The 112,987-nt window shown below is 47.2% G+C and carries 136 protein-coding genes, 7 tRNA genes and 1 other RNA gene (1 of these 144 cut by a window edge); 43 read left to right on the top strand and 101 right to left on the bottom strand.

Annotated features, from left to right (window positions below):
- The 4 genes in view from OWQ48_06570 to OWQ48_06555 are tightly spaced (each overlapping or abutting the next) and all read left to right on the top strand, a layout consistent with a single transcriptional unit that may run on beyond the window.
- A protein-coding gene (locus OWQ48_06570; protein MCY0868868.1) for a 60S ribosomal export protein NMD3 crosses the window boundary here: on the top strand, positions 1-482 show its end. The gene continues 598 nt to the left of window position 1, outside the view; the window shows 482 of its 1,080 coding nt (coding positions 599-1,080); its start codon lies off the left edge, out of view; it ends in the stop codon at positions 480-482.
- Positions 466-813, top strand: coding sequence for a translation initiation factor aIF-1A (locus OWQ48_06565; GenBank protein ID MCY0868867.1), 348 nt, complete (start codon positions 466-468; stop codon positions 811-813). The genes OWQ48_06570 and OWQ48_06565 overlap by 17 nt, the downstream gene beginning before the upstream one ends.
- Complete coding sequence (locus tag OWQ48_06560; GenBank protein ID MCY0868866.1) at positions 810-1,628, top strand: serine protein kinase RIO; 819 nt, start codon at positions 810-812, stop codon at positions 1,626-1,628. Before OWQ48_06565 ends, OWQ48_06560 begins: the two co-directional genes overlap by 4 nt.
- Complete coding sequence (locus tag OWQ48_06555) at positions 1,589-2,227, top strand: KH domain-containing protein (GenBank protein ID MCY0868865.1); 639 nt, start codon at positions 1,589-1,591, stop codon at positions 2,225-2,227. Before OWQ48_06560 ends, OWQ48_06555 begins: the two co-directional genes overlap by 40 nt.
- A gap of 210 nt (positions 2,228-2,437) precedes the next feature.
- Here the strand turns inward: OWQ48_06555 and OWQ48_06550 are convergent, their stop codons facing one another.
- From OWQ48_06550 to OWQ48_06450, 21 genes are all read right to left on the bottom strand, one after another.
- Positions 2,438-3,892 (bottom strand): TrkH family potassium uptake protein, encoded by a 1,455-nt coding sequence (locus OWQ48_06550; GenBank protein ID MCY0868864.1) that lies wholly within the window; start codon positions 3,890-3,892, stop codon positions 2,438-2,440.
- A 236-nt stretch (positions 3,893-4,128) separates the two neighbouring features.
- Complete coding sequence (locus tag OWQ48_06545) at positions 4,129-4,629, bottom strand: DUF2148 domain-containing protein (protein MCY0868863.1); 501 nt, start codon at positions 4,627-4,629, stop codon at positions 4,129-4,131.
- 401 nt (positions 4,630-5,030) lie between these two features.
- Positions 5,031-5,849 carry a site-specific DNA-methyltransferase gene (locus OWQ48_06540; protein MCY0868862.1) on the bottom strand — a complete coding sequence of 273 codons (819 nt, stop codon included), beginning with the start codon at positions 5,847-5,849 and terminating at the stop codon, positions 5,031-5,033.
- A gap of 144 nt (positions 5,850-5,993) precedes the next feature.
- A tRNA-Arg gene (locus tag OWQ48_06535) sits at positions 5,994-6,068 on the bottom strand.
- A 168-nt stretch (positions 6,069-6,236) separates the two neighbouring features.
- Positions 6,237-8,957 carry an alanine--tRNA ligase gene (gene alaS, locus OWQ48_06530; protein MCY0868861.1) on the bottom strand — a complete coding sequence of 907 codons (2,721 nt, stop codon included), beginning with the start codon at positions 8,955-8,957 and terminating at the stop codon, positions 6,237-6,239.
- A gap of 100 nt (positions 8,958-9,057) precedes the next feature.
- Positions 9,058-9,378, bottom strand: a complete 321-nt coding sequence (rpl12p, locus tag OWQ48_06525) for a 50S ribosomal protein P1 (protein MCY0868860.1) — start codon at positions 9,376-9,378, stop codon at positions 9,058-9,060.
- Between the two features lie 108 nt (positions 9,379-9,486).
- The gene (locus OWQ48_06520) at positions 9,487-10,485 is read right to left on the bottom strand and encodes a 50S ribosomal protein L10 (GenBank protein MCY0868859.1); all 999 of its coding nucleotides are present in this window, start codon (positions 10,483-10,485) and stop codon (positions 9,487-9,489) included.
- Positions 10,486-10,489: 4 nt separating this feature from the next.
- Positions 10,490-11,131, bottom strand: coding sequence for a 50S ribosomal protein L1 (locus tag OWQ48_06515; protein MCY0868858.1), 642 nt, complete (start codon positions 11,129-11,131; stop codon positions 10,490-10,492).
- Complete coding sequence (locus OWQ48_06510) at positions 11,131-11,643, bottom strand: 50S ribosomal protein L11 (protein ID MCY0868857.1); 513 nt, start codon at positions 11,641-11,643, stop codon at positions 11,131-11,133. The genes OWQ48_06515 and OWQ48_06510 overlap by 1 nt, the downstream gene beginning before the upstream one ends.
- Positions 11,644-11,645: 2 nt before the next feature.
- A complete protein-coding gene (locus OWQ48_06505) occupies positions 11,646-12,137 on the bottom strand; it encodes a transcription elongation factor Spt5 (GenBank protein MCY0868856.1) in 492 nt (163 codons plus the stop codon).
- A gap of 5 nt (positions 12,138-12,142) precedes the next feature.
- Positions 12,143-12,322 carry a protein translocase SEC61 complex subunit gamma gene (locus tag OWQ48_06500; protein MCY0868855.1) on the bottom strand — a complete coding sequence of 60 codons (180 nt, stop codon included), beginning with the start codon at positions 12,320-12,322 and terminating at the stop codon, positions 12,143-12,145.
- 9 nt (positions 12,323-12,331) lie between these two features.
- Positions 12,332-13,225 carry a signal recognition particle-docking protein FtsY gene (gene ftsY / locus OWQ48_06495; GenBank protein MCY0868854.1) on the bottom strand — a complete coding sequence of 298 codons (894 nt, stop codon included), beginning with the start codon at positions 13,223-13,225 and terminating at the stop codon, positions 12,332-12,334.
- Between the two features lie 6 nt (positions 13,226-13,231).
- Complete coding sequence (locus tag OWQ48_06490) at positions 13,232-13,693, bottom strand: prefoldin domain-containing protein (GenBank protein ID MCY0868853.1); 462 nt, start codon at positions 13,691-13,693, stop codon at positions 13,232-13,234.
- Entirely contained in the window at positions 13,690-13,950 is a 261-nt protein-coding gene (gene rpl18a / locus OWQ48_06485; protein ID MCY0868852.1) for a 50S ribosomal protein L18Ae, read from the bottom strand. The genes OWQ48_06490 and rpl18a overlap by 4 nt, the downstream gene beginning before the upstream one ends.
- Complete coding sequence (locus OWQ48_06480; GenBank protein ID MCY0868851.1) at positions 13,950-14,639, bottom strand: translation initiation factor IF-6; 690 nt, start codon at positions 14,637-14,639, stop codon at positions 13,950-13,952. The genes rpl18a and OWQ48_06480 overlap by 1 nt, the downstream gene beginning before the upstream one ends.
- 64 nt (positions 14,640-14,703) lie before the next feature.
- Positions 14,704-14,985 (bottom strand): 50S ribosomal protein L31e, encoded by a 282-nt coding sequence (locus OWQ48_06475; GenBank protein MCY0868850.1) that lies wholly within the window; start codon positions 14,983-14,985, stop codon positions 14,704-14,706.
- Between the two features lie 13 nt (positions 14,986-14,998).
- A complete protein-coding gene (locus OWQ48_06470) occupies positions 14,999-15,157 on the bottom strand; it encodes a 50S ribosomal protein L39e (protein ID MCY0868849.1) in 159 nt (52 codons plus the stop codon).
- A gap of 11 nt (positions 15,158-15,168) precedes the next feature.
- Positions 15,169-15,513: a DNA-binding protein gene (locus OWQ48_06465; GenBank protein ID MCY0868848.1), complete on the bottom strand. Its 345-nt coding sequence runs from the start codon at positions 15,511-15,513 to the stop codon at positions 15,169-15,171.
- A 14-nt stretch (positions 15,514-15,527) separates the two neighbouring features.
- Positions 15,528-16,007: a 30S ribosomal protein S19e gene (locus OWQ48_06460; protein ID MCY0868847.1), complete on the bottom strand. Its 480-nt coding sequence runs from the start codon at positions 16,005-16,007 to the stop codon at positions 15,528-15,530.
- Between the two features lie 46 nt (positions 16,008-16,053).
- Complete coding sequence (locus OWQ48_06455) at positions 16,054-16,371, bottom strand: YhbY family RNA-binding protein (GenBank protein ID MCY0868846.1); 318 nt, start codon at positions 16,369-16,371, stop codon at positions 16,054-16,056.
- Positions 16,311-16,643 (bottom strand): ribonuclease P Rpr2/Rpp21/SNM1 subunit, encoded by a 333-nt coding sequence (locus OWQ48_06450; protein ID MCY0868845.1) that lies wholly within the window; start codon positions 16,641-16,643, stop codon positions 16,311-16,313. The genes OWQ48_06455 and OWQ48_06450 overlap by 61 nt, the downstream gene beginning before the upstream one ends.
- A gap of 81 nt (positions 16,644-16,724) precedes the next feature.
- On the opposite strand from OWQ48_06450, the gene OWQ48_06445 reads away from it, so the two are divergent.
- The 4 genes from OWQ48_06445 to thyX all read left to right on the top strand — a co-directional run bounded on the left by OWQ48_06445 (position 16,725) and on the right by thyX (position 21,270).
- Complete coding sequence (locus tag OWQ48_06445; GenBank protein MCY0868844.1) at positions 16,725-17,420, top strand: 16S rRNA methyltransferase; 696 nt, start codon at positions 16,725-16,727, stop codon at positions 17,418-17,420.
- Positions 17,421-17,650: 230 nt separating this feature from the next.
- Positions 17,651-19,567 carry an anaerobic ribonucleoside triphosphate reductase gene (locus OWQ48_06440; GenBank protein ID MCY0868843.1) on the top strand — a complete coding sequence of 639 codons (1,917 nt, stop codon included), beginning with the start codon at positions 17,651-17,653 and terminating at the stop codon, positions 19,565-19,567.
- A gap of 42 nt (positions 19,568-19,609) precedes the next feature.
- Entirely contained in the window at positions 19,610-20,365 is a 756-nt protein-coding gene (locus OWQ48_06435; GenBank protein MCY0868842.1) for an anaerobic ribonucleoside-triphosphate reductase activating protein, read from the top strand.
- Positions 20,362-21,270 carry an FAD-dependent thymidylate synthase gene (gene thyX / locus OWQ48_06430; GenBank protein MCY0868841.1) on the top strand — a complete coding sequence of 303 codons (909 nt, stop codon included), beginning with the start codon at positions 20,362-20,364 and terminating at the stop codon, positions 21,268-21,270. Before OWQ48_06435 ends, thyX begins: the two co-directional genes overlap by 4 nt.
- 15 nt (positions 21,271-21,285) lie before the next feature.
- Here the strand turns inward: thyX and OWQ48_06425 are convergent, their stop codons facing one another.
- The 3 genes from OWQ48_06425 to OWQ48_06415 form a co-directional block, all read right to left on the bottom strand.
- On the bottom strand, positions 21,286-22,530 hold the full coding sequence (locus tag OWQ48_06425) for an MFS transporter (protein ID MCY0868840.1): 1,245 nt from the start codon (positions 22,528-22,530) through the stop codon (positions 21,286-21,288).
- Positions 22,531-22,748: 218 nt separating this feature from the next.
- Positions 22,749-23,993, bottom strand: a complete 1,245-nt coding sequence (locus tag OWQ48_06420; protein ID MCY0868839.1) for a glycosyltransferase family 4 protein — start codon at positions 23,991-23,993, stop codon at positions 22,749-22,751.
- On the bottom strand, positions 23,990-24,613 hold the full coding sequence (locus tag OWQ48_06415) for a hypothetical protein (GenBank protein ID MCY0868838.1): 624 nt from the start codon (positions 24,611-24,613) through the stop codon (positions 23,990-23,992). Before OWQ48_06415 ends, OWQ48_06420 begins: the two co-directional genes overlap by 4 nt.
- A gap of 98 nt (positions 24,614-24,711) precedes the next feature.
- Between OWQ48_06415 and OWQ48_06410 the strand changes: the two genes are divergently transcribed.
- Positions 24,712-25,344, top strand: coding sequence for a haloacid dehalogenase-like hydrolase (locus OWQ48_06410; protein ID MCY0868837.1), 633 nt, complete (start codon positions 24,712-24,714; stop codon positions 25,342-25,344).
- 26 nt (positions 25,345-25,370) lie between these two features.
- Here the strand turns inward: OWQ48_06410 and OWQ48_06405 are convergent.
- A tRNA-Gly gene (locus OWQ48_06405) sits at positions 25,371-25,446 on the bottom strand.
- 267 nt (positions 25,447-25,713) lie between these two features.
- On the opposite strand from OWQ48_06405, the gene OWQ48_06400 reads away from it, so the two are divergent.
- Positions 25,714-26,121 (top strand): hypothetical protein, encoded by a 408-nt coding sequence (locus OWQ48_06400; protein ID MCY0868836.1) that lies wholly within the window; start codon positions 25,714-25,716, stop codon positions 26,119-26,121.
- 18 nt (positions 26,122-26,139) lie between these two features.
- Here OWQ48_06400 and OWQ48_06395 read toward each other — a convergent pair whose 3' ends face one another.
- The gene (locus tag OWQ48_06395; GenBank protein ID MCY0868835.1) at positions 26,140-27,132 is read right to left on the bottom strand and encodes a zinc-dependent alcohol dehydrogenase family protein; all 993 of its coding nucleotides are present in this window, start codon (positions 27,130-27,132) and stop codon (positions 26,140-26,142) included.
- Positions 27,133-27,247: 115 nt separating this feature from the next.
- Between OWQ48_06395 and OWQ48_06390 the strand changes: the two genes are divergently transcribed.
- Positions 27,248-27,355 (top strand) — tRNA-Glu (locus tag OWQ48_06390).
- Between the two features lie 33 nt (positions 27,356-27,388).
- Here OWQ48_06390 and dcd read toward each other — a convergent pair.
- Both dcd and OWQ48_06380 read right to left on the bottom strand, forming a co-directional pair.
- Complete coding sequence (gene dcd / locus OWQ48_06385) at positions 27,389-27,919, bottom strand: dCTP deaminase (GenBank protein ID MCY0868834.1); 531 nt, start codon at positions 27,917-27,919, stop codon at positions 27,389-27,391.
- A complete protein-coding gene (locus OWQ48_06380) occupies positions 27,916-28,626 on the bottom strand; it encodes a nucleotidyltransferase family protein (protein MCY0868833.1) in 711 nt (236 codons plus the stop codon). The genes dcd and OWQ48_06380 overlap by 4 nt, the downstream gene beginning before the upstream one ends.
- A 104-nt stretch (positions 28,627-28,730) precedes the next feature.
- Between OWQ48_06380 and OWQ48_06375 the strand changes: the two genes are divergently transcribed.
- Positions 28,731-28,803, top strand: a tRNA-Phe gene (locus OWQ48_06375).
- Between the two features lie 51 nt (positions 28,804-28,854).
- Positions 28,855-29,430, top strand: coding sequence for an archaemetzincin family Zn-dependent metalloprotease (locus OWQ48_06370; protein MCY0868832.1), 576 nt, complete (start codon positions 28,855-28,857; stop codon positions 29,428-29,430).
- Here the strand turns inward: OWQ48_06370 and OWQ48_06365 are convergent.
- Entirely contained in the window at positions 29,409-29,876 is a 468-nt protein-coding gene (locus OWQ48_06365; GenBank protein MCY0868831.1) for an archease, read from the bottom strand. The two genes, OWQ48_06370 and OWQ48_06365, sit on opposite strands and share 22 nt — an antisense overlap.
- A 69-nt stretch (positions 29,877-29,945) precedes the next feature.
- On the opposite strand from OWQ48_06365, the gene rbcL reads away from it, so the two are divergent.
- Positions 29,946-31,283, top strand: coding sequence for a type III ribulose-bisphosphate carboxylase (gene rbcL, locus OWQ48_06360; GenBank protein MCY0868830.1), 1,338 nt, complete (start codon positions 29,946-29,948; stop codon positions 31,281-31,283).
- An 84-nt stretch (positions 31,284-31,367) separates the two neighbouring features.
- Here rbcL and OWQ48_06355 read toward each other — a convergent pair whose 3' ends face one another.
- From OWQ48_06355 to OWQ48_06140, 44 genes are all read right to left on the bottom strand, one after another.
- Complete coding sequence (locus tag OWQ48_06355) at positions 31,368-32,381, bottom strand: S8 family peptidase (protein MCY0868829.1); 1,014 nt, start codon at positions 32,379-32,381, stop codon at positions 31,368-31,370.
- A gap of 350 nt (positions 32,382-32,731) precedes the next feature.
- Positions 32,732-32,815: transfer RNA gene (locus OWQ48_06350), tRNA-Ser, on the bottom strand.
- Between the two features lie 7 nt (positions 32,816-32,822).
- Positions 32,823-33,404, bottom strand: a complete 582-nt coding sequence (locus tag OWQ48_06345) for a methyltransferase (protein ID MCY0868828.1) — start codon at positions 33,402-33,404, stop codon at positions 32,823-32,825.
- A complete protein-coding gene (locus tag OWQ48_06340) occupies positions 33,401-34,171 on the bottom strand; it encodes an RNA-guided pseudouridylation complex pseudouridine synthase subunit Cbf5 (protein MCY0868827.1) in 771 nt (256 codons plus the stop codon). The genes OWQ48_06345 and OWQ48_06340 overlap by 4 nt, the downstream gene beginning before the upstream one ends.
- Positions 34,131-34,460 carry a tRNA pseudouridine synthase A gene (locus tag OWQ48_06335; protein ID MCY0868826.1) on the bottom strand — a complete coding sequence of 110 codons (330 nt, stop codon included), beginning with the start codon at positions 34,458-34,460 and terminating at the stop codon, positions 34,131-34,133. The genes OWQ48_06340 and OWQ48_06335 overlap by 41 nt, the downstream gene beginning before the upstream one ends.
- A gap of 78 nt (positions 34,461-34,538) precedes the next feature.
- Positions 34,539-34,829 (bottom strand): 50S ribosomal protein L14e, encoded by a 291-nt coding sequence (locus OWQ48_06330; protein MCY0868825.1) that lies wholly within the window; start codon positions 34,827-34,829, stop codon positions 34,539-34,541.
- Positions 34,830-34,867: 38 nt separating this feature from the next.
- The gene (locus OWQ48_06325; protein MCY0868824.1) at positions 34,868-35,413 is read right to left on the bottom strand and encodes an AAA family ATPase; all 546 of its coding nucleotides are present in this window, start codon (positions 35,411-35,413) and stop codon (positions 34,868-34,870) included.
- A gap of 15 nt (positions 35,414-35,428) precedes the next feature.
- Positions 35,429-35,707 carry a 50S ribosomal protein L34e gene (locus tag OWQ48_06320; protein MCY0868823.1) on the bottom strand — a complete coding sequence of 93 codons (279 nt, stop codon included), beginning with the start codon at positions 35,705-35,707 and terminating at the stop codon, positions 35,429-35,431.
- Between the two features lie 67 nt (positions 35,708-35,774).
- Entirely contained in the window at positions 35,775-36,206 is a 432-nt protein-coding gene (locus OWQ48_06315) for a 7tm Odorant receptor (protein ID MCY0868822.1), read from the bottom strand.
- Positions 36,206-37,630 carry a preprotein translocase subunit SecY gene (gene secY / locus OWQ48_06310; GenBank protein ID MCY0868821.1) on the bottom strand — a complete coding sequence of 475 codons (1,425 nt, stop codon included), beginning with the start codon at positions 37,628-37,630 and terminating at the stop codon, positions 36,206-36,208. Before secY ends, OWQ48_06315 begins: the two co-directional genes overlap by 1 nt.
- Positions 37,631-37,731: 101 nt before the next feature.
- A complete protein-coding gene (locus OWQ48_06305) occupies positions 37,732-38,181 on the bottom strand; it encodes an uL15 family ribosomal protein (GenBank protein MCY0868820.1) in 450 nt (149 codons plus the stop codon).
- 10 nt (positions 38,182-38,191) lie between these two features.
- Positions 38,192-38,680: a 50S ribosomal protein L30 gene (locus OWQ48_06300; GenBank protein MCY0868819.1), complete on the bottom strand. Its 489-nt coding sequence runs from the start codon at positions 38,678-38,680 to the stop codon at positions 38,192-38,194.
- Between the two features lie 11 nt (positions 38,681-38,691).
- Entirely contained in the window at positions 38,692-39,339 is a 648-nt protein-coding gene (locus OWQ48_06295) for a 30S ribosomal protein S5 (protein MCY0868818.1), read from the bottom strand.
- A 1-nt stretch (position 39,340) separates the two neighbouring features.
- Positions 39,341-39,940 (bottom strand): 50S ribosomal protein L18, encoded by a 600-nt coding sequence (locus OWQ48_06290; GenBank protein ID MCY0868817.1) that lies wholly within the window; start codon positions 39,938-39,940, stop codon positions 39,341-39,343.
- A gap of 9 nt (positions 39,941-39,949) precedes the next feature.
- A complete protein-coding gene (locus OWQ48_06285) occupies positions 39,950-40,408 on the bottom strand; it encodes a 50S ribosomal protein L19e (protein ID MCY0868816.1) in 459 nt (152 codons plus the stop codon).
- Positions 40,409-40,410: 2 nt separating this feature from the next.
- Positions 40,411-40,821, bottom strand: coding sequence for a 50S ribosomal protein L32e (locus OWQ48_06280; GenBank protein ID MCY0868815.1), 411 nt, complete (start codon positions 40,819-40,821; stop codon positions 40,411-40,413).
- Positions 40,818-41,372, bottom strand: a complete 555-nt coding sequence (locus OWQ48_06275) for a 50S ribosomal protein L6 (protein MCY0868814.1) — start codon at positions 41,370-41,372, stop codon at positions 40,818-40,820. Before OWQ48_06275 ends, OWQ48_06280 begins: the two co-directional genes overlap by 4 nt.
- A gap of 11 nt (positions 41,373-41,383) precedes the next feature.
- Entirely contained in the window at positions 41,384-41,785 is a 402-nt protein-coding gene (locus OWQ48_06270) for a 30S ribosomal protein S8 (GenBank protein MCY0868813.1), read from the bottom strand.
- Between the two features lie 10 nt (positions 41,786-41,795).
- Entirely contained in the window at positions 41,796-41,960 is a 165-nt protein-coding gene (locus OWQ48_06265) for a 30S ribosomal protein S14 (protein ID MCY0868812.1), read from the bottom strand.
- Between the two features lie 10 nt (positions 41,961-41,970).
- On the bottom strand, positions 41,971-42,534 hold the full coding sequence (locus OWQ48_06260; GenBank protein MCY0868811.1) for a 50S ribosomal protein L5: 564 nt from the start codon (positions 42,532-42,534) through the stop codon (positions 41,971-41,973).
- Positions 42,531-43,292 (bottom strand): 30S ribosomal protein S4e, encoded by a 762-nt coding sequence (locus OWQ48_06255; protein ID MCY0868810.1) that lies wholly within the window; start codon positions 43,290-43,292, stop codon positions 42,531-42,533. Before OWQ48_06255 ends, OWQ48_06260 begins: the two co-directional genes overlap by 4 nt.
- 1 nt (position 43,293) lies before the next feature.
- Positions 43,294-43,692: a 50S ribosomal protein L24 gene (gene rplX / locus OWQ48_06250; GenBank protein ID MCY0868809.1), complete on the bottom strand. Its 399-nt coding sequence runs from the start codon at positions 43,690-43,692 to the stop codon at positions 43,294-43,296.
- Between the two features lie 15 nt (positions 43,693-43,707).
- Positions 43,708-44,136: a 50S ribosomal protein L14 gene (locus tag OWQ48_06245; protein MCY0868808.1), complete on the bottom strand. Its 429-nt coding sequence runs from the start codon at positions 44,134-44,136 to the stop codon at positions 43,708-43,710.
- Positions 44,136-44,486, bottom strand: a complete 351-nt coding sequence (locus OWQ48_06240; GenBank protein ID MCY0868807.1) for a 30S ribosomal protein S17 — start codon at positions 44,484-44,486, stop codon at positions 44,136-44,138. Before OWQ48_06240 ends, OWQ48_06245 begins: the two co-directional genes overlap by 1 nt.
- Before the next feature lie 6 nt (positions 44,487-44,492).
- Entirely contained in the window at positions 44,493-44,765 is a 273-nt protein-coding gene (locus tag OWQ48_06235; GenBank protein MCY0868806.1) for a ribonuclease P protein subunit, read from the bottom strand.
- Entirely contained in the window at positions 44,762-44,968 is a 207-nt protein-coding gene (gene rpmC, locus OWQ48_06230; GenBank protein MCY0868805.1) for a 50S ribosomal protein L29, read from the bottom strand. Before rpmC ends, OWQ48_06235 begins: the two co-directional genes overlap by 4 nt.
- Positions 44,958-45,623: a 30S ribosomal protein S3 gene (locus OWQ48_06225; protein MCY0868804.1), complete on the bottom strand. Its 666-nt coding sequence runs from the start codon at positions 45,621-45,623 to the stop codon at positions 44,958-44,960. The genes rpmC and OWQ48_06225 overlap by 11 nt, the downstream gene beginning before the upstream one ends.
- Before the next feature lie 2 nt (positions 45,624-45,625).
- Positions 45,626-46,099, bottom strand: a complete 474-nt coding sequence (locus tag OWQ48_06220) for a 50S ribosomal protein L22 (GenBank protein ID MCY0868803.1) — start codon at positions 46,097-46,099, stop codon at positions 45,626-45,628.
- An 11-nt stretch (positions 46,100-46,110) separates the two neighbouring features.
- Positions 46,111-46,545, bottom strand: a complete 435-nt coding sequence (locus tag OWQ48_06215; GenBank protein MCY0868802.1) for a 30S ribosomal protein S19 — start codon at positions 46,543-46,545, stop codon at positions 46,111-46,113.
- A 64-nt stretch (positions 46,546-46,609) separates the two neighbouring features.
- Positions 46,610-48,526, bottom strand: a complete 1,917-nt coding sequence (locus OWQ48_06210) for a VWA domain-containing protein (GenBank protein ID MCY0868801.1) — start codon at positions 48,524-48,526, stop codon at positions 46,610-46,612.
- Positions 48,504-49,421 (bottom strand): MoxR family ATPase, encoded by a 918-nt coding sequence (locus OWQ48_06205; GenBank protein MCY0868800.1) that lies wholly within the window; start codon positions 49,419-49,421, stop codon positions 48,504-48,506. Before OWQ48_06205 ends, OWQ48_06210 begins: the two co-directional genes overlap by 23 nt.
- Positions 49,422-49,485: 64 nt before the next feature.
- A complete protein-coding gene (locus OWQ48_06200) occupies positions 49,486-50,202 on the bottom strand; it encodes a 50S ribosomal protein L2 (GenBank protein MCY0868799.1) in 717 nt (238 codons plus the stop codon).
- Between the two features lie 10 nt (positions 50,203-50,212).
- Positions 50,213-50,485 carry a 50S ribosomal protein L23 gene (locus tag OWQ48_06195; protein MCY0868798.1) on the bottom strand — a complete coding sequence of 91 codons (273 nt, stop codon included), beginning with the start codon at positions 50,483-50,485 and terminating at the stop codon, positions 50,213-50,215.
- Complete coding sequence (gene rpl4p, locus OWQ48_06190) at positions 50,482-51,300, bottom strand: 50S ribosomal protein L4 (protein ID MCY0868797.1); 819 nt, start codon at positions 51,298-51,300, stop codon at positions 50,482-50,484. The genes OWQ48_06195 and rpl4p overlap by 4 nt, the downstream gene beginning before the upstream one ends.
- Before the next feature lie 11 nt (positions 51,301-51,311).
- The gene (locus OWQ48_06185; protein ID MCY0868796.1) at positions 51,312-52,502 is read right to left on the bottom strand and encodes a 50S ribosomal protein L3; all 1,191 of its coding nucleotides are present in this window, start codon (positions 52,500-52,502) and stop codon (positions 51,312-51,314) included.
- A 361-nt stretch (positions 52,503-52,863) separates the two neighbouring features.
- The gene (locus tag OWQ48_06180; protein ID MCY0868795.1) at positions 52,864-54,093 is read right to left on the bottom strand and encodes a neutral/alkaline non-lysosomal ceramidase N-terminal domain-containing protein; all 1,230 of its coding nucleotides are present in this window, start codon (positions 54,091-54,093) and stop codon (positions 52,864-52,866) included.
- 97 nt (positions 54,094-54,190) lie between these two features.
- Complete coding sequence (locus OWQ48_06175) at positions 54,191-54,697, bottom strand: PTS sugar transporter subunit IIB (GenBank protein MCY0868794.1); 507 nt, start codon at positions 54,695-54,697, stop codon at positions 54,191-54,193.
- 145 nt (positions 54,698-54,842) lie between these two features.
- Positions 54,843-55,250: a hypothetical protein gene (locus OWQ48_06170; protein ID MCY0868793.1), complete on the bottom strand. Its 408-nt coding sequence runs from the start codon at positions 55,248-55,250 to the stop codon at positions 54,843-54,845.
- Between the two features lie 81 nt (positions 55,251-55,331).
- Entirely contained in the window at positions 55,332-57,065 is a 1,734-nt protein-coding gene (locus OWQ48_06165) for a PTS system mannose/fructose/sorbose family transporter subunit IID (GenBank protein ID MCY0868792.1), read from the bottom strand.
- A 154-nt stretch (positions 57,066-57,219) separates the two neighbouring features.
- Complete coding sequence (locus OWQ48_06160; protein MCY0868791.1) at positions 57,220-58,041, bottom strand: hypothetical protein; 822 nt, start codon at positions 58,039-58,041, stop codon at positions 57,220-57,222.
- Between the two features lie 194 nt (positions 58,042-58,235).
- Positions 58,236-58,697 carry a DUF488 family protein gene (locus OWQ48_06155; protein ID MCY0868790.1) on the bottom strand — a complete coding sequence of 154 codons (462 nt, stop codon included), beginning with the start codon at positions 58,695-58,697 and terminating at the stop codon, positions 58,236-58,238.
- 23 nt (positions 58,698-58,720) lie between these two features.
- Positions 58,721-59,539 carry an ABC transporter permease gene (locus OWQ48_06150; protein MCY0868789.1) on the bottom strand — a complete coding sequence of 273 codons (819 nt, stop codon included), beginning with the start codon at positions 59,537-59,539 and terminating at the stop codon, positions 58,721-58,723.
- 185 nt (positions 59,540-59,724) lie between these two features.
- Positions 59,725-60,543 (bottom strand): ABC transporter permease, encoded by an 819-nt coding sequence (locus tag OWQ48_06145; protein MCY0868788.1) that lies wholly within the window; start codon positions 60,541-60,543, stop codon positions 59,725-59,727.
- Positions 60,544-60,552: 9 nt separating this feature from the next.
- On the bottom strand, positions 60,553-61,548 hold the full coding sequence (locus tag OWQ48_06140) for an ABC transporter ATP-binding protein (GenBank protein ID MCY0868787.1): 996 nt from the start codon (positions 61,546-61,548) through the stop codon (positions 60,553-60,555).
- A gap of 262 nt (positions 61,549-61,810) precedes the next feature.
- Between OWQ48_06140 and OWQ48_06135 the strand changes: the two genes are divergently transcribed.
- From OWQ48_06135 to OWQ48_06105, 7 genes are all read left to right on the top strand, one after another.
- The gene (locus OWQ48_06135) at positions 61,811-62,461 is read left to right on the top strand and encodes a hypothetical protein (protein MCY0868786.1); all 651 of its coding nucleotides are present in this window, start codon (positions 61,811-61,813) and stop codon (positions 62,459-62,461) included.
- 21 nt (positions 62,462-62,482) lie between these two features.
- On the top strand, positions 62,483-63,946 hold the full coding sequence (locus OWQ48_06130; protein ID MCY0868785.1) for a hypothetical protein: 1,464 nt from the start codon (positions 62,483-62,485) through the stop codon (positions 63,944-63,946).
- A gap of 10 nt (positions 63,947-63,956) precedes the next feature.
- Entirely contained in the window at positions 63,957-64,991 is a 1,035-nt protein-coding gene (locus tag OWQ48_06125; GenBank protein MCY0868784.1) for a signal peptidase I, read from the top strand.
- Positions 64,969-65,580 carry a hypothetical protein gene (locus tag OWQ48_06120; protein MCY0868783.1) on the top strand — a complete coding sequence of 204 codons (612 nt, stop codon included), beginning with the start codon at positions 64,969-64,971 and terminating at the stop codon, positions 65,578-65,580. Before OWQ48_06125 ends, OWQ48_06120 begins: the two co-directional genes overlap by 23 nt.
- A 106-nt stretch (positions 65,581-65,686) precedes the next feature.
- Positions 65,687-67,102 (top strand): thermopsin family protease, encoded by a 1,416-nt coding sequence (locus OWQ48_06115; GenBank protein MCY0868782.1) that lies wholly within the window; start codon positions 65,687-65,689, stop codon positions 67,100-67,102.
- Positions 67,103-67,234: 132 nt separating this feature from the next.
- A complete protein-coding gene (locus OWQ48_06110) occupies positions 67,235-68,590 on the top strand; it encodes a phosphoadenosine phosphosulfate reductase family protein (protein ID MCY0868781.1) in 1,356 nt (451 codons plus the stop codon).
- 21 nt (positions 68,591-68,611) lie between these two features.
- Positions 68,612-69,181, top strand: a complete 570-nt coding sequence (locus OWQ48_06105; protein MCY0868780.1) for a hypothetical protein — start codon at positions 68,612-68,614, stop codon at positions 69,179-69,181.
- On the opposite strand, the gene OWQ48_06100 is transcribed toward OWQ48_06105, so the two are convergent.
- Positions 69,168-71,957, bottom strand: coding sequence for a DEAD/DEAH box helicase (locus tag OWQ48_06100; protein ID MCY0868779.1), 2,790 nt, complete (start codon positions 71,955-71,957; stop codon positions 69,168-69,170). The two genes, OWQ48_06105 and OWQ48_06100, sit on opposite strands and share 14 nt — an antisense overlap.
- A 416-nt stretch (positions 71,958-72,373) precedes the next feature.
- Here OWQ48_06100 and OWQ48_06095 point away from each other — a divergent pair, with 416 nt between their 5' ends.
- Positions 72,374-72,748, top strand: coding sequence for a hypothetical protein (locus tag OWQ48_06095; protein ID MCY0868778.1), 375 nt, complete (start codon positions 72,374-72,376; stop codon positions 72,746-72,748).
- An 82-nt stretch (positions 72,749-72,830) separates the two neighbouring features.
- Here OWQ48_06095 and OWQ48_06090 read toward each other — a convergent pair whose 3' ends face one another.
- Together OWQ48_06090 and OWQ48_06085 are read right to left on the bottom strand one after the other, a co-directional pair.
- Positions 72,831-73,658, bottom strand: coding sequence for a PIG-L family deacetylase (locus tag OWQ48_06090; protein MCY0868777.1), 828 nt, complete (start codon positions 73,656-73,658; stop codon positions 72,831-72,833).
- A gap of 81 nt (positions 73,659-73,739) precedes the next feature.
- Positions 73,740-74,114 carry a hypothetical protein gene (locus tag OWQ48_06085; GenBank protein ID MCY0868776.1) on the bottom strand — a complete coding sequence of 125 codons (375 nt, stop codon included), beginning with the start codon at positions 74,112-74,114 and terminating at the stop codon, positions 73,740-73,742.
- Between the two features lie 224 nt (positions 74,115-74,338).
- Between OWQ48_06085 and OWQ48_06080 the strand changes: the two genes are divergently transcribed.
- The 4 genes from OWQ48_06080 (at position 74,339) to OWQ48_06065 (ending at position 75,975) form a co-directional block, all read left to right on the top strand.
- Positions 74,339-74,441 (top strand) — tRNA-Pro (locus OWQ48_06080).
- Positions 74,442-74,466: 25 nt separating this feature from the next.
- The gene (locus OWQ48_06075; protein MCY0868775.1) at positions 74,467-74,844 is read left to right on the top strand and encodes an SWIM zinc finger family protein; all 378 of its coding nucleotides are present in this window, start codon (positions 74,467-74,469) and stop codon (positions 74,842-74,844) included.
- A 79-nt stretch (positions 74,845-74,923) separates the two neighbouring features.
- Positions 74,924-75,232 carry a hypothetical protein gene (locus tag OWQ48_06070; GenBank protein MCY0868774.1) on the top strand — a complete coding sequence of 103 codons (309 nt, stop codon included), beginning with the start codon at positions 74,924-74,926 and terminating at the stop codon, positions 75,230-75,232.
- Positions 75,229-75,975: a geranylgeranylglyceryl/heptaprenylglyceryl phosphate synthase gene (locus tag OWQ48_06065; protein ID MCY0868773.1), complete on the top strand. Its 747-nt coding sequence runs from the start codon at positions 75,229-75,231 to the stop codon at positions 75,973-75,975. Before OWQ48_06070 ends, OWQ48_06065 begins: the two co-directional genes overlap by 4 nt.
- Here OWQ48_06065 and OWQ48_06060 read toward each other — a convergent pair.
- Positions 75,956-76,213, bottom strand: a complete 258-nt coding sequence (locus OWQ48_06060) for a nucleotide pyrophosphohydrolase (GenBank protein MCY0868772.1) — start codon at positions 76,211-76,213, stop codon at positions 75,956-75,958. The genes OWQ48_06065 and OWQ48_06060 overlap by 20 nt on opposite strands.
- A gap of 119 nt (positions 76,214-76,332) precedes the next feature.
- Between OWQ48_06060 and OWQ48_06055 the strand changes: the two genes are divergently transcribed.
- Positions 76,333-77,130, top strand: coding sequence for a prepilin peptidase (locus tag OWQ48_06055; GenBank protein MCY0868771.1), 798 nt, complete (start codon positions 76,333-76,335; stop codon positions 77,128-77,130).
- Here the strand turns inward: OWQ48_06055 and radA are convergent.
- Complete coding sequence (gene radA / locus OWQ48_06050; GenBank protein ID MCY0868770.1) at positions 77,108-78,094, bottom strand: DNA repair and recombination protein RadA; 987 nt, start codon at positions 78,092-78,094, stop codon at positions 77,108-77,110. The genes OWQ48_06055 and radA overlap by 23 nt on opposite strands.
- Positions 78,095-78,256: 162 nt before the next feature.
- On the opposite strand from radA, the gene OWQ48_06045 reads away from it, so the two are divergent.
- The gene (locus tag OWQ48_06045) at positions 78,257-80,086 is read left to right on the top strand and encodes a threonine--tRNA ligase (GenBank protein MCY0868769.1); all 1,830 of its coding nucleotides are present in this window, start codon (positions 78,257-78,259) and stop codon (positions 80,084-80,086) included.
- Positions 80,087-80,124: 38 nt separating this feature from the next.
- On the opposite strand, the gene OWQ48_06040 is transcribed toward OWQ48_06045, so the two are convergent.
- The 7 genes from OWQ48_06040 to OWQ48_06010 form a co-directional block, all read right to left on the bottom strand.
- Positions 80,125-80,313 carry a hypothetical protein gene (locus tag OWQ48_06040; protein ID MCY0868768.1) on the bottom strand — a complete coding sequence of 63 codons (189 nt, stop codon included), beginning with the start codon at positions 80,311-80,313 and terminating at the stop codon, positions 80,125-80,127.
- Positions 80,314-80,433: 120 nt separating this feature from the next.
- A complete protein-coding gene (locus tag OWQ48_06035; GenBank protein MCY0868767.1) occupies positions 80,434-81,735 on the bottom strand; it encodes a DNA topoisomerase IV subunit A in 1,302 nt (433 codons plus the stop codon).
- A 9-nt stretch (positions 81,736-81,744) separates the two neighbouring features.
- Positions 81,745-83,340, bottom strand: coding sequence for a DNA topoisomerase VI subunit B (locus OWQ48_06030; GenBank protein MCY0868766.1), 1,596 nt, complete (start codon positions 83,338-83,340; stop codon positions 81,745-81,747).
- Positions 83,341-83,495: 155 nt separating this feature from the next.
- Positions 83,496-84,587: an SPASM domain-containing protein gene (locus OWQ48_06025; GenBank protein MCY0868765.1), complete on the bottom strand. Its 1,092-nt coding sequence runs from the start codon at positions 84,585-84,587 to the stop codon at positions 83,496-83,498.
- 109 nt (positions 84,588-84,696) lie between these two features.
- Positions 84,697-84,870: a hypothetical protein gene (locus OWQ48_06020; protein ID MCY0868764.1), complete on the bottom strand. Its 174-nt coding sequence runs from the start codon at positions 84,868-84,870 to the stop codon at positions 84,697-84,699.
- Positions 84,871-84,893: 23 nt separating this feature from the next.
- Complete coding sequence (locus OWQ48_06015) at positions 84,894-86,342, bottom strand: RtcB family protein (protein ID MCY0868763.1); 1,449 nt, start codon at positions 86,340-86,342, stop codon at positions 84,894-84,896.
- Positions 86,343-86,394: 52 nt separating this feature from the next.
- The gene (locus OWQ48_06010) at positions 86,395-86,595 is read right to left on the bottom strand and encodes a hypothetical protein (protein ID MCY0868762.1); all 201 of its coding nucleotides are present in this window, start codon (positions 86,593-86,595) and stop codon (positions 86,395-86,397) included.
- A gap of 498 nt (positions 86,596-87,093) precedes the next feature.
- On the opposite strand from OWQ48_06010, the gene albA reads away from it, so the two are divergent.
- Together albA and OWQ48_06000 are read left to right on the top strand one after the other, a co-directional pair.
- Positions 87,094-87,384, top strand: coding sequence for a DNA-binding protein Alba (gene albA, locus OWQ48_06005; protein ID MCY0868761.1), 291 nt, complete (start codon positions 87,094-87,096; stop codon positions 87,382-87,384).
- 96 nt (positions 87,385-87,480) lie between these two features.
- Positions 87,481-88,125, top strand: a complete 645-nt coding sequence (locus OWQ48_06000; protein ID MCY0868760.1) for a hypothetical protein — start codon at positions 87,481-87,483, stop codon at positions 88,123-88,125.
- On the opposite strand, the gene OWQ48_05995 is transcribed toward OWQ48_06000, so the two are convergent.
- Complete coding sequence (locus OWQ48_05995) at positions 88,122-89,771, bottom strand: DEAD/DEAH box helicase (GenBank protein ID MCY0868759.1); 1,650 nt, start codon at positions 89,769-89,771, stop codon at positions 88,122-88,124. The two genes, OWQ48_06000 and OWQ48_05995, sit on opposite strands and share 4 nt — an antisense overlap.
- A 1-nt stretch (position 89,772) precedes the next feature.
- Positions 89,773-90,174 carry a hypothetical protein gene (locus tag OWQ48_05990; protein MCY0868758.1) on the bottom strand — a complete coding sequence of 134 codons (402 nt, stop codon included), beginning with the start codon at positions 90,172-90,174 and terminating at the stop codon, positions 89,773-89,775.
- A gap of 141 nt (positions 90,175-90,315) precedes the next feature.
- Between OWQ48_05990 and OWQ48_05985 the strand changes: the two genes are divergently transcribed.
- The 3 genes from OWQ48_05985 to OWQ48_05975 all read left to right on the top strand — a co-directional run bounded on the left by OWQ48_05985 (position 90,316) and on the right by OWQ48_05975 (position 92,417).
- On the top strand, positions 90,316-91,134 hold the full coding sequence (locus OWQ48_05985; GenBank protein ID MCY0868757.1) for a phosphoribosyltransferase family protein: 819 nt from the start codon (positions 90,316-90,318) through the stop codon (positions 91,132-91,134).
- Between the two features lie 93 nt (positions 91,135-91,227).
- Complete coding sequence (locus OWQ48_05980; GenBank protein MCY0868756.1) at positions 91,228-91,644, top strand: AbrB/MazE/SpoVT family DNA-binding domain-containing protein; 417 nt, start codon at positions 91,228-91,230, stop codon at positions 91,642-91,644.
- 14 nt (positions 91,645-91,658) lie between these two features.
- Positions 91,659-92,417, top strand: a complete 759-nt coding sequence (locus tag OWQ48_05975; GenBank protein ID MCY0868755.1) for a DUF72 domain-containing protein — start codon at positions 91,659-91,661, stop codon at positions 92,415-92,417.
- Between the two features lie 61 nt (positions 92,418-92,478).
- Here OWQ48_05975 and OWQ48_05970 read toward each other — a convergent pair whose 3' ends face one another.
- The gene (locus OWQ48_05970; protein ID MCY0868754.1) at positions 92,479-92,961 is read right to left on the bottom strand and encodes a hypothetical protein; all 483 of its coding nucleotides are present in this window, start codon (positions 92,959-92,961) and stop codon (positions 92,479-92,481) included.
- Between the two features lie 309 nt (positions 92,962-93,270).
- On the opposite strand from OWQ48_05970, the gene OWQ48_05965 reads away from it, so the two are divergent.
- Positions 93,271-93,996 carry a DUF2208 domain-containing protein gene (locus tag OWQ48_05965; GenBank protein MCY0868753.1) on the top strand — a complete coding sequence of 242 codons (726 nt, stop codon included), beginning with the start codon at positions 93,271-93,273 and terminating at the stop codon, positions 93,994-93,996.
- Positions 93,980-94,225, top strand: coding sequence for a hypothetical protein (locus OWQ48_05960; GenBank protein MCY0868752.1), 246 nt, complete (start codon positions 93,980-93,982; stop codon positions 94,223-94,225). Before OWQ48_05965 ends, OWQ48_05960 begins: the two co-directional genes overlap by 17 nt.
- A 239-nt stretch (positions 94,226-94,464) precedes the next feature.
- Here OWQ48_05960 and OWQ48_05955 read toward each other — a convergent pair whose 3' ends face one another.
- The gene (locus OWQ48_05955; GenBank protein ID MCY0868751.1) at positions 94,465-94,686 is read right to left on the bottom strand and encodes a hypothetical protein; all 222 of its coding nucleotides are present in this window, start codon (positions 94,684-94,686) and stop codon (positions 94,465-94,467) included.
- Complete coding sequence (locus OWQ48_05950; protein ID MCY0868750.1) at positions 94,655-95,200, bottom strand: HIT domain-containing protein; 546 nt, start codon at positions 95,198-95,200, stop codon at positions 94,655-94,657. The genes OWQ48_05955 and OWQ48_05950 overlap by 32 nt, the downstream gene beginning before the upstream one ends.
- 137 nt (positions 95,201-95,337) lie before the next feature.
- Here OWQ48_05950 and OWQ48_05945 point away from each other — a divergent pair, with 137 nt between their 5' ends.
- Positions 95,338-95,517 carry a preprotein translocase subunit Sec61beta gene (locus tag OWQ48_05945; GenBank protein MCY0868749.1) on the top strand — a complete coding sequence of 60 codons (180 nt, stop codon included), beginning with the start codon at positions 95,338-95,340 and terminating at the stop codon, positions 95,515-95,517.
- A 5-nt stretch (positions 95,518-95,522) separates the two neighbouring features.
- On the opposite strand, the gene OWQ48_05940 is transcribed toward OWQ48_05945, so the two are convergent.
- The 4 genes from OWQ48_05940 to OWQ48_05925 are packed head-to-tail and all read right to left on the bottom strand — an operon-like array spanning position 95,523 to position 98,479.
- The gene (locus OWQ48_05940; protein ID MCY0868748.1) at positions 95,523-96,389 is read right to left on the bottom strand and encodes a 3-methyl-2-oxobutanoate dehydrogenase subunit beta; all 867 of its coding nucleotides are present in this window, start codon (positions 96,387-96,389) and stop codon (positions 95,523-95,525) included.
- A gap of 41 nt (positions 96,390-96,430) precedes the next feature.
- On the bottom strand, positions 96,431-97,612 hold the full coding sequence (locus tag OWQ48_05935; GenBank protein MCY0868747.1) for a pyruvate ferredoxin oxidoreductase: 1,182 nt from the start codon (positions 97,610-97,612) through the stop codon (positions 96,431-96,433).
- Positions 97,613-97,894: a 4Fe-4S binding protein gene (locus tag OWQ48_05930; protein ID MCY0868746.1), complete on the bottom strand. Its 282-nt coding sequence runs from the start codon at positions 97,892-97,894 to the stop codon at positions 97,613-97,615.
- Between the two features lie 3 nt (positions 97,895-97,897).
- Complete coding sequence (locus OWQ48_05925; GenBank protein ID MCY0868745.1) at positions 97,898-98,479, bottom strand: 2-oxoacid:acceptor oxidoreductase family protein; 582 nt, start codon at positions 98,477-98,479, stop codon at positions 97,898-97,900.
- A gap of 184 nt (positions 98,480-98,663) precedes the next feature.
- Here OWQ48_05925 and OWQ48_05920 point away from each other — a divergent pair, with 184 nt between their 5' ends.
- Positions 98,664-99,419 (top strand): DNA polymerase sliding clamp, encoded by a 756-nt coding sequence (locus OWQ48_05920; protein ID MCY0868744.1) that lies wholly within the window; start codon positions 98,664-98,666, stop codon positions 99,417-99,419.
- Here OWQ48_05920 and OWQ48_05915 read toward each other — a convergent pair.
- Positions 99,416-99,679 (bottom strand): hypothetical protein, encoded by a 264-nt coding sequence (locus tag OWQ48_05915; GenBank protein MCY0868743.1) that lies wholly within the window; start codon positions 99,677-99,679, stop codon positions 99,416-99,418. The two genes, OWQ48_05920 and OWQ48_05915, sit on opposite strands and share 4 nt — an antisense overlap.
- A gap of 70 nt (positions 99,680-99,749) precedes the next feature.
- Entirely contained in the window at positions 99,750-100,820 is a 1,071-nt protein-coding gene (gene mtnA / locus OWQ48_05910; GenBank protein ID MCY0868742.1) for an S-methyl-5-thioribose-1-phosphate isomerase, read from the bottom strand.
- A 78-nt stretch (positions 100,821-100,898) separates the two neighbouring features.
- On the opposite strand from mtnA, the gene OWQ48_05905 reads away from it, so the two are divergent.
- The 3 genes from OWQ48_05905 to rgy all read left to right on the top strand — a co-directional run bounded on the left by OWQ48_05905 (position 100,899) and on the right by rgy (position 106,782).
- Positions 100,899-101,426: an endonuclease gene (locus tag OWQ48_05905; GenBank protein ID MCY0868741.1), complete on the top strand. Its 528-nt coding sequence runs from the start codon at positions 100,899-100,901 to the stop codon at positions 101,424-101,426.
- A 2-nt stretch (positions 101,427-101,428) separates the two neighbouring features.
- The gene (gene hisS / locus OWQ48_05900) at positions 101,429-102,745 is read left to right on the top strand and encodes a histidine--tRNA ligase (protein ID MCY0868740.1); all 1,317 of its coding nucleotides are present in this window, start codon (positions 101,429-101,431) and stop codon (positions 102,743-102,745) included.
- A gap of 410 nt (positions 102,746-103,155) precedes the next feature.
- The gene (gene rgy / locus OWQ48_05895) at positions 103,156-106,782 is read left to right on the top strand and encodes a reverse gyrase (protein ID MCY0868739.1); all 3,627 of its coding nucleotides are present in this window, start codon (positions 103,156-103,158) and stop codon (positions 106,780-106,782) included.
- Here the strand turns inward: rgy and OWQ48_05890 are convergent.
- Positions 106,766-107,029, bottom strand: a complete 264-nt coding sequence (locus OWQ48_05890) for a DNA-binding protein (GenBank protein MCY0868738.1) — start codon at positions 107,027-107,029, stop codon at positions 106,766-106,768. The two genes, rgy and OWQ48_05890, sit on opposite strands and share 17 nt — an antisense overlap.
- A 712-nt stretch (positions 107,030-107,741) precedes the next feature.
- On the opposite strand from OWQ48_05890, the gene rnpB reads away from it, so the two are divergent.
- Positions 107,742-108,051, top strand: an RNA gene (gene rnpB, locus OWQ48_05885) — RNase P RNA component.
- A 9-nt stretch (positions 108,052-108,060) separates the two neighbouring features.
- Here rnpB and OWQ48_05880 read toward each other — a convergent pair.
- Entirely contained in the window at positions 108,061-108,594 is a 534-nt protein-coding gene (locus OWQ48_05880; GenBank protein ID MCY0868737.1) for a DUF367 family protein, read from the bottom strand.
- A gap of 126 nt (positions 108,595-108,720) precedes the next feature.
- Between OWQ48_05880 and OWQ48_05875 the strand changes: the two genes are divergently transcribed.
- Positions 108,721-108,969 (top strand): Lrp/AsnC ligand binding domain-containing protein, encoded by a 249-nt coding sequence (locus OWQ48_05875; GenBank protein ID MCY0868736.1) that lies wholly within the window; start codon positions 108,721-108,723, stop codon positions 108,967-108,969.
- A gap of 99 nt (positions 108,970-109,068) precedes the next feature.
- On the opposite strand, the gene OWQ48_05870 is transcribed toward OWQ48_05875, so the two are convergent.
- From OWQ48_05870 to OWQ48_05860, 3 genes are all read right to left on the bottom strand, one after another.
- Positions 109,069-109,173 (bottom strand) — tRNA-Ala (locus tag OWQ48_05870).
- Between the two features lie 55 nt (positions 109,174-109,228).
- Complete coding sequence (locus OWQ48_05865; GenBank protein ID MCY0868735.1) at positions 109,229-110,311, bottom strand: tyrosine--tRNA ligase; 1,083 nt, start codon at positions 110,309-110,311, stop codon at positions 109,229-109,231.
- A gap of 235 nt (positions 110,312-110,546) precedes the next feature.
- Positions 110,547-111,233, bottom strand: coding sequence for a metal-dependent hydrolase (locus OWQ48_05860; GenBank protein MCY0868734.1), 687 nt, complete (start codon positions 111,231-111,233; stop codon positions 110,547-110,549).
- A 159-nt stretch (positions 111,234-111,392) separates the two neighbouring features.
- Here OWQ48_05860 and OWQ48_05855 point away from each other — a divergent pair.
- Positions 111,393-112,987 (top strand): hypothetical protein (locus OWQ48_05855; protein MCY0868733.1); only part of this gene is annotated, 1,595 nt, incomplete at its 3' end.

Below are 112,987 nucleotides of genomic sequence, written 5' to 3'. Positions count from 1 at the left end.
ACGCCGGTACTCTTGAAAGAAAGTTTGGAGCTAAGCTAACCGAGTCATTCAAGAGCGTGAGGTATGATTCAAGGAGAGGGAGGTGGAGTGGCGTGCTAACAATATCTGCTAGAATACCCGTCATAGAGGAAGGAGATATAATCGAGTATAACGGGAAGCTTGGGGTCGTCGAGCAGGTTGCAGACGGATACCTTAGAATACTTCTCCTGGAGTCAGGCGTAGAGGTTAAAGCCCCGCTATCAGGCTACTGGAGCAGCCTGATCAAAAAGCCCCGCGGAGTATCAGTTAGTAGAGAAGCCTACACTGTGACAGCTGTAGATAAGTCGACAGTATACCTGCTGAGCGAGGAGACCGGGGAGGTTAGAGAGCATCGTTTAGACCCTGGAAGCTATCTGTTAAAGCCCGGGGATAGAGTTATAATAGTTAGTAGTGGTGATAGAGAAGTATTGTTGAAGCTTAATAGAGGTGGGGAATCTGAGTAGTAAGCGTAATCAAAACGTAGAGAGACGCGAGGAGATACCTCTACCCAGCCCCGAGGAGGGAACAATGATATGCGGGGTTGTAAAGCAGCTTGGCGGAGGATACCTTCTAGTAAAATGCCTTGACGGCGCTGACAGGAAGGCGAGGATACCAGGCAAGATGAGGAGGAAGATCTGGATAACCGAAGGCGACATAGTACTAGTAGGCTTATGGGATCACACATCCGATAAAGCTGACGTCATCCACAGGTATGAGAGAAGCGAGATAGCCGAGCTCGTTGAGAAAGGCGTGGTCCCAAAAGAGTTCATTGATGCTATAAGTGAACTAATATGAGTAGAGATGACGTAGACAGGCTTCTAGGGAGGAGAGACGAGCCTTTAGAGAAGGATAGAGATCTCTTCGAGACTGTTGAAGAAGTATTCGACATGGCGACAGTAGCTAGTATCCTCGAGTTGATGAGAAAGAAGATTATTAGAAGAATAAGCGGGGTTATAAGTGCTGGAAAAGAAGCTAGAGTATACTTAGCTAGAGGATTCGGCGACGAGTACCTAGCCCTCAAGATATACTATACGAGTACAGCTGAATTCAAGAAAGGCATCTACAAGTATATTAGAGGAGACCCCCGCTTCACAGGCTTGAAGGCTAGGAGCACACGGGACCTGATCTACGCGTGGGCGAGAAAGGAGTACGGTAACCTGAAGAGAATGTGGGATGCTGGGGTTAGAGTACCTAGACCCATAGCCTTCAAGAATAATGTTGTTGTAATGGAGTTTATGGGTGTAGAAGGCGTCAGATACCCTCTACTCATAGAAGCCTACAGGGATCTCGAGGCAGCCGACCTTGAAAGTATCTACCATCAAGTGATCACTGAGCTCGTTAAAATATACTGTAAAGCAAGGCTGGTTCACGGGGACCTCTCAGAGTACAATATAATGGTGACACCCGACCTCAGGGTAGTAGTAATAGACGTTGGGCAGGCAGTAGACTTATCCCACCCGAACGCCGAGGACTTGCTGGCGAGAGATATAAGGAATATTAACAGGTTTTTCAGTAGTGAGGCTGGTCTGAAAACACTAAGCTTTGAGGAAACTCTAGGGGTCGTCAAGGAATGCAGAGGGATAGAGAAGGAAGATTTCTTCCAGGTGTAACCAGGCTCTACGAGAAGATCCCATTAGAGAGGATTGGGGTTTTACTAGGCTCTAACGGTAGAGTTAAAAGAGAGCTGGAGGAGCGTACGCGTACAGTTATAACTATAGACTCTGAGGGAGGCGGAGTTATAATAGAGCCAGCTCTCCCTGAGACAACAGTACTGGAGTTAATGAAGGCTAGAGACGTGGTAAGAGCCATTGCATATGGTTTCAGCCCTGAAAGAGCATTCCGGCTTCTAGAGGAGGATCAAGTCTTAGAGGTTGTGGATACCAGGCAGTATGTTGGCGATAAGCCAAACCACATTAAGAGGGTGCTTGGGAGAGTCATAGGAGAAGAAGGAAGAGCTCGCAGGGTTCTAGAAGAGGTCACAGGAACATACATCTCAGTTTACGAGCCGTATATCGCTATTATAGGAGACTACGAGTCTGCTGAAGTAGCCCGTACAGCAGTAGAAATGCTCATTAAAGGTAGAACCCACTCATCAGTATACAGATACGTTGAAAGAGAAATATATACTATTAAGAAGCGTAGAGCACGCGAGCTATGGATGAAGGAGTATAAGCCTGAGGAAACTTGGAGGCGTGGAGAGGAAGAGTAAATATACTCCACGTGAGAGCTGGTTCCCTCATAGCTAGCAGCCTACTCTAAGCCTGAGGCAACTACCCGCCTGAATCCCCATCAGTTTCTCTAATGGCAGCTCAATGGATTCTTTAAAATAGGTGTTCTAGGGTGTGTTTTACTAGTAGCCGATGAAGATGGAATCCGGGTATAAGCTTAAATTGATGCTGAGAGGTCCGCATAGCTGAGGTTAGCTCTTAAAGGCTCTATATATGCTTCTACCTGCAGTGTAGCCTACTAGAATGAGTATTGGGAGATGCTCGAGTCTCCCAATGTACATTCCAGCTATTAATGCTGCTTTAGCTGCTAGCGGCATTGAAGCTGATGTTAAGCCTGCTGAAAGCCCGACATCACTGGTGGCTGATGTAGCCTCGAATAAAGCGTCAAGGAAGTCTGCTTCAGGCATAGCTATCTTCACGATTGAAGCTGTTGCAACTACTACGGTTGCATGGAGGATCACTAGGAGGAGGGCGCTTGATACTTCTTCGTCATCAATAATCTTACCGTCTACTGTGACATGCGGGCTCACTCTCCCGTGTAGTAGCATTGAGATGCTATAGGCTTTCAGCTTCTTTAGTAGAATGACGAGCCGGTAGACTTTAATTCCTCCAGCTGTTGAGAAAGTCATTCCACCAATAAACATGGCTAGTATTAGCATCATCTTCACATCCGCTGGGAAGCCGCCTACATTACCTATATTGAACCCTGTGGTAGTCATTGCTGATACAGTATTGAATACGCCGAGCACGAGGGGTGTAGTATAGTGTACTCCATGGATAGCTAGGAGTAGGGTAGTAACAGCTGAGAGAGCAGCCATTACTATAGTATAGTATCTTAACTCCTCGCTTCTAGAAGCCTCCTTAAACTTGAAGTCCATTAGCTGGCTGAGCACGAGGAAGTTCGCGCCGCCTACAGCCATGACTAGTATTGCAGGGATAACACTGAGAGGAGCGTAGTCGTATACAGCCTCGTAGTTGAGGTTGTAGTTGCTCATGCCGCCTGTAGCTATCGCTGTCATAGTATGTATTACCGAGTCGTAGAGGTTGACACCAGAGTAGTAGAGGAGGACTACGCCGAGTAGAGTGAAGAACACGTAGATCCCTGCAATCCTCTTCGCTGTCTGCCTCAGCGAGTGCATTACTCTCACAGGTCTCTCAATACTGTAGAGTATGTAGCCGTACCTCCAGAAGAACGGTATTATAGTCATAGCGAACACTACGAAGCCTAACTCGCCGCTCCACTGCATGAGTGCCCTCCACCAGTTAATACTCTTCTTAAGGTGATCTAAGTCGCTGATAACAGTGAGACCGGTGCCCGTGAAGCCTGAAACACTCTCGAAGAATGCGTCAATTAACGGTATTCCTATCTCAAGGTGGAGCGGTATCGCTGCGAGAAACGGTATGAGAAGCCATGAGAGAGCAGAAGCTAAGTAGGCTTCCATAAAGCCTGTCTCCCCCACCCTCCCCACTCTCCTCAACAGTAGCACCGCGAGGAGACCGCTCGAAGTATACACCAGCGATGAATACACGAAGTACAAGGATATAGGTTCACTGAATATAAAGTCAACTAAAGGGACACTCAGCATCATTAAGCCGAGCACAACTATAAGGCTTGAAATATCAGCAAGCAGTACTAGTACTCTCATAGATTACCCCCTGAAGTAACATAAACCATTATTCCTAGAGGAAGGAAATAAAATAAAGCTAAGCTTCTCAGCGGTGAGATCAGATAGCAGTATTGTAGGATAGAATTCAACTTCTCGTTAAGTCTTCAGTAAACTTGTACCCTCGCATAGAGTACTGTTCGCGATTGAATAGTGGTTTAATATTCCTCGGCGTGGTGGAAGCTACTTAAGCCTACGTATAGCCTGCATCAAGTCATTTATACCGCTTTTCTATCAAAGTATATGTTCTTCCCGTGGATGCTTAACGGTATACCTATAACTATATCAGAGCTCATTAGTCCTAGGCTTCGTGCTGCAACTCCTATACTATACATTACCCTGTTATCAATGTTGAGGTTTGAAGCTGTTTTTACCGCGGAGCCTACAGCTATACCTAGGTTTAGCAGGCTGCATACAATGCTGGGGTCTAGTGGGTAGTCTTCTGGTTTTCGTAGATTGAAGTCAACTATCCTGCAGCCGATTAATAGTACTGCATGAGAGCTTCTAACGCTGCCTGCATCACGCTTAAAGAAGTCCCCGTATAGTGGTGCAAGCTCCTCCATCCTGCTGGCTAGTGCTTCTAGCTCTGCTCTCTCATCGAGTATCTTCACCTCGATGTTATCGACTCCTCTAGCTTTAGGTGCAGTTATAGCGGAGGCAGCCATGAGTTCAGCGGTAGGGCGGACTGCATTCCTTACAATCTCCTCCCTCTCTATCAATACCAACCACCAGTTACAGGAGTACACGTAGCAAGGATAATAATATTCCCAGCTAACTTATCCGCGGGGAGACAGGTTCTTAGAAGCTGATTAATCCTTCCACCTGCTTTACAACAGATATATTCAAGCTTTAGCCGCTACTAGTAGCTACTGCGCTTTTAGAAGACATGTAGCCGCCAGTTGTAAGCTTTCTAGGAGAGAGTCGAGAAGGCATGTATTTTTAATGATAACTCTAGAAGTACATGATAATTCTAGGGTTGATTCTGTCTACGCTTTGGTAGATTTTGGTTACGGTTGAAGCCGTATGCGATTTAGAAACTGGGTATCTACGCTTTAGATAAATGGATTGCAGTCTATAGCTGAATAGGTTAACTTTTTACAATTCGAAGCATCTCCATCTACTATACTAGCTTCTTCTGGTGGATTCTACCTTCCTCTATTAATCTCTTTTTCGCGAGCTCGCAGTATTCTCGGCTGATTTCTACTCCTATACCTCTCCGATTCAGTAGTGCTGCCGCGATAAGAGTAGTCCCGCTGCCGAGGAATGGATCTAGGATAAGGTCGTCTACGTAGCTGAAGAGCTTGATGCATCTCTTTGGGAGTTCCAGTGGGAATGGAGAGGGATGCCCTATTTTCTTCCGGTTTTCACCAGGGAATACCCATACCCCGTTAGTCCACTCTATGAACTCTTCTCTAGATATATCGGATTTACCAGTCTTCTGCTTTCTCCATGTCTCCTTATATAATACTACTATTACTTCAACCGGGGATATAACGTAGGGTGCTCTAGCGTTAAGCCAAGACCCCCATGCAGTCCTCTTTGAGATGTTGCCTTCATTCCATATGATCGTGCTAAAGTACTTCCAGCCGACCTTCTTAGCGATATACACGATGTCAGCGTAGACGCTGTGAAATCCCTCCTCCCTGCGCCCCTTGCTCTTATCAAGCGGTATGTTCAAGCACATTCTTCCATCGGGTTTCACAAGGCTGAGAGCTTTCCTCAACCACTTCTCAGTGAACTCAAGGTACTTCTCGTACGGTATATTGTCTCTAAAAGATTCATAGTGAATGTCAACATTGTATGGTGGAGATGTAACTATTAAGTCAACACTATTCGGCTGGATCAAGCTTGTTGATAGAAAGTCATCGTTCACTATTATTATTCGTCCATCACTAGACTTAAAGAATATCTTATCGCTTTCAGCTCCTACAGTAGTCATGCCCCCTTAACCCTAGCCTCTTATACATCTACGAGTACTTATCTATTAAGGCTTTAATTCTCTCTACAAGCTATGCTAGCTGTAGAAGAAGGCGTGTGGAAGCTCTAGCTAAGCGTTTATTCTACTAGAAGGGGGAGGGGGTAGCGGGCCCGCGGGGATTCGAACCCCGGGCCTCCGGCTTAGAAGGCCGGCGCCCTATCCTGGCTAGGCGACGGGCCCCTGGTAGGTATTGTAATTAATACGTGAGGGTATTATATTTTATTTTATTAGCGCTGGGGGAGTCGGGCTGGAGGATTAACTTGGGTCTTTCCACGACTTGACTTAGCTGGAGGTAGAGAAGAGGGTGGCTTCTAGTTGAGAAATAAGAGGTTATTCTAATGGGGTGGTTTACGTGGTGCACAGTGAGGCTTTCAGCTCGCTTAGAATCTCCTCCTCGCTGAGTTCACGTGTCTTCTTTAAGGCTACATGATCCTGCCTGCCTCCTCCTCTTAAACCCTTCTCTACTAGCTTCCTAGCAGTTCTTCTTAGATCCAGGTTTCTCTCTAATGCTTTCTCTGGTTTCACGGCTATCTCAATTAAATCCCCTGCTTCTATTACTGTGAGTAAGCCGTGCTTTAGTGAGAGGTCCTCGAGAAGCTTTCTCACAAGCTTCTCATCTACTAGTGGTAGCTTTAGATACACGGCTTCTAGACCGCATATCTCGGTTCTACTTGATAGAGCTTTAGAAGTGAGTATTCCAGCCAGTAGACTCCTATACTCGTCTAAGAGCCTCCTGGATTCAGCGTAATCCCTGGCTATCTTGCCTGCAGCTGAGACTAGATCACCTTGGCTGCTGCCTAGGATTGACAGTACTTTTCTTCTCTCCTCGGCTTGCAGCCGCATCTGCTCTACAAGCCTGGTTGAAGCCGTGAATTCTAGTCTTATAACACCATCCTGTATTCTCTCAGCGTTGATTATCTTGATTCCCCCGACCTCTGCTGTATTGTATACGTGAGTACCGAAGCACGCCTGTGCATCCCAGCCAGGTATCTCCACTATCCTGAGGATCGGGGTGTACGTGGCTCCACCCTGGTATATTCTAAGCCCGTATCTAGCTTCAGCTTCAAACCTATTCATCTCGTGGAAGACTAGGTTTACTCTATCCTCCACGATCCTGTTAGCTAAGTCCTCTATGCGTTCTACCTCCTCCTGTGTAAGAGACTTGTGGTGAGTGATATCTAGTCTAGCCTTCTCAACAGTCTTCTCAGCTCCAGCCTGCCATACATGGCTGCCTAGAACAGCACGGGCTGCTGCAAGCACTATGTGTGTTGCTGTGTGATGCTTCATCAACCTATACCTTCTATACCAGTCTACTAGGACTCTCACTACCTTGCCCTCCGTGATCTCAGGGGGCTCCTTTAATACATGCACTATTACATCGCCGACCTTACCGACGTACTCGACAGTATACCTTCTGCCATCCACCTCTATGAAGCCTGTATCATGGTCCTGCCCGCCAGCCCACGGGTACATTACGGTTCCATCCAGTACTATGTACCTCCCCATGACTCCTAGAACTCTAGCCTCACATGTGGTTTGATACGGGTTCTCATGGAAGATTCTACGTGTTGCAGGGAAACTTGAAGCCCATTTAACTACATCAGCTGGGAGCTCGTGCTCTTTTTCTTTTACAAGTGTTGAGGGTGAAGAGTGTCTTTGAGCTATCCTAGAGTAGAAGTCTCCGGGTACCTCTACTTTAATACCGTGTTCTCCAGCTTTCTCGGCTACAAGTTCAGGCGGGATACCGTAGGAATCGTAGATTGTTATCAAGTCGTCTGCTGAAAGCCCCTTCCCCTTCTTCAGAAGTCTCTCCACGACATCTATACCACGGCTTACTGCATCAATAAACTTGCCTGCTTCAACAGCTATTACATCAGTAATGTAGTCTCTATGCTTTTCAAGCTTACCGTAGATGTAGTCGCCCTTCCAGTACTTCACTTGCCTGTCAAGCAGCTCCTGGGCTACGTCTACGAGCCGGCTGGGCTCAACACCGAGCTTCACGAGGTTTCTAAGCATTCTTCTGATTACTAGTCTAGCGAGATACCCTTCCCCGGTGTTCGAGGGTACAATGCCATCAGAGAGCATTAAGCCTATTGTCCTCGCGTGATCCAGCGTGCTGTACAAGTATACTGTTTTAACGAATTCACCGACATTATCGGTGAAGCCGAGCTCCCGTATAAGCCTCTCGTACTCCTGAATGCTCTTCACTTCTCTATCGCTGAGCATGTAGACTGTCTTCTTCAGTAGATCGTAGTCTGGCTCCTCGACTCCAAGCACATTCTTGTACTCGTTGACTAACCTCCCGTACACAGCGTGGAAGCCTGTAGGAGTCCTCTGAGTAAACCAGGCTATTCTCTCAATACCGTAGCCGCAGTCGACTACCAGGACAGGGTTATCAATATACTTGCCGTCTACAACCTTGTACTTCATGTGTACTAGTGTAGCTAGCTCCATGCCATCTACTAGTACCTCGGGAGCTGGCCCGGCGTTGCCACCCCCCTCCCACCAGCCCTCCTTGAAGACCAGGTCGTCTAGGTCTATGCCTATCTCCTTTGTGAAGAAGTCTACTGTATTCTCGAGTATTCCCTCAGACCAGTAGACGAATTTACCCGGCTTGTTGAAAGCGTGCATACCCCCCATTTCAAAGCTTGTTAAATGTCTTCCGAAAGTCAACCCCACGTTATCTATATCGCTGAGCCTCACAGAAGGCTGGATTATGACGAGCGGATTGAACGGCGGGTCAACTATGCCGTCTGTGACCGCTGGCTGAAAGACTACTATTGAGGCTATAGTGAGGTATAAGTCGTTCCTCCACCTAGCTAGAACAGGGTAGGGGTCTACTACACCATGCCCTCTTGATTTAAGAAACCCTATGAATTTATCCCTAACCTCCTGGAGGCTTAAAGGCCTCACACGCTTGTAGTCCTTGTAGAGAAACTCGTATTTACTGCAGGGTATGTCAGGGCACGTCTCCCTCGGTACCCTGCTCCATATTACTCCCTCGCACTTCCTGCACTTATACCTCTCGAAGCCATATCTTCGTAGATACTCTAAGTTTGCATCACTCATGATCAAAAACCCTTAACCAATGGATTCCAGATTACACTGTGATTCAACGTAAGTAGCTATAAAAACATTAATAGCTAAACCAAGCTGGATTCCAAGTGGTTTAACCGAAGAGTGCTGAGAAGCCTTCTGAGAGTGCTTCCTCACTAAGCTCCTTAGACTCTTCTTTCTCCTCCTCTTTCTTCTCTCCGCCAGCAGGTGCTGCCGCCGCTGGTGCAGCTTGAACCGGGGCTGCTGCTACAGGTGCTATAGATGCCTGCTCTAGTACTTTAGCTATATCAATGTTCTTTATTGCTGCTACAAGAGATTTAACTCTTACTTCATCGACTTGAACTCCAGCTGCCTCGAGCACTTTCTTCACGTTCTCCTCGCTTATCTCTTTTCCAGCCTTGTACAGTAGTAGGGATGCATATATGTATTCTATACCTCACCACCTCCCCAACTAAAGCACTGGCGTATTATAAGCTTAAAAGGGACTTTTAAAGCTTCAATGAAGCGAGTAGTGGTGTTAAGGCGGAGGGCAGAGAGGCTTCTAACCGAAGAGTGCTGAGAAGCCTTCTGAGAGTGCTTCCTCACTAAGCTCCTTAGACTCTTCTTTCTCCTCCCCTTTCTTCTCGCTGCTGGTAGTTGAAGCAGCGGGTGTAGCTGGAGCCTGCTTCACCTCAATACCTAGCTCCGGGGAGAGCCTGGCTACCTCAGCAGCTAAAGCGTTTGCTTTCGCAATAGCTGCCAGCAGCACGGCTTCAATGGTCTCTGGTGTTGTAAAGCCTGCTTCCACAGCTAATGCTACTGCCTGCCTGTGAGCCCTGCTTATAGTTAACGGTAGGACCGCGGGGTCTGGGAGCGCTATTTCAACAGCTATCTTTAATGCATCGAGGTGGGCTGAGGCTACCTCGTCCTCGTACTCCTTTAGGTTTAATATCAGCTTATCGCCTGGTATCAGGATTCCATCATAAGCGAGCTTAGGTCTCAGCTTTATCTCCTTTAAAGCTAAGCCGAGCTTCTGGAGGAGGCTTGCCAGCTCACTAGAGACTACGTCGCCTGACTTAGCTACCGTAGTATCCTTTGCCACATAGATGACGTTGCCTTGAACCTTCGTCGGTATCTTCAGCTTCCCGAACACGCTTAGCATTGGGCCGGGCGGGATACCAGTATTACCTTCTGGTATAACGATATCTACGGGAGTCTTCTCCCCGGGCTTAAAGTAGGTTCTCGTCACAAGTTTATCCATCATTAGTGTCAGCTCGAATGGATTGAGATCTGTGAATATGGCTAGAAGCTGGCCTGTTAAGTGACCCTCGAATAAGCTCGAGTCTATTCCAGCTTTCCTTAAAGCTATTCCTAGCAGTTTAGGCTTAACGACTTTTAGAACAGCTTTCCCATGTAGCTTCTTCCTCAGCATTTGTATGTGGCTTGCCGGTATCCCTGTCACATCAGCTATTAGTATAGTCCTGTACCTCCTAGCCTGCTCTGCGAGCTCGTCTACAAGCTTGACTTTCCACTCAGGCAGCTCCCTTGTTAAAGCTTTCATGGAACTACACCTCCACCGGCATCCCCATTGTAGTCTTGAATACTACTTTACGAATATTAGCTACCCCTGAGGGTAGCTTTGACTCTAGAGTGGAGAGTACTGCTAGAGCGTTATCAGCTAGGTCGCTTGGACTCATATCTGCTGCACCGATTGAAGTCATTACTTGGGGTTGATCCTTGACTCTAACAACAACTGTATTAGCGTACCTCTTGATTAATCCAGCTATGTCAGCTGATGCTGGTAGAGGCACTGGTGCCTTCCCCCTTGGACCCATTGCTGGGCCTAGAGTGCGCCCCACCAGGGACATTAAGTCTGTTCTTACAAGTATCCAGTCGCATTGATCCACTATCTTCTTAGCCTGCTTCTTGGTTAAACCTTGTAGATCCTGGCTTGTCAGCACGATTCTCGCCCCGGCTTCACGGGCTTTCACAGCTATCTCGCCGTCTGCTACAACACAGATACTTCTCTCCTTCCCTCTACCCTTAGGTAGCACTACGTACTCCCTTATTCTCCCAGCCTGCCCTTTAACATCGATATCCTTAAGCACTACTACCATCTCCACGCTCTGCTTGAATCCCCGTTCTCCGCCTAGCTTTAAGGCTTTCTCTATAGCGTTCACTATGGTTTCACGCGTGTAGGCTGGCATCACCCACCACCTTTACTCCACTCCTCCTCGTACTTTGAGAGTATTTCATCGTATGCACCAGTATCAATCAGCTTCTGTATTTCTCTTGGATCCTTTCCGTCAACAGTTATCCCGATTGATCTAGCCGATCCTAGAATAGTTTTAACCGCCGCTTTAAGTGTCTTAGCTGTCAGTGAATCCTTCTTGAGTATAGCGATTTTCACCGCCTGCTCGAAGCTTATATTACCTATCTTCTGGTGGCCTGGATCCCCTGTAGGCTGCTTGACGCCAGCCTCCTTCATTAAGAGGGCTGTAGTTGTAGGTATCCCGACTCGCACCTGGAACTTCTTCGTCTCAGTATCGATTACTATCTCTACTGGGACTGTAAGCCCCTCGAAGTCTCTTGTAGCATCGTTGATTGCTTTAACAACTTCTTGAATATTCAGCTTGTATGGGGAGAGAGTAGGGCCTAGTGGAGGCCCTGGTGTCGCCCGCCCTCCTTCCACCATGACTCTTATAGTCTTCTCCACCATTTCTACGCACCCTTACTTGTCTTCCTCACGTAATCACCTGGAATAGTTATGGGTATTGTGAAAGCAGCCTCTAAAATGTTCACTGTGAGCATGTTTTTATTCTTATCTATACTAGATACTCTAGCATACATTCCTCTAAAGGGGCCTCTAGTTATCTCGACTACATCCCCGACGTTAAGTTCCTCGATGACGGGTTTAGGTTTAAGCATTCTCTCAAGCTCCTCGAAGGATACCTTCACCGGTCTCCCGCTTTTAACGTACTTTATGTCTGCTATTAGACTGTAGAGCTCGCTAAGTTTTTCCAGCTCTATAAACACGTAGCCTCTAACACCTGGAGGTATAATTATCCCTCGGACACTAGTCTCCTCGCCTCTTGAAAGCTTCTCTTCAACCCTAGTGCTCATGATTAAAGCTACATCGAGCTCTCTACCTAGAGTTGTCCTCACAGCGTACACCTTAACTTCTCTGGTATCCTGGCCCTCCTGCTCAGCCAAAAGCTTCACCCCGTGTAGGGATAGAGGAACGTGTAGAATATCATTCTTATAGCGAAAGCTATTCCTCCAACTAGAGCGAGGCCTAGAAGGCTAATCTTCAGTATAGTTAAGTACTCGTCTGGCTCAGGCTTCACAGCAATAGCTAAAATCTTCCTCCACGAGTCTACTAGCTCCCTAAGATTCAATTCAAACACCTACTCGCTGTAAGCAGAGATGATCCTGTCGACATACTCGGATGGATTAAAAGGCTTTAAATCCTTGTAGTCCTGGCCTACACCGATGAAGATTATGGGTTTTCTCAAGATGTAAGCTATGCTTAATGGAACCCCGCCCTCCTCGTAAGCGTCGACTTTCGCTACCACAACACCATCTACCCCGACGGCTTCATTGAAGAATCTAGCTTGCTCTAATGCATCATTACCTGTTAAAGCGTCTACAACCAGGATCTTCACGTCGGGCTTTACTACTCTCACAATCTTCTTCAACTCCCCGATTAAATCCACGTCTACGTGCATTCTACCAGCAGTATCCACGAGGAAGACGTTGAAGCCCCTGTTCAACCCGTATTTGATTGCATCGTATGCTAGTGCAGCTGGATCTGAGCCATACCTGCCTGTGAACACAGGTATCCCTGTTCTCTCAGAGTGTACTTTAAGCTGCTCCTGAGCCCCGGCTCTGAAAGTGTCAGCAGCAATCATTAAGGGTTTAAACCCGTTGTCACGCATGTAGACTGCTATCTTAGCGATCGTTGTGGTCTTGCCGACCCCGTTCACGCCGAGGAAGACTACTTTAAGTGGGGGTCTTGCTGCAGCCATGGATACCAGGTCCAGGTTGCCTAGCCCCTCAAAGTACCCTAGGAGTATGGTTTTCAATGCTTTCACGAGATCCTCTTTCCGCTTGATAGAGCCTTCTTCTATAAGCTTAGCTAGCTTTAACGCTATATCCTCAGCTGCCTCGTAGGCTACATCGTTTGCTAGAAGCTCTAGTTTTAACTCGTCTACAGCTTCTAGAAGCTTCTCCTTCGAGGATATGAAGCTTGATGCAGTCTCAATGAACCTGGAGAAAACAGCTTTAAGCTTCTTGAACAATTATCCTTATCCTCCACTAGTCTCCTCGAGCCTGCTCCCGCCAGCTGTAAGCTGGGTTAAAATGCTCTGCAGTTTTTCAAGCTCCTCTACGACTACCCTATATCTTCTCTGAAGCTCAGCTATAAGCTTCTCGAGGCTACTACTCTTCTTAGAGATTATTTCAGATGCACTCGTCTTATCTGTCTTCAAGTAGTACCCTAGCCCCAGGTGTACTAGGATGCTTTTACTCCAGCCCTCACTTATAGTAGCTGGTATCATAGCTGTTGACAGCCGATCTATAACCACGTAGCCCGATCCGCCTTCATCAGGCATGTTCTTTAGGGTTTCAAGTGCTAGCTGGAGCTCCCTCTGCTGGGAGACGTAGGTGTTAATAGTTGACGCCAGCATGTTAGCGTACTCCCTTAGCTCGTTGATTCTAGCAGCTATCTCCTCAAGTGAGATAGTCCCCTTGCTCCTATCCTCGCTCATGGCTTTACAATCCTCTCCAAGCTTAGTATATGCCTTATAGAATGGCTTCTCGCTTCACTCGGGTCAATCTCCTCTATTCTCTCAACTCTGATGTGATACCTCTTCAACTTGTGGTTGCTGCCTAGTATCGAGTAGAGCTTCTCGAGAACCTCCTTCTCGTTAATCCCCCTCAGCTCCTTCGTGAACTTCTGCCATGTAGGGTATTTATCATGGCTCACCAGCATGTAGCCTGTAACCCTGTAGGTTTTAACCTCCATTACTCTCCACCCCCGAAGCCTCTTCGCACTCTAAGTATCTCGGGTCCGGTTGTATTTCCTCCTACGACTACACCGTGATTATTAGCTAATAAACCACTCTTCACGAAGGGGATGCCGGCGTTAACTGTTGCGCGTTCAACTCTCACAGCGAGGATCTCTTGAATGGACTCTAAGCTCTGGTCGTCTACATCAGGGTGTACTACTCCACCTCTATCACTTACAACGAGTATGCTTCCAGGTATATCCATGTTCATTAAGCGGGCTTGAATAACCTCTACTCCAACTATACTGCGGATTTCCTCCAAGTCTTCTTTATCCATTAGAGGGCTGGCTATACAACCCTTGTTATTGCATGCGAGAAGATTTCCCAGCGCTGTGTAGCGTGAGCGGGATACGTGTACTGCTATGTCGACGCCTAGATCCTTCAGCTGGCTGCGCAGGTACTCTACTTCATCCTCGAACACGATTCTAGGTAGTATTATCGCGTTATCATTTCCAGCGATAAAAACTCCATTCAAAGGAGTTCCCGCAATCCTTGATTCAAGGGCTGCTTTAACGCCTAGAACGCTTACAAGCTCCTCTACGTCGCTTCTACCCACGCCTGGAGGTAGCAGTAGCACCTTATTATTAGTGTAAGCGTAGACACCTATATTAGAGTTGCCGTGGAAGCTCATCCTCACTATCTCCAATAAAACCACCCTCCAATCCATTATAAATGGTGTTTACATTGCATCTAAAATAACAAGTTTACTGCTAAGTCTTCACTCTCTTCAAGAGTACTCTAGCAGTCTTATTCTCCCTGTCGAATCTAATCTCAACAGGTACACGTCGCGGAGGCTTCTCACGGCTCCTCGACCAAACATATCTGTTAACGCTTGGATCTATTATTATTCTCTCAGCTTCCTTGAAGTGCCTGGCAACATACCTTCTTATCAATCTAATAGCTCTATCAGCCCTATTGGATCTCCGCCCGAAGAACACTCTCTTTAAGGGTATTACGTGTACTGTCTTCTCCACCTGCTTTGACTCACTCATAGCTCATATCCCCCTAAATGTTCTTAAGCTTACTCCTCCTCCAGTTTCTCAGCCTGAATCCTCTCCTAGCTCTTAAACGCGTTTTAATTGTAACCCATACGGGTATCGGGCTATTTGACTTGAAGGCTGCTGCAAGCCTGAGCTTTCTAGCTACATGCTTAAATCTAGCCATTTCTCTAACACCTATTTCCTCTTGAATTCTATCTTCGGCTCCCTGTAAGTCTGCTGGTATATTTCTGAGAGAAGCTTCTTTAAAAACTCATCTGTTATAGGTATTCTTACTCTACCGCTCTGCGCTAGATTTATCAGTTGCTCTTCAAGCAAGCTTGCAAGCTCTGGCTTCACGAGCCTCAAGTTGTTGAGTCTTTCTCTAGCCTCAGGTGTCAGTATTCTTCTTAGAGTTGCATCTATGATTGCACGCTTCTGCTTCTCTTCCTCCATGCGCCGCCGTAGCTCCTCGAGCTTCCTCCTCCTCAACTCCTCGAGTTCTGCATCATACTCGCTACCGTATTCATCTCCAGCTGGCACGGGGAGACCCCCAGCTACCTGCGTATTACCTGGGCGGGGAGGTACTTAGCGAGCTCCGGGTTCTCTCGGCTCTCCTCAACCATGATCTCGAATGCAAGCCTATCCATTAGGGATCTAGCCTGTGGTGTTAGAATCCTACCCTTCCTGGTCCGCCTGACAAGCTGTGCTCTCTCAAGCTGCTTTAATATCTCTCTTATCGCTTTACCCGATGCCTCTACTGACCTCTCTGGGCGTACCCCTCTGTTCTTCCTCCCCCCATACTCTCTTCTCAGCTTCGTGAGGCCTACAGGCTCGCCAGCCTTATAGAGTTTTCTGAGAATACTGGCTGCTCTATAATACCACCAGTCAGGGTTGCTTGGTGGCTTCTCCTTATGCGGGCCTGTCTTAGCGAAGATACTCCACTCGGGTGGCTTAACCTCTGGAACCTCCTTCTTCAAGTACTCAGCTAGCTTTTCAATCAGCTTGCTAGCTGGAGCCTCAAGCGCTGTAACCATGCTATCTCACCGTTAAACCTGGTTTGATACTTGAATACAGATTAGTTTAATCCTTTAAAATACCTCTTCTAGAAGACCCGGTTTTAACTAGGATTATCGTGAACCCTCTGGTCTCGTAGAATCTCCCGCCGGCTGCAGCAGCTATTCTCGCAGCCAGCTCCTCTACGCTCACCTCACGTCCACTTCTATACGACTTGAGGACTCTTATCTTAACTACGCCGTGTTTTTCAAGTCTCAGTTTAACCTCCTCGATGAAGCCTTCTGTAACCCCGTTTTTACCTAGCTGAACATCCACTTTACCGGCTACTCTCTCCTTAATCTTCTCTTTAAGGCTTTCACGGGATACCTTCTCACCCAACCGCATTCCAGACACCTGTAGACTACTCTAGAAGCCTTACCTCTACCTCTTACCCTGACACTTAGGGTTAAACCCGGTATTAACGGTATGTAGCACCTCCTACAATAACCCCTCCTAATATACCTAGGGGGTCTTACACCGGTTTTACCAGCGATTCTCAACATGACTTCAATATACCTTCTAGCTAGCTCGTAGTCCCCTCTTCTAGCTCTCTCAAGAGAGAGATTGTAGAGTAGTACTATTCTCTCCCTGGCAATCCTCCTCGCATCCCGCTTCATCTTCAAGCTACACCACGTTAACCTTACAGTCTCTAGAGAACTAGAGGCTTATATCCAGCCCACTCTTAGAGTGTTAAACGGGTGGGTGAACTGAAGAAGCTTAAGATTATACTGCTTGAGTCAGCGCTTGAAACTATTCCTCCAGCTATAGCATCGCATCCAGCTGTTCTCAAGACTGCTGGGAAGAGGGGTAAGAGCCCGTTGGATATGCTACTTGATGTAAGCCTCCACTACCATGCAATGAAAAAACTACCTTTAAAGCATAAGAGGGGGAGGCCTGACATTATTCATGTAAGCCTCTTAGAGGCACTTGAAAGCCCCCTTAACAAGGAGAAGAGTTTAGAAGTATATGTTCACACACTGCAGGGACACGTTATCTTCATAGACTCCTCTACTAGAATACCGAGAAACTACAACAGGTTTGTAGGGTTAATGGAGCAGTTATTCAAGGAGGGGCGGGTTCCACCAGGTTCACCCAGCCCCCTACTTTACATTAAAACCATGAGGCTCCCCGAGCTACTTGAAGACATTAACGTTAAAGGATTAATTGTGCTGAGAGAGGAATGCGAGCACGCCGGCATCAAGGAGATTGTAGGTGAAGCTCTAGACGGCAATCTAGCTGTAGGGGTCGGAGGGTTCCCCCACGGCGACTTTGAGGAGGAGACTCTAAAGTATTCTACTAAATGCTACTCCATATACGATGAGCCGCTTGCAACATGGATCGTAGTATCGAGGATCATAGCTGAAGCTGAGAGAAAACTTGGTATTCTCTCCTAGACTCTACTAGGGGGCACTATAATAGCTCACTCGAAGATACTACAGAGTGAAGCGTGCTAACACCTATTAGACCCTTGAGGCATTAGTAAAATACCGTGCCTGGAATGTACTACTTGATAAGTCTGTTATACTTGAGTGGGTTCCATCAATTATTAACACCCTGGGCTTTAAAGTCTACAGGTAAGTATATTACTACCACTGGCATATACTACCCATAGGGTTGAAACCTCATGACTATTTCGAAGATCCGTGAAGCTCCTGGTGGAGGCGGGACCGGTAAAAAAGACCCCTTTGAAGAGTACATTAAGTGGAGTAGCCTTGATGTAAACGAGAACGCGAACAAGTATATTGGGCCTGGCAGCTTCTTCAGCTACCTGCTCGAAGACTACATGAAGAAGGATCTCCTGGATCTCATCCCGAGCCACCTGCTCAGAGCTCACAGGGATGGATTAATATATATCCACAAGCTCCCCCACAGTATCTACATACCCTACTGTAGTGGGCATAGTATTGCAAGACTACTAGAGAAAGGCTTGAAGACCCCTACTGTTATATCCCGCCCGGCAAGACACTTCGATACATTCGTCGACCATGTAGCGAACTACCTGATAACACTTCAACACTACTTTACTGGGGCTCAAGCGTTCTCTAGTGTTGAGTGGTATGCTGGCCCCTTCATTAGAAACGATGGTCTTAGCTTCAAGGATGTAAAGCAGCAGATACAACGGCTTCTCTACAACTTGAACTATCCGACGAGAATAGGGCTTCAAACACCATTCACTAACTTCACTGTTATCATGGATGCAGCGAAGAAGGCTCTTGAAGGCGACTACGCTGTCTACGACGGCAGGAAGACTGCCCCGCTCGGTGAGTACGAGAAAGAGGCGAGGATCTTCCTGCTAGCTCTCTTCGAGAACTATATGCAGGGAGATAGTGTCGGCCAGCCGTTTACATTCCCTATCCCTACATTAATGACTACATCTAAAATGCTATGGGAGGATCCAGAGGTCTTTGAAGCAGTCTTCAAGACTGCTGCTAAACGTGGAAGCTTCTACTGGCTGAACACTAGGGTTGTAGACCCTGATGCAAGCTACGCGATGTGCTGCAGGTTAACTATTCAAATGGAGGAGTTAACCTACGCTTACAGGAACTCTAAGTTCTCGCTCTCGAGTCTAAAGAAGGATGTTGAATCCCTGAGAGAAGAGTACTGGAGTAAGATTGAGAGGCAGAGGTTCGGCGGGCTCTGGGCCATGCCTGACATAACGGGAAGTGTCAACGTAGCTGATGTCAACCTGCCGAGACTAGCATTGGAGGCAAGAGGTGATGAATCAAGATTCTGGGAGCTCTATGATGAAGCTCTAAGCCTAGTTAGAGAAGCCGTCGACTGGTTCAGGAACAGGTATGTTAGAATACTCAAAGAACACCCTAGCTTCTACTACATGATCACCGAGTATATGCCTGAATTCCCCAGCTCACACTTCAATACTATAGGGCTTATAGGGCTGCCTGAAGCAGCAGCAATACTCATGCAGGAACCTAAGTTATGGCTGGATGGTAATAGAGCAGACTGGTTGAGAGCTGCAGAAGTCATGAGGAAGATGGTCGCTCATGCAACTGAGACAGCGATAAAGTGGATGATGGAGTCTGGCGTCCCATGGAATGTCGAGGAGGTTCCAGCTGAGTCAGCATCACCTAGAATGGCTTCAATAGACTTGAAGAGGTATCCAGAGCTAGTAGAGTACCTGCCCGACCCCGATAACCCAGTCTACTCAACAAGTATTGCCCCATACTACGCGACTGAAATGGAGTTACCAGACAGGATTGAAGTAGAGGCGAGGGTTCAGAAGCACTTTACCGGTGGAGTTATGATGCACTTATTCCTCAACGAGGAGCCGGAGCCTGAGGCTCTAGCAAAGCTGGCAAAGAGGATCATGGAGACAGATGTAGTGTACTGGAGCTTCACGCCGGCGCTCACGTACTGCCCGCACTGCGGGAGAACGTTCACAGGACTCTACAAGTCGTGTCCTAAGTGTGGTAGCAGTGATGTCGAAGTCTGGAGCAGGATCATCGGTTACTACCGTCCGTTAAAGAACTGGAATCCCCAGAGGCGTAGGGAGTTCTGGACGAGACACCACTATAATTTATGATGCTTCCTGCTTAGATACCTTGTTTTTTCCTTGGTGGCGTCGATGAACATCCTGCTTATAGGTTCAGGCTGGAAGAGTATTAGCCTAGTTGACGTCTACGGCTCCGTGACATTTACTCTATGGCTGTGTGGATGTAATCTTAGATGCCCTTTCTGCCACAACTGGAGGCTTGCTGATAGAAGCAGAGAGGTGTGCGGGCCGCTAGATATAGGTAAGTTGATGGGGGAGCTAGAAGCTAGCAAGGGGTTCATAGATTACCTTCATGTCACAGGTGGTGAACCCCTAGTACAGTACAAGGGGTTAGTAGAGCTCTTCAAGACTGCTAAGAGTAAAGGTGTTCCTGTAAGCCTTAACTCTAATCTAACAATCTACAAGCCGCTTAAACTGCTTCTGGAAGACAGCTTAGTGGATCATGTAGCAACAGACCTTAAAGCCCCGTTCACAGAGCTAACAGGGGTTCCAGAAGGAAGTGCCAGCACACTATTCAGGCTCTACGAGTCATCCCTGAAGCTCATTGCAGAAAAGAATATAGCCTTAGAGTTAAGGGTGCCTGTTGCAAGAAAGCTGACGGTGGAAGTCATTAGGGATGTAGTGAAAGCGCTCCACGAGGTAATAGATAAGCTCACTGATAAAACAGTAGTTATAGTGAACCCGCTGCTTACAAAGCCTCTAGTAGACCCTCGAAACCCTGACTGGTGTTCAAGATTCTGTATGCCCGAGGAAGACGAGCTCAGAGAAATTGCAGAAGTCTTCAGGGAGCTAGGCTTTAAGACCGTGGTTAAAGAGGTGCCTCGTTGAAAGCCAAGTATCTCCCTGAGGCGAGGCTGATAGCTTATCTCAGCGGGTCTTCGAGGATAGTGGCTTCAGCATCCAAGCTTACACTCTCACCAAAAGATTTCATTGATATAAGCAGTGGGATGAGCGAGGAGAAAATTGAAGCGTGGATTAAGGAGCTTGTGAGACGCGGCCATGGCTCGCCACTCGAGCACTCTATATTTATTTTCGAGGTGGCTTGTAGCAGAGTGTGCAGCCACCAGCTGGTTAGGCATAGGCATGCATCGTTCTCACAGCTCTCGCAGAGGTATAGTGACAGATACTTAAGGAGCCTCGTCAGGAGAGCCTGCGAGCACCTAGGCCTCCAGTACCGAGAGGATTACAGCTACTACGTCACCCTACTAGAGAAGTTTCTAGAGTCAAGCCCAGACTACGAGGTTCTCCTCGATGTAGCAGGTGAGGCATTCATAGTTCCTCCGTCAGTCCTTAGAGGTAGGAATAAAATGTTCCTTGAATCACTGGTAGCTGGCGTCAAGCAGTTCTATGAGGTTGTCTCATCCGGTGTACCCTTCGAGGACGCTAGGTTCCTTCTACCACAGGCGGTTAAAACTAGACTCCTCGTCTCCATGAATGCTAGAGAACTGATAGAGGTATTCCTGCCTTTAAGAACCTGCAGAAGGGCTCAGTGGGAGATTAGAAGTATTGCCTGGCAGATTCTTGAGGAGCTTAACCGAGTCGAGCCAGCTCTATTCAAGTACTCGGGGCCAAGGTGCCTGCTACAGGATAACAGGGTTAGAGTAGAACCCTGTACTCTAAGCGACTATTTTAACGGTACATGCAAGCCGGTGATAGAGAGGTGCCCGGAGCTGGTTCCAAGAGATAAAATCGTGGAATGCGTGCGCGCTTCGATGAGCCTTGAAGTAGACTAGCCGATTGAATACTAGCTACTCGAGACGCCAGGCTTTCAGGTATACGATAAGGTAGACTACGTTCAAGACTCCTATCAACCCTGAGACCACGAAGGCTCCATTATAGTTTAGTGTAATGTAGAGTACTCCTGCAAGCGCTGATGCAGCTGAAGAGCTAAGGTTACCTATAATCCCCTGTATTCCGGTTGCCCTGCCCCGTATCTCTACTGGTAGTGTTCTAGTGAGGACTGCTGAAACAGCCGAGTTATAGATGTACTGTGCTATTGAGATAGCAATCATTACAAGGAAGAGGAGGATCAGGGAGTAAGAGCGCGCATAGTATAGTAACGCTATGATAAACTGTGATAAAGCTAGAGTAATCGACGAGTAGACTATGGTCTTCCCAATCCTCAATCTTGCATTCATGTATCCGAAGGATGCTATAAGCACCCCTATGGTTGAAGCCACGCTGATAAGACCCCACTGGGCTTTAGAGAAGCCGAGCACGTTTATCGCGTAGAGTATCCCGTAGGTGCCTAATACACCCATCGATAGAGATAGAAGCGTCTGGGAAACATATACTCCAATAGCCTTCGAAAGAACAGCTCTATACCCGGCTAGCTCGAAGATCAACTTGCTGAAATCCTTATTACTGGGTTTAAAGGTCTCCCTGAACATCTTAATACGTAGTAATAGTACTATGAGAGCTACAATCCCTTGGGCAATAAACCCTAATCTCATGCCTCTCACGCCGTAGACATCGTATAGTACTCCACCGAACACAGGAACCATGAGGCCGGGTATACTGCTGATGACATTCAGCACCAGGAACCCCTTGAACTCCATGCCAACTGGAAGAGAGTCCATTACTATTGAAGTAAGAGCCGGCTGGTAGAAGTGTGATACCATGTCGATAACGTAAACGGCTGTCAGTGTTCTCCAATCTGGTGCCAGGCCGTACAGGAATTGAACTACGGCTACAAGCCCAGTACCTACTATTATGGGTTTAACCCTCCCCATGTAGTCTGTAATTAATCCACCAGGTATAATTGAGAGTGCTAGAGCGATAGAGCCAATACTACGCATGAATGCTACATCGGTTTCACTAGCACCTAGATCCTCGGCATACTTAGCTAGGAACGGGTTCACCAGGTTACCAGTCAGCGAGAAGAGAAACCATGATAAAGCCATAACACCTACATTTCCTCTGAGTATACTCCTTAACTCTCTTACATAGGCTTTGAGAGCGCTGCGAGCTTTAGCTATCTCTCTTCCAAGCATAGTCAGTAGACCTCGTATTACTCAACCTCGGTAGTTATCTCAATAGGCTTACACGTTTATTTTAGTATCACAAACCCGCTATCCACGCCTCCATCATGTTGCTAAGGCTTCCAGGCTTTCCTTCAGCTACTATAGTTATCGTCGAGCACTGAGGAAGCCGCTACCTGCTTCAAGAGAACCTTGATCACCATGTATGTCAAGCTGAGCGTTCTAGAATGCTATGTTGAGAGGGATTTAGCTTTCTCGATTAGCTCCCGCACTAGTATTGATAGCTTGAAGGATTCAGCCCTGTTCTTCGCGTTCAAACTTAACTCCTCGTATTTTTCACTGTTCCTTGTTAGAGTTAAAATGGCTTTAGCAGCTCCTTCGATATCGTCAGGCCCGTTTACATGCAGGCCATCCATGTTGTTTCTTACAAGCCATTTCTGCCCGTACACCCCGCTGGTTACAACTGGTTTACCCGCGTACATGAATTCTAGCTGCGTGAGCCCGAAGGCCTCCATTCTCGAGAGTATTATGTTTAGGTGTGAAGCCTTTATTAGGGAGGCTTTTAACTCCTCGCTGAGTTCTCCTGTCACCACGACGTTGCTTAGCCCTCTCGCCTCTCTGATAACCTCCTCCCATTGATCTCCTGGTTTCCCAGCGATCACGAAGACTAAGTCTTTAACACCTTGTAGTCTTCTTGCTACCCTTACAACGTTGAGGGGGTTCTTTCGCTCCTCAATAGTGCCCACGTAGGCTACTATCAGTTTATCCTCACTGATCCCATACTTCTCTCTGAAGAGGTCTGGTTTAGCCTGGTCTATTAGTGCTGCAACATCATCATCTATGCCTCCAGGGAATAAGTGTATCTGCTCAGGTCTAGCACCCATGGCAATCATGTCTTCAGCTTCCACGCCTGTTAAACACAGCACTAGGTGTGCAGCTTTGAATATCGAGGGTAAAACAAGGGTATTCCAGGACATTCTATACGTTCTTTCAATGATCGAGTACCTCGTAGGGTCTGGGGGCTGATAGTGAGACATGTGAGCGTAGACTGTTACCCCTACATTCTCACCTAAGGTTTTCATGAGTCTCTTCCACATAATCCACTTTGAGGCTTCCTCGGGGCCGTTCCAGAGTGTTGAGTGTGTTACAATGAAGTCTACACCAAGCTCTCTATCAAGTGCTCTCAGTACTGGAATGAAGTCTCTGAATGCTATCCTGCGGGGCGGCCACATTACTCTAACACTGCTAACACGGATGACGGGTATACCAGTGTAAACATCCTTCTCGTATACGAGATATCCTTTCTCACTTCTCGACAACTCTATCTCTGATACAACAGGTGTTCCATCATGGTATATACTGGTGACAAGCCACGCCCTATACCCTAGTCTAGCAGCCCACTTAACCATGCCTTGAGCTACACGTTCCTGACCCTTAGAATTAGAGGTTTGATACATCACTGAGAAGAAGTTCATTGTGTTCTAACCCTTCTCACGGCTTCACTAGCCACTAGAACTACTACTATGATTGTAAGACCCCAGATCACTGGTGTGATAAGCCCCCATAGTATCTCAACTGGAAGGCCTCCCAGCTGGAGAGCGTACACCATTACCACGATGTAGAATATTATTCTCAGGTACTCGGCTGCTGGAACCAGGGATGCCAGCTGGCTCGTGCTCTCCGACTTGTAAATGTAGCCTATGAATGTGTCTACTAGTATATCGCCTATAATTATGATTATAAAGGCCTTTACAAAGCCGTATATAAAGCTTATTACGAGTGATATAGGCTCGCGGAGTGGCTGCAGCGACGGGTACTGCGTGAGGTATAGTATAGCATAGAGGAAGCCTAACAGGTATATGACCCATGAACCGATGAGCCCGAAGAGCTCGCTTGGCGCGTACCCGCTTCTCATGATAGCTCTTCCAATATTAAACCTCCTGAACCAGTCGTTGATTCCTATCTTCCCTAGGAGGTAGTTTATCAGCCACCTAGCGATCCAGCCGCCGTTAACTCCTACTACAGCTATTAGGACTGCTATAGCGATGTCTACGAGAATGCCCCACCAGTCAATACTCTGCAGGTTTAACATCATTAATGGTACACCAGTAAAATATATTTAACTCGAGGTATATAAATACGTAGATCAATTACTACGCGTAATAGCTACTCGGTAAGCCGGGTGTCCTCCAGGTGAAATCCCCTAGGAAACTACTAGTTGTAGTAGACTTCGATGGCACAATTATCGCTGAGAACTCGACTAGGGTTTTCGAGAAGTGCTTGGTGTCTAAGCTAGATAGTAGGCTCCTGAAACACCTGCTTCTAGCCTTATTGTTCACTAAGCTAGCAGCTTTAACAGATAGATTCTTCCGCATCCTGGATAAACTTCTCGATGTATCAGACTCCAGGCGCCTCCTAGTGATTCCAGTGACTGCAGGATTCCTGAATTCTAGGAGTATTGAGGAGTGTGTTAAGCAGGCGTCTCGAAGCCTTACCTTCAATAGTAATTTACTCAGAGTCCTTGAAGCATTAAAAGTTAATTTAAGCGATGTAGTAGTCCTCTCAAATGGATTCAAGCAGATTATAGAATCATTCGCTGAATACAGGGAGCTACACTTCAAAGCTATTATAGCATCTGAGCTTTCAAGTCAAGGCTACTATGTAGCCCGCGAGGTTAGAATACCAGTTAAAAAGATTGTACTAGAGAAGCTCTCCGAGAGAAATACTGTAGTATACGTCACTGATGCACTCGGCGAGTACCTAGAGTTCAAGAAGCTAGAGAAGTTGAAAGACATTAAAGTACTCCTGGTAGCAACTTCTCATTAAATTCAACTGGGGTTCAATGAGAAGAGTGCGGCGGCCGGGATTTGAACCCGGGATCTCCGGCTTGGAGGGCCGGCGTCCTAGTCCAGGCTAGACGACCGCCGCTCCACTACAACCTAAGTGTATAAAAGAGTAAGAGTAAAAAATATTTCAGGTGTATACCTGCTGCTAAGCGGATTGAGGTGGTCTGAGAAGACCGAAGAAGTGGATTTAAGTATCTTAGGAGATAGGTCTAAGTTTAGATGATGAAGAAGAGGGTCTATTGAGCGGTGAGATAAGCCGGAACATCTGATTATTACTGCAGGTAGAGATGTATCGGGAAGCGGGGAAGCCTTGTTGGTTCTTCACCAATATTTAAAACTGCATGTATAAATGGATTCGATGACTGTGGAGCAGGGGTTGAGGGAAACTATGTTAATGCTGGATCCTTCTGTCTACGCTCTCAGCTCCCTGGCTGGACTCCTCATAATACTCTTAATTATTTTAGCTTCTCTCTTCGAGCTGAAGGGAGCTGCGAGGATTATTGTAACAGCATTTTCCACTACCTTAATAGCTGTTCACTACTTTGTAATCTACGTAATGTCAAGGTATGAGGAGATCCTGATATACCCATTTATCCTACTGGAGATAAGTGGTAGAGGGGGAAGCATATCTGTAGACTTAGGACAAGTGCTACTACTCCTTCTTATTGTGCTCTGGAGGCGGGAATTGAAGGGTTTACTTAGATTCACCCAGTTTAAAGCTCGAGGTATACCATGCTCTAGTTCTAGCATAGAGTAAGGGGTTCCCTGCAGAGTCTCAAGTAGTATCGAGTACTATCTGGCCGAGATGCCCTTTCTTCAACTCTAAGAGTGCTTCGTTTGCTTCACTAAGACTATAGGTTTTCACCTCAGGTTTCACGCCGTATTTTACTGCTATCTCGAGGACTTCTCTTACATCTCTTCTCGTCACATTAGCTACACTCTTAACTTCTCTTTCATGCCAGAGGAGGCTGTATTCGAGTCTCTCAATAGGTGTCATGTATATTTCAGCTAGCACTACTCTTCCACCTCTATCCAGCTTCCTCAAGGCTTCCACGAAGACCTGGGAGGCTGGAGCATACACTATTGCAGCATCAAGTTTTCTCGGCGGTTCCTCGCTTGTAAGGCCAGCCCAGTCAGCACCATTCTCGAGAGCCTTCTCAATCTTCCACTTGCTCCCCGTGAAAACATACACGTTTAACCCTAGCTTCTTAGCTATCTGTAAGACTAGGTGGGCTGCTGACCCGTAGCCGAAGAGGCCTAGAGTAGCATTCTCCACGCCTAGGAGACCTGTTAGCTTAAGCGACCTGTAGCCTACTGCACCAGCACACATTAAAGGAGCTGCGTGAAGATCGTCTATACCGCTAGGTATTCTGTGAATGAAGTCGGCTTTTGCAAGCATGTATTCAGCGTAGCCTCCATCCACGCTGTATCCTGTGAATAATGCTTTCTCGCATAGGTTCTCTAAGCCTCTCCTACAGTACCTGCACTCCCCGCAAGCATAGTAGAGCCAGGGTACACCAATTCTCTCACCCCTGGAGACACCTGTTACACCTTCACCTACGTCCTCTACTACACCTATGACCTGGTGTCCAGGTATTAGTGGAAGCTTGACTGGTTTAAGCTCGCCTTCAACTATATGGAGGTCTGTCCTGCAGACACCGCATTTAAGCACTCTGATTAAGACCTCGTCTCTCCCCGGTTCCGGCTTATCTACATCCATGTATCTAAGAGGCTTTGTTTCAGCTGGTGCAGGCTTGTAGAGAACCATGGCTTTCAAGCCGTGTTCACCTAGAAGACTGGGGGGTTAACCATGTAGATATCAGTAGGGAACAAGGAGGGAGAAACTTTAAAAGCCTTCCATTGGAATCCTATTCACTAGTTAAGCCGCCGTAGTATAGCCCGGTCAAGTATGCGGGCCTCTCGAGCCCGTGACACCCTAGGCCTGCAGCTGGCGGGTGCGGGATACCCGGGTTCAAATCCCGGCGGCGGCACTACTTTAACAGGAAGACCAGTGTAGCTGGTAGCTACAGCTCATCTGGCTTCGGTGGTGTTACCCCCGTTTGCCCCTGATACTTACCTGAGTACGGCCTGTAGACTGGACTGCTTGTTCTAGCAAGGATTAAGTGGAGGAATCTCTGACCCGGGTAGACTTTTACAGGTATAGTGCTACCGACCAGCTCTATTGTTATATTACCTTTGAATCCTGCATCTATTACTGTGGGGGGTATGTAAAGCCCGTACCTAGCGAAAGTGCTCCTCAAGTTTACTAAGCCTACTAGATCGCTAGGGAATTCAACGTACTCTAGTGTTGTCGTGAGAACGTGTTCGAGAGGGTTTACTACGAAGCCTTCTCCCCCAACCTTAAAGCACTCTAAGACATCATCCACGCTGCTTCTCAATGTATCGACCACTGTATTCGTCTTCTTGAATCTGCAGAATTCGTTACCGAATCTCAAGTCTACACCATTCTCTCTAATCGTGTCTTCTAGTAGCGGGTTAATTACTAGTAGCTTTTTCTCAATGTATACTCTTATATCCCAGTCGCTGAGAATCAATGCTGCTCCACCCGCTTGAATATCTCGTTGACTGCTCTAGAAGCCTCCTCTAGCTCCTTGAATGTATCTATAGCCTTCCAGAAGACGCCTGTATACCTGTAAGCTCCTAGCACGCCATCCTTAGCCATAGCGGGGAAAGCTGTCTTCTCAAGATCCCCTTTCTCAGGGAAGTACTTGAGGGACTCTGATCTCAAAGCGTATACTCCAGCATTAATCCAGTAGTCGCTGAGCTGAGGCTTCTCAATGAATCCTCTAACCTTGTTCTCGCCTTCTATCTCCAAGACTCCGTAGGGGCTTGGTAGAGGTATTGAAGCTATTACACCCAGGTACTTATCTCTCTCAAGAGTCTCGAAGAGCTTTAACGGGTTTAAATTAGTTATTATATCGCCGTTGACTACTAGGAATGAATCCACCTTGGAGAGTATGTGCTCAGCGTTCTTTATTGCCCCGCCTGTACCTAGTGGTTCATCCTCGACTACGTAGGTGACTTTAACGCCGAGCTTGCATCCACTTCCAATGCTCTCTATGATCTTCTCCTTCCTGTACCCGACTAGCAGTACCACCTCCTTGAAGCCATGCATCTTCAACCATGTAATCTGCCACTCGAGGATTGGTTTCTCGCCAACAGGTACCAGGGGCTTCGGTAATTCATCAGTAAACGGCTTGAGCCTCTTACCATACCCGCCAGCAAGTATTACGGCTAGCAAGCATCCCACCTCGGATACTCTTACTCTCGAAGATGTATTATAACTTTTTAATAGCCTTGAGGAGAAAGCCTAATAAACCCTGAACTCTCATCATAACTCTAGAGGCCGCCGTAGCTCAGCTGGGAGAGCACCCGGCTGAAGACCGGGGGGTCCGGGGTTCGAGTCCCCGCGGCGGCATTGCTAACACTTATATTATACCGAGCTCTTTATTCCCCTCGGTGCTAGGTCTTGACTAGAATAATACTGGTTCCGTTAACAAGCTACGGTGTACTGGAATACCTGGATGCTCTCTCCGAGGCTATAAGAGAAGCTTTCGAGAAGAGTGGTGTGAGAGTAGAGTTAACCACGTGGAGTGAGGTTGTAAAACCCCCGATTAAATGCTTCAGCTGGGAGAGGAGGCAGTATCTAGCTAACTGTGTAGCTGACTACCTGCACTCTACTATCAGGCTGGCCGGTGTAGACGATGACACAGTGATCCTCGGGATCGGGTATCTCGACGGGTTTGAAGAAGACTTCAACTTTATTTTCGGCTTGGCTTTAAAGAATACTCGTACAGCAGTAGTCTTCACTAAGAGGCTTAAGCCTGAATTCTACGGTCAACCCCCCGACTTCAACCTGTATTTTGAGAGGCTTGTGAAGGAGTGCGTGCATGAACTCGGCCATCTAGCAGGACTAGACCACTGCATTACACCCGGCTGCGTCATGAACTACAGCAATGATATCCTGGGGGTTGACAGTAAATCCAGATTCTTCTGCGAGAAGTGCTCGCTGGCTATTAAACACTATATGTCTAGCACGAAGTAAGCTTCCCATCCATGTTCATGCTTTAGTATCCTCATTAAACTGTATGTTGGTGATTTAACTTCAACTCTAGCTTCATGTCTTGCCGGATTAAATGTCTCGCATTCAACCCTAGCCTTCAGCCTGTGGACTGCTTCCCCGCCACTCTCCTCTACTCTAAACTCCACGACATTGATGCTGCTACACATAAGTCTCTCTGTGTAGTAGAGGATTAGGAGCTCTTCAAGCCACTTGTAGAGGAGGCTTTCTAAGTCGAATCCCTCTACTTCTACATGCTTCACTACCTCTGGCTTTACATGGTCGATGTTAACCATGGAGTCGAAGAGTGCCAGCCCAGCATTCTCGTAGAGTTCTAGTATACTGCTACCATACGCTCTAACGTAGATATCACTCATGTGTTCTAGGAAGTCGAATCTACCACTCCTAGAGTACACCACCTTATTCTCCATGAAGACACCTAATGCCTAACTAAAGAAATATAAGGTTTCAATCATATTTATTCGCTCAAGGTGTTGTCTTTGAGCGGGAAAATGGAGTTCGAGGTATACCATGAGTACGTTGATAAAGGGTTCACCCCCGACCCTGAAAAGCATGTAATAGCAGTATATAGAGTTAAACCAGCTAAAGGCTTCACAATTGAGGATGCAGCTGGAGGAGTAGCAGCAGAGAGTAGCACTGGTACGTGGACAAGCCTCTACAACTGGTACGATGTAGAGAGAGTTAGAAGGCTGAACGGGAGGGCATACTACTTCAGGGATCTCGGCGACGGCTCCTGGCTTATCAGAATAGCATACCCAGTAGAGCTGTTCGAAGAAGGAAATATGCCTGGACTTCTCGCATCGCTGGCTGGAAATATATTCGGCATGAAGCGTGTTGAAGGATTGAGGCTAGAAGACTTATACCTCCCAAAGGAGTTTCTCAAGGGGTTCAAGGGTCCCAGCAAAGGTATCGAGGGTGTTAGAGAGATCTTTAGAGTTAAGGATAGACCGATAGTGGGGACTGTGCCGAAACCCAAGGAAGGGTACTCGCCAGAGGAGGTTGGAAAGCTAGCTTTAGAGCTACTAGGCGGTGGATTAGATTACATTAAAGACGATGAGAACCTGACTAGCCCCAGCTTCTGCAGGTTTGAAGCTAGAGCAAAGGAGATCATGAGGGTTATAGATAAGGTTGAAAAAGAGACAGGTGAGAGGAAGGCTTGGTTTGCTAACATTACATCCGATATACGCGAGATGGAGAGGAGGCTCAAGCTAGTTGCAGACTACGGTAACCCGTATGTAATGGTTGACGTTGTGATCACAGGGTGGAGCACTCTAACCTACATTAGGGATCTCGCCGAGGAGTACGGGCTAGCTATACATGCCCATAGAGCTATGCATGCAGCATTCACGAGGAATCCCTACCATGGTATCTCAATGTACGTGCTGGCAAAACTCTACAGGATCATAGGAGTAGACCAGCTACACGTGGGTACAGCTGGAGCAGGGAAGCTTGAGGGAGGAAAACAGGATGTAGTAGCATACGCCAGGATATTAAGAGACACCCACTTCAAGCCTGACTCAAACGATATATTCCACCTCGAGCAGCCAATGCACCACATTAAGCCGGCAATGCCTGTCTCATCGGGAGGACTACACCCAGGCAACCTCCCTGTAGTTATCGACGCTCTTGGGAGAGAACTAGTACTACAGATAGGAGGCGGTGTAGTCGGGCACCCCGACGGACCTAGAGCAGGTGCAGCTGCTGTCAGGCAAGCCCTTGACGCTATAGTAAAGGGGATACCGCTCGACGTATACGCTAAAGAGCACAGAGAGCTGGCGAGAGCACTAGAGAAGTGGGGTTTCACGACGCCAGTATAAGCTGAGTAGTTTAGAAGCCTAAATAGATTTCTAGAATTAGCTACATGACTTTTTCTCTATAAGGTAGAATAGATTGAGGGAAAACTAGGGTAGGCTTAAGGCATACCTCACTGCACTATATGCATCGATCAACCCGTATCCTGTGTAGACATCGAAGCCTGGTGGCCCCAGATCTATGGCTGTGGATGTAATAACATCGTAGATTGCGTCGAAGTCAAGCCAGCTCTTACCAGCTGCGTATCTTAACGCCTCTATTACAGCTACTACAGCTGATACATGGGGTGTAGCCATAGATGTACCGCTGAGATAAGCGTACCTCTTGTTCGGGTACGTGGAGTATATGTTGACACCCGGGGCTGCTACATCTACCTCCGAGCCGTCGCTACTCCACGTGGGAGTGTTACCGCTTGAATCCACTGCTGTTACAGCTATCACCCATGGATAGCGTGCTGGGTAGCCTACATTATTTGTTGAGGGGTTTCCATCACCACTGTTACCTGCTGCAACCACCTGTACAGCACCCTGCAGGTAGGCCCAGTAGGATGCATCTCTTAACACGCTGCTATCACTCGGGCCTCCAAGAGACATGCTTAGTATGTATGCTCCAGCCTTTACGGCTTCAACAATACCTTCAGTAATATCAGTGTATGTACCGCTACCTGAATCCGAGAGTACTTTAACAGCAACTAGGGTGACATTAGGGGCAGCTCCAGCACTACCAGCGTTGTTTACTGATGCAGCTATAATGCCAGCGACGTGTGTTCCATGCCCGTTTCTGTCAGCACAGTTCTTTAGGTTTGTACCTTTATATGTTTTAGTGCCCACAGTGTAAATACAGTAAGCGACCCTTCCGTAGAGGTCTGAATGAGTATAGTCTATGCCTGTATCTAGTACTGCTACGGCAACACCACGTCCGAAGACGTAGCTACCATAGTATCCGTAGTAGGATTCCCAGACATCAGTTATACCAATCATGTACATATTCCACTTTATATCGCTATAGTAGCTAGTCCACCCGAGTGCCCGGGCCTCGCCATCCCTCTCTACGTATCTAACTCCAGGTATATTCTTAATACGCTTGGCGAGCGCTTCAGGCACCTCTACTACGATGACTTTTATCTCCTTGATCTCCTTTAACGGGCTTACACCGAGAGCTTTAAAATACCTAGCTTGGATGATTCATCCTTATACCCTATGACTATTCGAACCTTACTGGTACCAGCTGTAACTGGTAGGGCTTCAGCCTCTATCATGAATACTAGTGGGATTACAAGTAATACTACTATTACTACTTCAGATATCAGTATATTTCAGATATCAGTATATTTCTCCTAGGCACCATGTTCCCACTAGCTAAATAGGGAAGCAAGTGGAGAGTTTATAAATCTTTAGTAGAGGTTGGAGGACTTCTGCGTCAATCACCAAGACCAGAGTATTCAAGATTAGAGCGCCGGGGGCGGGATTTGAACCCGCGCGGGCGTGAGCCCACTGGCTCTCCAGGCCAGCCCCTTAGGCCGCTCGGGCACCCCGGCTCTACTCTCATGGTTTAAGGTATAGGAGGATATAACCTTTTTTACTCTTAACTCTTACATCACTGTATACTCTTCTAGCTTTATTGGCTAGGCTATGACCGCCTCTCGCTAGCACGAATTGCGCGAAGCCGTCTTCAGTTAAGTGTTCTCTCGCCCCTAGAACTATTTCTTCTACTATATTCATGCCTGCTGAGATCGGGGGATTGGAGTATATTGCATTAAACTTCAAGCCTTCTACAGGCTTATACCTATCTCCCTCTAAGACAACCACGCGGTCTTCAACTCTATTCCTCCTAGCGTTTAAACGGGCTACCTTGACGGCTAAAGGGTTAATGTCTGTCATGTAGACTTTCAGTGAAGGATTGAGAGTAGCGATAACTATCCCTATAACCCCGTAGCCGCAGCCGATATCTAAGACTACTCCGCTCTCAGGCACCTCTATGTTCTCAAGAAGGAGCCTCGTCCCCTCGTCTATGGTTGAACCGGAGAATAAGCTTGTATAGGAGAGGAACTCGAATGAATACCCGTGGATCGCTAACGGTATAAGCCTTCTTTCACCCGGCTCCCCTGGCTTAAAGTAGTGGGTCACAGCTGGGATCCCTTCTTCCACGTTGAAGGGTATACTCCAGGCGGCATTAGAACCCTACGAGTTCTTGCAACTATACCCTTACTCATCCTGGCTATTTCACTAGCATCACGGAGGGCTTGCCCGAGGGCTACTAGCTCGCCTTTAAGTGTTAGAATAGCCACGGTTTTATTTCTTGCAACATTACTTGTCAGCCTCGCTACACCGGGTGCAGCTAGGCTTGCACCGTGAGCTATAGCGTCTACAGCTGTGTCAAGGATCATTATTTTCGGGAGGTGGACTATAGAGGCTTCGACAGGTAGAATAATACGTCTAAGGTATCTTTCATCTCCTCTCTCCCTCCATAAAGCTAGAGCTTCACTGACATCCTGGAGTCTTACCAGAGTCTCATCCTCTCTGAACGGCCCTGTACGAGTCCTCCGGAGCTCCCTCATATGGGCTCCAACACCTAGCATTAAACCCATGTCGTGGGCTAGCTTCCTCATGTAGGTACCTGGATCGCTTAGAACTCTGAGTAGAAGGAGCCTTTCTCTTACTTCGAGAACCTCTATCTCGTAGATTCTCCTAACTCTAAGAGCACGTTTAACACTAGATCTCACCGGAGGCCTCTGGTATATCTCCCCCCTGAAGTACCCGGCTACCCTTCTTACATCCTGCTCCGATGCATCTCCATGTAGCTGTACAACCATAACGTATTCCTTAATACTGTGCACCACGCTTCCAATGACCTTAGTACTGTTCTCTAAGCCAACTGGCAGGACACCGGTCACCTTGGGGTCTCCCCACCCCGAGGGAGGGTTCTAGGGTACCCCCGTGACCGGCTCTTCTCACAGAGAACATCCTCTTAACCCATGCAACGATTTCATGGCTGGTGGGCCCTGGCGGCTTATCAAGGTTTAAGACTCCATAGCTTATGTGATCCCTAATGCTTCTCTCGTAGGGTAGAACACCATAGTCGGAGGATGTATCAGCCTCTCTCACCACAATCCACTCATTCCTGTACCCAGCTCTTGCTGTCAGGTAGTCTATGAAGGATAATCCTTTCTCTGCTAACCCCATGATGAATACGCCTCTCTCCTATATGGAAAAGAAAATCTTCGGGGTTATAATGCCTTCTAGTCTTCCAGCTACAGCCTGCTATAGTGGTGTTAGCTTCGGCTTAACAACCTCCTTCATGTAGTCTACTAAGCCGCTTTCACCTATAGCCTTTAAGACTTCCTCGTCGCTTGCACCCCTAGGTATCCTAATAGATTTCTCCGTGGGTTCTATATGCTTTATGTTAACCTTCCTCCTCTTTACCCCAGTAAGGGTTCTAGGCCCTGTGATGAGAACAAAGTTCTCGTCTATTATATCGACTACGACACATTTTCTACCTGCTTCTCTACCTGCTACTTTAACACATATTCTTCCAATCTCTATGGCTGGCACTTTAACCACCCTTTAAGCCATCATGCTACGGATCCGTTTTAACTACTCCTCTCTTTTAAAATCTTGTCTACTGCTGTTCTTATAATGCTGAATGCTTCTTCTACACCAATGAGCTTTGTATTTATAACTATGTCGAAGAATGATGTGTCATCTACGTTGAACCCGTAGTACTCCATGAATCTCTTCTTCTGTGAGTACTCTCTTATAAGCGTCTCTGAGAGAGCTTTCCCTAGTGATTTATTGTCGCGTCCAGCTATTCTCAGGATTCTAAGAGTTAACGGAGCTGTCACATACACTTTTAGATCAGCGATATCGGAGACTATCCATGCTGCTAGATGCCCGTCTACAACTATGTTGTCGCTCGCCTTAACTGTTTCAAGTGTTAGCCTATCTACTTCCATATCTATTGATGGATCCTCCATGGCTAGCCTGCTAAGCTCCTCTAGTGTCAACCCCTTCATCCTAGCATACTCTCTGAACACTGAGCCAGCTGAATAGTACTTGAAGCCGTAGTATGAGGCTAGGCGTTTAGCCTGTGTTGTCTTACCACTCCCGGGCGGGCCGCTTAAAACTATTCTAACCAATTAGATCACGCTAGCCTACAAGCGTAGCTGGGCTCTAACAGCTTCTCTGAGCCCGCGTGCAAGACACTCGTGGCATATGTAGCCTCCGTAAGGTCTCTCCGGCCTTCTCTCTGTTTTAGCGAGCTTGCGGAGCTCGCTTGGCCTGAGAGCTGGAACCCCGTTTAAGGGCTTCCCGCATATAGCGCATTTAGCTGTGCTTGGAGGCTTCTTCTCGTAGTGTACCTTCACTTCTCCACCAGGTGTTCTAACAATAACTCTCCTCCAGCTTCTACTCCTATACATTGGTCTAGGCATACTACACTCACCCTAAGCAGGCACTGTTCTAGCTAAAATTAGTGCAGGGATTAAAAGAGCTTAAGTATTAGAGTCTAGCATTCTTCGAGATTAAGCGGAATGGTATTATGAAGCCAAGGAGTGCTACCACGTAGACATGTGTCATGTAGACTCCATTACTCGCATACGAGAGGAGGGGTATAGCTACTGGTATAGTAATCCACGCCTCCCCGCCGGATAACACTGTCACTAGGACTATCATTAGAACGTAGACTAGCGTGAATACAGTGAAATTTAACGCTAAGAGTAGAATAATTCTTTTCCTCACGGACTTATAGAGGGCTCTATACTTCCTCAGCCTTCTAATATCACCTTTACTTCTAGGCTTCTCAGGTACCTGAATGGAGGTGAAAGCCTTGACTGCTTCAGCAAAGTAGGGGTGGCTTCTAACAGCTTTCACGAGTAGTGATACTAGTATTGAGAGCATGGCTGATAGCACTATTATTAGTGTTAAAAACACTACTCTCCCACCAAGCGCTTCAGTAACGGGTATGCTTCAAGAGTCCTCTCGTACGCTATCATAGCGTAGTACTGGTAGAGAATACCTATAGCGAGCAGGATACCTATACCTGTACCATACGCTCCAAGAGTATCCGCTACAATTGAGATCCCTGCTACTATAAGGCTTGAGAGCACTGTCAGCGGGTATATGTACTTGGCTAGAATACGCTCGAGGATCTTCGGGTTGCTCCTTAACCCTGGCACCTCGAAGCCACTGCTAATCAACTGCTCTGCTTGCGCAGCCGGGTTTAACCCTGCTACTTCAACCCACATAACTCCGAAGAGCACTGCGAACACTAGTACTAGAAGACTGTATACTACTAGGTGCATGGGGTCGGCTAGAGCACTATACAAGCCGCTGGGAGATGAGAGGTAGTATGCAAGGCCTCCTATAAGCCGTCCAGTTTCATCATACTTTGCTAGAAGGTCAGCTATGCTTGCAGGTACTACTGTAGCAAGATAATTCCTCAGGATCATCGCGTAGATTAAAACATTCGAGTACAGTATGCCTATGAATAGAACCGGTATGTTAGTCACATAGAGGAACTGCAAGGGGATCTTCGTTTTAACACCATGGAGTCTCGGCGAGGTAACCGGGACTTCTATCTTCATGCTGTTAAGGTATACGAGTAGCAGGAGGATGACTATAGTTGCAATTAAGCCTACGAGATCCCTTCCCCTTGCTCTCACCAGCAGGTCGCTCCAGCTCCCTCCGCTCGATAAGTGCTGAATGAGGTAGGGAATGAAGCCTATGTACTCGCCTTGATAGGTTACAGTGCTGAATGTATTCCAGAATATTGTTGTCGCCACGCCTGCTAGGATGAACAGGGATACGCCTGAACCGATACCCCACCCCTTCTGTATCATCTCGTCGAGCGTGATAACCATGTAGGATGCTATGAAGAGTTGAAGCCCGACAATTAAGCGTGTACTCCACGTGGCGCTACAGCTTGTTATAGGGTTACCGAGTGGAGTCCAGTAGCGGCATGAGAGAACGTACATTGCTGACTCAAAGACTGCTAGTATTATGGCGAGAGTCTTCTGAGCCATAGTGAAGACTCGGCGGTTCTCGGGGTCTGTTAGATCCAGGTCCACGAGCTTTGCTCCCACGAGGATCTGCATTATTAAGCCTGCTGTGACTATAGGGCCTATGCCTAGCTCCATTAGAGTTCCTCTGCTCGACGCGAATATCACTTGTATTAGCATTATCTGCTGGGGGCCAGCGTAGGATATACCGTATAGAGGCGTGCTAGCCATGATCATGTAGACTACTAGGGCTACACCAGTCCAGAACAACCTCTCGTACATCGATGGCTTGGTCTTAGGCTTCGCTACTGTAGGTATGTAGTCGGCTACCCTAGCAAGCAGGTTAAGTAACCCCATCTCTAGATCCGCTCGTTAACTCTGTGTACTTGAAGCTAGATTTGTAGAGGGTGAAAGAGATTAAAATAATTAGTCTTAATAATCCTATCTTACAGCCTCTCCTAGCTGCTACCTGGGGTTACCACTATACCGCCCGCTTCCTCTATCTTTCTTCTGGCATCCTCGCTTACTTCCTTAGCGATAACTTTGAGCCTCCTGGTGACTCTACCTGATCCTAGTACTTTACTTATACCCATGCTCACGGTATCTAAGACTGTTAATCCATCCTCTACTACAGCTTTACCTGTGAGAGTCATCTTGTATGCTATCTCATCGAGCTCGCCTACATTAATCACTGCCTTCTCCTCGATTTTACTGCGGGGTAGGAAGCCGTGCTTACCATACCAGTTTGGAGCGTGCTTTAGAATCCACGTCCACTTATGCTTATGGAATCCCACTGCCCCGAAGCCTCCGCGGGACCCGCTCTTCCTGTGCTGGCCTACCCTCCCCCAGCCCATGGTTCTAGTTCTACCACGGAGCTTTCTGGATTTCTTCTTCTTTCTCACCGTCATAGTAAACCACCTACAGCATTCTCTCAATTAACTCGTTTATCTTCTCCCCGCTGTAACCCAGCCAGCCGCCTTGACCGGTGGGTTTCTTCACTGAGCCCTTTAATCCTTTTCTAGGGGGATGCATTCTGAAGACTGGTTTCACGATGTTATCTATCTTATGGAGTAATATTCTTCCCTCTAGTAGTGCGTCAGCTAGATCCTCCAGGCTTTTCACTCCCTGGGAGCCTAGATTACTGGCTATGTAGTCGTCTGTGAGTCTTCTACCTCCTGGCCCTCTCCCTCTAGCTTTAAGTAGTTTCACTAGGGTCTCCCTGCTAACCTCGCCCCATGCAGCCCAATCCTTGATCTTCTCGAGCATGCCCTGCAGTCCCGGTAGACTTGACGGGTATAGTGTTAGATGGTATCTTTTATGGAGTCTCAGAAGTTTCAGAGTGTACTCGACATCCGGGGGTGTGTCAGCCTGTCCCCTCAACCTTATAATAGCGTAGAGTTTGCTCATAGCCTGGTCACCTAGGCTTTAACCCAGTCTAGCGGGGTTGTGAACTTGTAGGTGTTGCTGAGCGCGTTTGCAACTGCTTTAGCAAAGTTTAGTGTGGTCCTAGTTTCCCCGAAGCTTTGAGTCCACACGTCTCTGATACCAGCTAGTCTTAATACTACTTTAGCTGCATCTCCTGCAACTAGTCCTGTCCCGCGTGGAGCAGGCTTTAACACTACTTCAACACTACCACTTTTACCGCGCGTTGTAAATGGGATGCTGTGGGGTTCACCGCACCTGCACTCCCAGCTACCGCATCCTCTTCTAACAGGCCTTATGTTCAGCTTAGCGTTTCTAAGTGCTTTCGCCAGTGCATCAGTGAACTGCTTGGCTTTACCTGTCCCTACACCGACGAAGCCGTTCCCGTTGCCTACGACGACTACTACTAGGAACTTTGTTCTCCTGCCTGCATCAGTCATCTTCTGGACTATCTTGGTATCTATTCTCTCGTAGACTAGGTCTGGTAGCAGGTAGTCTACGATCTCTGGTTCCAGTAAGGGTAGGTTCTTATCGAATATCTCTTTGAGGCTTGTTATCTTGCCTTCTAATACCATCTTGCCTACACGCGTCCTGGGAACCCACTTACTAAGGGCTTCCTTATCGACTGCGCTTGCCGACAACATATCACCCCTGCTTAAACCCGTAGTGCTTTAAAATACTGTTTTTAACCTCCTCGAAGTGGGCTGGGAGGTCTTCCGGCTGCAGGCCGCTTGCAAGATACCTGGAAAACCTCTTCTCGAGTAAACCCGCCTCCCTTAATACTTTAGCGTAGGATGCTATATGCTCGCCTCTAATTCTCTCCTCTGAAGGAAATACTTCACTGCTAGCAGGTACTTTAAGTCCTACTTCATTAGCAGCTTTTATAGCCGCGAATACAATGGAGCCCTTGGTTGGACGGTGCAACCCTATATCTGGCACAGCGTATTTAACACCTTTCTCAAGGGCTCTGAGAGCAGCAAGCAAGCCTGTCAGGTAGGCTGCAGGCGTGTTACTCGTGCCGGCTTTCCACCCAAACTTCTTTCTAAGCTCGCTGGAGTGAGCTGCTGCTATAACTACATCTCCCTGAGGCTTTGCCTCTACTACTTGAACCCAGATATAGTTCAATGTCTTCCTTACAACGAACCTAGGGTGCTTTGAGAGAATCATTATGTAGCGCTTACGGTAATTGGTCTTCCCTTCTCTCCTCCTCCTTCTTGGAACCTTGTAGCGGGGTCCTCTAGCCATTTAAACCACCTATCTAACCTCCCTTAGTATATTGTTTTCCTTGAGGTAGAGTTTCAGGGATGCAAGACTACTGAACTGGCCGCCTTTAGCGAGCATGTAAAGTCTTCTATAAGTCCTGCGGTCTATGAGCTTGCGGTCCCTCAGGCTTCTCAGGTATCTTCTAATCTTTCTAATCCTGTTCATCCACTCCTCTTTACTATTGCTCCTAGCGTTCTTACTCCCTTTTCTCTTACCGTGCCCTCTGCTCCTGCCTTTAACTCTCTGCTTCTGTCTCACTTTAGAGCTGTAGCCTGCGATCCCGTGTTCAGGTTTAACTCTTATTACTCCATCATTGATCAGCTTTTTCACATCCTTCCTGGTTATTGCAGCCTCTACATCTTCTACTCTAGAGGGGTCTATCCATATTCTTGAAACTCCTACCCCCAGTATCTCGGCTGCAAGCTTCTTCTGAAGTGATAGATCGCTCATCTCTAAGCACCCTGGGACTCTAGTATTCTAGGGGGATTAGCTACCTTTAAGCCTTTAGAGACAGCTGCCTTGTATATCTCTATAGCCTTCTTCAAGCCGACGCTTCCGCCAATGTACACTATGTGTCTGCTTGCATCAAGGCTCTCAAGGTCTCCGGGACTGTATACTACCACAGGCTCTAAGCCTGTAGGGTGAAGACCTCTTACAAGCCTGGGGCTCCTGTAGCCTACTTTAACTAGAGGCGGGTATCCTTTAAGCTGGAGTCTCATCTTGTTGTCTATACCCTTTGGCTTCCTCCAGGCAGGATTATTCTTAAACTTCGGCTTCTTCCACCACTCGTACCTGTAGAAGTCTGGCCTACTCCTCTTCATAATCTCTCTTAGTTTAAGGAGGCGTTCAATCTCAGGGTTCATGAGGCCTCACCCTTCTCGTAGATGTATATTCCATCCATGAAGATCCTTCTATCTCTATCTGTAACCTTAGTGGCTCTCTCAATAGATGCAGCTGTAAGCCCGACTTCCTCTATGTCTACTCCTTCAACTATTACTTCATCGCCTTTAACTGACACTTTAACGTTCCCGTATATTCTCGCAATTCTATCTGACCTTTCACCCATGAAGTTTTTTATCCTGACAACCCTGTTCTTCTCGTCTACTGTGACGCTCATAGGGAAGTGCGAGTATATGATTTTAAGCTTGTACCTGTAGCCTCTCATGACACCTGTAATCATGTTGCGTATGTGGGCTGCAATGGATCCTACGAGAGCTTTAAGCTTCCTGTCAGCTCTGTAGGCTTCAACTACTACTGAGTCGTCTTCAAGTCTCACGATGACGCCTCTAGCGTGGCTAAAGTCTCTGGTTATAAAGCCCTTCGGGCCTCTAACTGTAACCTTTAAGCCATCTACTTCGACTGCTATGCCCTCTGGTATCCTCACCTTCTCAGCCACATAGAGCATCTTGGCCAAGCTCTACCACCTCAGTAGCAGTATGCTAGGAGTACCCCGCCTGTATGCTTCTCTACAGCCTCCTTGTGGGATAACACGCCGTAGGGAGTCGAGACTATTACTACTCCTATATTGTATGCTGGGAGATACCGTTTAAGCCAGTCTGGGAACTCCTCGAGCTCCTTGTACTTGACTGGGTATCTAGGCTTAATGACGCCTATCTTATTGATTCTCCCCAGTAGCTGTATCTTTATCTTACCCCATCTCCCGTCATCAATGTACTCGAACTCCCCTATGTATCCCTCCCGTTGGAGGACTTTCAGCACGTTAAGAGTTAGCTTAGATGCCGGCCAGACTACAACCTCCTTCTTAGCTCTCATCTCAGCGTTGTATATCGCTGAGAGGGCGTTTGCGAGAGTATCCATGACCACCATTACTAACCACCTAATCGTACTTCTTGAAGCCTATGACTGTTGCAACCTCCCTAAAGCACTGCCTGCAGAGGTAAAGACCGTAAGCCTGTATAACTGCATCTCTCGACCCGCATCTAACACAGACCTGAGTGCCACGGCCATACTTATTCATTTTTGGAGGCTTGAATTTAGCCATAAGAAGTCACCTACCCTTCTACTATTTCAACACCAAACAACTGCTTTAATAGAACCATTGCTTCAAGCTTGCTTACCCTGTGCCTTCTAGGAATACTAGTTCTAGCACGCTTCCGCCTCATTACTCTGTACCCGGGTCTCTCAATGGTGACCGCTACATCCATGCCGAATATCCCTATCTCCGGGTCGTATCTGACTCCAGGCATGTGGATGTGCTCCTTGATGCCGATGCTGACATTTCCATGATCATCGAAGCTTGAAGCCTTCAGCCTGTAGCCTACAGTCTCGAAGACCTTCCTGAGGAATGCTAAAGCCTTCTCCCCCCTTAAGGTCACCTTGGCGGCAATATTCTCGCCCTTCCTGATCCCGAAGTCCTTGATTGTTCTCTTAGCCCTCCTGGGAACAGGCTTCTGCCCTGTTAGCTCCTCGAGGACTCGTATTGCTTTCGGGAGTCTTTCAGTCTCAGCTCCAACACTTATGTTAACGGTGACCTTAGCTATGAATGGTTTAAGCATTGGATTTCTACTCCACTTCTCAAGAATCTCTTTTTCAACCTCGCTTGTAAGAGCTATCACCGCCAGGCACCCTCTGGGAGCTTTATTAACGGCTTATCAATGCCTATTGGGAATGCATAGTCAAGGCTTGTCTGGAATCTACTACCATTCGCGTCTTCAAGGGTGACTATGCTTCTATACCTCCTCATACCTCTATGAATGGATACTATTCTACCTACCCTCCCAATGTTTCTACCACCGGAGATTATGGCTATCACGCCCTCCTTTAATGGGATGTAGTCTAGTAGCTGCTGGCCTGGAATAGATATCTTTACAGTGCCTAGTGTATCATAGATGTCTTCAACAGGGTTTCTTGGATCGTTGACTCTCACAAGGAGGTTTCGGCCATCGTGAAGGTTTAACTGTATGTGCCCTCCCTTCACAGTTGTCTTATCTTCAATCCTACACAGCTTGAATGAAGCCTCCTCCCTTGAGATCTCTATTAAATCTAAGACTTTTGTAGGCACAGGGATAACCCTGTAGAATACGCCTGTATCTACTACTTCAACTACATCCATTGCTCCAACCGGGAACTTGTAGTCTCTCCTAGTCTTCCCATCAATCTTGAAGTGTCCTTCAGCTATGAGCCTCCTAGCCTCCTTACCTGTCTTAGCGTACCCCAGGATATCTCTTACAAGTATAAGCAGCGGTATGGATCTCTCAATAGCGTGGGGTCCCGGGGAAGGCTTAACAGTCCACTTATACTCCTTTCTAAGTATAGGCCAGTATCTAGGCGCGCTAAGCGCTTTTAAATGCCTACTTCCACCCATGCTACCCATTTCAACCAGCCTCTCCAGCCTGCTCGACTATACTGGTCTTCCTGCGCTCTACTATGTTAAGCCTCCACTTGTCACTTAAATCAGCCTTTATAATCATGACTTTACTTGGATGTATCGGCACGTAGATAGGGGTTCCATCAGCCTTCTTCCTCTGAACTCCCTCTACGTGTATTCTAATACGCTTTAAATCTACTTCTACAACCTTACCTTCATGCCCCTTGAACTCGCCTCTCATAATCCTCACGGTATCCCCCTGCTTGACCGGCAGCCTTTTAACACCCAGTTTTTCTGCTAGCTCCTCGGATAGCTTAGCGTTGAAGAGCTTGTGCTTTAAGTGGAGTGGCATCTCTACAAGCTGCTTTCTCTGCTTGCTCGGCTTAGCTGAGCTTGTAAGCGGCATAGTCTACTCCACCTCTCAGACTATTATTGAGGCTAGATTCGCTATCTGAGGCCATCTCTCAGCAGCCTCTTTAGCTATAGGCCCACGTATCTCGGTACCTTTAGGTGTCCCCTCGGGTGTTAGAATGACGACTGCGTTATCCTCGAAGGCTACCCAGGTGCCGTCGGGCCTCTTGTAAGGCCTCTTCTGCCGTACTATTATCGCCTTAAAAATCTTCTTCCTCATCTCGGGTGTCCCCTTCTTCACGCTGACGACAACGAGGTCTCCTACACCAGCTGGTGGAACTCTTCTCAGTCTTCCATGGTACTCTGGGACACCTATAATTAAGACTTCCCTGGCACCACTATTATCAGCTACCTTAACCCTCGACATTACCTGGAGGCCTGTGTTAATCCTCCTCCTGGAGATAGCTGGCTTGCCTGCTACAGCTCTCTTCGCACCCATTACTCACCACCTCTTCTAGCCACACCTAAGACAACAAATGAAACCGTCTTTGCTAGAGGCCTTGTTTCACCTATAATGACTGTATCCCCTTCGCTGACATCTATGCATGGGGGTAGGTGAGCGTGAATATTCTTATGCCTCTTCTCGTACCTCATGTACTTTTTAACGTAGTGGAGGTACTCGTGTCTAACTACAACTGTCCTGTGCATTCTCTTCTTGACGACTACGCCTGTCAGAATAACTCCTCTAACCTTAAGGTTCCCATGCCACGGGCACTTAGGGTCACTACACGTTTTCTCAGGTGGCTGAACACCTGGTATCCCGATATTGTTTACTTTAACCTGACTCATAGTAATCTACCTCAAAGCACTCTTTAATCTCTCCCATGGTCTCCCAACAATCTTCCACCCTTTAATAACAATGGTCTCGCCGGAGGGCATGGTAAACTCGAATAAACCGTTAAACTTGAAGACTCTTACCCTCCTGCCGTCAGCTGTCTCAACTAGAATAGTCTTGAGGGTTTCATCGACAACTACGCCTTCAAGCCCTACGAGCTTACGATCCGGGTACTCGAGGACTCTAATTTTCAATCCAATTAAATCGTGTCTAATAGTACTAGCTCTCCTCACTCTCCTGCACCTCTAGCTCCACTAGTCTCCCGTATTACTGTTAGTATCCTAGCTATATCCCGCTTCACGTTTCTAATCCTAGCTGTATTAGTTAGAGTCCCCATTCTAGCTTGTAGTCTTAGCTTCACTAGCTCTAATCTCAGCTCGTTAAGCTTTCTCACTCTCTCCTCGGGGCTCATCTTTCTTATCTCACTAGCCTTCACTACTACCACCCTGCTGGACTTTAGGCTTGAGGTCCTCTAGCTCCTGGGGGCTAGGGGTTTTCAAGGTCACCTGGTCTGGTAGCCTTACGCCTGGTTTAACTATGACTACTTCAACACCGTATATTCCTGGTTTTAGGAGGGCTTTAGCTACTGCTCTATCAACAATGTATTCTACTGGCTCGCCGGTCTTGTAGACTCTCCCAGCCTTCAGCTTCTCGTATGTTGCTCTCTCACCTCTAAGCTTACCGCTTACAACTATTTCTGCGCCTACTGCTCCAGCCTCCATTATCCTTCTAAGCATGTACATCATTACGCGACGGTAGTGCATCCCTTTCTCTAGAGCTCTCACTATTCTGAAGGCTACAACCCTCGCGTTTAAGTCTGGGTCGACTACAGGTGATATTGTTATGCTGGTGTTTTCGAGTCCTAATCTATTCTCCATGATGGCTGTCAGCTTCTTTATTACGCTTCCACCTCTACCTATCAGCCTGCTCGGGTACTCTGCGTATATCACCACGCGGTGGCCTGTGGGAGTTCTATAGAGCTCTACGCCAGCGTACCCTGCATCCTTGAAGTAGCTGGCTAATACTTCATCCACCATTAGCTTCTTCAAACCGTAGCTTAGGAAGTATGATTTAACGCGTGGTCCAACCAAGCCTACTCCACCTCGCCTACAATGACTTCTAGATGACTCATCCTACGGTACTTGGGTGTTGCCCGGCCGAAGGCTCTAGGCATATACCTCTTCAGAGTTAAGCCTTTATGAGCTGCTATATGGATTATGACTAGCTTACTTTTATCCAGTCCTTTATTCTCAGCGTTAGCTTCAACATTCCTCAGTACTTCAAGAGCGTATTTAGCTCCCTTGACAGGGTATCTTCCAGAAGGCCACTTGAACCTGTCAGCTAGCCCCCTCTTATGGCTTAGCTTCCCGTGATACCTTCTAAACGGCACCGGCTGCTTCAGCTTGATGACTTCCTCGAGGAATCTTATAGCATCGCTGAGCTTCATTCCTTTAAGCGTATAGGCTATTTCACGCATGTACTTGATTGAAACAGGTATATCGTATCTAACTGCTTTAGCAATCTTTGACTCATCCTCGAATTTAACAGAGTAGTGCCATGTAGGCATTGCACACCCACCTACTTCACTGCTATGAATCGACTCGCCTTGGTAGCCTTCAACCCAGGCTCTCCATGTGTAACCTTCTTCGTGCTTGGACTGAACTCTCCCAGATAATGCCCTATCATTTCAGGGGTGATCTTAACAGGCACGAACTCCTTTCCATTGTAGACTGCTATAGTAAGCCCAACCATTTCTGGAAGCACAACCATGTCTCTCACATGAGTCTTTATGACAGCCTTCTTAGCTAGCTCGGGGTTCCTGAGGATCCTCCTGATCTTTGCTAGTAGTTTTATCTGGGCTCTAGTTAAACCTCTCTTAAGACTCCTCCTCTGTCTCGCTGGAAGAATGTTTACTAGCTCATCCATGGACATGCTTAAGAGCTCCTCTAGACTCCTGCCTCTATACTTAAACTTCCTCCATTCAACCGGTATCTCCTGCGGGCTTAGCGCCAAGCTACTCAACCCCTCCTAATTCACTTTAAACCTGTTAAGCACTCAGTATTACAGCATACTAGATTCATTTTTTAAGACTAATCTTCCTTTTTAAAATAATCGGTATGCTCTCGGGGTTCTCTACAGCTACAACATCGCATCCCGCACTCCTGTACTTCTCTGCTACTACATCGCTAGTAGTGTAGGGTGTCAACGCTACTATCCTTAACCCCTTACTAGTCAGGCTGCCTGCAACACTCCAGGGCTCCTCGCCGGGCACTGTCTGCTTGAGGTCGCTGAATAAGAGCAGGGTTTTCGAGCCTGTCTTCAATGCTAGCTCGCCGGCTACTCTAAGCGCTCTAGAGATATTCGTGTACCCCTTAAAGCCCTCAGTGTAAAGCTTCTCGAGGAATCCCGCGAGAACAGCCACAGTCTTCCTGGAGGGAAGCTTGTAGACCCGTGCCTCCTCGCTGAAGACTACTACATGCGATGTAGCAGGTAGAGTGAATGCAAGTGAGAGAATAGACCATAGTGAGAACCTAGCCATGCTACCGCTGACATCAACTACTCCTATAAGCCTCCTCCGCTTCACCCGCCCCTTGAAGACTGAATTGTAGTTGAATCTCACCCACTTATACATGGTTTCCCTGACCTCCAGCCTCCCCTTCACGCCTACAGCTTTACGCTTCTGCGGGAGGCCAGCTTTCTTCCTCATGTAGTTTAAGAGCCTTAGGCCTAGTACCACGGCCTTCTTGACTAGAACTGGATCCAGAATCCCTCTCCTCGAGTACTCATCGCCAAGCTTAATCGATATTAACTCGAGTGCATCAAGACTCATCTCCCTTCCAAGCAGGAAGAGAAGTCTTCCATCGTCACCGTTAATTATGCTTTCAAGGATCGGCTTGTACCTGGGGTCTAGTATTGAAGCATCTATTCTTTCAGCTACGTGTAGAGCGTAAGTCTTGTAGGATGCATCCCCGGTTAAAAGGTATTCGAGATAGCTTCCTATGGCCTCGCCGAGAGCCACCTTCCCTGCTAATGGTTCGCTTAAGCCTCCGAGACCCTTAAGATCCATTAGAGTGATAGGGTTTAAGCTCTCGTAGAAGCCGGGGTCTCTCACCTTCCTTCTCAGGCTTCTCAGAATACTCCACCTCTCCTTTAACGGCAGCCTCTCAATTTCTCTCGCTAGCCTCTCTCTTCTCGCAGCCACGTACTCTTCTACTGTGTCAATGTAGGGTAGTAGATGTAAGGGGACTTCCACGCCGGTTACTCCTTTAAGAGCATCTCTTAATGCGTCTTCAAGTCTTCTAGCGTCGCTTGGAGCCGGCTTCCACCCGTTTAGAATCCGTTTTCTTAACTCCTCTGTGATCCTTGCGTCAACACTAGCATTAAACCCGTAGTATTCTCCAGCTAGGGATACAAGCTCGCTTGTACTAGCATTCTCGAGGAGGCTTCTAGTTATCACTTTACTCCAGAGGCTACTGGAGACTTCTTTAAGGTAGCGGCTTATATCCTCTAAGGCTACCTCGCACCTCTCATTGCTTAAAGAGCGCTGCGCCTCTACTCTACTCGCTATCAGCGAGCCATCAGACCGCTTTTTAAGCACTCCGCTTCTTCTCAACCATATGTACGTGAGCACTTCATCCCTCGAAGAGGATTCACTAAGCAGCCTGCTGGCTGTTAAACGACGGCTTCTACCCAGCCTTCTCCAGAGGTTCTCTGCAGGCTGGAAGTACTCTACAAGACCCTCCCTGGAGCCCCCGGGATGCTTTAGCTTTAAGCCTAGTGACTCAGCTAGAGCCTCCTCTAGGCTAGCTAAGATGCCTTCATCTCTTGCTAGTGCTTTAAGTGCAAGCTTCATTTTAACGTAGAGTACAAGCTTGTCGACCGGGGTCTCTCTTAGCTCGCTCAACCTGGGTTTTAAAGCCTCTATCTCTCTTGAGATAGCCTCGTCAACTAGGCTTCTCGCATCCATACTGCTACTCGAGGAGTTCTTCGACAAGCTCTCTATCCTCCGGGTTCTTGTAGAGGACGGCTTTACCCGCCTCGCGCAGATCTTCCTCGCTTGCTTTCTCCCTACCCTTCATATCTGAGATTAAAGCTGTAAGAGTCAGCCATGTAACAGTCTCGGAGATACCTGGCTTGTAGACTGCTTTACTCCTCAGCTTATTGACTACCTCGAGCGCCTTGAAGACTATGTTGTCGTCAAGCCTCCTGCTTAAATCGCCTAGCTTAAGCTTGAGTATCTCGTACTCCTCCTGTATAGACGGGTAGTGGAATTCTACTCTTACAACTCTCCTGAGGAAGGCATCGCTCAACTCTCCTTGAGCTATATCGTAGGGGTTGCTGGTAAATACTACCTGGAATCCCATCCCGCTCTGATAGTATACCTTCTTGAGCTCCGGTATAATGATCCTCCTCTTATCTATTATATCCAGGAGGAGGTTCTGGAACTCCTCGCTACTCCTCCTGATCTCATCTATTAGGACGCCTGCCTCCATTATCAGCCCTGCTAGTAGAGGCCTAGGTATAAAGCTCTCCTCATTGAATCCCTTAGCCATAGCCATAGCTGGATGGAAGTCTCCTATAACCCTGTACTCATCGTAGTTCTCACTGCAGGGTAGTACAAAGGGCTTCTTACCGCTCCACAAGTATAGTATTGCCTCACCAATCTCAGTTTTACCGGTTCCCGGGGGGCCCTCGTAGAGGACAGGTCTATTATTTATGAACGCAGATAACGTTATGTAGACAACATAGGGTTTAACGATAAGCTTAAACTCTTCTCTTAGAACCCTGATCATCTCCTCAGGGTCTCTAACCGGCTGCCTAGTCTCGACAACAGGCCCATATATCTCGTATACCTTCCTCACGATCGGGTCAGTTGTATCCAGGTGCATTCATGTTAACCCATGAAACTAGTAGACCCCTGTAAAATAACAGCTGGAGGGCAAAGGGGTGAAGCTACCTCCCTCTGCCAGTCTTCCTGGCGGCTATATGACCCACTTTTCTTCCAGGCGGTGTATTCCTCGCGACTGTTGTAGGCCTGCCTACATGCTGGTGGCTGCCGCCTCCATGCGGGTGGTCAACTGGGTTCATTGCTACACCTCTCACCTTAGGCCATACACGGCTCTTAGCCTTCCACTTGTAGAATGCTGCGCCTGCTTTGAGTAGGGGTTTCTCGAGCCTGCCTCCACCGCTGACTACTCCTATGGTTGCTCTAGCATTGCTTGAAACTTCTACTATCTTACCGCTGGGTAGCTGTATCTGGGTTTTATCACCGCTTCTCCCGACTACTAGAGCGTACGTCCCGCTGGATCTAGCGTATCTCCCTCCATCGCCTGGATTCTTCTCTACATTGGCTACCTGCATTCCCTCAGGTATTAATCCAACTGGGAGGATGTTACCGTTTACTGGCTTGGCTTCAGGACCTATCTCTATCACCTGGCCTACATACATTCCTTCAACTGCTGGCATGTAGAATACCTGGCCTGTCTCAAGTTTCACCTCTGCTAGCGGCACCCATCTCCCAGGGTCGTGTACTAGGTTTTCTATAATACCCTTGTAGGTTCTACCCGGGTCTAGGGGAGGGTATCTAGCTGGAGCTATATGCAGGTGGTCTGGTGTCCTGTAGACTGGTGACCCCTTACCCCTCCTCTGAGGTATTATTCTCTTACCCATACTCAACCACCTAGATTAAGCCTAGCTGGGAGGCTATTTCACCCGCCTTATACTCTGCTGTAAGCTTAACGTAGGCTTTCTTCTCTCCTCTAGGTGTTATTAGAGTTCTAACTTCAGCTACTTTAACATTGAATAATTCTTCTACAGCCTTCTTTATCTCAGTCTTAGTAGCCTTCAAGTCTACTATGAATGTCAGCGTGTTCTCCTTATCTATTAGGACTAGGGCTTTCTCGCTTTGAACAGGTCTTACTATTACCTTGTAGAGTCTATCCATGCTGCTCATAGAAACACCACCTTGAATCTCGAGGCTACCTCGCTGAGAGCCCTTGTAGATATAACTGTAAGCCTCCCAGGCACGCCGCCCGGGGCTAGATGAATAATCCCTAGGTTTCCTGGGGTCGCCACGTCGACACCAGGCATGTTTCTAACAGCTCTAGCAAGCGGAGCATTGTAGCTTGAGAGTACGAAGAGAATGCTGCGTGGTTCCACGTACCGTCGACCCCTCATTTTCCCTCTACCTGCTCTAATACCTGTGCCGCTTGCAGCTCTCTCCACGTCACTCCACAAGCCGATTTTCGCGAGGTACTCTCTAGCCTGCGCTGCCCTGGATACTGCTGTCTCAACTTCATCGGAGACTACTACAGGTAGCTTCTCAACACTGAAGACATGTCCTCTCCCTCTTACCATTTCAACTCTTGATGTAGCTGCTAGAGCTGAAGCTATCGCGGCAGCCTTCTCCTTCTTATTGATCTCCTCGTGTATTCTTTCATCTGTTCTAGGAGGGAATGCTGCATGCCCTTTACGAGTGCTTACTACGAATCTAGCTGTACCGTTAGGTAGCCTAGGGACTCTTGCAAGCCCGTACCCTACACCCCAGTACTTTGCTGTTGTTCTCTTACCAGCCATCGGGTCTCTTCCTTTAGGCTGAAGCATTGCTGTGAAAGCTGAGTGAAATGCTCTTCTCACGAGATCCTTGCGTACAGGTATCTTGAATACTTCTGGCAGCTCTACCTCGCCTACCACGCTACCATCAGCATTGTAGACGGGTACCTTGAGGCTTCCCCCTATAGCTGGTACAACTACTATCTCGTAAACCATTATCTATTCACCTACACTCCCTGCTTGCTCTCAAGGCTTAAATAGACTATTCTAGGTGCTGAGAGAGGAAGCCACTTTAAATCTGGTCTTATAGGGTGGCGGAGCACGAGCATTCTCTTAGCTGGACCTATAACAGAGCCCTTTAAGAGCACGTAGGGCCCGTACACCAGCCCATAGTGGAGGAAGCCGCCTTTAACTGTCACCTCAAGCCCATTCAACCCTATCTTCAAGACTCTCTTATTGTACTCTGTTCTCCTATGGAATCCTGTCTGCCCGGCTTGAGGAGTCTCACTCATAGTACCGAAGCCAGGGCTCCTCGCACCAATCTTCCTACTACCCTTCCTATGCTTATGCCATCTAGGCAGCTCCTTTACTCCAAACCTCTTTATAACACCCTGGAACCCTTTACCCTTGGTGACCCCGATTACATCAAGTAGCTGTCCCTCCATGAAGACATCTGAGACTTTCACGTAGCCTCCTAGAATGGATTCAGCGTACTTGACTCTCTCGTCAATACTACCCCCGCCTACTCTCACTTCAACTATCTCAGGCTTCTTCTTACCTATCCCGGAGAGAACTGGTATAGTGGAGGCTATAACACTGACAGCTGCTATGTCACCGCTGAGAACTTCTTTAATCTCGCTCTCACTACTCTCAGCAGTAAACTTATACCCGTATCTACCGGAGGGATCCGGCTTAACAAGCCCGTGGTTGAGTCTCCCCAGCCCGTGCAGGTATTTTCTCGCAGCCTCCACAGCACTTAAACCTATAAGCGGGTTTCTAGAGTAGAGCTCCTCGTAGACTTTTACTACTGCGTCAACAGGATCCCTCCAGACCTCCCCCTTACTCTTCAAGTACCCCTGCTCGTCAACATAGTATGCTCTCACACCTAGAATTACAACTGGGGGTGCATCGAGAACTGTCACAGGTGTAAAAACCTCTTTACCAGTCAGCGGGGTGTTAGGTCTATCCTCAATGATCACTGCGTGAGTCATCCCAGCCTTATATACAGGGAACCCTAGGAGCACCGGTTTCACTGAAATCCCGCGTGAGGTAGCTTCACCACCAAGTTTCTCCACTAGTATCTCAAACCACGATTTACTCGGCCACCTCTTAACTCTCGGCGTCAGCTCTCTTGCTCTCTTTCTAGGCCTCACTCCAAGGCTACCGTGCCTAGGCGCGTGCAGCTTCCTATGACCCATGCTTAAGCACCTCACCGCTACTATACGTAAGCAGGTTTTAAAGCATATACAGGTTCTTAAACCCATAAATACTTTTAATGCCGTGAAACCCTGGAGCATCCTAGAATGATTAGATTGCCCCTAAATACTTCTGGCTTCTTATCTCCGGCCTGGAAGCATCGTGTTTCACTATATTTCAGTGATAATCGTGTGAAACATCCCCAAGTAGTTTACGTTGTATAGATTCGAGCCTGAACTGTAGTAAAATTAATGTAATTCTGACTGCTAGCCTAGGGTAGCTGTAGGCTTTTAGTTATACATGAGAGTGCGGAATACTGCTACATGTAGCAAAGTTCTCTTCGTAAATGCTGCTTGTAGTCTTCTATCGAGCTAGTAATTTGTTTATTGTTTCATGGATCCTAGTGTATTCAGATGGGTCGAGTAGTGATACTGTTGCTTCATAGACTTCCTCGCTTAAGGGTCTGAATGGTATGTACCCAACATATCCGTTTGCGTAGCCTACAAACATTGTGTACTTATATGGTGAGGCCTTCTTACTCTCGATCTGGTATTCAATAAACATTTCAGCTGGAGTGAATATTGCTGCGAACTCTTCTCCTATAGTTAACTTCGCTAGATGTAAAGTTATGCTCTCCCTTCGCTCAAGGTATCTCGATAAGCTTCTTAAGATCTTTATTCTCAAAAGGCTGTTCTCTATGCTCTTACTTTTCTCGGAGAGTGGGGATGATTTAAGTTCTGAAAGCAAGCGTTCTTCTAAAACGTCTAATTCGCTGATGCTCGGGATCCTCCTGGTTTTAACACTCATTTTCTCCCATTTTAATTCTACATCACCATCTATGGCTTCTACATTCCTTATACCTCTAGCAACCTGAGAATAGAATAACTCTGCTAATCTCGTTACTTCACTGTAATCCCGGGATCTCCTTGTAAACCTTGTGCTGATATTGCCTGCTGCCCCGTTAAGATAAATACTTACCCTGAATGTTTTCTCGAAAAGCCTCATTATAGCGCCTGCTAAATCTCCGGAAACCATGTTGTTTGATGGGGGGAGAACTGTAGGATGACATGCAAAATTTACAGCTATAAAGTTACTCTTCGAATCTAGTAGGAATACGGCTTCTCTATCTATAGGTCCGCTAGGATCCACTCTATTTGATGAAATGTCCTCCACGACAGCTCTACCAGCATGTAAGGTGGATTCGATGATGTCATGTTCCTTGGTAGCTTTCTTAATGGAGTCAACTATAAATTCTCTATATCTTTCAACCACTCCAGTGTACTCCTCGGCTCCCCATAAATCTAGCAATAGTTCTCTCGATGCAATAGGAGCAGAGTGTGTGTGAGTTGCTGTAACAATAACATCTCTTTCTGAGAGGCCTAGGTTCTCGCTGAGTATATCTGCTATTATCCTCCATAGTTCTTCATCCACGTTGAGTAATTCCAAGGATACTACAGCTACATGGTCTATAAGTAGAATTCTACTATAAATTCTATCATAGACTCCACTAGCACTTCCCTTTCTATAAGCATACCCTGCCAACGGGATGGCTTCACTAGGAGTTATATCAACTTTTAATACCCAGATCTTCACGGCTACTTTCCACCTAACATTAGAACATACTGGGCTCCTTATACACTTATACCTTATACTAAATGTCGTTCTTAACAAACAATTATAAATAACCAGGTTAACTCTTAATTAACCCTTTCTTCTTTAGAATACTGTAGAAGTCCTCTGGCTTATGATCGGGTAACATTTGATAGATAAGCTTATATCCCATACTAGCGAGCTTCACGAATTCCTCAACATCTTTCTCGTCAACTGCAAAATTCTTAGTTACGAGTGTTTTCCCCTTCTTCCAGCCAGACTGTCCTACATTTATCCAGTTAATATCTTCTATCGGGGCTTTCTCTAGTACCCTTCTACAAGCTTCTGGAGTCGCAAATATTATCATTATATTGCTGGATTTACTGTAATATTTATTCTTGAGCCTTTCAACTGCTTCATTAAGTGTAAGTACTTCAACCTTCTTGCCGGGTGGTGCCATTGCTACCTGGATTTTCTTCAAGAGCTCATTAGTGGCTAGTGCGTCGTCAACTACCCATATCTCACTTATGTTATATGCGTTTACCCAGCCAACTGTTACCTGCCCGTGAATATAGCGGTCATCTATTCTAATTAATTTCACGGGCATTTAGAGATCACCATAACATTTACTCTGAGATTTTAGTAGTATTACAGTAATAACAACAGTCATACAGTTAATTTAAGCCTTTTAGAGCACAGTTTCTACAGGAAGCAAGCTTACAGAACCACACTAAAACTAAAATAAAAATATTTCATGATTCTGATAGCTTCTCAGAAAGAGTAGTTATAGATTCTCTCCCTTGAACTATTATCTCCCCAGCAAGAGTTTTAACATCCTTCTCGTCAATTTCGAGAAGAGCTTGAAGTAGCATTGGGAGATTTACGCCGAAAACTGCTTCACTCTTATACGTTGACTTCAATAGTACTTCAGCAATTACTCTAGAAGGAGTACCACCGAAGATATCAGCGAATATCAGCGCTTCATCAACTGTATTTAGTGCTGAGTATAATTCATTTCTTATTTTCTCCGCAGTATCTTCTGGTTGTAGCTCTATTATGATAATCTTCTCGTCTACTGTTTCCCCGAGGAGTAGCTTAGCAGTATCTTTTAACGCTTTCGGAAAATTACCGTGCCCCATGATAATAATTTTTCTAGGCATGGATAACCGCCATACCCGTATACTTTATAACAGGAAGTAATAATGATTATTTAAAAAATCAATGGAAACTTTTATGCGCTTTTAGACTGCTAGAAGTCCTGCAAGGCCTAGTATGAATCCTGTAAGGAACACTATTATAAGGATTTTACCTGGGGTAAGACCCTTCATATACAACCAGTAAGTTCCTAGTAAGGTTAGAAGTGGAATAAGTCTTGGGAGAATTTTGTCGAGAGCATCCTGTAATACAAAGGCCTGTCCTCCTCCAACTGCTATTGTCACTGGCGTATGAATGTTAATATACATTACTCCGAGTGCTCCTATGATACCCATTGCTAGTATTGTTCCGAGTTCTCTTACAACTTCTAGCTGCCCACCTTGTATTAAGGAGATGGCTCTTTCACCATACCTATAACCGACTACCAGGAACCACCATGTTACCAGTATGATTGGCACAGCCCATAAAACTGTTGCAAGGAGTGGACCTAGTAAGCTTCCAGCTAAGGCTAGTGACGCACCCAAGCCGTAGACTATAGGCCTCCATGTGAACCAGAATAATCCATCACCTAACCCTGCAAGCGGGCCCATAAGCATTGTTTTAAGTGACCTAATAGTGTCTGCGTCAGCCCCTTCCTCTTCTAGAGAGACGTTAAGTCCCATGATGAATGGAATCATCGCTGGATTAGTATTGAAGAATTCGTTGTGCACTTTCATCCAGTTGATTAACTCCTCCTTTGATTTCCTCAGTTTCTTCTCAATGCTCTTGATGATGGCTGCATAGGCTTGCCCCTGCATACGTTCATAGTTCCATGCCCACTGGCTAGTAAATGCTATCTTAAGCCACAATGCTACTAAGTCTTTCCTTGAAAGCATTCTTTTCTTTACTGTCTCAGCTTCACCACCAGTAGCTGCTAGAGATTCCAGTAGTGATTTTACTTCATCAGCCTTAATAGCAAATAATAATGCTACAAGCATTAAAGCTATACCAAGAATAGGCATGTTAAAGTAGGCTGCTAGAATATAACCTAGAAGGAACCAGGGTATCATCATTTTATTAAACATGAGCTTCATCAGGTATGCTAGACCTACTGCAGGCATCATTGCTCCGGCAACGCCTAGCGCCCCCATGACTCTAGCAACATCTGGATTATTGACGAAAGCCCTGATCGCTTCTACAGCTGAAGGTGAAAGTCCAAGCGCTCCTACCACTAGGATCGGTATCGCCTTTGATATAGCCCACTGGAATGTACCAGCAGCTACTATGGGGTACAGTCTATCAACGTTACCTCGTTCTATTACGGCATCAGCCAAGTGAGCATATATTGTGCACCCAGCTCTAGCAAGAACCACCTCGACGTACATTGAAAGAATACCTATAGGTACTGCGAGAGCTACGAGCGAGGATAATTGCTCAGCCGCTATAGTTGTATACCCTAAGATCTTCGCAAAGAGTACCGCGATAACCGTAGCAACAAGAGCGTCTGGTGCAGCAGCACCACCTATCGGGTAAACCCCTAAATATACTAGTTCAAGTAGTGCTGACAACGCAAGGGCTGTAGGAAGGGGAAGTCCCACGATTATACCAGTTAGTGTTCCAATTGTAAGGGGCTCACCTATTCCTATAGGTCTATAACCCAGGAATTCGAAGACCGCTATTACCACGAGTACTACTATTGCGATTAATTGGCCCGGTGTTATAAGAGTTGCCTCACTTCCTGTAGTAGCAGCAGAGATAGGAGATAACGCTATTGCAACCAGAAGTGTGAGTACTATCAATAAAGGTTGCTGCCAGTACCCTTCTCTAAGGCTAGGATTCACTAGTACCACCCTAGTGTTCCTATATTAATTATAGAACTAGCTAATATATTTTATGTATAGGATTCCCTTAAAAACCGGTTGATTTTCATATTCGGTAGATAAAATATGAAGGTACAGCACTAAACGTTTTTCACTCCAGGAATATATTCTTTGCTTAACTAAGTGCTAGAAAATAGTTTAGTAGGCTTAGTGTCGCTGCAACTGCTTCTTCTGTTCTAACTGAGACTACATTCTGCCCTGGTATTGTATTCCAGACTGCGTCAGCGTAGTCTAGTATGCTGAAGCCTTCTCCCGCTGATATCTCGTAGAGGTCTCTCTTCGGGCTCCCGAATAAGACTAGGATTCTCCTCCCTCGCAGCTTTCTCAGCTCGCGGAGTGATGGTACAGCTCCCGTCTTATCTGTCGCCAGCTTGAACACACTGCTCTCTGCATCCTCGAGTATCCTCTTCAGGGAGTTACTAAAGAATAACTTAGGGCCCATGTAGTAGTCTCCGTTAATGCACTCAGCAATCCTCTCTACAGTGTCTACTACTCTCACCATCGTGATACCTGGACTGCACTCACCAGTAGCCTTATACTCCTCGGTGTTATCGAGTAGTGCTGTCACCCCGTCTTCTTTAAGTGTTATGTATGCTGCTCTAACCTCTCCACGCGTAGGCTTTCCTTTCACATCGAAAGCCTGGAGTCTTATAGGGGGTAGCGCGCCAACATAGCGTAGTAGCGGGTTTCGGGGTACAAGCCTCCTTCTAAGGTACGGCGGCGTGAAGAAGTACCTCCAGAGGGCTTCAATGAGCTCTCTATGCCTCCTGTACTCCTCTAGTGGAGTAGAGTACTCGCGGTAGAAGAATACTGATTCAACCCCGAATATAGAGGATACCCTGGCAACCTGGTGTACTCTGAGAGACTTCAAGAAGAGGGTTGACTCAACGCTGAGAATGCTTGTGGGTAAGGCTATGCCGACAGGTATCCCCGCCACAACCCTACCCTTTCTCCTGGCTACCCTGAGTCTTCTTCCTCTCCTTAACCATGAATATAGTTGTCTTCTGACGCCCGCCCATAGAGGCCACCCTTCCACCCTTCATTCAAAAGCAGGCTTTTATCTCTACTAATTAGAAACCTGGGTTTAATATAACTGGAGTAGAAGCCTGCCTGCTCTAACGTTAACCTTGCTCACCGTGTAGCTTTAAGCTTATGCTCCTGTACCCTGTCTTCGTCTATGATGTGTAGGACTTTGAAGCCCTCCTCTACAAGTGTATCCGCTATAAACCTCCTATGGCATTTAAACCATAGTTTCTCACTGCACATTACAGCTATGATTCTACCTGACCCTGCTACCTCTATGAGTCTCGTAATCCCTTCCCTGTAGCCTGCAGTCTTCACATAGCTCTCGTACCCGCCCTCCCTGTAGCCTCCGAGGAGGTCTCCTAGCCACATGTAATCTACGCCCAGCCTCCTCAGGGATTCCTCAAGGCTCTCACGGTTGAAGTAAGGGTACTTCTTAGACTTAGGGAACCGTCGCACATCAACTACCACCTCCACTCTGTACTTTGATAGCAGTCTATGGAACTCCTCGAGGCTTCTATTACTATGGCCTATCGTGTAGACTACGCGTCCACCTCTAGGCTCGCTCACCGTTAACCCCCTTTACTGCACGGCTAGTACATTCCAATGGTTTTAACGCCTTCTCTAAGTATCCTCCTGTACTCTCTCATGAAGAACCAGTAGGCTGCAGCTAAGTATAGGAGGCTGTATACTGTTCCATACATGAGTGTCTCGTTTAACGGCAGCTTGAGCGGGGCATTTAATAAGCTCCTCCTAACAAGCTCGGCTGGATAGGCGTAGGGTGTTAGCAAGGCTACTACTGCAACCTGCTCGGGGAGGTTTGAGAGTGGTGTTAAACCACCTGTAGCTATCGGGAGTATCCAGCTTATAAGCTCCATTACAGGCCCGCTTGTCCCAGTGCTCAGCGTGGAGCCGGCGAGAACTAGTGTGTGGGCTAGCAGTACTACGCCTAGCAGAATAAAGCTGTATAATAATAGCAGCGGGTTCTCCACTATAAATGCTGGAGGCGCTAGTAGCAGCGTGAATACACTGTATACTAGTGTAAGGCTTGCTGCAAGCCATATCAAGCTCACCGGGGCGACACCAGCAATCAGGATTAACGGGCTCCGCCCGCTGACAATGTAGTATTCGAGTACACCACTCCTCATAGACCACCTTATCTCCCAGGCTAGATCCCATGTAGCCGTGCTATACGATGAGAAGACAAGGACAGCTGTAAACATGTAGCCTGCAATAACGCTTCTATCAACACCCGGCGAAGCGAAGAGCTCTATAGGCGCAACAAACAGGACGATCCACAGGGACATAGAGAGCATTCCATAGATGAAGCCACTGGACCTCACAAGCTCAGATGTAAAGTAGGCTTTAAGCACTGCTCTAATAGAGTCCATCAATCCAGTTTCACCGTTCAACCCTGTACTCTCATTTCAATTATTCGAATATTTTATTTTATGTTTGAGTGCAGGGTCTTAGCCCTCATCCACCTACTTATCTCTAGGGTGGGTCATGGGTCTCCTTCAAGCCCAACGGCACGGGGCTTACATCTCCTGCTTTCTTCTTCAAGGGTGAACATGGATTAGTATAAAAGATCTCCAAATCATGAAAGAGAAACTCCTTCTCTAAGCTTAGATTTCTCCCAGAGACTGATGGAGTGCACGCCTATAGGCGTGTAAATGAAGAATAATGCTGTCGCGGCAGCTAGAAGAATAAAAGAGTAGTAGAGCTCAGCCTCCCCGAGCAGTATCCTCTGTATCACCTCGACTACATGGCTTGACGGTATTAGAGCTGACGCTACATAGCCTCCGAGAGGCATCATGAAGCGCGGGTAGTAGACTCCGAGGAGTATGAAGAGGAGGGGTCTAAGTATATTGATAAACCTCCACTGATCCCTCCCATGGCTGTACAGTAAGCCCATTAAAACCATTATTAATGGGGTGAGAGTGACAGCTGCCACTATGCCGAGTAGTATTACTGAGGCAGCCTCCAGCAGCCCGCTAACACCGTAGAAGTAGAGCATTACAGGTGCAACTGTCGCTGCACCCGAGGCTACGCCGGCGAGTAGCCTGGGGAGAGGTATTGCGAGAAACCTGTAGAGTCTTGGCATAGGGGATGCAATAATGTAGGGGAGTGTCCCCATCCACTCATCGAATAAAGGCCTCCAGAGTAAATCATCGTTCACGCTCATAACTGCGATTAAAAGATAACCTGAGACAGTGAAGAATACCTCCGGCGGGATACCAAACCTCTCAGTGAAAACCCGGCTACCCCCGAACCCGTAGCCTAGTAGCAGGATGAAGACAAGGAGCATGTAGGGGTACCCGATAATCATGACTAGCGTTATCTTCCTCCTCGAGAGCTCTGAGAAAACCATCTTGAATTCAGCGTAAACTGCATTCAAGAACAAGCTGGATGCCATTTAAAGCACCTACCCAGCGTTCTCCGCGAAGTACATGAAGACATCCTCAAGTGTCGGCTCTTCAACCCTAAGGGATATAATCTCGAATCCAGCTGCAATAACCTTTCTGAGAAGAGAGTCTACTACCTCCTCAGGCTTCTCAACGTGGAGTTTAACACTGTAGACTCCCTCACTACTGTTAACCTCGTATCTACCTGGATTCAAGCCTTCAATAATTCTCTCGACGCTGCCGCCATCACCGCGGAGCGTGAGGATAATAGTCTTCAGCCGCGGGATCATGGATTTAAGCTCGCTTGGAGAACCCTCTGCTACAATCCTTCCCTTATTGATTAAGAGTATTCTATCGCATACAATCTCAGCTTCAAACATGTTGTGCGTAGTGTAGAGTATAGTCTTCCCCTCCTCGTGTGCTAGACTACGGACTAGCTCACGTATCCTCCTACTGCTCGGTGGATCCAAGCCTAGCGTCGGCTCATCTAGGAGGAGGACAGGGGGATCCCTTAATAGTGCTCTCGCCAGGGATAAACGAGCCTTCATCCCTAGACTATACTCCTCGAAAAGCCTGTCACTCGCACCCAGCTTATCCAGCTCTAAGAGCTTGAGAAGACTCTCAATCCTCTCCCGTGCCCTACTCCTAGGTAAACCGTAGAGTGCCGCGAAATACTCGAGGTTCTCTCTACCCGTGAGCTTACCGTAGAACCCCTTCTCCACAGTTAGCATAACCCCTATTATTTCCCTCACTCTACCAGCATCCCTGACAACATGGCTACCATGGATCCATGCATCTCCTTCATCAGGCAGGAGTAGAGTAGAGAGTATCTTAACAGTAGTAGTCTTACCAGCACCATTAGGCCCTAGGAGCCCGACAACCTCACCCCTATACACTTTAAAGCTAACACCCCGTAAAGCCTCAACAACCCGCTTCACACTCCTCAGTAAACCCCTCCTCTCCCTCGTAGCATACCTTTTAACAAGACCCTCAGCAACAATAGTCTCCTCTCTCAACACAGCCACCCTAGTAAACACTACAAGCATATTAGCATAGCATGCTTAAAGCTAAAAACTAATACGGTTCCCCGGCGGAAAGCTTACTTAGCATAACTAGTGAACTATCACGTTAATGCTGGCTAGGGGAACAGCAGAGACACAGTTAGTTTATAAGTTTAAAACTATAGTTTTTTTTTTTTTTTGATAAAGATTATTTAAAAACCTCCTCTCAGATAGTTTACGTACGCTAGTATCATGTCAAGCAGCATGGGGTGGAAAAATGAGAGAGAAAATTAAAGAGTATATACCGCTGCTACTAGCTTTAACAGTACTAGTATCTACAGTGATGGCAGCTGTATTCGTCTACTACCCTATCGAAGCTACAGTATCTCCTGTGCAACCACCAATAGTCTTCGCTCTAGGTAGCAACGCTGGAGGATCCGACTTAAGAGGCGGAACCATAGGTGTTGCAGTTGGCAATAGTGGAACCTCTCTTAGTATTACAGTACACCCAACATACCAGGTATCATACTACAGAAACCTAGCTGTAATCAAGAATACTGATAACAAAGCATATTATGTGAATTTAACAGTATACACCCCAATATCATCCTGGGCTAACGGTAACATCACTCTAATAGTATATGGTTCCGGGACGGTTAGAAGCCTCACAGGCTGGCCGAAGACTGTGCCAACCAACAGCACAAACGATCCATACAGTTATCTGAACCCTACGGCTAGTAGCTACGTAGCAATTCTAGATCTCACAAAATCTAGTAGTACTAGCTTCCAAATTAATGCCAGTCAAACATTAGAGGTTGACTTGTTAATCTATATCCCTGAAGGCGTCCAGCTGCCATCCTCGGCAACAGCACAAGTATACCTAGTGTACTCACCAGTCAGCGAGACCCCGCCGTCAGTAGCACCGTAGAGGAGCATGTAGTGGTGCTTGATGCTTGAAGCCAAGTATTTTTTAAACGCGGCCTTCACCATCTCTATTCTAGTTTTAATCTTATCCTCTATTCTAGTCTTCTCATCCCTCCATGTTTTCACGCCGCTTGAAGCATCTGTATCCCCTGTACAGCCATCTCTAATACTAGGCTGCTATACGGGGAGCATACCCCACTCTATCACGAGAGCGAATAGAGGAGCCTTAGTTTACACGGACTTCGAGTCTACCACCGGGTGGAATAGTAATGGAGGCTCTTGGAACCTCACTACCGGCTATAAGGGTAGTGGAATACAAGGCACTGATAACGATGGAGGCCTAGGTGGAGCATCTCAGTACTACTATAACAGCGCACTTAACGTGATTACAGGCTGGGTTACAGTGAAGACAAGACTATCCAATGGAACAGGATGGTACGGGTTAGCAGTACTCGATCAAGGACGCAGGGCCATGTATACGGTGGGGATAAATTCAAGTGGTTACCTAACAATATATTATTACTCTCGGGAGTGGTTGCCGTTAAGAGATACTAGTATTCCCTCGTATTCCTTTAGCTCCTGGTATATTCTAGTAGTATCCTTCTCCTTCACCAAGAAGGATGCTAACATAACAGTATACCTCTACGATGTGAGCGGGGTACTCTTAGCCTCGGTATCATATAGCGGTAAGAACTATATGAAAGCAATACCCGCTTACTACGGAATTAATGTAGATGGAGTAACCGCTGTATTCGATGACTTCATGGTTTCAACTCCAACAAGTGACCCCCGCTATAATGGTGACCCCCGCTATATTGTATTCCAGGGTGTTCCAGCAGGGTATAGTGTCAGCGTTTACGATACAAGCGGACTCCTCGTTAATAGCACAGTATCAACCGGCGGGGATACTCTTCTAGGGGTTGTATCAGACACTGTAGTTGGAACAGGGAGTGGTGGAGGCATCATAGTATCCTATCCTGAGGGTCTTCCCGCCTTAAACTATACTGTGCCGTCAACTGACGCCTTACTGGGGGGTGATGTGTACGCGGTGGTGGCATTCGGCTATCCTTCTTGTAGTCTTGGCGCTAACTACACCTCAGCGAGCGTCTCAGCGAGGATCTCATCGTCAAGTAGCATGATTTCAGGAGCTATCCTATTGAAGTTGTCGAACAACGATGTTAAGCCTGTTTACGCAAGGCTTATTCTAGCAAACTATACTGCTCCCAGTACTCTAACAGTCAATATTACTCTTAAATCAGGAAGCTATGAAGCCTCTCCCCCCATCACTATTTCAAGCGGTGTGGTTTCAAGTAATATGACAGGCTGGATTGAAATACCATCAGGCTCCTCCATCTACCTCTACGCTAAAGGATACTTTACAGCTAGCAGTCAGTCAGCTACACTTAACATCTATCTCGAGTACTGCACTATGGTTAGCGAGGGAGGTGCATGTGTATACAATCCAGTTGAGGTGACTCTCACCGGATAGGTGTCTACTCGTGAAGGCCTCCACGCTACTCCTCTACCTTACTTTAATACTCGTTATTCTCGTGTTCACTGCATCCTACCACGGGTTATCTCCTATCTCCCTGAATGTTGTTGCAGGGTACTCAATGTACCCTGAGTTAAAGCCTGGATGTATTATTGTGGGTGTTGCCACATGGATCTCAGGGTTCACGGTTAACGATATAGTAGTCTACAGTAGATCTCTCGGAGATCAAGTTGTTCACAGAGTTATCAGTATTGAAGACAGCATAGTTGTCACAAAGGGTGACTTGAATCCTAATCCCGACCCCCCTGTAGAAGCCTCCCTAGTAAAGTATAAAGTAGTATCCCACGTACCCCTCTATATCTGGCTGCCGGCGGCCACGGCTATCCTTGTCACCATATGGGGGCGCCCCTGGAGAAGATCCAGCCTGCACTTTATTCCCCCGCTACTCCTCCTAGCATTCTATACTGGTATCGCTTATACAGGGTCAGAGCTACCCCCACAACCCATTGAGCTGAAAATCCCTGTAGTCGAGCTCCAGGGAACTTTTATCTCCAACGACTTCTCCACGATCACCATCTCATATAATCTCGGAGGATTTAGCATCAAGGCTGTAGAGTACTCTGTTCTAAGCCATGACGTATATCAGTGGACGTGTACAGCTGTAGTGAATGGAAGCAGGGTTCACATAAGTGTACCTAGAGAAGCCTACTATGCAATGATGGAGAGTAGAGTTAACAGGCTTCAAGTCAGCTTAGCACTCGACCTTGATAAAGGTCATCTTAACGGGAGTTATATAGTGCATGTCACCTGGCCTCCCCCTCGAGTATACCTAGCCGGCAATACACTGTTTATCGAGAACCCCACGCCTCTACCCATTGAAGCTAATATAACAGTTGCATCGATCCGCGAGGGTTTAACTGAGATGCTACACGTAGTGGTGAATGCTACTTCAACGTACACTCTGGCCCTAGAGCCCGGCACATACGTTGTTGTCAGGTACTCCTATATGGGTGAGGTATATGTCTGGTCGAATAGAGTCTAGCAGTATCCCGCCGAAGCCTAGAGTTAAGTGGAGGATGCTGGTTGTAACAGCCTCTCTTCTACTAGCTGTATCAGGTGTTATAGCAGTAGTCTTGCCAATAACACCCCTCTACGTTTTAAGCGGGGTCTTCAATGGATATATATCCCTCGTGAACTATAAGATTGAATTCCTCGGAGAGCCCTTGCATGGCGTGGGATTCGAGAAAGCGAGGCTACTAGCCTTAACTTCTATAGTCCACGGATTCTACGTTCTCGCCTCAGGTTTCTACCTGCTGACATCTACTCTTAGATTCAAGTCTCCTAGAGAGCCAGCTCTCTACTCGTCTATACTTGCATCGCTAACAGGATTCGTTTTGCCGCTGGTTCTAGCAAGAGCTAGACTACACGTTGAAGTAGACTTAGGATACATTCCAAGAGACCTCGAGGTGCTTACTTCAGCCGGCCTCCTAGATCTAGGTGAAACAAGCATAGCTGAAACAGTGTTCGCAGGAATCCTCCGGGTAGCCCCATTTATTCTACTAGTACTTACAGCATTATCTTCAACAATGATACTCCTGTACGCTGTTAAGTACAAGCCTGGCTCTAGCTAGTGGAGGCTGAATTCACGGGAAGCGAGTCCTCCTTAGCTTTTAACCCGGCTTTAGTATTCTCAGCCCAGGGGCTGCAGAGTGGATGACCTTAAGTGCTCCACCTACCTTGATTCTTACAGTGGTCTTCACGACTCTAGTACTGCTGGCTCCACCTGCTCAAAGTGCTAGTACTGTAAGCACGTGCTACGGTTACGCTGAGGTTAATGTATCCTCGGTGCCAGCTTACATAGTTGTCTACAGCTGGCAGGATAGCTCGTTAACCCTGTATCTGGAGAAGGAGGGCGGGGTGGTCGACGAGTACATTATACCTAGTAGTAGTGTTCTAGCAATCCCTGTCGGGGAGGCTGGAGTCTACTATCTAAGGATACCCGGGGTCTGCGGGGAGTCTTTAAACATCTCCTATACTGTCAAGGAGAAAGGCTTACCTATGGGTGTCGCCAGCTACCCTGCCAGCGTAATATATACAGAGATGATTACAGGATTCTTCAACATCACGGAGATAGAAGTCTTCAATCCTAATGCCACGAGGGCTGAGGAGATGTATGGGGCGAGCCTCCAGCTCAATGCTTTCATTGAAGTCGAGCTTGAAGACGGGAGAATCCAGTACTACTGGGTTCAAAACGTAGCTGTCTTCGTAACCAGTAAGCGTTTAACAGCTTTCTCGGTTAACATATGGAATGCTACATCCCAGCCTAGCAGGCTAGACCCTACAGCTATCAATGGGAGGGGAAGGGTTCAGGGATCCGCGTGGAGCTACTACGCTTACATAACAAAGCCTCAAGTCTACTCGACACCCTTCGCCGGCAACCTGACTATAAGAGTCTACAGTAATGTTAGTGATGTGCGCGTTGACTTTGGCTACATGTTAGCCCAGAATGGAAGCTTAATCCAGCAGCCTACTGCATGGTTTGATAGTGTCGCTATAACTCCTCCTCTAGGTGTGCCAGTGAAACGTGCTGGAGTAGTAGCTACGATGACTTACACGTCGAGCGCTGGATACCCCTTGAACGTTGAATTAGTCTTTGGGGGATACTGCTGTAGTCTTACAGCTAGCTTCACAAGGCTTAACGCCCAGCTGGCTATAGCCTACTGGGATGGAGTCGAGTACAGGGTTTTCCCAGGCAAGTATAACTTCGGCTTGAATACTGCTGAAGCCTGTAGTAACGTTCAAGCTGTACGCGGCGACGGCTTCGTCAGGGTTACCACGGGTGTTTTAAACCCTGAGCCTATTGATGCACCCCCTGCAACTCTAACTCGAGTGGTGACTGCAACTAGGACTGTCACGCTGCGTGAGACAGCTACCATTACGGTGACATTAACCCAGCCTGTGACAACCACGGTTTCAGCTACTATTACTGAGACTGCTACTAGGACTGTGACTGAGACAACTACATCTACAGTGACAGAGGTATCCTTTAAGACTACTACTGTAGGAGAAGTAAACTATGCTTTCTCAGCCGTGGTGGGAGTTATAGCTGCAGTCGTGTTAACCATTATACTCTACTATACTACTAGAAGATAACTAGGGGTCTGTGGAACCCCTGCTAGCTGCCAGCGCCCGCTTAAAGCTTGACTAGTAGCTGCTAGCACGCTTGTCCTTCACACTGCCTCAAGTAGTAATTTTAGGTTCCCTAGCATTTAACCGTGTGAGGTGGTGCTTACGCCTAGGATTTGGCCTACCACGTTTAAACTCCACTGGGATCCATGGAGGAATATACCTATCGTCAGGCCAAGCCAGAGGGAGATCGACCTCTACTACTCTGTGAGACTCATGGAGCCTGGTGACGCTAGACCCGCCTTTCAAGGCGACCTCGAGAAGCTGAGGGAGGCTGTAGTCTACGAGTATGGCGGTGACGCATTCTACAGGAGGTTCTTTGAAGGCAGGTTCATCCTGCTGAATAAGGTACCACACTGGGATCTAATGTACGAGGTTGTATCCTCAGGTAATGTTATCGGCCAATTATACTACGACCCCTTCAGGGAGAAGTGGAGGTTCAGGCCCACCTATGCTGGCGCTGTGAGAGCTCTTGAAGAAGGCTTAACTGAGAGAGTCGTGCTGGATAACCCAGTTTACGTTGGGAGGAGGGTTAAGCCTGCTCCAAGCGTGGGGGTAAGGCAGGTTGTAGTAGTAGATAAGAGAGGTGTTGTCAGAGGTCTTGGAGAAGTCTACGGTGATGAACTAGTAGTCGTGAAGACCTACCACGATAAGACTATGCCTGTTGAAACCAGTGATAAGCCAGCTTCACTCAACGATGTACTAAAGTATAATGAAGAAGGGCTAGAGGCCCTAGCTGAGAGGTCTATATCTTTCCTCAAGAGGCTGGGAGATAGATACAAGCTACCAGTCTCAGTCTCTTACTCGGGAGGCAAGGATAGCCTAGTAGCATTAGACTTAGCCTATAAGGCCTATGGGAGCGTGGAAATGTTATTCAATGATACTGGGCTCGAGCTGCCTGAAACCATCAGGAATGTCCACGAGGTAGCCGAGAAGTATGGTGTGAAGCTGCATGTAGCTTCAGCAGGCGATATATTCTGGAAGGCTGTAGAAGTATTCGGGCCCCCTGGAAAAGACTACAGGTGGTGCTGTAAGGTAGCAAAGCTTGTACCCATAGCTAGGTTAACCAGGGTTCTCTGGCCTAATGGAGCACTCAACATTGTAGGACAGAGGGCTTTCGAATCCCTGGATAGAGCTAAGAACCCGAGGATCTGGAGGAATAAGTGGATACCGCACTTAGTGACAACATCCCCTATCCAGAACTGGGGTCAGCTTGAATGCTGGCTCTACATATTTAAGCATAAGCTACCGTACAACAGGCTCTATGAGAAAGGCTTTGATAGACTAGGATGCTACCTCTGCCCCTCGAGTGCTCTAGCAGAATTCAAGGATGTAGCTGAAGAGTACCCGGAGCTATGGGAGAAGTGGTCTAGGATCCTTGAGGAGTGGCGTGTGAAGCTGGCTCAGCCCGCCGAGTGGGTTAAACTAGGTTTATGGAGGTGGCTAACGCCTTAAACAGCTAAGAAGAGGATTGCCGTGCATGTTGAAAACTACGTGATCGACTGGAGAAGCGAGTACACGCGTAGACTCCTCGGTAGCCGCGTGAACCTAGCACCGCTTGAAGTCTCCAGGTATAACAGCGGGCTTAGACTAGTATTCAACAGGGATCTAATACCCTCTACTGTTAAAGAAGTAGTTGTTGATAACATGGCTGGATTAGGGTATAACATCACTGAGGAGAGCGATACCCTAGTATTCTCCTCTAGTAGTACAACTCTAAGAGTATCAGGGAGAATCCTCGAGGTAGAACCCTTCTCGAGCGACGTGAATCTCGAGGACCTCGTAGACCTTCTAAAAGTAGTATATAGATCCCAGGGGTGCGTGAAGTGCGGGAGCTGTATTCTCTGGACGCCTCCAGGAAGCGCTGTGCTCACGCAGAACGGGCCTAGACCACTAAGGAGACTCGACGATAAAACTAGGAGATTCTATCTTGAAGCCTGCCCTATCAGCGATCAACTCGTTGAGAAGGTAGTCGTCCCCCTGGTAACCGATAACCCTAAAGCCTTCAAGAGGAGGAGCCGTAGAAGAATTATCACACACGGCTAGACTTCTCAATGTACTTTTTAACCCTGAGGAACTCTTTTTCTCTCTCGTATACTTCTGATACTATATCCATGCCTCTTGATACATTGTTGAGGATCCTCACGGCTTCATCAGTGCCTACACCTCTCCCAGCGAACGCTAGGAGAGCCTGCCTTCCGAATTTAAATAGTATTATGGCTCTTCTAGCTAGATCCTCGCGTAGCCTTTGCTCGTGAGCTTTAAGCTTTTCTCCCCGTTTAAGCTTGTCTACTAGAATCCTCTCCTCCTCGCCTTCTCCTTTAACTACTGTGAGCGTCGCGCGGTGGCAGCGGGGGCAGGAGTAGCTGTTCATCTCCATGAGTTCTCTCACCTTACCCTGCTTCACGTAGCCGCAGTTTAAGCATACAAGTGTTAACTCCCTCTCTAGAAGCCTCTCCAGGTACTGTGATCTATCGAGAGCCGCAATCTCTCTTTTAACTGGTAGCTCTATGTAGCCTAGTATCTCCACGTGGTGCTTTGAAATCTGCTTGTAGAGCCTCCGCTTAATGCTTACTTCGCCAGTAGAGATCATGGAGGCTAGCTTGAGAGTAGACTCTAAATCGTAGTCTCTCACTAAGACCTCCTTTAAGGCTTCATCACCTATAACTGTCTCCCCCAGCGCCTCCAGCATCGCTTTTGTGACCCTGGTTTCACCGGGCTTCACAGCTGAGAACCTCTGAGCTGTCTGGTAGACTCTCCAGTAGAATAGCTGTCCCTCTCTCGCTACACGCTTAAGCATCCCTGGGTCAGCCGTGTACTCCCCTATTCTCCTCAAGGTATCCTCGATGACCTTCAGTATCTCGAGGGGTGGCGTGTACCCTTTAATTCTAAGTATAATAGCGTAGGGTGAGGAGTATGCTTCGAAGCCTGCCAGCGGGTACTTCTGCTTGAGGACCAGTATTAAAAGATCTCTTATAAAGCTGTTAACCTTACTTCCCCAGTTAATGTTTATGAAGACCATGTTGAAGTCTTCAACGTAGTCTACGTATATCTCGAAGGCGCCGCTCAACTCTCTTACAGCATCTAAGGGTATCTCCACGGGTGTTTCAAGAAGCTTCTCCAGGTCTTCTGGTAGCCTACCATTCTCTCTAATGTAGTCTACTACCTCCCCCACCATTCTAGCTGTTGATGCTTCAACTGGTATGCTCTCACCCTCCCAGTGGGGTATTACAGCTTCACTGTAGTCTACTGCTGCTCTCTCAACGTACACTCTACCCTCATCTTCATCCACACCTATGATCCTCCAGGACTCCCCGGCAAGAACAACTATGTCGTCTGGTTTAAGATTTAATACAACATACTCCTCGTTCAGCGAGCCTATCCTCCTCCCCGTGGAGGCTTCTACAACCACTAGATCTCTTGTTGATGGAATCATGGTTGTCTCGTAGATGTAAAGCCTTGTTCTTCGAGTCTGCTTTAGGATACCGCTGTCCTCTCTAACTACACGCGTGTACTTCAAGTACTCTACAAGCCTATCGTATTCATCCCGGTTTAAGCTACTATAGAGCGTGTACTTCTTCAGTCTCTCGAATAAATCCTCTTTACTCACCCCGCTGCGGTTTAACACTGTGAGCACTGCGGTAGCGTATGCGAGGACGTCCAGGGGCTTTGGAGTAATGTCTTCTCTCTCAACCCTCCCCTTCAAGGCTTCTCTAGCTAGCACTAGGGACTCTAGAAGGTGCAATGTGTTACCCGTGCTTACTACTGTACCACGGCTAACTCCCCCCAGCCTATGCCCGCTTCTACCGACACGCTGTATTAGACGTGAGGACTGCCTAGGGGAGAGGTACTGGATAACGTAGTTTACGCGGCCTACATCTATGCCGAGCTCCATGCTGGATGTAGCTACTAGAAGCTTAATCCTGCCCTCCTTGAATCCTTCTTCTACTCTCTCCCTGTGGGCTCTGGAGAGACTACCATGGTGGACGGCGACCTCGAAGTCTAAGCCAAGCTTCTCCACGAAGGCTTTCAGCGTTGAACCCAGCGACTCAGCTAGAGATCTCGTGTTCGTGAAGACTATGATGCTACCGTAAGCTTCAACAGTTCTAGTAATATACTGCAGCCTGGATTCAAGCCGCTCATCTCCTAGAATACCCTTAGATCCCCCGCGGGGGACAGCAACCTTTAACTCCACGGCTTTAGCTGAGTCATCTACTAGGATTTCAATATCATCGACTGGAATAAGCTTTGAAACCTCCATGGGATTCGAGAGTGTTGCTGATAGAGCTATCACAGTAGGCTTGAAACCATAGTACTCGCGTAGCAGGTAGAGTATTGTGAGTAGTGCCAGCCCCCGCTTGCTTCTAATCATCTCGTGGAATTCATCTATAATCAAGTACTTCACGTTAGACATGTAGGGCCACAGCTTCTCGTTAACCAGCACGTAGGTGAATGATTCAGGCGTAGTGATCAATACGTGCGGGGGGTTAACGTAGAGATTTCTGCGTGCTTTCCCCGGGGTGTCACCGTGCCTGACAGCCACGCTTAGCTCAAAGCATGAAGCTATACTCTTAATCCTCCTCTCAATATCCCTGTTTAATGCTCTCAGCGGGGTAACATATATTGCTGCGAAAGGCTTTACTCTACCCGCTCTAACCCTGTAGAAAACTGGGAGGATGGCTGCCTCAGTCTTCCCGCTGCCAGTTGGTGCTACAATTAAAACATGCTTTCCTTCACTAGCAATACTTTTAAACGCCTTCTTCTGAAGCTCTGTTAACCTCTCATAGCCCAGCCTGCGCAGGCAGTCAACGATACTGCTCACTTCACCCTCAACCCGTTTACCCTACACTATCATTATTTTAGTGCAGGGTCTTAGCCCTTATCCACCTACCCATCAGCTCTTGAAGCAGAGCCTCCATCGCCAGAAGCTAGCAGGCAGTCTTACATGCTCTGGAAAAGCATGAGGTGAAGCTAGTAAGCTCCTTGCTCTCTCCACGATTATTAACTCGATGTAAAATATTTCCAACATGAAGAGAATTCAGCCTCAGGCTCCATGATACTGTAGCAGGCAGCCTTGCTGAGCATGACTAGCAGTGTGAAAAACTACTCTTCACTAAGAGCCTGCAGGAAGGCTGCTGTAGTGGTTTTATAATCAATATAACCCTTTATAACGATCTTCAGGTATAACAGGTAGTCCTGTGAACAAGCCAGATACGCTTACAGGATAGGTGGGCAGGCATGCCTCTATTCAGCGACGAGGAGGTACCCGAGGAATTAGAAGAGAGGATCGAGGAGGAGTACGAGGAGGAAGAGGAGGAAGGTGGAGAGATACGATTAGAGCAGTTGAAGCTACTTATAGGTGTCACAAAGCTCTGGCGGAGAATACTTAGAGGGGAGGCCAGTATAGAAGAGCTTAAAAGCCTAGTGAAGCAGGAAGCTAAGAAGCATGTAGCAAAGCCTGCTAAAAAGCCATCTAAGAAGGAGAAGAAAAAGAAAGAAAAGACCGGGAAAGCGAAGAAAAAGGAGAAGAAAACCGGGAAAAAGACCGAGAAAACCAGGAGTAAAAGCAAAAGTAAGAAGAGTAAAGAGAAGAAAGGGAAGAGTAAGAGCTGAAAAACCAGGGGCCAAGGGTAGTCTGGCTTCAGGTAAACCTTATTTCATCATTTCATAGAATGTCATCCTACTTGTTTTCACTTTACAAGTCCTCGGTGTAGAAGCTGATATGCAGATGCCTCGGTGATACTACTTTGAATGCCTCAGCATAGAGGACTCCTATCCTCCTACCCATAAGCCTAGAGTATACTCTCAGAAGACCCTCCAGCTCCCTGAATCCTCCAGGCGGATACTGGCTTACATGAGATGCAACAGCCTTTAACTTCACATCCATGTAGTCTGTTATATCCACGTACACGTTCGGCTTTCTAGTCCAGTAGAATGCTATGTATGGTGTTGCATGAGGTTTAAGACCAGCTCTTATATCACCTGGATTAACATGGGGGAGCCCGGCGAAGATTACTGCCTGGACAGCAAGGAGGCCTGTCGCAATGTGATCAGGGTGTGCTTCATACGTTAGCCAAGGGTCGACTGTTAATACTACATCAGGCTGTAGCTCTCTTATCAGGGTTATAAGCCTGCTCCGTGCCTCCTCAGTCACCTCAAGCTCTGAATCCCTGTAGTTCAACCATATAAGCCTCTTTACCCCTAGGATCTCGGCAGCCTTCTTCTGCTCCTCCATTCTAATGAATGCAAGTTTCTCAGGGTATAACTCGGGGTCACTTGTTCCAAGCCTGCCGTCTGTCATTGTAGCATAGATTACTTCACACCCCCGCTTAGCGAGCTTGGCGATTAAGCCGCCGGCAGCGAGGTCAGTGTCATCTGGATGCGGCTGTATGCTTAGAACTCTTCTAGCTGTCTCGAAGACGCTGCTCAACTTTCTTGACTCAGTAGTCACAAGCAGCTTATATGCTTCACTATAATCCAGCTTGGAGAGGATTTCTTCATTTAACTCTAACTCAGGCTGCATAACTCATCCCTCAGTAGTGTATTACAGCCAGCTGTATTTGAACCTAGCACTCTACAACCAAATAACGCCCTGCCCCTCCGCTTACACCTTCTGCTCCTCGACAACTATCTCGCTGAAACCTAGGTTCCTTAATACTGAAGTAATTACGTCAAGACTTACTCTCCGATCAAATACTATTTCAACCATCTCCTCGCTGTTTTCCACGAACAACCTGACTCTATGAATGAATACTCTTCCAGCGAGAACATCCCTTGGATCCTTAGGGATATTAATGTACTCCTCGAACTTCCTCCTAGAGTACCTCAGGTACTCCTCGAAGTTCCTCACTATTCTTAAAGCCTCCTCGAGATCCCTTGTAAAACGTATTGATGCAAGCTCGCTGAGCAGTCTTATAGCATCCTGCCTACTCAGTGATACGTGAGGGCTTCTAGCTAAATCCACAAGGATTTTAACCACTGCTACCACCAAGTGCACTCTATAATCAACTATTACCTTGAACCTAAGACTTAATATATCGAGCCTCCACTACACCTAGAGTAGCCTGGGGAACTCCACCGTGGGGTAGAAGACTACACTTCACTCCATCTAGGTAGAACAGTATAGCATTCACGCATAGCCACGCGGGGAGAGTTAAGTATAAAGATATTTAAGCGTTTCCAAGGGAGACAGAGAGTTGGATTGGGCCCGTCGTCTAGCCTGGACTAGGATGCGGGGTTCGGGACCCACACCGCTGAAGAAGGGCGGGACTCCCCGTGACCCGGGGTTCAAATCCCCGCGGGCCCATTAAGCCTACTGGATGTGGGTTCTAGTGGATGTCAAAGATACGCGTTTAAAGCTGGAGGAGGATGCATCTAGAGGTGTAGAGGCGAGAAGTGTACTACCGCTAGTCTACGAGCACAGGTTTGTTAGGCTGAAGACTCCTGGAGACAGGGATATATGGGTTTACATGGGTCCTCGAAGCGATTACGTCGTCATACCGGGAACCTACTGTAGCTGCATGGATTTCTCTGTGAGAGTAGTCTCGAGGAGCTCATACCCCTACTGCAAGCACCTTCTAGGGCTTGAAGTAGCTCTTAGAAGAAACCTCTACAGGAATTTAGAGGTTGGTGAATCCGATGCTGTAGGGATTGTAAGAGAGATTCTATCCCAGGGTTTCTCGAGGACTCTTAGAAGACTACTCAAGTAATCCCAGCATGCAGGTGTTGTAGAAGTATAAATTCGTGTCTCTAGTAAATAAGCTGTATTAAGTGGATTGGTGTGGCATCATGGGTAGGAGGAAAAAGAGGAGAAGGATTGTTAAGAAGACTATTAAAATGCCCCTGGTATTCGAGTGCCCAAGCTGCGGATCTCGTTCTCTCTCAGTAGTATTCAAGAAGGAGGGTTCTACGAGGAGAGCTATAGTATCCTGTAGTAAGTGCGGCTTATACTACGAGTTCGAGAGTGTTCCTTCACTCTACCAGGCCTCAGACGTATACAATAAGTTCGTGGATCTCTACGAGGAAGGAAAGATCACAGTTAAATACGTGCTCCCTGAAGCCGGGGAGTCCTCTGAGAGCGAAGAGGGAAGGGAATGAGTGGCCGGGTATTCAATTATATTACTGGGAAGATTGCTCGAGGAGAGAAACTACACTTCACTCTCATAGACCCTGATAAAGTCGCGGACTTGGAGAGGCTTGAGAAGCTTGCTGATGAAGCCAGCAGCGCAGGCACTGATGCATTTCTAATCGGGGGGAGTATTGGGGTCACGCCTGAGGAAGCCGGGGCAGCAGCAGAGGTACTCAAGAAAACCGGGCTCCCGGTGATAGTCTTCCCTGGTAACCTCAACTGCCTAACCCCTAAGGCTGATGCTGTTCTCTTTATGATCCTAATGAATACTCTAGAACCATACTACCTGATTCAAGCGCAGATTCAGGCTGCCCCAATTATACGTAAGTATGGGTTGGAATCCATTCCAACAGGCTACATAGTCTTCAATGCTGATACAGCGGTAGGGCATGTAGGCAGGGTTCAATCCATACCCTACTCTAAGCCGGAGCTAGCTGTAGCCTACGCTCTCGCAGCAGAGATGATGGGGCTTAAAGTACTGTACCTGGAGGCTGGAAGCGGTGCTAGAGAGCCTATCCCCCCAGTGTTCCCAAGACTTGTTAAAAAGTACTCTAACCTGGTAGTCACTGTAGGCGGGGGCGTGAGGACTCCTGAGATAGCCCTGGAGCTCCTGAAAGCTGGAGCCGACATTATTGTCACAGGGACTATTATGGAGGAGGAGCCGGTTAAAGGAGCCGAGATTGTGAAAGCTATTAAGAGTTTTCGAGGCTAGTATACTTTCTTTTAAAGGCTTCCTCTAAGTCCACGTCAACGAGGTTTGCTATGCTTAACAGCCATGCGAAGACATCAGCCAGCTCCTCCTCGAGCATTCTCCTCTCCATTTTAAGTACTGCTTCAGCCAGCTCCCCTACTTCTTCTGTGAACCATGTGAAGGTTGCGAAGACACCTCTATGGCTATCCCTCTCATAGTATAACCGTTTAATGTGCTCCTGAGCCTCCCTAATCTCCAAGGTATCCACCAGTCAAGGCTTCCTATGAAATGTTAACTCGAAGTGCTAGAATATATATCCCTCCTAGAATAGACTCGTAGCTAGCTATACTCCCGTGAACCCGTATTACAGGGATTGGTATGAATTACACGTTAAGTTTACTCGAAGTGCTGAAAGCGGTCTACGCTCTCACATTTCTAACCGTATTCTCAGTGCAGGATTATAGGAGGCGTGAGGTCAGCGATAATCTAGTCTACTTGTTTATTGGTGGTTCAGTAGTCTTCCTCGCGTTCACAGTGCTTGTGGAAGGCTTGAACCCGTATTATACCGCTTTCTCAGCGATTGTACCAGCAGTCTTCGCTTTAATGCATGCAGCCGGCTCAATGGGTGAAGGAGATGTACTCGTTGTGGCAGCGCTAACCATGCTGTACCCTAACCCATCACCAACTGGCCTCCAGACTAGAAGCCTTCTACCTCCTATTTACTCTATCACTATGTATTCAGCTCTATCTGTCGTAGTGTTATCGCTTCTACACGGCTTCTACACTACTGTAAGATACAGTGAACTACTGAAGAATATTCCATTAAAGTACAGGTTAGTTTACCCGTTCATCGCTAAGCCCATGACTATCGGGGATTTCGTTAACTCAGATTTCTACTATCCGCTGGTTCTCCTGCAGGCTGGAGGTAGAGGAGTTGAAGCCGTCTACAGGCTCCACTACGATATAAGGGAGGATTTAAACGCTCATAAAGAGACTCTCAGAGAGCTAGTTGAGAAAAATCTTGTCTCCCGGGATACGTATATATGGGTGTCCTATGGTATCCCCTTCATGATACCACTGCTGGTAGGCACGCTTACATTTATGCTTTTAGGCGACACTGTATTACTGGCTCTACTAGGAGTTCTACTAGGCTTTACTCCTCTTCTGAGTCCCTAATCCCCTCCTCGGAGATCACGAAGACAGCTTCACCCTCTGGGAGGTGCGGGGCATCAACTACTCTAGCTATCCTCTTATTACCCCTCGACTTCCTTAATTGTACTCTCACACCAGGCGTGTGCGCTAGAACGTGGCCGCCTACAGCTGTCGTGGGGTCACCGTAGAAGACGTCGGGTCTAGCCATGACTTGATTAGTGACGACTACTGCAATATTGTAGGCTTCAGCCAACCTCATTAACTGGTGGAGATGCGAGTTAAGCTTCTGCTGGCGTTCAGCCAGGTGTTCTCTACCAGGGTACTCAGCTCTAAAGTGGCTTGTAACACTATCTAGCACCACTAGCTTCACGTTATTCTTAGGGATGAAAGTGAAGAGCTCGTCGACTATTGAGATCTGATGCTCGCTGTTATACGCTCTCATGTAGTATATGTTATCCATTACGGTTTCAGGGTCTAGTCCAAGAGCTTTAGCCATAGCTTCAATTCTCTCCCAGCGGAAGGTTCCCTCAGTGTCAATGTAGACTGCTCTACCCTCCAGCCCGCCTTTCTCGAAGGGCAGCTGCACGTTAACGCTTAGCTGATGGCAGATCTGAGTTTTACCGGAGCCGTACTCCCCGAAGAACTCTGTTATAGTCTTAGTCTCTATGCCGCCGCCGAGGAGCTCGTCGAGACTCTTACTTCCAGTTGTAATCTTTCTTACATTCATTCTCTCCTGCTTAACCTCCCTAGCCGTCTTAAATGTTATACCAAGTATCTTCCTAGCATTTTCAATGATCTTCTGGGCTGTTAGAAGCGGGAGCCCTGTTTTCTCAGCCAGCTCTTCAGCACGGGCTACTACAACACTCCAAGCTGAGAGATATCCGGCTGCCTCTAGTTTCTCAGCTATCGTTGAGCCTACCCCAGGTATATCTCTAACAGAGATAAACCCAGTAGACTGCTCCTTACCAGGATTACTACCCTCAGGCATTGAGTTTCAAGCCCCATGGTAATCTATTGCAAACACTCATTTTAAATCTTGAAGGAGCAGGCAGGTATCCCTGGTATCTGGGAATAGAAGCGCCCCTCAGGGTATTTAAATATCCTGGTAAATTATTCATCAAGATAACGTCGTTGAGTTCAGGTGCCCCTCTTGAGGCTACTCTTAATCCATGCACGTCGATTCAGCTATGAGGTGCTGGAGCCAGCTGTAGAAGAGCCGGAGCCCGTTGAAGAGAAAAACTTGAGTCTCGAGAACGCTCTCATCGTATTCACGAGTATTGAGAGAGGAGATGACTCTAGCACTATTAGTAGTGCCATCAGCGAGATCACTAGTGTGTACAATCAGGTTAAAGCTTCTTCAATAGTAATCTACCCGTATGCTCACTTATCACAAGACTTAGCCCCTCCATTCGAAGCTGTGAAGATCCTTAGAGAGCTCTACGAGAATCTGAGTAGAAGTGGCATAAGAGTATACAAGGCTCCATTCGGATGGTATAAATCGTTTACTCTCGAATGCTACGGGCATCCCTTAAGCGAGCTCTCAAGAAGTATTAAAGGTTCAGCTACAACAGCTAGAAGAGTAATTGAAAAACGCTTCTACATTATGACTCCTGACGGCGCCCTCCACGACCCCTCCAGCTTCGACTACACAAACTACCCTGAACTCAAGGTACTCGTAGACAAAGAGGTATTCGGAAGAGAGCTGCCTGGAGGCGAAAACAAAGTCAATGAGTACTGTGGGAAGTTCGGGTTTGAATGGGAGCCCATGAGCGACCATGGGCATATGAGGTACGGGCCTCATGCAGCAGCCATAATGGAGTCTGTTATCAGGTACTCGTGGAGCGTGGCGAGAAGCCTGGGGATACCTGTCTTCAAGGTTATGGGTAGCAATATGTTTAATCTAAAGGAGAGACCTGTCTACGAGCACGCCGTTCTCTTCGGGGACAGACTATACGAGGTTGGAGTAGATGAAGATAGATTTGTGCTTAGATACGCTGCCTGCCATCAGCAGTTTGCAATGCTCAGGGACTGGGTGATCAGCTATAAGGATCTACCTTTCGGGATGTTCGAGGTAGCTGACAGCTACAGGCTTGAACAAGAGGGTGAAGTAGCATTATGCTTTAGACTCAGAAAATTCTATATGCCGGACCTCCACATACTCACAAGGAATCTCAGCGAGGCAGTTGAAGTTTCACTGAGAGTACAGGCTAAAATACATGAAGAGGCTGGAAAACTCGGCCGGAGATACGTGGCATTATACAATGTAACCGAGGGGTTCCTAAGGGATCACAGAGATAAACTACTAGAATTCGTTAGAAGGGAGAGCTACCCGGTACTCATATCTGTGATACCTTCAGGTATATACTACTGGGTTCTCAACGTTGAGTACCATATAATAGATAACTTGAAGAGGCCTAGGGAGATCGCTACATTCCAGATAGATGTCGGGAACGGGGAGAGATTCAACATATCGTACGTGGATGAAAAAGGAGAGAAGCACTTCGTGGTTATAATTCACACAGCAATACTCGGAGGCGTAGAGAGATACATATACATGGTTCTCGATACAGCAGCCCAGATGGAGGCAAGTGGGCAAACACCCTACATACCCACCTGGATGAGCCCTATTCAAGTGAGAATTATACCTGTCTCAAAAGCGTTCAACGAGCAAGCCTTTAAGATTGCCGAGGAGATCTCTCGTAGAGGCTTCAGAGTAGACGTCGACGATAGAGATGAATCTCTTGGAAGAAAAATTAGAGATGCTGGGAGAGAGTGGATCCCCTATATGATCGTAGTTGGTGAGAGAGAAGTAGCCACCGGTACAGTGAATGTTAGATTCAGGAGGAGTAACGACCAGAGAGTAATGAAGCTCGAGGAATTCATAGAGCTACTCGAGAAGGAGGTTGAAGGATACCCGCTGGTTGAAGCGACACTACCACTCAGGGTCAGCTCGAGACCTGTTTTCTCCTACGGCCACTAACCTTTACTCTTCTAGAGGCAGGATTAAATCCATGAATACTACTCTTCCACGTATCTCAGTATTTCATGGAAGGTGTTCCTGCCGCAGTTAGGGCAGTAGTGGTATAGTTTCTTAAACTCCTTGTTGAGTGGGAATGCTACTAGTAGCTTCCGCTCTACACCGCACTCACTACATTTTACAATCCAGTAGCCCATGGCCGAGTCATCCTCTCTAAGCTCGTGTAACACTTATTAGGATTGTAGTCACTGCTTTTAACGTGATGATGAGACCACGGGTTTGATTAAGAAGAGATGAGAAAACCTGTCTCACCTGAGGTCTCCTTAGACTTCACGCTAGCTTAAAAGTGGTTAGCTAAGCCAGTCGCCACTAGATATCTTCCCTGGAATGTATTCATCAGCAAGGAATCTCAGGCCTTTACTAGCCATTGCTTCTATTTCAAGCTTGCTTAACGTCTTGAAGAATACGCAGAGTTCTCTAATCCACTCTGGTGTCTGGAACCACGGGTAGCCTGAAGCCCCCTCCTTCTTCTTCAGCTTGCTTTTAATCTCAGTATTATCTAGGCATGCTTCCGCTACATTGTATCCTACGAGTTCTACGGCTCTCTCAATGTCTTTCAGTTTAGCTCTAATAATATAGTTTCTCCGCTCGGCTTCACTTAGATAGGGCTTCTTGCTTTGAAGGCTCTTTAAGTCGCCTGCTATCGATGAGATAATCTTCCTTGAATCCTTCTCCTTTAATATATCTCTGAAAACACTGTCACCGAAGACGTCGGTCATCATTACACCTATGAATCTAGCACTTGGTGTTGCAAGCCTCTCACTCTCATAGGAGAGTGTTATACTGCCAATCTTGAAGACGCTGTAAATGTAGAATCCATAGGGGTCGCTGTCTGTTAGCACGTAGACTGGCAGCTTGAATTCATCACTGAGCCTTCTAACGAAGCGTCTAGTAGCTCTATCAGGCTGGCCGGCGCTAGTAACCAGTATAGCCTTATGCTTTCTCCAGAAGCCGTATCTATGTAGCTGCTGGAATACTGCATCCTTCTCCACTACTAGTATATACTCGGCGTCTACATCCCTGAACTCTATGAGGTCGGGTGTTGGCTCTATAGAGTAAGCTCCATGACCCATCCTGCTGAGGTCTATAATGTCATCACCACTCTTAATAACCAGGTTCCCTACAACCTTACCTTTCTCCTTGCTCAGGATGAGGAGGTCTTCTCTTAGTACATCCAGGTATACTTCTAGATCCCTTATTACTCCATCCGACTCCTTCTGTTCATCCCAGGTGTTCTCGTGGATTATCTTTCCGCCACTCCTATACGTTATGCTGTGCTTCCCCCTATAGTATAGGTCGCGTATCGTAGGATACTCGTTGCTAACAAGGGATTCATGTATTATTGAAGCCATAAGAATAGTCTGCATGAACTTCTTGGCTTCATTAGCATCTGCAAAGCTTCTTCTAAGGGTTTCAGGCCCTAGTAGGAGAATCTTGTTCTTGTAATCATATATCGTGTTGGAGAGAGTTCTTTTAGGCATGATTAATGCGGGAGGCTTCTCCTCCTCTATCTCCCTAGCTATTCTTAGAAGGGATTCTCTTATAAGCTCAGCAGCTTTTCTCCTAGCCTCTACATCAGTCTTTGACACCACTGCTACCACCTACCCTCCGACTTCAACAGTCTCAAGCACGCTGAGTATCTCGGGGGCTGGTATACCTGTGCGCTTAGAGACTATTACTACTAGCTTCTCAGCTAGCTTGGACTCAATACTTTTATCGTTGCTAGAGATAACAGATGCTATACTACGCACTACTTCAGGTATGTACTTTGCTATACGTTCAGCTTTTCTTCTTAAATCCTCTTCTCTAGCCTTCTTTAAGAGGTGTTTTCTCAGCTCTCTAAGCGCTTCCATGAGGGATAGCTTTATCTCTCTTCTAACCTCTGGGACGTCAGCTATACTCTCCTTACCAACACCTTTGAATGGGACTTTAGTACTACATACATGCACGAGTACAGCTAGTGGAGCCGGGAAGGATATCATGTAGTTGCCCCAGTCTATATCCTCTTTAACTACAAGTGTTGCTACATCACTACCCTCATCGTAGAGCAGGGGGATCTTGTTAGCGTATCGTAGTATAATAGGCTTATCGCTTTCGCTGAGAGGAGTTCCACCTCCATAGGCTAATCCAACCTCTACTGCGAATGGATGGCCGTGGTAGGCTTGAGGCCGTCGTGACACAGCATAGACGAACTCGGGCTGGAAAACCCGTTTCAAGCTGGCTTCTATCAGTTCTTTTCCGAGCGGTGAGATAGCTCTAGCTGATGGAGGCTTCACTCCCTCAAGCACCTTAAGGGTGTTAACTAACGCTAGGATTTCTCCGTCGCTGAGCTCACCTGGTTTTCTCACAGGTTCAATGCCAACCTGGCTTAGAATCCGTTCAGCTGTAACCTCGCCGATCCCCTGGAATTCACCTATCAAGAGATCCTTGATCGTATTGTAGCTACCCGTGGAAACCATGTGCTTCAGCATCTCGAAGTCAACACCATGGGGGTGGGGTTTAACCTCGACTGGTGGAGGCGGCATTACCTCAGTGATCCTGGGGTAGTATATCAGCTCGTCCTCAGGGGTTAAAGCAACGATGTTAGCGTAGGGGACGGCTACCGCGGTTTTAAACAGGTACTCCTTGATCTTCTGTTTAGCTCTACTCCAGTCTCCTTCAATTGTTAGCGATACTATAGTGCCATGCCAATCCACGGTTTTACTCCACGAGCCTTTCTCGACAACTACAGGTTCATTCCTGTTGACATCTATTCTCAGCTTGAAATAGTATATTCTTCTATGGCCCCGTCTACTCGTGACGACTTCAACAGGTCTTCCAGTCGTCATCTGACCGTAGAGTACAGCCATTTTAACGCCGAGACCGTACATTCCACGCGTCTGCCTTAACACGTACTTACTGCTGAAGAGGACTCTCCCGAAAGCGTTTGGAACCACGTCGGGGGGTATACCTATCCCGTTATCCTCAACTGTAATCTTGTAGAACTCCTGGATCTCGTCAACCCTCTTAATAGTTATCTTTACATCCGGGAGGATGCCATGGGCGTCGGTTGCATCTAGAGCGTTTTCCACGAGTTCTCTAATCGACTGGTATAGTGCTCTAGCTGGATTAGAGAATCCTGCAATCTCCCTGTACTTGTAGAAGAATTCTGCTGGACTAATAGCCCTGTACTTTTCTTCTACTGTGACCTCGCTCATCGCTTTAATCACCGTAAGCAGTGGAAACCACTAGTTTATGGATTCATAAACTACTTAAAAACAATGGGGCGTAGAATACCGCTTACCTCTCTCCTACGAACTACTGTGGGGTAGAGTCCCCTGCTGTATTCAGCACTTTTATTAGCGCTGCGAGTTTAAAGGGGGCAGAAGGATATTCCTCTAGCGTAAGGACAGAAACTACATGTAGGCTTATTGCCCCAGCAGTCAGCTTCATTGCTCCTTGTAAGAGCACAGCCCTCTACTAGAGGACAGTCTAGGCATGAAGGTAGCTGGTGATACTTAACGTTGAACCTGAATCTCGTGTAATCCTGGCTCCTCCAGATATCCATGATGCTTTTCTCATGGATATTACCGTATCTAACAGGTGTTATCTCCCTCTCAACACCTCCTATTATTGGATGCCACTTATGAGCGTAGAAGAGGCAGGGTGCTACATCACCTTCTACTGTAAGATAGAATGCGTTATTCTCCATGAAGGGGCAGTGTCTTTCAGTCTTCAGCTCTAAGTTAGGCAGTCGAAGTAGAGTGTATTCTGTGAAAGCCGTATTGATGATGTATGTCTTATACTCCTCGATGATACTAATGCATTCACTACTATTGAAGCAGGAGGCGCTAGCTACCGCTGGATTGCTAGGGATAGTGTCTGATACTATAACCTCCCTGACTCCGTGGGCAGCAGCCATGTTAAGCAGTTGCTTCAAGCCTCTCACATTGTACTTGTTGAGCGTGAACTGAAATCTAATCACAGGCTTATCTCTTCCAAGCTTTCTCTTAGCATCGTTAACTAAGTCTACGCCCTCAAGGATTAATTCGATAGCTCCCCCGATCCTCATGCCGACACCTACATCGATGCTTACATAGAGTTCATCCAAGTCTAATTCTACTAGCTCCCAGCTGTACTCTCCTAGTAGAGCACCATTCGTCTGGAGGAGAATCTCCAACCCGTGCTTCTTAGCCATCTCAATGAAGTCCGTGATGAATGGGTGAATGAGCGGCTCCCCCCATCCTGTAAAAGCTAGTTTAACTATACCGGTCTTCACAGCATCCTCTAGAAACAATTCATATGTACCTCTACTCATATCGCTCGCTAAGTATTCCATGGGAAGCTCGTTTCTAAAGCAGTAGATACAGGAGAAATTACATCTCCTGGTGACTTCAACCATAGCCTCTCTTGGACGGCTACTACTGGAAAGCTTGAATAGAAATTCATTGTGTGTGAACTCCACTAGAAGCCCACCTATAGTGACCATAACGGTGAATTAAATAAGGTTTAAGTCTAGCTAGCTGCCTCTACATGGAGGCTACCATTTCCACCTCTCTTCGTTAATCTAGCTTTTACGGTATTGAGAATACTTCCTCATGGTATGAGGGGGCTCGGCTGCAGGCGGCTACGGTGATTAATGGAGCCTTTAAGCTCGCCGGCGGGGGTTTAGAGTGGGATCCCGTGAGAATAAAGTAGTAGAGTGTTGCTTTAAGCTTAATCCTGGCAGGGAGATATCTAGTTAACAATGGATTAACATACTGGTGGTTTCTCAGCCTTTAGCTACTCCTATAGGTCTCATTTTAACTACAGGCTTAGCTATTCCAACCTTGTGTGCTACTAGCACGACTCTATCTACATCCTTGTATGCACCGGGGGCTTCCTCGCTTATCACTCTTCTTGTCGCGGCTTTCACTATTATGCCTTTCCTGCTCAGCTCGTCGACTACTTTATCAGGACTATAGGATCTAATAGCGTCTCCACGGCTAAGCCATCTCCCGGCTCCATGAGGCGCACTATACCATGTTCTAGCGCCCTCCCTGGTTCCAACGAGTATGTAGCTTGCTGTACCCATGCTTCCAGGTATTAGCACAGGCTGGCCTATCGACTGGTAGTCACTTGGTATATCAGGGTGCCCTGGAGGGAATGCTCTAGTAGCCCCCTTTCTGTGCACTACAACCCTGTATCTCTCACCGTTGATAACGTGTTCTTCTACTTTCGCTATGTTATGGGCTACATCGTATATTATCTCGAGCCCGAGCTCCTCGGGATCCCTCTTGAATACCTGTTTAAAGCTCTCTCTCGTCCAGTGAGTGATCAGCTGCCTGTTCGCCCAGGCGAAGTTTGCTGCAGCCGACATGGCTTTAAAGTAGTCTTGGGCTTCAGGACTCTGGAAGGGTAGTGCTGCTAGCTCTCTATCCGGCACGCTTATACCGTACTTCCTCATAGCTCTCTCCATAACCATGAGGTAGTCGCTTGCAACCTGGTGTCCCAGCCCCCTGCTACCTGTGTGTATCATTACTGTGACCTGGTTGACTCTCGTTATACCCATAGCTTTCGCTGCCTCGGGATCGTATATCTCTTCGACTACTTGTACTTCAAGAAAGTGGTTACCGGCTCCTAGTGTGCCGAGCTGCTCATGGCCTCTCTGCTTAGCTGTCTTACTCACCTTGCTAGCATCTGCTGTCTTCATCCTACCTCTCTCCTCGATGTGCTCGAGATCCTTCTTCCACCCGAACCCTGATTCTACAGCCCATTCAACACCCCTGTTTAAGACATCGTCGAGTTCATTAAAGCTTAATTTCAAGTGGCCTGTAGAGCCTACGCCGCTCGGTACATTCCTGAATAAAGCGTCGATAAGCTCCTTGAGCTTCGGCTTCACGTCATCGTAGTCTAGCTCTGTTCTCAGGACTCTAACACCGCAGTTAATATCGTAGCCTACTCCACCAGGCGATATCACTCCTTCCTCGACATCGAATCCAGCTACACCACCTATAGGGAACCCATACCCCTGGTGGCCGTCAGGCATGACGTACGAGTAGAGTCTTATACCGGGGAGGCAGGCTACATTAGCTGCCTGCTCTAGCGTCAGATCACCCTCCATTTTATCGAGGAGGAATTCATCCGCGAATACTATGGCATCAGTGTTCATGCAGTTCTTGTAGCCTCTCGGGATCCTCCACTCATACTCGCTCATCTTTTCCAGTCTAACTCTAGGCATAGGAAACACCTGTGATCTCTAGCAATTTCCATATGGGTTTATAAAACCAGTACTAAGAGTTCAGCTTGCATGTATCTTGAGGCTCCATGCAAGCCTCTACTCCTACAGTATTAGTTGACTGCGACGTTTCAGTCCTTGAACCTCTCGTAGCGACCGGAGGAGTAGTGGTACCCCAGTAAAATCCCTTCACCTGGGGTGAGAATTCTATAGCCCTTCCATCTAAATTCAACCCGAATGCCTGGTCATCGAGCACTACAGCTTCCTTCTTGAAAACTAGAAGCCCCGGCTACACTCCTCTTCCCATAGCACTTGTAGATTGTCCCCACTTTCTGGCAGGCCGTGTAGAGGTAGCTCAGTAGTCCCGGGTATTCTTAACGTATTTTCACATGTCTCCTTCCTCAGTCTGTAGAAGCTTGTGATATCGTTCTCATAAGCAATAAGGAAGTACAGATCCTGCGGTAGCTTGGAAAACCGTTTGGCTCGGCTGGAGTCGTTTAAAGCTTGGTTTTCACTTTGAGCTCATCTATATTTAGATGTATTCCCTACGCGTTGATTAGTACCTTCCCTACTGGTTTCTCTTCGCGGTCGAAGACTACATCGACTTCTACAGTGAGAGTTAGAGTATTCTTCAAGGCATAGTCTAGGCTAGCAGTAATGGAGGCCTATACAAACGAAAAGTTTTTATAGAACCGCCTGAATAGTAAAGAACCCGAATAATCTAAGACTATCTAGGAGAAGAGGTGTAGAGGAAATGTCGCAGCCGCAGAGTGCAAACACCGTACTAGTAGGTAAGAAGCCGGTAATGAACTACGTGATAGCTATTCTAACCCTAGCACACCAGGGTGTCAAGGAGATATATGTCAAGGCTCGCGGAAGAGCCATAAGCAAGGCTGTCGATGCAGTCGAGATAATAAAGAACAGGTTCCTGCCTGGCAAAGTAGATGTCGATGAAATCAAGATAGGCAGCCAGACTCTAACAAACCCCCAGGGCAGGGAGTCTAGGGTCAGCATAATAGAGATAAAGATAAAAGTAAAAGAGTAAAGGAGTGAAAAGAAACTAGAATAAGATAAAGATGGTTTTTCCCCTAAAGCATTTCCATGAAACCCACCATATCCTCCGTTAAAACCGGTTGAAACAATGCCTAGGCTCTCCTCAGGCTCCATCCTCATCGAGCCATCCAGCCTCACCCTGAATACTAGCTTAAAGCTAATGGAGTATCTTAGAGGACAGGTCAACACAATTAAAGTGCTATACAGGCCGGGTACTGCAAATATCCTCATCCATGGTAGAGTGGTTGCACTGGCTCTAGCCCCGTTTACAGTTATTATAGATAAGGGCGACGCGAACGAGCTGGCAGCTCTTGTAGAAAGATATGGGAGAGTGTATGTTCTAGCAGGAGATACCTGGCTGGACTACGTTGAAATCTCTATCGAGGAGCTCCTAGCTCTACTGCAAGCCCTCTCAAACCTCAGTGAAGTATGCACTCGTAGTCTATGCGTCACCTTCACAACTATGAGTGGATGTGAGAGGATAGTAATAGCCGACGAGAGACTAGTATACGTAGCCGGACTCTTAGGCCATAAATCCACAGGCATCGAGCTCTCAAATCTACCCCAGGATCGCAACGTATATGCGTATTGTGAGGTGCAGGGAAGCCGCTACCCGGTTGTTGAAGCTTTAAGCTGGGAGGATGGCAAAGCTAGCTACAAGGTGAGAGTAGCACTAGAAGTAGTAGATGTAATCCAGTGGATCCTGGTAGGCCTGCTCATAAGCGCTGATTAATCATGCTTCTCATCGAGGACTCCATTAAGGCTCATGTTCCTACGCTTCCTTGCCTGGTACTCCTCACTGGTCTTCTCGAGTATAATCTCGTATAGAACAGCCTCTCTGCCATCAGTCTTCGGTCTCAGCAGTCTCCCTAAGCGCTGAATGAATTGGCGGCGGGACCCGGTGCCTGAGACCACTATTCCTACATCCGCGTCCGGGATGTCGAGGCCTTCGTCTCCAACCGTGGTTACTACTAGAACACCCTTCTCCAGCTTCCTGAACTCCTCTAGAATACGCTTTCTCTCCTGAACTGGTACCTCGCCTGTAAGCATGTAAGCATTCAGCTTCTCGCTTATCTCTTTAGCTTGATCGATGAACTGTGTGAAAACTATTATCTTACCTCCCTTCTCGAGTTCCCTTAAAGCTATCTCTACAGCCTTATCTATCTTCGCTTTCGCTGAGGCTAGAAGCCCTTGTATCCTGCTATGTATTCTGAGAGCTTCTCTAGCCGCCGGGTCCACCCTGGCGTCTTTAACTACTTGCTCGAAGCTTCTCAATCCGGCGAGACTGCGATACTTTCGCCTTAAGCTCTCATACTCCCTGCGCTCATCCTCAGTTAACTTGACCTTAACTGTCACAATCCTGTAGGGTGCTAGATACCCTGTTGCTACTAGGTCGCCGGGTGCCTTATAGTAGACTACACTACCTAGTAGTGGGAAGAGGTCTTCGTGCCTGCCATCCTCTCTGTAAGGAGTAGCAGATAAGCCCATGCGATACCTTGCTATACTGTGTATCGCTATATACTTGAATTTATCGGCTGGTAAGTGGTGTACTTCATCTATTATGAGCATGTCGAAGAATGGGGAAATAGAGTTTATCCGGCGGAACCCGCTCTGATACGTTGTAATCGTCACCGGTGCTACCCGTTTCTCCTCACTGTGGAATACTCCTACTGCCGCTTCAGGAATACTGGTGTACTTGAGGAGAGTGTTCCTCCACTGGATCATCTGCTCCTTCGTGTAAACTACTATGAGAGAGCGGACTCCCCTCTCGATAATCGCGGCAACTCCTATGAGGGTTTTACCTGAACCTGTCGGCAGAGCAATTATACCCTGATACTTGTTCTCAATCCACTTCTGGAGGGCTTCACGCTGGTAGTCTCTTAACTCGACACCTCTGAGCTCGGGTTTCAAGGGAAGTTTCTTCTCCTCGAGCAATCTGAGTGGATCCCTAACTGGTATTCCAAGCCTGCCGGCATGCTCTGCGAGCCGTGGTAGATTCAACGGGGGGATCCTGTAGATGAGTGATTCAGGTGTTTCAGAGCTTCTCCTAGCGTTAAGCTCTGCTAGTATAGGCTTCAACCTAGGGTAGAGGCTTCTATGCACGTGGAGTACTAGGTGTCCTTTAACACTATCCCAGTCTAGTGTTAAAGCATACTCCTCGAAAGCCTTTTTGAGTTCTTCAAGCGAACCCTCAATCTCGCACTCGAGATCCCTGATCAACCCTGCTACATCATCAAAACTGTATCCGTTTCTCAAAGCCTTCTCGGCGTTAATGGAGAATATCTTGTATCCATCCCTGAATCCAGTGTAATCAGAGATCTTTAAGAGCTCGCGGAACTCGCTGTCGCTAAGCCATCTCCACACTCTTAAGTAGACCATTTCAACCAGCCATGGCGAGAAATTCTTCGTACTCAAGGAACCAGGCTTCACTCACCTTAACTCTACTCTTGCAGACCAGCCGATGGACTCCAATTGAGAGCACTCCATTAACGTAGAATTCCACTAGACCGCTCCTGCTTACTATTGTTGAAGCATACCTTAAAATCCCCAGTATTCTATCATCGAGGATTCTATCGTGGGGGGCTTCAATAGAGAATCCAGCTAGCTCTACGAATACTTCTTCATCCATAGCCTTCAAGTGGAGATATAAGCAGACTTTTTCTCCACCGCAGTCCCCGCATGCTTTAACATACTCGTGGTTTAAAGCTGAGGCCTCCTCAATGAACTCTGCTAGTTCGCCGGCATCAGCTACAGCTAGCACTTTCTCATCGAATCTAAGCAAGGTTTGAAGACACCTCTAAACAGTTGAACGGTCGTTGCGTGGGTTTCACATCACTACAATCAGTACTTAAGACCTTCTTCATCCCTTAGTCTTATATTTTTTAATACTTATTTAAAGGTTTAAAGATAGCTGCGCTTCGAGGTGAAGCAGGTGTTTAGGGTTAAGAGTGGAAGAGTCCTAGTGGTGAGAAAGCCTAGTGAAGCTGAAGTTAAGGCTTTCGCGTCAAGACTTCTCAACGCTCACTCTAAGAGTAAGGCTGATAAAATGAAGGTTAGACTCATGGCGAGCGAAGTACTCAGGCTTCTGAAACCTAACTTATCCTACAGGGATCTCCACGAGATTACAGGGGTATCCGAGTCAGTTCTCTGCAGGTATGTGAGAGGCTCCATTGTACCAGGGATAGAGCAGGCTGCACTCATCCTCTCAAGAATAGCGCTCTCAATAGACTTAAGTAGCCTGCTGAAAGATCTCGTGGAGAAGGAGAAGAGCAACGTGATAGACTTGCTGAGAGTTCTCAAGGACCCCTACGTCTCCCGTCTTCTCTCAATGCTCTTAATACTAGAGCTCACGGGTAAGGAGATCACCAAGATAGTTGCAACAGCTGAAGCAGTACTCCCGCTAGCTACTATGATCTCCCTTGAGTTCAACGCGCCGATAGTGCTTGTTAAAAGAAGGAGCTATCCTGGAATCCAGTACTATAGTACATCGTTCGTGAGGAGCCCGAAGGATGTTGAAACCCTCTACTTGGATAGGGATCTTATAAGCAGGAAGGATAAGCTACTTGTGCTAGCGGATGTTGTATACACTGGTAGAACCCTTGAAGCAATCTTAGAGATGATCTCTAAGTCTAGAGCGGAGGTAGTTGATACCATAGCTATCCTCGGTTTAGGCGAGTTGTGGAGGGAGAGACTCGAGGAACATGGTGTTAAAGTTCTCACTGTGCTACCTTTCACTCTATAACTTGAAGCCTAGAGAAGCTCACTAAATTAGCAGCTATATTAGGGATTAAAAGTGATGGATTTTTTAGATCAAATCGGTAAGGGTGTAGAAGTCATGAGCTTCGTGATACAGGAGACTGTTAAGATAGACTCTAAGGGTAGAGTTACCATACCAATGGCTGTGAGAAGACTCTTCGATCTAAGGGAAGGCATGCAGATGCTCATGGTGGCTGATAAAGATTCACGTGAGATAAAGTTGATTCCACTACCCGTGGCGGCCAGGCTGGTAAAAATAAAAGTGCTCGTCGAGGACAGGATAGGTGTTCTAGCCGAGCTAACCAGGTATCTAGCCGAGCTCAACGTGGATTTAGTGACAACTAAATGCGTAGTATTAAAGCGCGAGGAGCTAGGAGAATGCGAGATGCTTGTTGATATAAGTAAGACAGGGTGGAGCGATCCCTCTACAATAGTAAACGAGTTAAAGAAGCTCGAGCCTGTTAGGAAAGCAGAGATACTCGAGCTAGGCGTATAGCCACGGTCACCCCTATGATAAAAATAGGGTGTTGTGGTTTCCCAGTATCTAGAGAACGGTATGTCAGGGAGTTAAGTGTAGTTGAACTACAAAATACGTTTTATGATCTCCCTTCAAGAGACTGGTGTAAGAGACTACGGGATTCCCTTCCAAGCGGCTTTGAGATAGCAGTTAAAGTCTGGCAGGTGATCACGCATCCCTCTACTTCTCCAACCTGGAGGAGAATGAAGAGTAGAGTGAAAGGAGATGTAGCAAGCTACGGTCACCTCAAGCACACCAAGGAGAACTTGGAGGCCTTTATGGAAGTCTACGATAGGGCTAGAATACTTGGAGCAAGATTTATTATTCTTCAGACACCCTCCAGCATGCCTTGCACCACCGAGCACCTTGAGGCAGTAGACAGCTTCTTCAAAGATGCACTCAAAGACATCAGTAACATGCTTGTTGGATGGGAGCTTAGAGGAGAATGCGCTGATGACAACCGTGTTACAAGCCTTATGGAGAAGCATGGTATCATCCATGTAGTCGACCCCTTCAAGAGGAAGCCGTTTGTCCAGCCTGGAGGAATAGCCTACTTCAGACTGCATGGTAGAGGGGCTGGTGAAATCAACTACAGGTACAAGTATAGTGATGAAGATCTTGTCGAGCTATACAAGCTCATTACAGAGCTAGATGTAAGCGAAGTCTACGTGATGTTCAACAACATCTACATGTTCGAGGATGCAGTGAGATTTAAGAGACTGCTTAAGCAGAAAGGTGTTAACGTATACTAGTGATGAACGCCCTATCCATAGACCTGTCGGCAGGGATGAAGACAGCGAACCCTGGCTGAGATTAAGGGATATTTTTAAAGTGCTCGATAGCCCCCACTCTCCTGTAGAGTTCACCCCCTAGTAGATCCAGGTGCTCGGCTCCAAAACACTTCCTCAACATGCTTCCTGGTACCACTGGTATTCCGGGAGCTATACTACCCCATACAGCTTTAATTGTTGTTCTCCCCTGCTTACTGGTTCTCGCCTGAAAGATTACTCCATTAATATCTAGGAGCCTCACTCCAGGCTTCCCCGGCTGCTGAGGTAGAGTTGCCCAGGTTTCCACACAGATTGTCCGAGTGTTCCTTGAGTGCTCTTTTAGAGCGCTTATGAGCTCCCCGATAACTCTACTCGACTCTTCGGGCTTGAACCTCGCTACAGCTCTCAGAGTATCAGCTGATATCACCCGTGTGGAGAATCCAATACTCCGTAGCTGCTTTTCCAGCCTCGACAGCCCTCCACTCGTGCAGACGACATCAATGAGTAGGTGCACGCTGACATCCATCTCGCCGACCCCTCCGGGGTACCCAGTGTATTTAAGCCTAGCGTCACGCTGACAAGTCAGGCGGGGATAACATCATCACGGGTCAGGGTGCTTGATTCATCACTTAAAGATACATATGACTTGAGAGGTTTAAAGCGGTCGCTTAGTGGGAGTCAGAAACACGGACCTTCTTCACTGATCCGTGAAGTGGCGATTCATCATCACTAGTAGCTACAGGAGTTAGAAGTTAATTAACTTGAGTCCAGTTAAACTTATCAATAGCTTAACTACAAGATAAGCCGGTAAGAGCATTGGATTAAGGTGTTGAGTATGGCAGTCACACCCTCTAGGAAAACTATGCTGCTAATACAGCTGGCCTCGATAGTGGTCTTCGCGCTAGTCTCCGCTATAATACCCCAGTACGCGTTCATAGTGTTCATACTCTACTTTGTGGTCTTCATGATTATAGCTGCGAAGAGCTCGGCTAAAACCATGAAGGTCCCTCCTAGAAGTGAGCTTGGTTCACCTATCTTCAAGGAATCTAAGGCAGCACAGGTCATGCTGATGGATAAGACTCTACAGGCCGAGCTGGGTAAGCAGATGAAGATAATGATGCTTCAGTTTGCTCTCATATTCCTAGTGTTATTCCTGCTACCAGTATACAATGATTACATATGGCCACTAGTAGCTGGGGTAGCCGGGTTAACCAATGGCTCGATCCTCGTGAACTTCTTGAGGTATCTAGGCATGTACCTCTTCTTCATAGGAGTTATGCAGGCTTTTAGACGACTGCTTATAAGAGAGCAGCAGGCACTTCAGCCGGGGTATCTTGCTATAGCTAGGTCCTTCACAGTGTACAGAAAGGGTGTTGTACTAGATGAAGCCAGGTTCATAGATTTCACCCAGGATATATGCTTTAAAGTCGAGGCCGAGAGAAAATTCGTGGAGTTGAGGAACTCTAAGAATAATACGCCTCTAACCAGGCTTTACACTCTAGAGGTAAACCGGCTAGTTGAGAAGCTAGAGGAGGCTGGGCTAAGTGAGTGTAGAGCGTAGACACAAGTGTAGTGTGTGCGGGAGAGTATTCCCGGAAGGCCAGGGAATAGTGCTCAGAAAGGGGAGCGTGGTACTCGAGTTCCATAGCTCTAGGTGCGCTTCCAAGTTCTTTAAGACTCTCCTCGAGAGGATGCCCGCTAGCGAGCTGGAACCATACCTTAAAAAGCTAGTAGAAGAGTACAGCGAGCTCAACGAGCAGAAAGCGAAAGCTAAAGCCAAGAAGATCTAAAGGCCTCCTAGAGTTTAACCTATATAAGATACTTAGAGAGTTAGTATTCCCCGTGATGAGGAAACTTGTCCCCCCGTGACCTGGTAGGGATGAAGAAATTACCGCGGTCCGAGCATGCTTTAAAATAGCTCATCCAGCTTACAGTACTACTAGGATGAGATAGCCCTCGATCACTGAGCTGTGATGAAGGCGGGTTTAACCGATGCTACTCGGCAGGCTTTAACGGGAGCTTTAAAATCCTAGCACTTTGCTTTCCCGCCGGTTTTCGCTCTAATCTTCTCTAATGCTTCACTTGTTAACTTAACGTTTCTAAGTATTTCGAGGGCTTTGCTTAAAGCCTCCTCTTCGCTGGAGGCTTCAACATTTACAGTTATATTCGTGCCTTTAACACATATCCTGTAGCGCTGCTCGTTTAGTAGCATGTATTTCTCAATTATCACTAGATCCCTTGTTGAAACCATCTTTACCACCGCTGGTAGACATAACGTTTACTACTGCATCCTTGAGTAGAGTGTAGGTTTCACGGAGACTTACTGGTAGTGTTTTAACACCTGATATAACTGACATGAAGTTCGTATCCCCTACCCATCTTGGAACAACGTGTATGTGAACGTGTCCTGGGACGCCGGCTCCAGCAGCTCTACCCACGTTAACCCCTATGTTGAATCCATCCGGGTTGAATGCTACTCTAATAGCCTTCATGGATAGCTTAACCAGCTGGAGCATCTCGAGGAGAACCTCGTCTGGTAGGTCTTCTAGGCTACCAGCATGCTCGTAGGGGGCGATCATCACGTGCCCCGAGTTGTAGGGGTAAGCATTTAACACTATATAGGAGTACCTGCCTCTGTAAACTACGTATGCTTCGTCATCACTCATGTCTTTTAGCCTGCAGAACAAGCATTCCTCTCTGCTGATGCTTTCATCCTTAAACCTCTTAATGTACTCGTATCTCCATGGGTTCCAGAGTACCTCCATTACCAGCTACCCGGCTCTATAGTTGACAACTTGATCCATGAGTGAACTCAACTTAATTAACCTTCCACTACGAGGCTTTTAATCCTGGATAACTATAACTAGACCTGGATTCCCATATTACAGTTGAGGGGGGATAGATGAGCAGAAAGGGTAAGCGCAGGAGAGAAACACCCGGGATGTTCTCTGCAGCAGGATTAATCAGGTATTACGAGGAGAGTGATGAGGGTATAAAGCTTAAGCCTTCTGTCTTCGTGGCGTTAATGATTGCATTCACTGTAGGCATAATAATTCTATCTAAGATTGCTCCTATAGCATAGTTGTGCTACATGTGTTTTCTAATCCACTCCCAGTTAGCTTCCACGTACCTCTTGATCTCTTCTACAACTTCACCTGACACTCCCTTGAATCTTCCTTGTAGTTTAAGGTATTCTTCAATTGGCTTCCTCTTAGATGGATCCATGAATGCCCTACTCGGGCTTGAAATCACCAGTCTACCATTATAGTACTCGTAGAGTACCCAGAGCCCTGTCTCAACTGCAAGCCTGGCTACTCTTACAGTATACCTTGGGTCGAATCTCCAGCCGATAGGACATGGAGCATGGATCTGAATGTACCTGAAGCCTTTTACTTCTCTAGCCTTCTGGAGCTTGCTGTAGAGGTCGTGGGGATATGCTATACTTGCTGTAGCCACGTAGGGTACGCCGTGAGCTATCATTATTTTCGCGACATCCTTCTTAGGCTCCAGCTTCCCCTTAATAGGCGTCGTAGTAGTCCAGGCTCCCATAGGAGTTGAAGAGCTCCTCTGGATGCCGGTATTCATGTATGCTTCATTATCGTACATTATGTATATTATGTTGCTGTTCCTCTCAGCTGCACCACTCAAGCTAGCCATTCCTATGTCAGCTGTACCACCGTCGCCTGCCCACGCTATAACCTGAATATCGCTTAAGCCACGTTTCTCGAGGGCTTCGGCAACGCCTGAAGCTACTGCTGCAGCTGAAGCGAAGGGGACGTGTATAATACTTGTTTTCAGCGAGTGGTACGGGTATGTTCCAACAACAACAGAAGAGCAGCTTGCCGGTATAACAAGCACCATTTTCTCGCCGAATACTGCTGAAAGAACCTTCCATGCTATTGGTATCGGGCATCCAGGGCATGCTGCATCCCCGGGTAATACTACATCCCTCATCTTGTAGGGTAATGGGGGTTTAGGCCTCACCGTCACACATATCACCTCCTTACTCTAACCCACTGGAAACTAGGCGGCTGCTCGCCTTTCTCAATAGTATCCACGAACTCCTTTGTAAGCTTGTAGAAGTCTTCTGCTGTAACGTTAACTCCTGCTATTCCCGCTACAATGTTAGATGTGTAGGGGAGGCTCCTCGTGTAAGCTGTGAGGCTGCCCACGAGATCCACGTATATCGGTCCATAGGAGCCGAAGCTAATTGACCTATCGTATACTATGATTCCCTTGACGCCTCCAGCCACTTCCCATATATCTTCAGCTGGGAACGGCCTGTAGAATCTCAAGCGTAGAACACCCACTGGGTATCCATCTCTCCTTAATGCATCCACTGCCTCCATGAGATCGCCGCTCCAAGCACCCATTGAGACAGCTATGTACTTAGCGTCACTACACTTAAAGCACTCAGTTAGACCAGTATAGTTTCTATTGAAGAGCTTACTGTACTCTCTGCTTACATCTCGAATAATCTTCTTTGATTTCTCCATAGCTTCCTGAATACCGTAGAATATATCCTCGGTATCCTCAGGCATTGTTAATCCCCCAACAGCTAGAGGGGTACTACCATCCACCACGTATCCCTGCCTGCGTGATCCAAGCCACTCGTCAACTAGCTTCTCATCGGGTATCTCGACAGGCATTGTTGTATGCCCTAGTATGAATCCTTCAAGACCGATCATAACTGGTAAGTATACTGAGGGGTGCTCGCTTATCTTGAATGCCTGGATAGTGAGGTCTAGAACCTCCTGGTTATCCATGGCGTAGCCCATTATCCACCCTGCATCACGCTGATCCATGAAGTCGCTGTGATCAGGCCATATATTCCACGGCGCATTTATGGTTCTTGAGACTATAGCCATAACCATTGGGATCCTCACCCTCGAAGCCCAGTGGACAACTTCATGCATATATAGTAGACCCTGGCTACTCGTCGCCGTGAAAACTCTTGCACCCGCTATAGCTGCTCCGAAACAGGCTGCTAGCGCCGAGTGCTCTGATTCAACTCTAATCATGGATGCCTTAAGCTCCCCGCTTTCAATGAACTCGGCAAGCTTCTCTACAATGCTAGTTTGAGGGGTTATAGGGTATGCTGCTATAACATCAGGCTTGGCTAGCTTGACAGCGTAGGCTACAGAGTAGTTGCCTGTGAGAGCTTTCCTCACACCCATTTAGATCCCCTCTTCAACCATGCTTATAGCGTTAACAGGGCATACATCAGCGCAGATACCACATCCCTTGCAGTAATCGTAGTTGATAGCGACACCAGAGTCTGGTTCAACTCTTATAGTGTTAACTGGACAGTAAATCTCGCATAGGAAGCACCTTGTGCACTTACCCTGGTCTACTACAGGCCTCTCAGTTCTCCACACACCGGTTTTACCGGCTACCCCGATGCTAGGTTTTGTTAACGGGAGGACACCGCTCTCAACGGGAGTGATCCTTACATTCAAGGCTTACACCTCCATTATGAGCCTGGTTTCACTGTAAGCACGTCTAGCTGCTTCAGCGTTGAGAATCCCGATCTTGCTGTTCTCGAAGTACTCGGCGATGGCCTTGCTAATAGTCTCCACGTCTACGAGCCCTGTCGCCCTGGCTAGTGCTCCAAGCATGCTAGTGTTAACCACGGGCCACCCGGCAATAACTAGCCCTAGCTCTCTTGCTATTCTAGTCGCGTTAACGCTGTATACTCTCGCACGGCCGCTAATATTGATTTTATCAATAGGTATACTGCTCTCATCAGTATTGACTATTACAGTCCCGTTACTCTTTAGAACCCCTGACTTCACAAACCCCAGGTCAAGTAGCCCGCGATCTAGTACTACTATGACATCAGCCTCTCTGAACATGCCGTGCCTGAGGATAGGCTTATCACTGATTCTAGCGAAGGCTGTAACAGGTGCCCCCCGCCTCTCAGCACCGAAGAACGGGAACCCCTGTCCATGCAGGCCACTCATCATAGCGGCCTCCACTAGTATGTTTGCAGCTGTGACAGCTCCCTGCCCACCTCTCCCGTAGAATAGAATTTCCACGAGCATTGCGTACCGCCTGCCAATAATACTAGTATGTATAGGTAGTTATTATATTTATTTGTTTAGTTTCCACGGTATTAGATACATAGGAGTTGAGGAGTAGAAGTATTCATTCACGTGGACTAAGCGGCATGCACTTATATAACTCCCGGTAGGCATGAAGTGACCCCAGGGTTAACGGGTGGAGTAGATGTTTAGGGCTGTATACTCGAATGCATCCCACCTGAAGTATATAGTGCAGGCTATAGCAAAGATTACTGATGAAGCACCTCTACACGCAACACCCTCCGCCCTGGAGGTTAGAGTCCTCAGCCCTGATAAATCTATGCTGACAGTGGTTGGTATTCCAGCCTCATCTTTCGAAGAGTACAGTTTAGATGGGGAAGAGCAGTTTACTGTGTCATCCATGAGCTTGAATAAAGTTATGAGGCGTGGAAGCCGCAACGACCTCGTAGTATTAGAGCTTGATAGATCCGCTAACGTATTGAACATAATGTTCAAGGATAGGAAGACTGGTGTAGAAAGAGCCTTCCAAGTGGAGCTACTACCAAGGATTCCAGAGCCTGTTCCAGACTTAAATCTAGAGCTGAGTGTAACCGTTAAAATGCTCGTCGACGACTATAAGAACATGGTGGGGGATCTAAAAGCAATTAGCGAGGAAGCGGAGTTCGCATACCAGGATAACAAGCTGATTGTAAGAGCAGTTGAGCAGCAGAGAGAGTACATCGGGGAGTACAGTGAGGGCTCTCCCCTCATCTACCTGTACTCGACTGCTAGTAAAGCTCGCGCAGTATACAGCGTCGACCTTCTCGCAGCAACAGTTAAGCCTGCAGCAGCCTCTAAGCACGTAACCATATCATTCGATAGTGATAAGCCGCTGAAAGTAGAATACGAGTTGGAGGGTGGCGGTAGAATAACATACTGGATTGTACCTAGGATTGGTTAAACCGTGCTCTTCTTCTGCTCCTCCTCTATTCTCTCAAGCAAGTCCAGCAGCTTCTTCCTCGACTGAGAGCTACTCTCAGATTCCTCGGAGTGTCTTCTCGCAGCAGGTATCCTAAAGCTCCACGCAGGCCTCGGGCACACGCTTCTCTTAGGGCATGAGAGGCAGCACTTAGCATCCACGCTCATATCCGGGAATAGAGTGCACTGGAGCACTGGTTCATAGGATCCACAGAAGCTGCATCTCTCCCAGTATATCGTCAAAATGTATCCCCCTATCTTCTAAACTCGCTGAGTTAAAATAAATAGTGTTGGCAGGTTAATTAGAGACTGCTTAACCGCCCAGTATCCTCCTAAGATTCTCGGGGAACGGGGGGTACACGACCCCCCTCTCTGTTATTATGGCTGACACGAGATCCGGGTCTGTTATATCGAACGCGTAGTTTAACGCGTTAACTTCTTCAATTGTTATAGGCCTACCCATCACGTATTTTACTTCTCTTGGATCTCTTTCCTCGATCACGATATCATCTACTGTGCTTGACAGGTCTATTGTGCTTGTTGGTGCTGCAACATAGAATGGGATACCATGCCTCTTAGCTGCAAGAGCTATCATGTAAGTACCGATCTTGTTGACAACGAAACCCTCTCTTGTCACTCTATCAGCGCCTACAATAACCACGTCTACAAGACCTTTTCTCATAATGTATCCAGCCATGTTATCAGTGATCAATGAGACTGGTATCCCCTCCTTTAGGAGCTCCCATACAGTTAGCCTAGCACCCTGCAGCATCGGCCTGGTTTCAGTTGCTATAACTTTTATCCTCTTACCTTTATACCAGGCTACCCGCATAACAGCTTCAGCAGTCCCGAAAGCAGAGGTTGCAAGGGCACCTGCATTACAATGTGTTAGTATTGTTGCTCCATCCTGGATTAACTCTGCTCCATACTCGCCTATCCTGATGTTAGCCTCTATATCCTCCTGCATTATTCTTAACGCTTCCTCAAGGATTCCATTTGCTATGGCTTCAGGCTGTAGACCCTGTGAGCTATGCTTCTCGAGGGCTCTTTCAACTCTAGCTAGAGCGTAGAAGAGGTTGAAGGCTGTTGGCCGTGTTCTCCTTAAGGTTTCCACAGCTCTTCTAACATTCTCTATGAAGGCTTGAAGAGGGAGGCTACTCACTCTGAGAGCGTAGGCTCCTACAGCTAAGGCGGCTGCAACTCCTATAGCGGGTGCCCCTCGTATCTCCATGTCTACTATGGCTTTGGCGATTCTCTCAGGGCTGCTACTACAGTTAACCTCCTCCTGGAATGGAAGCTTAAGAGTGTTCAGCCAGCATACTTCTCCTGACTCATCGTTAAACCATACTGCTCTCACTTTCAATGGATAGGGTGTACTATTCATGCATACCACCTAGATACTAATTAGGAGCCCTGTTGCGTTATAAGTAGTTAACTGGATACCGTTCAAAGGTGGAGTGCTTTGAGTAGAAGTGGAGCTCCAAGAGTAGTCTTCGATACAGCAACATGCAGGGGGGTTGTCGTAGATCAACCTAGTATTGAAGCCCTCGTCGAGAAGTGGTTTGGCAGGAGGAGCGAGGAGGGATTAATACTCGACCTCGTCGAAGTATCGTATTTAATCCTTGAGGGTAGAGCGGTGGTTGAAACTAGGAGGGGGGTAGTCTTAGAGAGCTTGGGGTCCCTGATGGAGGAGGCCCCCAGCTGCTTCAAGGATTTCTTCTGGCCGCAGCTCCTAGTCTACAAGGATTTAAGGGATAGAGGAAGAAGGGTGCAGATACTCGGGCAGGGTAGATTCCTTGTGAGAGATAAGCATGGTAGCCTAAGGATTGTCCGTGTGCTCGAGGAGAAGAGAGAGGTCAGCATACAAGAGTTAATGAAGGAGGTAGAGGATGCTAGAAGCAACAGCCTCAGCTTGGTTCTCGCTATAGTCAGCTTGCAGGGCGATGTAACGTACTATGAAGCCGGGAAGGTAAGCCTGGAGGCGGGTTAACCATGAGCTCAGAGGACATACTGAATCCTCCAAGAGGCATGAGGGATGTAACAGGTGTTGAAGCCGAGCTACAAGAGTACCTCTTCGAGCTGTTCAAGGAGACATCTAGAAAGCATGGTTTCAAGCCGATTATAACGCCTACAGTAGAGTACTTTAAGCTCTTCGAGGCTAAGAGCGGTGAGGAGATCAAGAAGTCAATGTATGTATTCCAGGATAAAGCCGGGAGAACCCTAGCGTTGAGACCCGAGGTGACAGCCAGCATCATCAGAGCTTATCTCAGAGGCATGCGGGGGCTCCCGAAGCCTATTAGACTATACTATGTAGCCCAATGCTTCAGGTACGAGGAACCCCAGAAAGCCAGGTACAGGGAGTTCTGGCAAGGGGGTTTAGAGGTGATAGGAGACCCTGATGTAAACGCCGATCTCTCAGCAGCTTTCACAGCCAGCAGCTTCCTAGAGAAGCTTGGGGTTAAACACTACTATGTCGTGGGTAATGTAGCCTTACACCGGGCTCTACTGAATGGAATAGGGTTAACCGTGGATGAACAGGACCAGGTACTCCACTTAATAGACAAGGATAGAGTCAGCGACGCTGTTAAACTAGTCTTAGAGAAAACCGGTAGAGAGGAGCATGCTGAAATACTATTAAAGCTCCTGGAGAGCAGCATGGATGACGCGTTAAACTTGTTAAAGGATGCAGGTATCCTAAGGGGGGAGGAGTACTCTAGCGTGGAGGCCAGTATGGAGGCTACGAGAGAGTTCATAGAGCAGTTGAAGGAGCTGGGCTTCCAGGCGATCTACGAGCCACGGCTTGTAAGAGGGCTAGCATACTACACTGGACTGATATTCGAGTACAAGGCTACTGGAGGCTTAGATGTAAGCATAGGGGGAGGTGGAAGATATGATGGGTTAACCAGGGTCTACGGCGGTGAGTACGAGTATTCAACAGGTCTAGCTCTAGGCTTAGATAGAGTGGCACTACTACTGGCCCCCGAGAATGTTCTACCAAGGAGGATTAGCGTGGTGATCGTAATGCTCGAGGATGTACCACTTAAAGCTGGATACAACCTCTTAAGGAAGCTAGCAGAGGAGGATTTAACTCTAATCCCCTACAGGACGCGCTCCATATCACGGGCTTTAAGCTATGCTAGCAGGCTGAACGCTGATATAGCAGTAGTTATAGGTAGAAGAGAGCTTGAATCTAAATCCCTGACAGTTAAGAATCTCCACACAGGAGAACAGGTCGCTATTGAATTAGACAGCGGGGACAAACTACTCGAGTGGATTAAGAAAACAAATAGGAGTAAACCTAGTACTTGATATCAAGGATTTTCAAAGCCTCATGGATAGACTAATCCCTGGGTTCTAGGGTAGATTAACCCTGCAACCAGAGCACTTTCATGGTTAGTTAAGGCAGTTCTCAACGCGTATGATACTCTTCTTCACATAAGGTAGAATCCGCTAGCCGCTAGTAGAGTGTGCGGGTATTCTCAACTCGCTAATCCAGGGGTAGGGGCTGCTCTCAAAATAATGCTTGGTTTCATGGATATCTTTCATTACAGCGCATGAGGTTTGCTGAGGTTCCTGGTGCAGGAGGCTGGGTCTGAGTAAGGATGGGATCACGATAAATGCTGCAGAGACATTATCAACTACGGTATTACTTCAACCATGTCTTTTAAACGTAAATTCATTACGCCATTGATTCAACAGGGATTTCAATGCTTAACTCTATGGATCCCTTGTACAAAGGTTTCTGCCCTCTTTGCGGCGGCGACGTTTACTCCAGTGAACTTGAAGCCTACGGCTCCTGCAGGAAGTGTAGTACTAGTAGTATTCTACCCGTCTATAAGAATGTGGTTGAAGAAGAGTTTCAGGAGTTCTCAGCTTTCTTCACTAAGGCTACCGGCGGGCTGGAACCCTGGGGTGCTCAGAGGGTATGGTTGAAAAGGCTTACTTCAGGGGAGAACACGGTTCTAATTGCTCCGACAGGCATGGGTAAGACGACTCTTATAACAGTCTACGCGCTGTACGCTGCTTTAAAGGGGAAACGGGTTCTCTACGTTGTACCCACTAGGACTCTCCTAAGGCAAGTGTATAGTAGGCTGCTCGACGCTTCCACTAGGGTAGGCTTTGATGAATCCATGATAATAGCGTATGACTCCTCGAGTAGCCGGGGAAGGAGAGAAGAGGTGCTTAAACGCACGTCTAGCGGCGACTACAGGATCCTCCTGGTAACTAATAGCTTTCTATCCAGGAGAGCTGGCTCCCTGATGGTTAAGCCTAGTGTAGTCATAGCTGACGACGTGGATAGCATTATGAGGAGTGGGAGGAGTATTGAGAGGCTCCTCTGGATTCTAGGATATAATGAAGAAGTTATAGGTTTAGCTAAAAGAAAGTTCAGTCTTCTCTGGAAGCTCATGGTTAGTAGTACCTTTAATAATAGTGATAAGCATGTTGAACTAGCTAGAGAGTATATTGAAGTCGACTCGGAGCTGGAGAGAAGACTTAGCGAGGCGTCTAGAAGCCAGTTTATTGCTGCATCTGCTACAGGCCGCATGAAGGGTTTAATGGGTAGAGTGCTAAGAGAACTGCTACGCATAGATGTATCCGGTGTAACAGTTTATGGTAGGGATGTAACAGACTCATACGCTCTAGTCGAGCCCGGCAGTCTTGCTGAAACCCTAGTAGGCTTAGTTAGAAGACTGGGAGCCGGGGGAATAATATACATTGCACCCAGGCATCCCTTCAAGAGTGAAATCCTCGAGGAGCTCAAGAGGGCACTCGAGCAGCTGACGGCTGCAGGCTTCAGGATAGGTGAGGCAACACCAGGCAATATACTACGGCTTACCAGAAGAGAACTCGATTTACTCGTGGGGTCAGCGAGCTACTACGGGTCGAGCGTGAGAGGTATTGATGCACCAGAGGCAATAAAATACGTGGTCTTCGCTGGTTCACCAGTATTTACTGTTAAACTCGACTCCCTACTAGCCAGCCCGAACATGACTATACGCATCTTACTCGAGCTATCAACTAGTGAAGGAGATAGCTGGGCTCGAAGTAAGGTTACTGAGCTGAGAAGACTAGTCTACACTCTTTCACCAGGCGAGCTTAGGCTTCTAAGACTAGCTCTCTCAGGTAGGATAGCTGAGGAGGCTTTAACAGTCAGTGAGAAGCTTGCCTCAAGATACCTTGAAGTCAAGAGAATTTACGAGGAAACATTGAGCAGGATTAAATCACTACTCGACGAGAAGAAGGTGTGGCGTGTTGGATCAATAACTCTTGTATCCACAGGGAGCGAGTACACTGCGCTAATACCTGATGTAATGACCTATATACAGGCTAGCGGCAGGACTAGCAGGCTTCACGGGACACGTATGACTCACGGCATATCCATTATACTAGAGTACAGGGATCTAGAGAACGTGGTGAAAGGCCTTGAAGCCAGGATGAAGTGGGTTAGTAGGGAGCTGGAGTTCAGGGATCTAGGAGAACTGGATCTAGAGGTTGAGGTGGAGAAGGCGAGGAAGACCCGGGAGGATACTAGGGGGGCAGAGGGCTTAAGGTACAAGGCAATCCTACTAGTGGTAGAGTCGCCTACAAAGGCTAAGACTATAGCGAGATTCTTTGGGAGACCGGTAGCCAGGCGGCTGGGGGATGTAGTCGTCTACGAGATACCAGCTAAGATTGGAGGGGAGATAGTTCACTTCAATATAATGTCGACCCGGGGACACATATTCGATTTAACGACAAGTAGTGAAGGAGTCTACGGAGTCTACATTAAGGCCGGCAGGGTTTCACCAGTCTACGAGACTATTAAAAAGTGCAGAGTCTGCGGCACTCAGTTTACGACAGGCGACTCTTGTCCTCGCTGCGGTAGCAGAGTCTTCAGTGATTCAAAGTCTATAGTAGCAGCTTTAAGAAAGATGGCTAGCGAAGTTGATGAAGTCTATATTGCAACAGACCCTGATGTTGAAGGAGAGAAGATAGCCTACGATGTATACTTGGCTGTGAAATACTATAATAAAAGTGTGTGGAGAATAGAGCTCCATGAGATAACAGTAGAAGAGCTGCTTAAAGCACTACAGAGGAGGAGGGCAGTTAACACCCGTCTAGTTGAAGCTGAAGTATACAGGCGGGTTCTCGACAGGCTAGTAGGCTTCAAGCTTAGCGATGAATTAAAGAGTGCGTATAAGCTGAGGAACATGGGGGCTGGACGTGTTCAAACACCGACTCTAGGCTTAATTATAGATAGGTTTAGAGAGCATGTTAAAAGACGAGGTAAGAGAGTAGTATTCAAGCTAGGGGAGCCATTAAACACATCCTACTCGATCCTCGTGGATAAGGGCAGCGAGCTACTATCCCGCTTTAAGGAGGCCAAGAGGCTGCGGCTCGTCAGGACTAGTGAGAGTGAGATCGTAGTATCACCGAAGCCGCCTTACACAACAGACGAGCTTCTAGCCGATGCCGCTAGACTCGGATTCCCAACTAGTCTAGCTATGAGGATCGCCCAGCAGCTCTTCGAAGCAGGCTTAATCACTTATCATAGAACTGATAGCCACTATGTTAGTAGCACTGGTATAGGAGTAGCCTTAAAGTACCTTGAGGATAAAGGGCTTAAGAAGCTGGCGAAGCCGAGCCACTGGGGCTCGCCGGGGACGCATGAAGCTATAAGACCCGTCTACCCGTATGATGCTGAAGGCCTGCTTAAAGCTGTAACCGAGGGAGTCCTCAACGTAGTAATACCCTTAACAGGATTACACTTAAAGCTCTACGACTTGATATTCAAGCGGTTTACTGGAAGCCAGATGAAGTCTTTTAATGCTGTTAAATCAACTTACTCCGTATACCTGGATGACGTGAAGCTCGGAGAGCTGGAGCTCATAGTAGATATCCTTGAACACGGATTCAACGTGTTAAGCGGTGTGAAAGTGGTTGAAGCTCTAAAAGGCGTTGACGCTCTCGAAGTAGATGTAGTTAGCGTTGAAGTCCACGACTCCAGTAGTATACCACTCTACAGTGAAGGCGAGCTAGTCTCAGTAATGAAGAATCTTGGGCTCGGCCGCCCCAGCACGTACTCGAAGATTATTGAAAGCTTGAAGAGGCATGGATACGTGGTCTCATCTAGGAGGAAGCTTAAGCTAGTACCGACTAAGAAGGGAATGGAAGCCTACAGCTATATAGCTAGCAGGTACCCGGATCTAGTATCTATTGAAGCGACGAGGAGACTCGAGGAATCCATCGACGCTATAGCAAGCGGGCTTGTAGACGCCTCAGTGCTCATCCACGAGCTTACTCTTAGGCTTGGCGTGCTAGATGTATTCACGCGGGGAGAGGTAGCTCTTAGTACTTCCTCTTAATCTCTATTAGAATGTAGGGTTTAAGTCTTCCTCTAACTCTTTCGCTCCCAATACTCACGTTAACCAGCTCTATGCTTTCACCTATCCTAGATACTAGTGCATTATAGAGGTCAACCGCCTTACTGATATAGGGTCCAACACCCTTCACTACAAGTCTATCATGCCCCTCCTGGAATAACAGGACAACCTCCATTATGTAGTCGCTGATACTCTTCCTACCAACACTCAGAGTCCTTGAAGCACTCATGCCTCCACCTCTAAGCACCAAGAATTCAACAAGAACAGTAGAATTTAAAGCTTACCTACACCCCAGGAGGAACGCTCAATCAACTGATGCATGAATAGTGAAAGCTCCACCTCCACTTGCAGAGGAGGGGTGGAACCAGTGGTGACTGATCAGGAATGCGACTGGAACCCTATGGATGATCAATCATAAACCTTTGGTTACAGGGTTCGGCGACGTCTGGAGCACCTTTGGTTTCTCATAGAACCCACTGATCTCCCACTAATGGAACCTTTGGTTCCACCCCTGGAATGCGGATGGAAACGAAACCTCAGGTTCCCTCCCCTTCATCGCAACTGGAGACAATACTATTGATTTTCAATGAGGGTTTCACTAGTTGGACAATTGTATATTTAGCGTTTGTATAATGATATATTTGTATAATGTATTGATCATGATGATCCTTCATGATCAATCAATTGATTTACAATTACTTATAAATTCATTAGTATTGAAAATGAGACTCAATCTAGGATATAGGTTCCAGATGCGGTGAGGGGGTGGGGGCTTTCCATGGAGGGTCAATGGAATCAGACACCATAGGAAACCAAAGGTTCCACCCCTGGAATGCCGATGGAGCTCCGATTTCCAGACGAACATGATCAAACTCACGGTTCTAAACCACAAGTTTTATCGGGTAGTCGATATATTAAGGTATAAACCAGTAGATAAGAGTGCGGCCGGGCGCCCCACTCACGCCCCGAGAGGGGTGAGGAAACTCCGCACACCCCGTGGCAGTGCGGCCCCGTAAGGGGCACGGGTAGTCCCCGTGGCTCCGGCACAGAAACGGTACGGCCATTACTGGATGGCTATGATGTGGCCAACCCTCGGCGACGAGGGTTAATCCACGGAGGACGGTAGTGGAGGCGTTGAAACGGCCGTCCCGCACGGTGCAAGGCCCTGGCCCGGTGTGAGGGCCACGCGACCGGTATGGGCCGCATAGACGAATGTGGGGTTGAACAGAATGCGGGTTACCGCCCGGCCGCGCTTTTCAGTTAGCAGGGGGATCCAGTCGGCCAGTACTCTAGTATTATTGATTCTAGTTCTCCAGGCGAGCCGGCTTTAGAGTATGCGTCAAGGAGTTCTTTATTAAGCTCATGGAATGTTTCCATCCACTTATACAATCCTAGAAGCTTCACGTAGTCCTCTGTGAACCCGGTTATATAGAGTGAGGCTGCTACTGCCTCTAGGCTTGAGAGAGTACAGGGTTTCCCGTAGTTCACTGGGTTGCCTGGTAGCAGTGGAGGCAGCTTTACATGCAGGCCTCTAAACCCCGTGAACTTTAAGGGGGTGAGAGTCCTCCAGCTAGCGTCAACTACAAGGATCCCATGCTCTAGCATAGTCTGCCGGTGCCATGAGCCAAGGTATATGCTTGAGAAAGGGTTGAGCACTAGTGTTTTCTCCTTGAATCTTCTAGGGTCTACGAGCTTAGCGTAGCCTCTCCTAGCCATTCTTAAAGCAGTATTTTTAAGAGGATCGTCTTCACGGTATGAAGCAATGTATACTCTCACTGTAATCCTAGTAGACATCCCTGTAATGCTCCCCCGTGGACTTGCTGCGGGATTAGATCCCTGTTTACCCTAGTAGTATACATGTGTTCACGTTTAGTTTATATTTTCAGGTTGCGAAAATATTAATAGTGGAGTGGGATCCAGATGGCTAAGTCGCTGGCTATAATACTAATACAGACGGAGATCGGCGCAGAAGTCAAAGTCTTAGAGGAACTCTTTAAGATACCGGAGGTTAAGGAGGCCCATATAGTATACGGCACCTACGACATAGTTTTAAAGATTGAAGCCGAGTCGCTTGAGAAGATAAGAGAAATAGTCACCAACAGGATTAGGAAGCTCCCTGACATAAGAACCACGGTTAGCATGATAGTTGTTGAGAGCAGAGCTAAATAGCAGAACTCCTAACCCCATACTTTTTCCCCTTAAATCTACTCTTCTCTTCTCATAAAGAGATCCCGCTTCAAGCTACATGCTAATCCATGTTTAAAGGAGTGGACCGGCCGGGACTTGAACCCGGGTCCTCCGCCTTTCTTCGACCTCGGTTCTCTTTCGAAGGCCATGCAAGGGCGGCGCTCTTCCAGGCTGAGCTACCGGCCCACCACTATTCAAGTGAATATTTCTACGGATTTTAAAGATTCTCAGCGGGGTTTAGTCATCTTGTCACTCTGGCTTTTGAAAGCTCCTCTAGGAGGCTTCGCGCCTCTGGATCGCTTGTAAGCTTTCTTCTAATAGGGTCTAATAGCTTGTTTAAGGCGTTTGCTGTAGCCTTCTTTAAGTCTAAGGGGTGTATCTCTCCATTCAAGTACATCCTCTCGAGGTCATCATATCTTTCAATGATTATTGTTCCCCCGTGCTTCTCTGGTCTCTCAACCACTAGAGTGAATTTATCCTGCTGGAAGAGAAGATACTTGTTTATCTCTACTACCGGATTGAACTCCACTGTCCTCGGCGGGCAGTATGCTTTAAGGATCTTGGCTTCAACTACCTCTGGATCCTCGTGTACGAAGATGGCGGTCTCGGGTTTACTCTTACTCATTTTAGTATCGGCTGCTATTTCATCGTGCTCACCTCCTACTTTTCCCGCTGGTCCTTGAAGCCCTGTTATAATTGGAGTGTGTACTGCTACAGGTTTCTTGAAGCCCAGCTTTTCTGCTACATCTCTAGCCAGCATGTGAGCTTTCCTTTGATCTAATCCCCCTAAGGCGACATCAAGATCCAGGTAGAATATATCTGTGACCTGCATCAACGGGTATATTAGTTTAGAGAAATCGGCTTCACTCTCATCCATCTTACGCCCCATTATCGTGACAGCTCTTCTAACTCTAGCTAAGCTGACGTTTTTAGCTACCTTTAGGAGAATCCCCCAGTACTCTGTATCGCTGACTAGCTCCTCGGCGTCAACATACTTTATGCTTGACTCGGGTACACCTAAGGCTTCAAGAACTTTTCTCGTGTACCTAGCTGCCTTACGAATGAGCTCCATGTTTCCGCCGAGCTTATCATTTATGAAGGCGTGCCAGGTGGCCTCGAGCACGTAGAAGTCTAATCCTGCTTTCACTAGATCTCTAACCTTGAACATCCAGACAAGCCATCCCACGTGAACTAGGCCGCTCGGCTCGAAGCCGAGGTAGCCTCGGGGGCGTGGATTCTCCTCCAGGATTCTCTTAAGTTCATCTCTAGTCACAACTTCAACAGTATTGCGGGCTGCTAAGTGAAGTCTCTCCTCGAGGCTCATTCAACCACCACATCCCCTAGGCAGACTTAATAGTTATAGAGAAGGAGAATTGAATAATTAAAATTTGAGTTGAGGTGTCCCCCACCCCTGACACTCGTGGTCATCGAAGCCGTCACGGCTTACTCCCGCGAGCTCCTAAAGGTGGGGGCGGGGCTATTCTATAGAATTGTTTAATCAGCCTTTTAACCTCCCTTCTCCGAGGCCCTCATAGAGCAGGGGTGTCCACGTTAGACTACTAGGGGTACGTGAATTCCTCCCCGGGTTTTAAGACTACTACTCTGCTACGAGTCTTCTCTTCTACTAGCCTCTTGAATTCTAATGGATCGGCTTTTATCACGGGGAATGTATTATAGTGCATGGGTATAACTATCTCAGGTTTCAGTAGCTCTACTGCTTTAACAGCCTCTCGGATACCCATGGTGTAGTGTCCGCCTATTGGTAGCAATGCTACTCTAGGCTTGTATAGCTCTCCAATTAATGCCATATCGCTGAAGACCCCTGTATCACCTGCATGATACACTGAGAGGTCTTTGCCGCGTACAACAACGCCTACAGGGGTTCCCCGGCTACTACTGTGTACAGCACTAGTTAAGATGACTTCTAGATCCTGGATGTTTAAGGGTCCTCCAATGTTTCCATCAATAGTTTTAACGCCTTTCTCGGCTATGTTTACTGCTACCTCGTAAACTCCTATTACAGTAGCCCCGGTTATTCTTGCCAGCTCTACTGTGTTACCCAAGTGGTCCCCGTGGTCGTGTGTGACGATAATGTAGTCAAGCCTTCTCCTCCTGTAGTCTTCGAGTCTAATAGGGCTTAGAGGGTTATTCACCCATGGGTCTATAGCAATGTTTTTAACTACTCCATCCAGCCCCATCAAAGATACCTCGAAGAAGCTGTGCCCGAGATACCTTATAACACCCATCTCCTCCACCAGCCACTAATCTAAATTCCAGCACAACTCCTAAAATACTCTTCTTAATTCTGCTTGCTTCAACAACTCCTTAAACCTCAAGCTACTCTTCGTGTTCTTGAATCGAAAAGTTTATTTTTTTGGTTGGTTGTTTGTGTTTGGTGGCAGAGGGTGGGTCCTCGCAGGCTTCTAGCACTAGTAGTAATAGTACTTCTAGCTTTAAGTATACTATCAGTGTATACTGTTCTAGGAGGACTGTTAAGTAAGCCCGGCTTATACCTAGAGTTCAAGCTATACAATTATAATACATCTAATAGGATTATCGAGGAGACAGGGCTATTAAGCAGGCCCGATATCATCTTATTCCTCGAGGCTACAGCAATAGCACCACCAACACACAAGGAGGATCTAGTAGTAGTTCATAGAGCATTGTATAGAGGCTCTAACACTATATTCATCCCGTTAAGCAAGCTCTACGATATAGCTAGAGGCTGGCTTGAAGTCTACAAGTCTAGGGGAGGCGATCCAGAGAAAACTTATAGCGGGCTAATACTAAGAGTATTCATTCATGATGCTAGAACAAGTAAAATATTATACGAACTCTACGATTCAATATCATACAAGCCTGTAGACATTATTAGAGGCAAGTCTCTAAGCTACATAATACACTTAGCTAGAAGTACACCTAAAGCACTCAAAGTAGATGTATTCTATGCAAACCCACTCACACCGAGAAAACTAGCTGTAGAAGCAGGCTTTAAGGATGTAAGTCCTATGGAGCCTATCTGCTGGCCTGACTACTATGTTAGAGAACTAGTTGTAGAGGTTAAACCTGAAGACTTAAAAGGAATACTACCCGAAGAATACTTTACGAGTATTAATGGTAAGCTATACGTGAAGACACCAGTACTAATAGCATGGAATAAATACGATTACAGCGGGTCTGTTGGAGTCTCAATAAACATCGGGAGGAAGAATGCTAAAGCAGGAGTATACCCGACACTCACATCAGGTAGCATACTATCCAATCTATCAAATGGAATACTACCAGACGTCCCGTTATGGAAGGGTTCAGGCTTCACGTGGGGTGGTGAAAACTACTACTACGGCATGAGCTACTTACTACGTCCTAACACGCAGTGGTGGGCTTGGATATGGGCTAGACCAGTATTCAGAATATACAAGGTTTACAAGTGTGGTATTTACGTAGGTGATGATGTTGAAAACCTTATCACAGATATACTAACTAGTGGTAGTACTATTCAAGGAGGATACGACTATGGGCTGCCTCATGAAGCCTTAATGAATGACTTCTATAAGGGGACTAATCTCACCTTACTCAGTATTCCTGAAACAGCTCTAGGTGACGGTAAACTAGATCCAGGTGAATCCATTACTTTAGATCAAATATTCCAGTACTATGATAAGTGTAATGCAGATTTCGAGCTTCCTATACCTGCTGGAGCTATCTTAGCACGAGCTATTCTAGCGAAGTTGCATCCAGCTGGTATAGTAGCTGAGGTAATTATAGCTTTTGTATCAGCATTCCAGATATCACTATCTCATGAAGGAGCATCAATCTACATTGCTGGAAATATAGTGAATCACGGAGACTACCCAGGTATCCCTGGAGACTATAATGTCCCTGAGTACGTTTACGTTAGGACTAGCCGCTACAAGTACCACTATGATATCCCGCCTCCATGGTGGTGCTTCTGGTGCCCGCTGACACCCTGCGACTTCAACGTACCCGCAGGAATATACTT

This window comes from Desulfurococcus sp. (assembly GCA_026626905.1).
In the GTDB taxonomy this organism is placed as follows: domain Archaea; phylum Thermoproteota; class Thermoprotei_A; order Sulfolobales; family Desulfurococcaceae; genus Desulfurococcus.
The sequence above is the reverse complement of the archived record's forward strand: the minus strand, read 5'-3'. Positions and strand labels throughout refer to the sequence as shown.

Coding starts and splice junctions, on each gene's coding strand:
- OWQ48_06560 (MCY0868866.1), top strand. CDS start 810: ATGAGTAGAGATGACGTAGACAGGCTTCTAGGGAGGAGAGACGAGCCT.
- OWQ48_06555 (MCY0868865.1), top strand. CDS start 1,589: ATGCAGAGGGATAGAGAAGGAAGATTTCTTCCAGGTGTAACCAGGCTC.
- OWQ48_06550 (MCY0868864.1), bottom strand. CDS start 3,892: ATGAGAGTACTAGTACTGCTTGCTGATATTTCAAGCCTTATAGTTGTG.
- OWQ48_06540 (MCY0868862.1), bottom strand. CDS start 5,849: ATGACTACTGTAGGAGCTGAAAGCGATAAGATATTCTTTAAGTCTAGT.
- alaS (MCY0868861.1), bottom strand. CDS start 8,957: ATGAGTGATGCAAACTTAGAGTATCTACGAAGATATGGCTTCGAGAGG.
- OWQ48_06520 (MCY0868859.1), bottom strand. CDS start 10,485: ATGAAAGCTTTAACAAGGGAGCTGCCTGAGTGGAAAGTCAAGCTTGTA.
- OWQ48_06515 (MCY0868858.1), bottom strand. CDS start 11,131: ATGCCAGCCTACACGCGTGAAACCATAGTGAACGCTATAGAGAAAGCC.
- OWQ48_06510 (MCY0868857.1), bottom strand. CDS start 11,643: ATGGTGGAGAAGACTATAAGAGTCATGGTGGAAGGAGGGCGGGCGACA.
- OWQ48_06490 (MCY0868853.1), bottom strand. CDS start 13,693: ATGAGCGAGGATAGGAGCAAGGGGACTATCTCACTTGAGGAGATAGCT.
- rpl18a (MCY0868852.1), bottom strand. CDS start 13,950: ATGGAGGTTAAAACCTACAGGGTTACAGGCTACATGCTGGTGAGCCAT.
- OWQ48_06475 (MCY0868850.1), bottom strand. CDS start 14,985: ATGAGTGAGTCAAAGCAGGTGGAGAAGACAGTACACGTAATACCCTTA.
- OWQ48_06470 (MCY0868849.1), bottom strand. CDS start 15,157: ATGGCTAGATTTAAGCATGTAGCTAGAAAGCTCAGGCTTGCAGCAGCC.
- OWQ48_06460 (MCY0868847.1), bottom strand. CDS start 16,007: ATGGTTACAGCGCTTGAGGCTCCAGCTAGCAAGCTGATTGAAAAGCTA.
- OWQ48_06455 (MCY0868846.1), bottom strand. CDS start 16,371: ATGCGGTTGGGTGAGAAGGTATCCCGTGAAAGCCTTAAAGAGAAGATT.
- OWQ48_06450 (MCY0868845.1), bottom strand. CDS start 16,643: ATGAAGCGGGATGCGAGGAGGATTGCCAGGGAGAGAATAGTACTACTC.
- OWQ48_06440 (MCY0868843.1), top strand. CDS start 17,651: ATGACTATTTCGAAGATCCGTGAAGCTCCTGGTGGAGGCGGGACCGGT.
- OWQ48_06435 (MCY0868842.1), top strand. CDS start 19,610: ATGAACATCCTGCTTATAGGTTCAGGCTGGAAGAGTATTAGCCTAGTT.
- OWQ48_06425 (MCY0868840.1), bottom strand. CDS start 22,530: ATGCTTGGAAGAGAGATAGCTAAAGCTCGCAGCGCTCTCAAAGCCTAT.
- OWQ48_06420 (MCY0868839.1), bottom strand. CDS start 23,993: ATGAACTTCTTCTCAGTGATGTATCAAACCTCTAATTCTAAGGGTCAG.
- OWQ48_06415 (MCY0868838.1), bottom strand. CDS start 24,613: ATGATGTTAAACCTGCAGAGTATTGACTGGTGGGGCATTCTCGTAGAC.
- OWQ48_06400 (MCY0868836.1), top strand. CDS start 25,714: ATGGATTCGATGACTGTGGAGCAGGGGTTGAGGGAAACTATGTTAATG.
- OWQ48_06395 (MCY0868835.1), bottom strand. CDS start 27,132: ATGGTTCTCTACAAGCCTGCACCAGCTGAAACAAAGCCTCTTAGATAC.
- OWQ48_06365 (MCY0868831.1), bottom strand. CDS start 29,876: ATGGAGAATAAGGTGGTGTACTCTAGGAGTGGTAGATTCGACTTCCTA.
- OWQ48_06335 (MCY0868826.1), bottom strand. CDS start 34,460: ATGGGGTTAGCAGAGAAAGGATTATCCTTCATAGACTACCTGACAGCA.
- OWQ48_06320 (MCY0868823.1), bottom strand. CDS start 35,707: ATGCCTAGACCAATGTATAGGAGTAGAAGCTGGAGGAGAGTTATTGTT.
- secY (MCY0868821.1), bottom strand. CDS start 37,630: ATGGGGTTACTTAACCTGCTTGCTAGGGTAGCCGACTACATACCTACA.
- OWQ48_06305 (MCY0868820.1), bottom strand. CDS start 38,181: ATGACGGTGAGAAAGAAGAAGAAATCCAGAAAGCTCCGTGGTAGAACT.
- OWQ48_06300 (MCY0868819.1), bottom strand. CDS start 38,680: ATGAGCAAACTCTACGCTATTATAAGGTTGAGGGGACAGGCTGACACA.
- OWQ48_06295 (MCY0868818.1), bottom strand. CDS start 39,339: ATGTTGTCGGCAAGCGCAGTCGATAAGGAAGCCCTTAGTAAGTGGGTT.
- OWQ48_06290 (MCY0868817.1), bottom strand. CDS start 39,940: ATGGCTAGAGGACCCCGCTACAAGGTTCCAAGAAGGAGGAGGAGAGAA.
- OWQ48_06285 (MCY0868816.1), bottom strand. CDS start 40,408: ATGAGCGATCTATCACTTCAGAAGAAGCTTGCAGCCGAGATACTGGGG.
- OWQ48_06280 (MCY0868815.1), bottom strand. CDS start 40,821: ATGAACCCTGAGATTGAACGCCTCCTTAAACTAAGAGAGATTATGAAG.
- OWQ48_06270 (MCY0868813.1), bottom strand. CDS start 41,785: ATGGTGGTCATGGATACTCTCGCAAACGCCCTCTCAGCGATATACAAC.
- OWQ48_06265 (MCY0868812.1), bottom strand. CDS start 41,960: ATGGCTAAATTCAAGCCTCCAAAAATGAATAAGTATGGCCGTGGCACT.
- OWQ48_06255 (MCY0868810.1), bottom strand. CDS start 43,292: ATGGGTAGCATGGGTGGAAGTAGGCATTTAAAAGCGCTTAGCGCGCCT.
- rplX (MCY0868809.1), bottom strand. CDS start 43,692: ATGCCGCTTACAAGCTCAGCTAAGCCGAGCAAGCAGAGAAAGCAGCTT.
- OWQ48_06245 (MCY0868808.1), bottom strand. CDS start 44,136: ATGGGTGCGAAGAGAGCTGTAGCAGGCAAGCCAGCTATCTCCAGGAGG.
- OWQ48_06240 (MCY0868807.1), bottom strand. CDS start 44,486: ATGAGTCAGGTTAAAGTAAACAATATCGGGATACCAGGTGTTCAGCCA.
- OWQ48_06220 (MCY0868803.1), bottom strand. CDS start 46,099: ATGCCTACATGGCACTACTCTGTTAAATTCGAGGATGAGTCAAAGATT.
- OWQ48_06205 (MCY0868800.1), bottom strand. CDS start 49,421: ATGCACCTGGATACAACTGACCCGATCGTGAGGAAGGTATACGAGATA.
- OWQ48_06200 (MCY0868799.1), bottom strand. CDS start 50,202: ATGGGTAAGAGAATAATACCTCAGAGGAGGGGTAAGGGGTCACCAGTC.
- OWQ48_06195 (MCY0868798.1), bottom strand. CDS start 50,485: ATGAGCAGCATGGATAGACTCTACAAGGTAATAGTAAGACCTGTTCAA.
- rpl4p (MCY0868797.1), bottom strand. CDS start 51,300: ATGGTTTACGAGATAGTAGTTGTACCAGCTATAGGGGGAAGCCTCAAG.
- OWQ48_06185 (MCY0868796.1), bottom strand. CDS start 52,502: ATGGGTCATAGGAAGCTGCACGCGCCTAGGCACGGTAGCCTTGGAGTG.
- OWQ48_06175 (MCY0868794.1), bottom strand. CDS start 54,697: ATGCCCGTGAAATTAATTAGAATAGATGACCGCTATATTCACGGGCAG.
- OWQ48_06170 (MCY0868793.1), bottom strand. CDS start 55,250: ATGCCTAGAAAAATTATTATCATGGGGCACGGTAATTTTCCGAAAGCG.
- OWQ48_06145 (MCY0868788.1), bottom strand. CDS start 60,543: ATGGCATCCAGCTTGTTCTTGAATGCAGTTTACGCTGAATTCAAGATG.
- OWQ48_06135 (MCY0868786.1), top strand. CDS start 61,811: ATGAGAGAGAAAATTAAAGAGTATATACCGCTGCTACTAGCTTTAACA.
- OWQ48_06130 (MCY0868785.1), top strand. CDS start 62,483: ATGCTTGAAGCCAAGTATTTTTTAAACGCGGCCTTCACCATCTCTATT.
- OWQ48_06120 (MCY0868783.1), top strand. CDS start 64,969: ATGTCTGGTCGAATAGAGTCTAGCAGTATCCCGCCGAAGCCTAGAGTT.
- OWQ48_06095 (MCY0868778.1), top strand. CDS start 72,374: ATGCCTCTATTCAGCGACGAGGAGGTACCCGAGGAATTAGAAGAGAGG.
- OWQ48_06090 (MCY0868777.1), bottom strand. CDS start 73,658: ATGCAGCCTGAGTTAGAGTTAAATGAAGAAATCCTCTCCAAGCTGGAT.
- OWQ48_06070 (MCY0868774.1), top strand. CDS start 74,924: ATGGGTAGGAGGAAAAAGAGGAGAAGGATTGTTAAGAAGACTATTAAA.
- OWQ48_06065 (MCY0868773.1), top strand. CDS start 75,229: ATGAGTGGCCGGGTATTCAATTATATTACTGGGAAGATTGCTCGAGGA.
- OWQ48_06055 (MCY0868771.1), top strand. CDS start 76,333: ATGAATTACACGTTAAGTTTACTCGAAGTGCTGAAAGCGGTCTACGCT.
- radA (MCY0868770.1), bottom strand. CDS start 78,094: ATGCCTGAGGGTAGTAATCCTGGTAAGGAGCAGTCTACTGGGTTTATC.
- OWQ48_06030 (MCY0868766.1), bottom strand. CDS start 83,340: ATGAGCGAGGTCACAGTAGAAGAAAAGTACAGGGCTATTAGTCCAGCA.
- OWQ48_06015 (MCY0868763.1), bottom strand. CDS start 86,342: ATGCCTAGAGTTAGACTGGAAAAGATGAGCGAGTATGAGTGGAGGATC.
- albA (MCY0868761.1), top strand. CDS start 87,094: ATGTCGCAGCCGCAGAGTGCAAACACCGTACTAGTAGGTAAGAAGCCG.
- OWQ48_06000 (MCY0868760.1), top strand. CDS start 87,481: ATGCCTAGGCTCTCCTCAGGCTCCATCCTCATCGAGCCATCCAGCCTC.
- OWQ48_05995 (MCY0868759.1), bottom strand. CDS start 89,771: ATGGTCTACTTAAGAGTGTGGAGATGGCTTAGCGACAGCGAGTTCCGC.
- OWQ48_05980 (MCY0868756.1), top strand. CDS start 91,228: ATGAGCTTCGTGATACAGGAGACTGTTAAGATAGACTCTAAGGGTAGA.
- OWQ48_05975 (MCY0868755.1), top strand. CDS start 91,659: ATGATAAAAATAGGGTGTTGTGGTTTCCCAGTATCTAGAGAACGGTAT.
- OWQ48_05970 (MCY0868754.1), bottom strand. CDS start 92,961: ATGGATGTCAGCGTGCACCTACTCATTGATGTCGTCTGCACGAGTGGA.
- OWQ48_05965 (MCY0868753.1), top strand. CDS start 93,271: ATGGCAGTCACACCCTCTAGGAAAACTATGCTGCTAATACAGCTGGCC.
- OWQ48_05955 (MCY0868751.1), bottom strand. CDS start 94,686: ATGGTTTCAACAAGGGATCTAGTGATAATTGAGAAATACATGCTACTA.
- OWQ48_05950 (MCY0868750.1), bottom strand. CDS start 95,200: ATGGAGGTACTCTGGAACCCATGGAGATACGAGTACATTAAGAGGTTT.
- OWQ48_05945 (MCY0868749.1), top strand. CDS start 95,338: ATGAGCAGAAAGGGTAAGCGCAGGAGAGAAACACCCGGGATGTTCTCT.
- OWQ48_05940 (MCY0868748.1), bottom strand. CDS start 96,389: ATGAGGGATGTAGTATTACCCGGGGATGCAGCATGCCCTGGATGCCCG.
- OWQ48_05935 (MCY0868747.1), bottom strand. CDS start 97,612: ATGGGTGTGAGGAAAGCTCTCACAGGCAACTACTCTGTAGCCTACGCT.
- OWQ48_05925 (MCY0868745.1), bottom strand. CDS start 98,479: ATGCTCGTGGAAATTCTATTCTACGGGAGAGGTGGGCAGGGAGCTGTC.
- OWQ48_05920 (MCY0868744.1), top strand. CDS start 98,664: ATGTTTAGGGCTGTATACTCGAATGCATCCCACCTGAAGTATATAGTG.
- mtnA (MCY0868742.1), bottom strand. CDS start 100,820: ATGAATAGTACACCCTATCCATTGAAAGTGAGAGCAGTATGGTTTAAC.
- hisS (MCY0868740.1), top strand. CDS start 101,429: ATGAGCTCAGAGGACATACTGAATCCTCCAAGAGGCATGAGGGATGTA.
- rgy (MCY0868739.1), top strand. CDS start 103,156: ATGGATCCCTTGTACAAAGGTTTCTGCCCTCTTTGCGGCGGCGACGTT.
- OWQ48_05890 (MCY0868738.1), bottom strand. CDS start 107,029: ATGAGTGCTTCAAGGACTCTGAGTGTTGGTAGGAAGAGTATCAGCGAC.
- OWQ48_05880 (MCY0868737.1), bottom strand. CDS start 108,594: ATGTCTACTAGGATTACAGTGAGAGTATACATTGCTTCATACCGTGAA.
- OWQ48_05875 (MCY0868736.1), top strand. CDS start 108,721: ATGGCTAAGTCGCTGGCTATAATACTAATACAGACGGAGATCGGCGCA.
- OWQ48_05865 (MCY0868735.1), bottom strand. CDS start 110,311: ATGAGCCTCGAGGAGAGACTTCACTTAGCAGCCCGCAATACTGTTGAA.
- OWQ48_05860 (MCY0868734.1), bottom strand. CDS start 111,233: ATGGGTGTTATAAGGTATCTCGGGCACAGCTTCTTCGAGGTATCTTTG.